The organism is Rhizobium sp. BK512, from assembly GCF_014194915.1.
In the GTDB taxonomy this organism is placed as follows: domain Bacteria; phylum Pseudomonadota; class Alphaproteobacteria; order Rhizobiales; family Rhizobiaceae; genus Rhizobium.
On sequence record NZ_JACIAS010000003.1, the window covers coordinates 400,440 to 515,782 of the forward strand.

Sequence of the window (115,343 nt, forward strand, 5' to 3'; positions counted from 1 at the left end):
TGCAGCATTTCATAGGGCAGAACCTTACCCGGCGTCTGCGGGATCGTGCGGACACGAAACAGTGTATCGAGCACGGCAGCACCGACGCAGAGCACGTGGCGCGGCTTGCTGCCCGCATCGGAGAAGGTCGGGCTCAAATGCGTCGGCCAGTTGACTTGTCGAAGAGATGGACACTTGCCGGATCGATCGCGATCGAAACTGTATCGCCGTACGCGATTGCCAGCCGTTCACGGAAGAGGCAGGAAATCTGTTCGCCATTGCAATCCAGCTTGGCGAAGATTTCCGATCCCGTTCCCTCGACGATTTCGGCACGGCCGCCAATGCCGCCTTGGCTGGCGCGAATATGTTCGGGACGGATACCGTAGACAAGCTGACCAGCGGGTGGTGCGCTCTTGATGTTTTCCGGCAGTGGCAAGATGAGGCCCATTTCGGTGCGGAAGACACCTTCTTCAATCCTGCCGTCGATGAAATTCATCGAGGGCGAGCCGATAAAGCCGGCGACGAAGAGATTGGCGGGGCGGTCATAGAGTTCCAGGGGAGCGCCGACCTGCTCGATGACGCCATCATGCAGAACAACGATCTTGTCAGCCATCGTCATCGCCTCGATCTGGTCGTGGGTGACATAGATCGTCGTCGTCTTGATACGCTGATGCAGCGATTTGATTTCGGCGCGCATCTGCACGCGCAGTTTCGCATCGAGATTGGAAAGCGGCTCGTCGAACAGGAAGACTTGCGGATCGCGCACCAATGCGCGGCCCATGGCGACACGCTGACGCTGGCCCCCTGAGAGCTGTTTGGGATAACGGTCGAGCAGCTTTTCAAGGCCAAGGATGTTAGCCGCCTTAGTGACCCGTTCGGAAATCTCCGACGTATCGGCCTTTTTCAGCTTCAGAGCAAAGCCCATATTGTCGGCGACGCTCATATGCGGATAGAGCGCATAGTTCTGGAAGACCATTGCGATATCGCGGTCGCGGGCCCTCAGGTTGCTGACGTCACGAGCACCGATCCGGATTTCGCCGTCGCTCATTTCCTCCAGGCCGGCAATCATGCGCAGCAGGGTGGATTTGCCGCAGCCGGACGGACCGACGAGCACAACGAATTCTCCGTCGGCGATATCAACGCTGATGTCCCTGATGACATTGACGGCGCCAAAGCGTTTCTGGACGTTTCGAATATTCACATTTGCCATGTTGATGGTCCTTTGAATGCCTGGGTCAGCCGCCCTTGACGGCACCAGCCGTCAGGCCCGCAACGATCTGCTTTTGCGCAAACATGGTGAGTACCAGCACGGGCAGGGTTACGATGAGTGCGGCTGCAGCAAGCGGCCCCCAACTGACCTGCTCGAACGAGAGCATGTTATAGACGGCCACAGGCAGGGTTCTGGTCTCGCGGCTGGCAAGCACGATGCCGAAGACGAAGTTGTTCCAGGAGAAGATGACCGAAAGGATGAAAGCCACGACGATGCCGGGCTTGGCGATCGGCAGCGCCACCAGACGGAAGACCTGCCAGGAGGTCGCACCGTCGATGCTGGCCGCCTCTTCAAGCTCCATCGGCGTCGTTTCGAAATAGCCGATCATGATCCAGACGACGATCGGCACCGTTACCACCAGATGGATGATGATCTGCGGCCAGAGCGTGCCGAGAAGGTTCAGCCACTGGAACAGCAGGAACAGCGGAATGAGGAAGGACAGGCCTGGCGTCATGCGGGCGATCATGATGACCATGGCGGAACGCTCCGCCTTGAGCCGCGCGATGCCGTAGCCGGCGGGTACGCCGATCAGCAGCGCGAGCAAGGTTGCGCCGCCGGTTACGAGGATCGAATTCCAGAAATAGAGGAAGAAATTATTCTCCTCGAAGACTTTCATGTAATTCGACCAGGCGAAACGCTCGGGGATGAAGATCGGCGGATAGGCGCCATTGTCGATTTCATATTTCAGCGACAGCGAGATCATCCAGAGAAAGAACAGGATGACAGGGGAGACCATGACGAGGGCGACAAACAGCAGCCCGATGCGTTCGATCGTCTTGCGCTTCATCAGCGTGTCTCCGTGTCGGACCAGTTGGCGCGCTGCCGGATCATCATCAGGACGAAGGAAAGCGCGACAATCATGATGAAGAAGACGACCGCCATCGCCGACCCGTAGCCGATGTCATAGTAGGAGAAGGCCGTATTATAAAGATAGATGTTGATCGTCTCCGATGCGGTGCCTGGCCCGCCCTGTGTCATCGCATAGATGATATCGAAGCTCTTGACCGCATCGATGCTTCTGATCATCACGCCGATCATCAGGAAGGGTGCGATCATCGGCAGGGTCAGGTAGCGGAACTTCTGCCAGGCGTTGGCGCCGTCGATTTCGGCACTCTCATAGGGTTCGCGCGGAACGGCCGCCAGGCCCCCGAGAACGATCAGCATGATCAGCGGTGTCCATTGCCAGGTCTCGACCAGCACGAGCGAGGGAATGACGCTGTTCTGGTTGTAGATCCATTCCTGCGGCCCGATGCCCACGAGCGACAGCAGGTAATTGAGCACGCCGAGCTGCGGATGGAACATCATCGTCCAGACGAGCGCTATGGCGACCGGTGTCGCCATCATCGGCATGACGAAAACGCCCCGCAGCAATCCGCGGAACGGAAACTGTGCGTCGAAAATCAGGGCGGCGAGCGTGCCCAGGATGAGCGGGGCGACGACGGCAAGCAGCGTGTAGAGCGCCGTGTGCCAAAGCGATTCCCAGAAGCGCATGTCCACCAGCAGCCGGGTGTAATTGTCCAGACCGGCAAAAACCACCGGCTGGCCCAGGGTCCAGCTGTTCACGCTCATCCAGAGCGTAAACACCCAAGGAAACACGATGACCGCGGCGATGACGAGCAGCGCCGGGACAACGAAGGGCCAGTAGTTTGGAGCAAGCCGACCTGGCTTGCTCCTCCCGTTTGCGATGCTATTCGATCGCGTGGTGTCCATGCTCACGGATGCCATTATCCCTCGCTTCGGGCCAGTACCGGTTCGAACTGCGCCGTGGCGCTCTTCAGTTCCGCTGCCGGATCGGCGCCGCCGATCATGTTGGTCAAGCCGACGCCATAGATGTCGCGGAACTCGGTGACCGGAATGATGACCGGCAGCGCGAGCTGCGAGACCTTTGCCGAGCCCGCAACGGCATCGACCCAGGTGCTCGGCATGGTGACGCCCTCGCGAACCTTGGCGTCTTCGAGAATCGAATTGCGGAAGGGCACGCCGGCACCCGCCTGCAGAAGGCGCGCGCCCATGTCGTGGGAAATGACCCACTGGCAGAAGAGATAGGCCGCTTCCTTGTTCTTGCTGGCGGCGGTGACGCCGATGCCGTCACCGGTCGTGGCGGCCGCCTGTGCCTTTGGTCCCTTCGGCATGATGCCGTAGCCGACCTTGCCGACGACGCGGGACTTTTCCGGATTCTCGATCGGCGGCGCGAAGCCAACGCCATCGAGCCACATGCCGACCTTGCCCTGCAGGAAGGCAGACTGTGCCTCCGCCCAGTTGAAGCCGGATACGCCAACAGGCGCAGACTTCGTCATCAGGCGCTGATACATCTTGGCCGCCTCGACGGCTTCGTCAGAGGTCGTGCGCAGCTTTCCATCCGGGCCGAGCGGCGTCGAGCCATAGCCGAGCAGCAGGGTGGTCCAAACCGGAACGTTGGCATTCTTGAGGCCACGAGCCACGAAGCCGTAGGTATTGGAGGACTTATCGGTCAGGGCTTCAGCGGCACTAGCCATCTCATCGAATGTCGACGGATAGGACAGGCCCTTCTTCTCGAACAGTTCCTTGTTCCAGTAGACGATCCAGTAGTCCACCGAGAAGGGAAGCGAGCGCAGCACGCCTTGCGAGTCCTTGGCAAACTGCAGGCCGGCTTCTGCAAAATCGCTTTCGACCAGAGATGGGTCGGTCAGCGACGGATCCTTGATGAAGCCGCTGATGTCGGCAAGCCAGCCGCCCTTTTCGAACTGGCGCTTCTGGACGTGATAGCTGAGGTGCACGACGTCGAAGCTGGGCTTGCCGGAGCTGAGTTCGATCGTCGTCTTCTGGCGCTGCTGCTGCTCCGGTGTTGCCTCGGCATTGACCTTGATGCCGGTCAGCGCTTCGAACTCGCTCAGATATTTGAGGATCGTCTCGCTACGCGGGCTCTTGACGAGATTGACCTCGAGCGTCGTTCCGGCAAAGCGCTTCCAGTCGACGGCCGCCGAAGCAGGCCTGATGCCGAGAAGCCCGGCAGCGCCGACGGCTGCTGAACCGGCCAGAAAGTTTCGGCGCGTCGGACGAATGAATGATGATGACATGCTGCTCTCCTCCTCTTGTGTGGCCTGCGATCTCCTCACCGCAGGCGTCAGTCTAAATTCTCAGCGCGCGACTTCGCGCGTGATTGATATGTGCGGCAAGCGCATCGATGGCCCCTTGCGCATTCCTTTGCTCAATGGCCTCCAGTACGCGAAGATGCTCACCCATGACGGGGCCGACGCGCCCGTCGATGCGGAAGCGTTCCTGGCTGATCAGGCGCATCTTGATGGAGTTGACGCGGTAGGCGTTGGAAATGATCGTGTTGCCTAGCGCATCGATGAAGGCGTCATGCATGCCCCAGTCGACAGCCTGGGCATGGATCTCCAGTTCATGGGAATGATTGCCGGCCTCGATTGCCGCGACGATCTCACGATGCTGATTCAGGAGCGCCGCGATCGCCGCGTCGCTTGCCGTCTCTGTGAAGATCCCGACGGCTTCCTTTTCGAGAAAAAGCCGGAGCTGGAAGGCTTCGCGAATGAGGTTCAGGTCGATATGGGCAATCTGAAGCCCGCGCTGCGGCACGGTCTTGATCAGGCCCTCGGCTTCTAGCCGCGGTATAAGTTCGCGAATAGCTCCGAGCGTCAGGCCGGTCAGTTCGACAAGCCTGCGCTGCGAGACGAATTGCCCGGGACGGACGTCACGCGCCAGCAGATGCCTGGTAAAGCTTTCATAAGCTTTCTCTCTCAGCGTCGGCTGCTCGTCCGCTCCATCCATCGGGCTCTCCTCGTACATGACCGCTATGCTGCCTTTGTGCGAAAAAGTCCGTCAAAGGCAAGGGCAAGCTCGCGTCTGCCATCGGCGGAGATTGACGTCAAAGGAGGGCGAACCGCAAGCCATCTATCATCGCCAGTCATTTTTGCCACCATGACTTTCACAGCCGGCGTCACGGGATGCTTGAGAAGTTCGCCAACGAACTGTTCGACGCGCGGATCGTCATTGCCGTCGACGGCCATGGCGCGGACTTCGTGCGGCGCAAAATTGGCCATGCCCGAAATCGCACCCTGACCTCCCATGCGCACACCCTTGGCGAGGTGCCGCTCGTCGCCGATCAGGATGATCAGGTCGCCATGCTGGCGCAGCAGGGTTTCGGTGTAGGGCCAGTCGCCGGAGGAGTCCTTGACGCCGGTGACGATAGAGGGGAAAGCCTTTCGCAACCGGCTGATCAGGTCGATGCCCAACGCGACCATCGTGACCGAGGGAATATTGTAGGCCAGTACATCACGGGCTGCGTCGCCGACACGCGCAAACACATCGGCAAACCAGGCAAAGATACCATCATCGCTGACGTTTTTGAAATAGGAGGGCGGGGCGAGAAGGATACTGCGCACGCCCTTCGACAGGGCCTGTGACATCTGCTGCGCCGCATCCTCCGCCGCATCGACGAGCACACCGACGACGATCTGCCGGGGCTGAACGCCGGCGGCAATAAATGCGTCGAGGATCCGTTCGCGTTCCTGGCTGCCGATCGACGCGCCTTCGCCTGTTGTTCCGAACAGAGTGACGCTGGCGCAACCCGAATCAAGGCTTCGCTTTGCCTGGGCGAGCATGACCTCGGCGGCGATGGCGCCGCTGCGGTCAAAAGGTGTCGCCAATGCGACCGACAAACCAAACCCCGTCATCAATATGTCTCCTTCATGTCAGTACTGTATGGCTAACATGTCAGTTATTAGGTGTAAACCTGTTTGTGGTAAATTGGTCTCTTAATGGCAAAGGGCTGTGGAATGTTGGAGCGTCGCGGTCTCGGGGACAGGCGGCTCGTTGTTGCCCGCGGTGTTGCGCGGGATGGTCTCGACGGCGCCAATTGTGGCGCAATGAAGCGACACGCGGTCAATGACGTGACGATGACCGCGCGCCGGATTGCTCTGAGGTGGTTACGGAGCGCAACTTGGAGGGTTGCGCTCCCACTTTTCCCGCCGTCTCACCAGTCCAGGCGCAGGAGAGAAACGCCCTGACGCGGCAGGGAGAAGGTGAGATTGATCTTGCCGTCGCGGACCGAAACAGACGCCTTGTGGTCGATCTCGGCGAGCCTTCCCGAGGCCTCGAGTCTGGCGTAATCGGCGCCCGCGATATCCTGCGGCTTGCCCATTTCCTTCCAGATGCGGAAGGAGTTGGAATGCTGCTCGTCCATGCGGAAATGCTTGAGCGCGGCCGGACGATTGCCCCAGCCGTCAATCGCCAGGCTGATATCGGCAGCGGGGCCTGCCTCGTCGTCATCATGATAGTGCCAGACGAGAACGGAGACGCCCTTGTCGTCGCGGGTCGCAACGACGTTGACGTCGGGCTTGTCGCGAACGCCGTGGCTCATGATATCCTCGATATCGCGGCGATAGTCGCTTTCGGATTCCAGCCACTCGCCGCCAAGCTTGCCGAGCATCCGGAAGCCGTTCAGCACCGCCTTGTCGACGCCGTTGGTCGCGAGGTCCCGGAAGCCGTCGAAATAGGGCTGGTCGTCAAAAAGGAAGGCCCAGGTCACCGCACCTTCGATCTCGATATTGGCTCGGCGCGACAGCTCATAAGTGCGGATCATGCTCTCGACGACATAGACGCCGTAGAGCGGTCCGTTGCGGTAGCCGTTCTGCGGGTGGACGCGGGCCGAGCAGGCCGCACAGCCTTCCGGGTCGGATTCGCCGATGACGACGGGCAGATGCCGAAGCTCGGGGAATTCGTTGATAATGGCGAGATTGGTTTCGATGTCGCGCAGCTGCTTGTGCAGACCCATGCGCACATGGCCGTCGAAGATGACCGGATTGCCCTTGGCATGGAAGGCGATAAAATCGATCGGCGGCTTGTTCTCGACAACATGGCGCAAAAAGGCGCGCAGGAAAGTCTGCGCCTTCTCATTGGCGAAGCCGCCGCACGTGTGCGGACCGCCGACGCGTGCTTTCGGCAGGGCGCGTTTTACGGCACGTGCGCTCGCATCATACATGGCGCAGAATTCCGGAATCGTACCCGTCCAGTAATGGCCGTCGGGTTCATTCCAGACTTCCCAGGGCCAGGAGGAGACGACATCTTCGCCGTAGCGATCGGCGAGATGCCGCGCCCAGGCCTCGATGAGGTCTCCCCATTTTTTCAGGTCCTTCGGCGGCGCGGTCCAGCCGGTGGTGATTGTTGCGTATTTATCCGCCGGCTCCCAATGATGCTTGTAGGGACCGTCGAAATCGGAAAGCGCCTCCGGCGTGAAGCCGATCTGGATCAGCGGAATGTTGCCGGCCTCGACATAGGCGTCGAAGATCTGGTCGATGATCGTCCAGTCATAGACGGGATTGCCGTTCGCATCCTCCGTATAGGCATTGGTCGAGCCCCATTTCAGTGCCGGCTTGCCGTCGCCGCTCGTCAACAGATTGTGGGTACGAATGCGCGGAGCGACGGGGCTGAGTTCTGTCAGCTCCTTCAGAAGCTTCTTGCCATGGGGGGAATAGGTGTAGTTCGGCTCGTCATAACCGAACCAGTTCCACAGCGGTTTATACGCCCCTGTCGGCCTGCCGGCGTGAACGTTGATGGTCACGTCATAGGAACTCGTCATCGTCTTTCCTCTTGAACGGCCAAGCCTCGGCCTCCTCCCGAAGGCTAACCGACCAATATTGTGATGAGTTGCGGCTGTCTTGGGAGGGCGCCGCGCTCGCCGCAAAAGCTAAGCGAAATGACCATTTTGTCAATAATATAAAAAATGACGATTAAATGGGTGATGAAAAATGCCGGTATTTACGAGAGTTTTTGGCATTTAAAAAATTACCTGTTGCCGTTTGGCGAAAAATTGTCGATAAATGTTGAGGCGAAACTTGTCGTCTGGAGGAGCCATATGGACTATCAGGTCCCTATGAAGACGCTTTCGCCGGAACGCGATCGATAACGGATTACGGGAAGCGCCCGCCTCTGCGGGCCAAGGAGGAGGAGCGTCCGATGAAGTTCCCAAGATTTGCAGCCATTGCCTTATTGTCTCTAGCCGCTCTGCCTGCTTATGCGCAGGATTTCATTGCCGGTATTCCGCGCAATGAAACTCTGATCATCCAGGGCACGCCGCAGCAGAATGCCGACTGGTTTAATGTCTGGGCTCCGGGCGGTGGCGGGTCTGCCAATGTCAACGGCCTGCAGCAGCTGACGACCGATACGTTCTGGTTCATCAATCCGGAGGGTGGTCCGGATGCCTGGCAGAATGCGCTCGCTACCGAGCCGCCGGCCTATAATGCCGATTTCACGCAAATGACCGTGAAGCTGCGCAAGGGCATCTATTGGAGCGACGGTGTCGAATTCACCAGCGACGACGTGGCCTATACGGTCAAGACTCAGATCGACCATCCCGGCATGTCCTGGAGCGCGCCTTTTTCCGTCAACGTTGCCAGCGTGGAAAACCCAGATCCGCAGACGGTGATCTTCCATCTCAAGAAGCCGAATTCGCGCTTCCACACAGTGTTCACCGTGCGCTGGAACGCTGCCTGGATCATGCCGAAGCATGTCTTCGAAAAGGCCGGCGATCCCCTGGCATTCAAGAACAATCCGCCTGTCTCGCTCAGCGCCTATGTGCTGCAGAGCTATGACAAGGCTGGCAACTGGACCATCTGGAAACTGCGCGACGACTGGCAGCGCACTTCGATCGGCATGGCTGCCAAGGAGCCGCCGCAGGTGAAATATGTCGTCTATCGAGCCGCCGGCAACCCGGAAGCCCGCGTCATCGAGCAGCGCAATCATAATCTCGACGTGATCAACGACATGGCACCCGAGGGCATGTTTGCGATGATGCGCGACAGCAAGAGCGTCGCCTCCTGGCTGAAGGGCTTCCCCTTCGCCCATCCCGATCCGACCCTGCCTTCCGTGCTGCTCAACACCAAGAAGCCGCCCTTCGATAACAAGGATGTGCGCTGGGCGCTGGCATTGATGATCGATATCCGCGCCGTGGCCCTCGGCTCCTATCGCGGTGCCGCCAATCTGGCTGCTCTCGCCACGCCGCCGACCGGCTCGGCTCCGGACGATTATTACGCACCGATGCAGGACTGGCTCACCAATTTCGAGCTCGATACCGGCAGCCGCAAGATCAAGCCCTATGATCCCAATATCTCCGCCCAGATCGCCACCATGGTGCGTGGCCAGTGGGGTGACCAGATCCCGACCGATCCGAAACAGCTGCAGCGTACCTTCGGCTTCGGCTGGTGGAAGCAGGATGTTCAAGCTGCAACCGAGCTCCTGCAGAAGGCCGGTTTCAAGAAGAGCGGCAATCAATGGATGAAGCCTGACGGCACGCCGTTCACGATCCGCCTGCAGGTCGAGGGCGACGCCATTCCGACACTCGCGCGTGCCGGCACCGTTATCGCCCAGCAATGGAGCCAGAACGGCATCGCTACAAAGGTGGATGTTGCCGGTCCGACCAACGGTCAGCGCCTTAGTGCCGGCGATTACGAAGCCGCAATCTACTGGAGCATTGAGACCTGGGGCGGTCATCCGGATCTGTCCTTTTTCCTGGACAGCTACCATTCGGAATTCATCAAGCCGCTCGGCCAGATCCAGCCGCCGCGCAACCTGCAACGCTGGCAGGATCCGCGTCTCGATCAGATCATCGCGAAGAACCGGTCCATCGCCTTTGACTCGCCCGACGTCACCAAGGTCGGTCAGGATTTCCTGAAGCTCGCGGTCGAAGAGATGCCGATGATTCCGCTGATGGCCTATAACAAGTTCGCCCCGTTCGACACGACCTACTGGACGAACTATCCGAGCGCTGAAAACCCCTATTCCGCCTCGGGTCCGAACTGGTCGAACATTCGTTATATGGTGACCGGCCTGAAGGCCAATCCGGACGCTCCGAAGAACTGATCGCGTCGACACGGGAGTGGCCGATTGCCGGCCGCTCCCCTTCTGCTACTGGAGGATGGATGCCATGAATGGCTTTCTGATCTATGCGGGTAAACGTTTCCTGCAGTTCCTTTTCGTGGTCGTCACCGGCATCACGCTCGCATTCCTGATCGCGCATTTCTCGCCTGTTGATCCGGTGGAGCAGACCGTGTCGCTCTTGACGAGTTTCGGCTCGACCGATCCACAATCGGTTGAAATTCTGCGCGAATCGCTGCGGGAGCTCTATGGAACCGGCGGCCCGCTTATCGATCAGTATTTCACTTTCTGGGGACGGGTGCTGACCGGTGATTTTGGTCCGTCGCTGTCGTCCTTCCCGACACCGGTCATGACCGTCATCGGACGCGCCTTGCCCTGGACCGTCGGCCTTCTGACACTTGCTACGATCATCGCATGGATCATCGGCAACCTGCTCGGCGCGCTTGCAGGCTATTTCCGCAACAGCCGGCTGCTCAAGCTTGCCGGCATCGTCATCATGGCACTGCAGCCGATCCCGACCTACATTATCGGCCTCAGCCTCGTTATTCTCTTTGGTTTCGTCTGGCCGATCCTGCCGATCAGTGGCGGCGCGCAGGTCAATCTCACGCCCGCTTTCAGCTGGGCCTTCATCAGCTCGGTTATCGAACACGGCATTCTGCCGGCGCTGACGCTCGTGCTCGTCGGCATCGGTGGCTGGTTCATCTCCATGCGTTCGCTCGTTTCCAACATCGTCACCGACGATCATGTCGTTTATGCCGAGCTCGGCGGCGTGCGCTCGAGCAGCATCTTTTCGTATTATGTGGCCCGCAACGCCATGTTGCCGCAGGTCACGGGTCTCGCGCTCAGCCTCGGCAATGTCTTCGGCGGTGCCGTCATCGTCGAGTTCGTCTTCAACTATCCAGGCATCGGCAAGCTGCTGATCTCGGGCATCTATTCCGGCGATTACAGCCTGGTCCTGGGTGTCACGACCATCGCCATCATTGCCGTCGCTGCGGCCGTCTTCGTGATCGATATCATCTATCCGCTGATCGATCCGCGCGTGAAACTGGGATAATAGCGATGTTCAAGATCCTCAGAGACCTGCTTCGTTACAACCGCGAATTCCTGCTCGGGACGATCCTGATCCTGATCATTGTCGGGTTGATCGTCTCTTCCTTCTTCTCGCCTTATGACGAGAACGCCATTTATGTCGTGATCCCCGACATGCCGCCATCCGCCGAATTCTGGTTCGGCACGACTTCGCGCGGCCAGGATGTTTTCTGGCAGATCGGCGCGTCGCTGCGCAACACGCTGCTCTTCGGCATTATCGTCGCCGTTATCAGCCGCCTCATCGCGCTCGTCGTCGGCCTCGTTTCCGGTTACATCGGCGGCCGCACCGATCAGATCATCATGGGCATCAACGATACGCTGGGCGCATTGCCAAACATCCCGATCCTGCTTCTTCTGGTCTTTGTCCTGCGTGACCAGATGACATGGTCGATGCTGGCGGTCGTCGCAGCCCTGCTCGGCTGGACGCATGACAGCCGGCTCATCCGCTCCGTCGCGTTATCGCTACGGCAACGGGAATTTACCCGGCACGCCGTCTTTTCGGGCATGCGCACGTCGCAAATCCTCGTTCGCGAACATCTTCCCTATGTCATGCCGATCGTCTTCTTCACGACGATGAACAATCTCATCTGGGCGATCGGCCTGGAAGTGACGCTCTCCATTCTCGGTTTTTCCGACATCAACCGGCCGACGATCGGTGGCATGATCTACTGGGCCAATGCGCATTCGGCCATGGTTGCCGGCATCTGGTGGTGGGTGGCCTTCCCGATGCTGTTCGTGGTCATCCTCTTCCTTGGCCTCTTCATGCTCGCCATGTCGGTCAACGAATATATCGATCCGCGCTCGCGGCTGGCCCGGATGGGAGCCTGAGACGATGCAGAATTCTTTGAGGAAAGCACCTTTGACCCTCGTCGAAAACTCCCGGGACGCGCTGACGATCGACGGGCTCAAATGCTACTACGTCAACGATTATTTCGGCGTCCGGCGCGAGATCAGGGCCGTCGACGATATCAGCCTGACTGTACGCAAGAACGAAATCTACGGCATCGCCGGAGAATCCTCGAGCGGTAAGACCTCGCTCATCAAGACCCTTGCCGGCGCCATTCGCCCGCCGATGCGGGTCGTCGGCGGCACGGTCAATTTCAATTTCGATGGCAAGCCGATCGATGTCTATGGCGAACCGCAAAAGATGCGGGCTGCGCGCTGGCGACATCTTTCCTACATCATGCAGGGCTCGATGAACGTGCTCAACCCGGTCCGGCGGGTGAAGCACGCTTTCAACGATTTCGCCTCCCGCCACATGGGTCTGGATCAAGTGGCCTTCCGCCAGCGGGTCGAGGCGCATCTTGCCCGCCTGCATCTCGACCCGCACGTCCTTGAAGCCTTTCCGCACCAGCTCTCCGGCGGCATGCGCCAGCGGCTGACCATTGCGCTTGCGACCGTCTGCGAACCGGAATTCATCATCGCCGACGAGCCGACGACGGCGCTCGACGTTTTGGTGCAGCAGGATGTTCTTGCGTTGATCAAGGAAGTGCAGACACGTATGCAGGCCTCGGTCATCTTCGTGACCCACGATATGTCCGTCCATGCTGCCATCACCGATCGCCTTGCGATCATGTATGCGGGGCGGCTCGCCGAAGAAGGGCCGACGCAGGCGATCTTCGACAATCCGCAACATCCCTATACGGCTCATCTGATCGGCAGCCTGCCACGCATCGGCGATACGAGGACGCGGAAGAGCCTGCAGGGCAAACCTCCGGCGCTCTCGAACCCGCCGTCGGGATGTCGCTTCCATCCACGGTGTCCGATTGCGATCGACAGGTGCTCGAAGGAGGTTCCTGTCATGCAGCCGAGCGCGACCGGCGGGCGCGTGGCATGTTTCAGGGCAGGGGAGTACAAGATCCAATGAGTGGCGAACACCTTCTCCAGCTTGAAAATGTCAGCAAGTTCTTTCCGATCGGCGGTTTCTTTTCACGCGCCAGGATGACGGCAGTCGATGACGTGAGCTTTGCGCTTGCGGCTGACAGGCCAGAGATTTTCACGATCGTAGGCGAATCCGGCTCCGGCAAATCCACGCTCGCCAAGATGATCCTCGGCAGCGAGGCCGCAGATCGCGGCACCATCCGCTTCGACGGCGCCGACATTGGCGATATCAGCAGCCGTAGCGCCCGCGAAGCCTTCATGACCAAGGTTCAGCCGGTTTTCCAGAATCCCTTCGAAGCCTTCAATCCGCTGACGCGCATCGACGAGTATCTATATGCTACGGCACATCGCTTTAAGGGTGCGAAGAGCCGCGCCGAAAGGGAGGCCTTGGCAGATACGGCGCTGCAGCGGGTCGGCCTGTCCATTGCGGAGGTTCGAGGACGTTATTCGCACGAATTGTCCGGTGGCCAGCTCCAGCGCATCGCGGTGGCACGCGCGCTCATTCCCGAACCGAAGCTCATCGTCGCCGACGAGCCGGTTTCCATGGTGGATGCGTCACTGCGCATGTCGATCGTCAATCTCTTTCGCGAATTGCGCGATACGTTGAAGGTATCGATCATCTACATCACTCATGATCTCGCGACCGCCTATTACATAGCCGACCGTGTCATCATCATGCGCAAGGGCGTGGTCGTCGAAAGCGGTGACGCGCGTACCGTGCTGGACAATCCGCAGCACGAATATTCGTTCGCCTTGAAGAATGCCGTGCTGCCGCCCGATCCCCGCGAGGCGTCGACGATCATTCGCCAGCGCCGGCAGGACGTCGGTGCACCTGCGCCCCGCGAGATCGTCGGGGCCTGATAAGGTCCGGGCCGCGAGAGCGCAGTGCTCCGTCTCAGGAGGTGCGGAAACGCAGGTTGCCGGCCGACAGCTCGCTGACGGAAGCGGCGCCCATCAGCTTCATGCCACGCTCGATTTCCGTCCGTATTTGCAGGAGCGCCCGCTCGACCCCGGCTTGGCCGGCGGCTGCAAGCGGGAAGAGATAATAACGCCCTACCCCGACCGCCTTGGCGCCGAGCGAGAGTGCCTTGAGCACATGCGTGCCGCGCTGGATGCCGCCGTCGACCATGACGTCGATCCTGTCGCCGACGGCATTGACGATTTCCGCCAGCTGGTCGAAGCCGCTGCGTGAACCGTCGAGCTGGCGGCCGCCGTGGTTGGAAAGCACGATGCCGGTGCAGCCGATATCTATGGCGCGCTTGGCATCCTCGACCGTCATGATGCCCTTCAGGCAGAATTGCCCGCCCCAGGTCTTCACCATGTCGGCGACATCGTCCCAGTTCATGGCGGGGTCGAGCATCTCGGTAAAGTAGCGGCTGATCGACATGGTGCCGCTGCCCATGTCCACATGGCTGTCGAGTTGCGGCAGGCGGAATTTCTCATGGGTGAAATAGTTGATTGCCCAGGCCGGTTTGACGGCAAACTGCGCCATGCCCGACAGGTTGAGCTTGAACGGGATGGCAAATCCGGTGCGCTTGTCGCGCTCGCGATTGCCGCCGGTGATGCTGTCGACGGTCAGCATCATCACCTGCACGCCCGCCTGCTTCGCCCGCGCCATCATTTCACGATTGAGGCCGCGATCCCGATGGAAGTAGAACTGGTAGACCTGTGGCCCGCTGCTGATCTTGCGTGCTTCTTCCAGGCTGATCGTGCCGAGCGAGGAAACGCCGAACATCGTGCCGAACTTGCCGGCCGCATGAGCAACCGCACGTTCGCCTTCATGATGGAAGAGCCGTTGTAGGGCCGTCGGCGAGCAATAGACCGGCATGGCGAGCTTCTGGCCCATGACGGTGACCGACATATCGACCTCGCTCACGCCGCGCAGAACGCTTGGCAGAAGGTCGCAGCTTTCGAAGGATGAAGTATTGCGCCGGTAAGTCACCTCGTCGTCGGCTGCGCCATCGATATAGTTGAAGATCGGCCCGGGAAGGCGCTGCTTGGCGAGGCGGCGGAAATCGTGGAAGTTATGGCAGTCTGAAAGGCGCATACCCGTATCCAATCGAGGGCCGGCGCGTCATGCCTCCGCATGCGGCTCGGCCGATGAATGGCCGCGAGACCTCCTCGTCGTCGCGATCCGTGATCTATGGGATACGATTATTACCGCACCAATCTCAAGCTCTCTTGCCCATGCATCCGTCGCCTTTGCTGATAAAGATGCATTTTATTGCCGGGGGGTCGGTCAGCGGCCGGGCTTGACTGCGAGCCAGATGACGTGGCGCGCGCCGCCGCGCTTGCCGTTGGCGCGCGTATTGACCGCATCGACGGCAAAGCCGCAATCCTTCAGCCGCCGTGTGAAGGACGGATCCGGCCCGGAGGACCAGACGGCCAGCACGCCGCCGGGACGCAGGGCCTCTCGGGCGGATTTAAGCCCGGCATAATCGTAGAGTCGGTCATTGGATTTGCGGGTCAGGCCGTCAGGCCCATTGTCGACGTCGAGAAGGATCGCGTCATAGCCGCCCTTTCCGGCGCGGATCGCTTCGCCGACATCCCCGTGGTGGATCGACACACGCGGATCGTCAAGGCAGCCTCTGAAAACCTCAGCCATCGGGCCACGTGCCCAGGCAACGACTTCCGGGATCAGTTCGGCAACGACGATAGTGGCATCCTCGGGCACGACCGCAAGAGCGGCCCGCAGGGTAAAGCCCATGCCGAGCCCGCCGATCAGGATCTTCGGCTTCGGATGCGATTTGATCCGTTCAAAGGACAGAGTAGCGAGTGCTTCTTCCGAACCGCTGAGGCGACTGTTCATCAGCTCGTTGGTGCCGAGCATGATGGAAAATTCACTGCCGCGCTGCTTCAGTCGCAGCTCTCCACCGTCGCCGGGGATGGTCGCGGAATCGAGCTGGATCCAGGGAAGCATGGCGGTTTCGTCTCGCTGAAAGGGACCGTCCCCTAGCATAGGGCGACGGTCGAAGCCAGCAAGCCTTGCTCAGACCATGCGCACGAAATGATCAGGCTCATGCTCGACCACCTGCTCTTGCGTCGCTGCGGAACGGCGGCGGATATCGTCCACCTCCTGTGGCTGCAGACGTGTGCGCGGATCGTCGAAGCGCACGTCCGGGTCCGGTACGGCCGAGAGCAGCAAGCGGGTATAGGGATGCAGCGGATTGTCGATTACCTTCGCCGTATTGCCCCATTCGACGATCTGGCCGGAATACATGACGGCAATGTCTTCCGCCACATATCGGGCGGTGGCGATATCGTGGGTAATGTAGAGCAGGCCAAGATTCATCTCCTTCTTCATCTCGTTCAGGAGATTGAGAACGCCGAGGCGCACCGAGACATCGAGCATCGAGGTCGGTTCGTCGGCAACGATCACCTCCGGCTGGGCAGCGAGGGCGCGAGCAATATTCACGCGCTGGCGCTGGCCGCCCGAAAGCTCGTGCGGATATTTCGGCGCGACGATATCCGGATCGAGCTTCACGCGCTCGAGCAGTTCACGCATGGTCGCGTCGATCTGCTTGCCGCGTATGTCAGGCCGGTGCAGCTTCAGTGGCCGCTGCAGATGGTGGGCGATCGTGTGGGCCGGGTTCAGCGAGGCGAATGGATCCTGGAAGATCATCTGCACGGAACGGCGGTAGCGGGCGATCTCGTCGGCTTTGGCGTTTTCGACGGGGCGGCCCTTATAGAGGATCTGCCCTGACGTCGGCGAATATTCGCGCATCGCCATGCGGGCGCAGGTGGTCTTGCCGCTGCCGGATTCGCCGACGATCGCGAGCGCACGGCCGGCATGCAGCGAAAAGGAGATGGCGCGAGCGGCATGAACGGCGGAATCGCCGTGGCCGAAGGTCTTGGTGACCTTATCGAGCGCGAGGATGGCATCGCTCATAGCAGCACGCCTCCGTGAAGCGAGGGGAAGGAGGCCCAGAGTTTCCGGGTGTATTCATGCTGCGGCGTCTTGTAGATCGCCTCGGCTTCGTTCTGCTCGACAAGCTTGCCCTGGAGCATGATGCCGATGCGGTCGCAGAACTGCACCATCAGCCCGAGATCGTGGGTGATGAAGAGCACCGAGAAGCCGAACTGCTTTCGGAGTTCGTTGATGCGCTGCAGAATTTCGCGCTGCACGACCACATCAAGCGCTGTCGTCGGCTCGTCCATGACGACGAGCTTGGGATCGAGCGCCATGCAGATGGCGATGACGATGCGCTGGCGCATGCCGCCGGAGAATTGATGCGGATAGTTGCGCATACGTTCCGGCGCGATATCGACGAGCCGCAGCATCTCGGCCGTGCGCTCGCGCGCCTCTGCCTTCGTCATGCCCTTGTGGGTACGCAGCACATCATAGAACTGGTCCTCGATGCGCAACACCGGGTTCAGCGAGTTCATGGCACTCTGGAAGACCATAGCGACTTCTCGCCAGCGGAAGGCGGCAAGCGCGTTCGGGTCCAGGTCCAGAACGTCACGGCCGGCAAGCATGATTCGGCTCTCCTTGCGGATCAGCGCGGGTGGCTTGTGCAGGCGGCTGATGGCAAAGGCGATCGTGCTCTTGCCGCAGCCAGATTCGCCGGCAAGGCCGAAGACTTCGCCAGGAGCGACGTCAAAACTGACGTTATCGACGGCGCGGAAATCCTTCTCTTCGCCGATATAGTCGATCGTGAGGTTTTTGACCGTAAGTAGCGGCTCGTTCACAGGCGGCCCTCCCCGGAGCGGATGAGCAGGGACCAGCGCTTCAGATGATTGCCGGTGCGCAGCCGCGGATTGGCGATCTCATCGACGGCAAAGTTCAGGAGCGACATGCCGATGCCAAGGAAGGCGAGCGCGAAGCAGGGTGTGAGGATATCCCACCAGGCACCGACCGAAAGCGCGGAGGCCTTCTGTGCGTTGTAGAGCATGGTGCCCCAAGAGACGACGCGCGGGTCGCCAAGACCGAGGAATTCAAGTGTCGCTTCGGTGATGATCGCGAAGATGACGCTGCCAATGAAATTGATGCCGACGATGGAAATCACGTTGGGGAAGATCTCGAACGTCATGATGCGCCATTGCGGCTCGCCCATCATCTCCGCCGATTTGACATAATCCTTCTGCTTGACGGAGAGGGTTTCGGCACGTGTCACACGTGCGCCCCAGGCCCAGGATGTGCCGCCCAGGATCAGGGCGATGACAAGTGGGCTCGCCTGGCCGATGAAGGCTGCGAGAACGAGCAGCAACGGCAGGTTGGGCACCACGAGCACCATATTGGTGAAGAAACTGATGACCTCGTCCGTCTTGCCGCCGCGATAGCCGGAGATGATGCCGAGCGCGGTGCCAACAGCGGTGATGAGGAGGCCGGCGCCGAAACCGACGGCGAGCGAGGTGCGCGCGCCATAGATCATTCGGGCAAAGACATCCTGGCCGATACGCGTCGTGCCAAGAATATGTTCGGCAGACGGCGCCTGGTGCGGACGGCCGGTGCGGGCGGCGGGATCGTAATGCGTCAGCAACGGTGCTGCGATCGCCACGACGACGATGAAGGCGATGATGGCGAGGCCGATCAGCGCCTTTCGATTGCGGAGAAGGCTCTTCATCTCACGCTCCCTTCAGTCGCGGATCGAGCAGCACATAGCTGACATCGACGATGAAATTGGCGATCAGCATGGTCGCGGTCATAATGAGAAGCTGGCCCTGGATGACGGGATAATCGCGTGCAAGGATCGCCTGGTAGAGGATGTTGCCGAGGCCCGGATAGTTGTAGACGACCTCGGTCACCAGCGAGCCACCGAGAATGGTGCCGATGGCGATCGCCAGGCTCGAGACGGTCGGCAGCAGCGCATTGCGGGCCGCATACCAGAGCATCACATGCCGGTCGGAGAGGCCCTTGGCGCGAGCCATGACGATATAGTCCTCGCCGAGCAGGTTGATCATGTTGTTGCGCATGGTGACGGTAAAACCGCCGACCAGCACAGTGCAGAGTGTGATCATCGGCAGTATGCCGTGATAGGCCACGCTGCCGATATATTGAAAGCTGAAGGCCGGATCGAGCGACGGATCGGCCGCATAGCCGTTCGGGAACCAGCCGAGCGTGAAGCCGAAGAAGAAGAGCACGATCAGCGAGGTGACGACGGCCGGTACCGATGTCGCGAAGATCGCGCCGATCGAGACGATGACGTCGAATTTGCTGCCGCGCCGCCAGGCGGCGACAATGCCGAGGAAGGTGCCGAGCGCAAAGCTGATGATCGTCGCCGTGCCCATCAGGCCGACGGTCCACACCAGCGCATGGCCGAGAACCGACGTGACCGGCAGCGGGAAATATTTGATCGAACGGCCGAGATCGCCAGTGAAGATGCTGCCGAGATAGGTGAGATATTGCTGCCAGAGCGGCCCATCGACGAAGCCGAAAGTCAGCTTCAGCGCCTGCAGGCTTTCCGGCGGCAGTTCGGTGCCCGCGCTCGAAAACATGATGCGCACGGGATCGCCCGGCATCAGCCGGGGCAGGAAGAAATTGATCGTCGCTGCCGCGATGAAGGCCGCCAGGTAGAAGGCAAGGCGGCGTAGCAGAAAGGCCATGGGGACTCCATCAAAACAGGAGCGGCGCTTGCCGCGCCGCTCCCGCCGTTTGTAACAATGGCTTACTTGACCGGCTCAAGCGCCAGCAGGTTCAGAAGACGTGCCGGGTTGGTGCGCGAGATGGACGGATTGACGAAGGGGTTTTCCTTGGTCGACCAGCCGGTGAAGCGCTTGGTGTTGTACTGGTACCAGTTCGGGTTGTTGAACACGGGGATGACAGGCATGTTTTCGGCAACGATGCGCTGAGCCTTGTTCATCGCTTCTTTCTGCTTGTCGAGATCGGCCGTGTGGGTGAACTGGGTGACCAGGTCTTCCACTTCTGGGTTGAACCAGCGCTGTGCGGTGAAGCGGGTCTTGCCCTTGTCCGAAGCACTGAAGGCGCGCTTGTAGGGATAATAGGGCGAGGCCGAAGCCGGCAGGCTGTTGATCGCCGCATCGAACTTGCCGTCGATGAGATCGGAGGTCCATACGGCTTCTTCCGGCGTCTCGATCTTGGCATCAATGCCGACTGCCTGCATGCCTTCGATCGCGATATTGACCGTGTCGATCCAGTCCGTCCAGGAGTTCGGAACGATGATCGAGAAGGAGATCTTCGAACCATCCGGATTGTCGCGCAGGCCATCGCCGTCCTTGTCGACATAGCCTGCTTCGTCGAGTGCCGCCTTGGCAGCATCGGCGTCATAGGCGGCGAACTTGCCGAAGTCGGCCTTAACGGACGGGTCCGCCCAGCTCTTGTAGAGCTCGCCCATCAGGCCCGGATCTTCGTTCAATGTCGGATAGCCGTAGCCGGCCACATCGATCATCGTCTTGCGGTCCAGCGCCATGGAGACCGCACGGCGGAACTTCACGTCGTTGAAGGCCTTCTTGTTGGCCTCGTTGGACGTTTCGAGATTGAACAGGAAGGCGACCATGCTGCTCGGCGAATACCAGTAGTGATAATGCGCCGGATCCTTCGAGACATAGACATTGTCGATATCGGGAATGAAGGAGACGCCCCAGTCAAGCGTGCCGTCGGCGGTCGCCGTCAGGATCTGGTTGTTGTCGGCAAGCTGCGGGAAGCGCATGCAGTCGACCTTCAGGTGCTCGGCATCCCAGTAGTTCGGGTTGCGGCACTGGTCATAGGTCTGGCCGGTGAAGCGCGGCACTTCGGTCAGCGGACCGCTGCCGACGGGATTTTCGTTGGCGTAGGTGACCGGATCGGCAACATCCTTCCAGACATGCTCGGGCACGATCGGCAGCTGCGACAGCTGTTCGGCGGCAAGCGAGCTTGGATTGGCGAGCGTGAAGCGGACTGTCTGGCCATCGACCGCCTGTACATCGGTGATGAAGGTCCAGATGCTGACGAAATCGAGGGCCGGGAACTTCTTCAGGTAGTCGTAGGTAAACTTCACGTCGGCCGAGGTCAGCGGCTGGCCGTCCGACCACTTCAGGTTCGGACGCAGCTTGAAATCGATGCTCTTCAGGTCGTCGGAGAGCTTGAAGCTTTCGGCCAGGCGATAGACCGGCTTGTTGCTGTCGAAGCGGTTGAAGATGACCAGTGGCTCATAGATGAAGTCGAGGGTCGACTGACGCGACGAAGTCTGGTTGAACGGGTTGAAGTTGCGCACCCAGGTGGTTGCCGGCTCGATATTGGCCGTGAGGACGGTCTGCGCGACGGCCGAGCCCGATAGCATCGTCAGGGCTGCAGCCGCTAAAAGATATTTCTTCATTACAAATTCCCCTTTTCTTATGAGGTGAAGAATACGCGCGCTGGTCAGGAGACCAGTGCGCTTGCAAACATCGATTCGACTTCCGCATGGGCAGCGCGATAGTCGATCTTGAGAGTGCCGAGGCGGGCCTTGCCGGCGGCGATACGCTTCTGAGCGGCTTCCGTCATCGGGCGCGCGGCCTTGGCCGCAGCCTCGCTCTCCTTGACGTCGCCATGGCTGTGAAGCGCAATGTCGAAACCGGCATCGAGAACCTGAGCGACGCGCTCGGGCAGAGTGCCCTGCAGCGATTCCATGAAGATGCAGTCGGAGATCAGAACGCCGTCGTAACCCATGTCCTTGCGGATCACGTCATGCATGATCGGCGAGATGGAAGCCGGCAGCTCGGCATCGTAAGCGGAGTAGACGACATGGGCGACCATTGCCCAAGGCGTGTCCTTCAGCGCCACGAAAGGCTTGAAGTCGGTTGCGGTCAGTGTTTCGCGCGAGGCGTCGACGACCGGGCGTTCCTTGTGGGAATCGAGCGTGGCGCGGCCGTGGCCCGGAATATGCTTCATGACCGGCATGTTACCGGTTTCGAGCAGGCCATCGACCACTTCGCGGCCCAGTGCAGCGATGAAATCCGGATCGGGGCCGAAGGAGCGGGCGCCGATCACCGCGCTCGTTGTTTCGAAAACGAGATCGAGAACCGGCGAGCAGCCGCTCGACAGGCCGAGTTCGGTCATCATCACACCCATGGCCTGGGTGGACAGACGCAGCGCCTTCTTGCCGACCTCGAAGTCATGGCGCGCAAGCTCGGCGAACTGGCCGAAGCTGCGGAAAAGCGGCCAGGGGCCGGCATCCATGTGCTGCACACGGCCGCCTTCCTGGTCGGTAAAGACGGGCGCATCGTCGCGGCCGACGGCCTCGCGGAAACGGTCGATCAGGATCTTTGCCTGCTCCGGATTGCGCAGGTTGCGGCGGCCGACGAAGAGGCCAAGCGGATTGGTCTCGCGGAAGAGGGCGAATTCGTCGTCCGAAAGCGTCGGATTGGGAAGGCCGACGAAGAGAGCAAGCGGGGTCGAGGACACTATTTCAAAACTCCGATATCAGATGGTCATTTCGGCGGGCTTCGCAGCATGCCTTCGTAAATGCCCTTGTCGGGGGCGGGAATTTCGACCGCGCCGGCGGTCTTGACGTAGAAATCGACGGGGCCGGCATCGCCGATGAAGGCGTAGGCGTGGCCCAGCGTCTTCATGGTCTGCAGGCAGGCGGAAAAGAGGGCGAGGCCAATGCCCTTGCCGCGTGCGGCCGGATCGACGCCAGTCGGGCCGAAGAAGCCGCGGGCGGTCGTGTCATAGCAGGCAAAGCCGAGCAGCTTGCCATCCTCGACGGCGATCAGGCAGGCAACAGGCTGGCGGGAAAAGGCGACGCTCACTTCGCTTGCCCAGTTCTCGCTGAAATGTTCCCGCACCCAGGTAACGACGACATGAAGTTCCGGCGGCAGGGCTGGACGGATCACGATGCCGATGGAGCCGGCCTTCTCTTTCAGTTCGGCGAGCTTCGTGGAATATAAGCTCACAAGCAGGTCCGACACCCGAATTCCTCCAATTATTCTGTTATTACGGAATGTATCCCTTTTTAATGACATAACTTTCGATATCCGAGCGGCCATGTCAACAGGCTTTTTGGCAGGCAATCCTGGTTCAACTGGGGGTAGGCAAAACAAAACGGCCCGGTTTGACCGGGCCGCTGGGCATTATCGGGTCTGTGATCCGGCTCAGAGCCCGGCGTCTTTCCACAGGGCATGGAAATGATGAACCGGTCCATGGCCAGAGCCGACTGCCAGCTCGCCCGCGGCAGCGACTGCTTGCGCAAGATAGGTTTTCGCAGTCGAAACAGCTGCTTGCGGCGAAGCACCCTTTGCGAGTTCGGCGGCGAGTGCGCTGGAAAGTGTGCAGCCGGTCCCGTGTGTATTCTTCGTGGGGACGCGTTTCGCCTCGAACCAATGCCGGCCGGAGTCGGTTGCCAATATGTCGGGACTTTCATTGCTCTCGAGATGACCGCCCTTGACCAACACAGCGGCAGGGCCGAGCGCTCGCAGGCGCTCGGCTTGCGAGGCCATCTGCTCGCGGCTTTCGGCAACCTCTTCGTGCAGCAGCGCTGCGGCTTCCGGCAGGTTGGGGGTGAGCAGCGTCGCAAGCGGCAGCAGGTGCTTCGTCAGCGCATCGACAGCCTGCGGGTCGAGGAGTGCCGCTCCGCCCTTGGCGATCATGACAGGATCGACGACGATGGGAATGCCGCGATGAGGCGCCAGCGCCTCGGCAACGGCTTCGGCAATGCCGGCATTGGCGATCATGCCGATCTTGACCGCATCGACGCGCACATCGGCAAAGACCGCCTTGATCTGCTGGGCGACGAAGTGGGGCGGGACAAGATGCACGCCCGTCACCCCTTGCGTATTCTGCGCCGTCAGGGCCGTCAGCGCCGCCATGCCATAGACGCCGCGAGCAGAGAAAGCCTTGAGATCGGCCTGGATGCCGGCGCCACCGGATGGATCGGAGCCGGCGATAGACAGGACGTTGCGGATCATCGGCGGACCTTTCGGATTTCCTCGGCGATGCGGATCGTCGCGGCTCGCGGGTCCTGCGTGCCGCAGATCGCCGAGACGACAGCAAGCCCATCGGCTCCGGCCGCGAAGACGAAAGTGACATGCTCGCTCTTCAAGCCGCCGATTGCAACCGTCGGAACGGGGGCGGTTTTCACCAGTTTCGCCAACCCATCAAAGCCGATCGGCTGCTTGTGGTCTGCCTTGGTGGGTGTCGCAAAGATTGGGCCGATGCCGGCATAGTCGACGATAGCGGGATCGATGGCCGCTGCCAGCGCTTCGCTCTCGGCTGACAGGCCAAGGATCATGTCCGGGCCGATCATCGCCCGGGCGGTAGCTGGCCCCATATCATCCTGGCCGATATGCAGCCCGCCGGCGCCGATCGCGATGGCTGCCTCGACGTCGTCGTTGACGACGAGCAAAGCGCCGGTATCCTTCAGGATCTCCTTCAGCGCCAGACCGGTCTCGATCATCCTTGCCGTCCCGCCATGCTTGTCACGAAGCTGCACCATCGTGGCGCCGCCGGCAACGGCAAGCCGCGCCGTCTCAACCATACCGATATCGGCGCAGAGATCGGGATCGAGGACCAGATAGAGGGAAAGATCGAAGCGTTTCATGCGGCGTTGATCCTGACTTTTGCATCGAGCCTTGCTCCATCGAGCGCGGCGAGCTGATCGAGGAACCGCCAGGAGAAGGAGCCGGGGCCGGCAGCATCCTTGGCCGCCTCTTCACCGGCAACCGCGAAGGTAGAAAGTGCCGCGACAGCGGCTGCGAAGGGGTCGGCGGGAATGGTTGCGGCAAAGGCGCCGGTGAGGCAGGTGAGCGAACAGCCGAGCGCAGTCACCTGCGGCATCAACGGCGAGCCGCCTTCAATGCGCAGCGCCTGCGCACCATCGGTCACGAAATCCACCACACCGGTGACGGCGACGACCGCTCCATGCCGTTCGGCAAGCAGCCGGGCGGACGCCTCGGCCTGCTCAACCGGGTCGCGGCTGTCGACGCCTTGGCCGCGGCTCTCGCCACCGGCAAGCGCGATGATCTCAGAAGCATTGCCGCGGATGATCGTCGGGCGAAGCGCCAGCAGATCGGCAACCGCCTTACGGCGGAAGGATGTCGCATAATGGGCAACCGGATCAAGGACCCAAGGTTTGCCGCTCGCGTTTGCAGCCCTTGCCGCCGCATGCATGCCGTCGATCCACTGGGTGGAGAGCGTGCCGATATTGACGGTCAAAGCGCCGGCGATTGCGGCAAACTCGCCGGCTTCTTCGGCGGCGTGGACCATGGCAGGCGATGCACCTGCCGCAAGGACCACATTGGCGGCGATGTTCATGGCCACGTAATTGGTGATGCACTGCACGAGCGGCGGCTTCGCCCGCATCGCCGTCAACAGTGCTCCGGGTGTCTTGTTCTCCATAGTACCCCTTTCAGGCGGGGCAGGCGCGGGAACGATCATGCGATGAAGCAGATGGCGACCCAAGCGACTCCCTCCGCCGGCATTATCCGGTTCAGGTTCGAAGGGTGCTTCTCAGCCCGCTTTCGGAAACGGGCGCCCCTGTCTCTCAACAGAACTCTTTCTTGCAGAGAATGGCGTCGCTGTCATCGGCAAAATGACGATTTTGAGACTGAGGTTTTGCCAATGCGTACCACGGGCCGCCTGAGCGCCCGTGGTGCAATTTTCAGATGCCGGTTCTTTGGGTTTAAGGTCCGGCTGCTATACTGCGATCAACGCAGCGGCGCTGGAAGCAGGTTCGTCGTAAAGTCCTGATACGAAACCGGGCGCAGGAACCTGTAGATGGCGAGCGTCCCGACGGAGGTGGATCTGCCATCGGCCGTTGCCGGGTAGGGGCCGCCGTGCACCATAGCGGGCGATACTTCCACGCCGGTTCCGAAGCCGTTCACGAGCAGGCGTCCGGCAAGCATTTCCAGCTTTGGAACGAGGCGCTTGGCGTCCTGTTCGTCTTCGCTCGTAATGTGAAGGGCAACGGTCAGCTGGCCTTCGAGGCCGTCGAGGACGCGCTCGAGTTCGGCGAGATCACGGCAGCGCACGATAAGGCCGGCTGCACCGAAGACCTCGTCCTGCAGCTCGTGATGTGCAAGGAATGCAGCAGCTGTCGTCTCGAAGAGAGCGGCCGTGCCTTCGAATTCGCTGCCGGGCTTGCCATTGGCAACGAGCCGGACTTCGGGATGTTTTTCCAGCCGGGCAACGCCATCGCAGAACGCCTTGGCGATGGAGCCTGTCAGCATCGTCTGGGCGCCGACATCGGGCAGAAGCTCCCGCGCCTTGGCAATGAACGTGTCCAGGCCTTCGCTGTCGACGGCGAGAATGAGGCCGGGATTGGTGCAGAACTGCCCGGCACCGAGGACAAGCGAGCCTACGAAAGCCGTTGCGATCTCCGCCGCGCGGGTTTCCAGCGCGTTGGGGAAGAAGATGACCGGGTTGATGCTGCTCATTTCGGCATAGACCGGGATCGGCTGCTTGCGCTCGGAAGAGATCTTCATCAGCGCAGTGCCGCCGCGGCGCGAGCCCGTGAAGCCGACGGCGCGGATTCTGGCATCGGCCACCAGTTTCTGCCCGACCTCGAAGCCGGTATCGAAGAGGAGCGCAAACGTGCCGGCATGCAGACCAGCCTTGGCAACGGCGCGCTGAACGGCGCGGCCGACCAGTTCCGATGTGCCCGGGTGAGCGGAGTGGGCCTTGACGACGACCGGGCATCCCGCTGCGAGCGCAGATGCCGTGTCACCACCGGCGACGGAGAAGGCGAGCGGAAAGTTCGATGCGCCGAAAACCGCGACAGGTCCCAGAGGAACGTTGCGCAGGCGCAGGTCAGGCTTCGGAACCGGCTTGCGGGAGGGATCCGCGCCGTCGAAGCGAAGCTCCTGGAAGCGGCCTTCGCGCACCTCTTTCGCAAATAGCCGAAGCTGCCCCATCGTGCGAGCGCGCTCGCCCTCGAGACGTCCGCGCGGAAGTCCGGTTTCCGCCATTGCCCGCACGATCAGCTCGTCGCCGATGGCCTCGATCTCGCTGGCGATGGTTTCAAGAAAGGCAGCCCGTGTTTCGAGATCGGTTTCCCGGTAGGACGCGAAGGCCTCCCATGCAAGCCTGGTCGCCTCTTCGACGTCTTCGGCGGAGGCGCCACCGAAAGAGACGGGCAGCGCCGTCCCCGTGGCTGCTTCGACACCGTAGAGCTCGCCGCGCGTGCCGCGCTTCTCCGATCCCGCGACGAGCAGGCTTCCATTGATAGTCATGACGGATTTCCTTTCAAACAGATTCGAGCGACGTATATAGGCGTTCGTCTTCTCAATTTCACGACATCTTTCCCGATATCGCATCGAAGATGGAGATCTCCGGCAGAGACTTGGTCGCGTCTCGACAAGGGCTGGGCGCGAGCTTGCGGAAAAGCAATCGTATGCCGAAATGCCGCCCCTTTTTTACGCTCATTCTCGCTCGGGATTAATCGAGGGGGCTCCATGAAATACGCATCCGTTGTCTGTGCGGCACTTACCGCAGTACTGCTCTCCACAACCGCATTTGCCCAAACCGGGACGATCAAGTCGATCCGGCTGTCGTCAGGCGGAGTTGCCGAATATGTGCGCAGTCTCAATGTCGGAGAGGACGGCAATGCTGTCATCGACGTGCCGACAGATCAGATGGATGACTTTCTCAAGACCCTCGTCGTATCGGGGCCCGCGCCCGTAAAGGGCCTTTCGACCACCGGCCCAGACATGGTGGACGAAACATTCAAGGTGCTTCCGATCAAACCGCAGGATCTGGATTCGGCGGCGGGTGTGTTGCGGTCTCTCAGAGGAGCGCCTGTCTCTGCGAACGGAGTGAAGGGCCGCATCGTCGGAGTAGAGCCTGCGAGCGAGAAGCAACGCGCACGGCTGATCGTGATGCTGGACAGCGGCGCCTTCGACGTTGCCGAGATCGGTGGCGCCATGGCCTACAAACTCGACGATCCCAAAGACGCCGAGATGATTTCCCGAGCCGCAGAACTGTTGTCGAGTGACGGCGTGCAGGGAAGCCGGGCCGTCACCATCGCGCTCGAAGGCAAGGCGTCGGCGGCCGTAGATATCTCCTATGTCGTGGCCGCCCCGCTCTGGAAGCCGTCCTACAGGATCATTGTTGACGCCAAGGGCAAAGCGCGGTTGCAGGCTTGGGCAGTCCTTGAGAATGCGTCCGGCGAGGATTGGCACGGGGTTTCCATTTCTCTGACGTCCGGCAAGCCCGTGACGCTTCGCCAGAGACTGTATGCCAGAGCATGGCCATCACGCCCGGAAGTGGATTTCGCCTATCTGGACCTTGGAGGCGCCAAACGTAGCAAGTTTGGAGGCGCGCTGGCGAACAAGCCGCTGGCCGAGGCTCCTGCTCCAGTTGAGGCTGCTCCAGCCGCTACCATCGGTGCGACTGCCGACGAGGGCGACGTGGTCGCAAACTTCGATCTTCCCGGCGTATACGACCTGAAGAACGGTGAGACGATTTCCGTGCCGATCTTGGATCGCGAGATCAAGGCAGAGTTCGTCGCTCTCTATCGCGATGGTGCGCAACATCCGGATGCAGCCCTCGTGCTCACCAACGACACGGGGACTTCGCTACCGCCGGCGGTGGCGGCAGTCTATGACGACAAAGGGCGTTATGTCGGCGACGCACGCATAGGTAGTGTGAAGCCGGGCGGCGTGGAAAAGGCGACGTTTGCCGCCGATCAGAAGATCGAGCAGGAAGTGGCAAGCGCCATATCCAGTTCTTTTCGAACTGTCATCGTAAAGGACGGTTATCTCGAGGCCACACTGGAGCGACGGCTGCGAAAGACCTTCTCCGTCTGGGGCGCTGATGCCGACAGGACGTTTGTCGCGGAAGACCCGGGCATGGCAGGATGGGAACTGGTTAAGTCCGAAGGCGTGGAAGAGACACCGCAAGGTGCGCGGGCAACTATGATCGTCCCCGCGGGCAAGAAGGTTTCGACGACCATCGAATGGCGCATGGCCGAGAGCGAGACGCAGGCGATTGCCGATATCGATGACACTGTGATCCTGCAATGGCTCGATGAAGGGCCGTCTCCGGAAATCGCCTCGAAACTTCAGGGCCTTGTGACGGCAAGGAAGGCACAAAAGGAAGCGGAGAGGGACCTGGCTACGGTCATGCAGGCAATTGAAGACGCAACGTCGGAATCCTCACGGATTTCAGGCTTGCTTTCCTCTGTCGGCGACACACCGCTCAAGCAGCAGTTCCTTCAGGACCTGACGGAACAGGAGAAGTCGATCAAGGCGTTGCGGGCGCAAAGGGACGAGGCGCGAGATCGGCTTGAAAAGCTTCGCAAGGAGCTCGGGGAAGCAATAGCTCGTCTCTAGATTGGCTGGGCACGAGTTGGGCGCCAATTCCTGCTGCCGCCGACGGCACTATCGGCGTCGGTGAGGATCGCTTGCGGATCTCAGACCTCGACTTTGCCGTTTTCTTCACCGTCCCAATATTGGATCGAACGTGCCGCAACCTTGATCAAGGCAAGCCCAGGCGTCTGGGTGCCCTCGGGAAACCATCGTTCCAGTCCCTTGACCCAGTGTTGCTCGAATTCCGAGACGTCCTCAATGAGCGAAGCGTTACCGTCGATCGCGATGAATATGCCCGGTTTGCCAAGCAGATGCGGTGGCGCAGTGAAGGTCAGCTGCACCGCGTTGTCTTTCCGAATGTCGGATATCTTGCGCGTATCCGCGTAGGAAAAGAACCAGGAATCTCCGTCATATTCGACGTCGCCATTGTTGCTCATCGGCCGAGTGCTGATCCGGTTCGAGGCTCCACGTGTCGAAAACATGCAGAAATCCAGCTTCTTCAGATGCTTCGACAGCTCTTCTTTTGTCATTGATGCCATGGTGGTTCTCCAATCCAGGTGAAAACAACCGGCGATGATCGAAGTTCCATGGAATATGCGGCCCGCTTGAACGCCTGATGCCATGGGCTTGTACGGTGCCTCTGGCGCCGATACACCGAGTAAGACAGCGGATTCATCGGATCCAGGAAAACTAAGCTTGCTCGCGGAGGCGAGGCCTTGGAGCCAGCATCGCGAAATACTCGCCTTACTTAATCGGGCTGCACAGGCCTGATCGTATCAACCGAGATTTCGCCTTCAATCACGCCTCGTACGACATCCGTGCGATTCCGATCGATCTCGACGACTGTGTAAAGCTTGTCGTCGCGAAATGCGCTCGCATGTGTCGTGGTGACATCGTCAGCGGGTGCAGCGTCGACCTCCATGAAGTCGAGCTCGCGCCCGGCCGCCACGATCCGGGCATCACCCGCTGTTCTTGCTGCGACCACCACGACGCCGTGGCCCGGCGAATTTTCCCATCTCGGATCGTCTGTCGCCGCGATCGGTTCAAGTCGATAGATACCAAGGGGCTCGCCTGCCGGGAGGGTTGAACTTTCCGCCGCCGCGTCCGCGATCTGCGCCTTGCTTTCGACCGAACGCCCAAACGTGTTCGGATTTGTGGCGTTGTTGATCTCGTCGTTTCCTGTTCGTGACACGTTAGACATGTCGTCCTCCATCCGTTGCGAACATAACGATGGTGCGATCCGACTGTTCCGCGATTGACGAAAGGAACTTGTGCCGTCACGAGTTTCTCATTTCATGATCGACCGACGGGCGGACCAATTTGCAAAAACTGCCGGCTGCAGGTTTCACCAGGAGAGTGATTTGTTTCGGGGGCTCATCGGGCCTGCGTGGGCTCCGATGCGATGGGCTGTTCAGCCGGGCGAGTATGGGATGGCTGCGGATCCGCAATGCACAGCCATCCCATTTGAGCAAGCGCTCCCTCGTCGAACGCTTGCAGCCGGCCCCCGCCAGTCACCGAAATGTTAGCAACGCCTAAAGCGTCCCCGCTAGTGCGTGAATGCAACACTTCATGAAAGGTTTCCGGCGAAGTGACGGCGGACCACCGTCACCATTGATCGGCTAGTGGACTCTTTCGCCTCCGGCGGCTCAGAGCGCGGAAAAGTGCGCCTTGATCAGTTCGTGATCGGAGATTGCTGCTCCGTCTGCGTCGATGGCAGCAACAGTCACGGCGTCGCTTGCCGAAAGGCCGCGGGTAAACAGCCAGTCGAGGCGAGCAAAAGGAGGCTGTGGCGTTCCGTCGGGGCGCGTGCGCTGTGTGACCGTGAAGTCGTTGGCAGTCTCCCAATTGTAGCCGGCCTCTGCGAGGAGACCGAAAAGCGGTTCGTGCGCTTCGGGTTCACGCGACCCCTCGGGAAGGATATTGGTGTTGAAATCGCCACCCAAAACCACGGGTAAGCCATTGGCGAGCTTTTCAACGGCGGCGATCAGCCTCTTTGTCTGCATTGCCCGATCCGCAATGTCGGTCTTGCTTTCCAGATGCACGCTGACTGCAATGATCGGCCCGAATGCGGTTTCGATTTTGGCCGCGATTGCCATGCGGCCGCCGATCCGACCCTGCCCGTCCTTTGCATCCGTCCACCATGTGCCGCAGTCATCGAGATGGATCAATGCCGCATCAAGCAACGGCAAACGGGAGAGCAGCGCATTGCCGTGGAAGCCGACGGCATTCGTCTCGCCCTTATGCCATTCGCGCTCACGGGAATCTCCGAGACCAAGTTCCACGAACTCGACGCCAAAAGCATAGGACATGCCGAGATCGCGGGCGAGGTCGGCAACAGTGTGCCGGTTGCCGGCGCGCACCATGCCGAGATCAGCCTCCGTGAGCAACAGGATATCGGCGACGCTATGGCGGACGAGTTCCACCGAAGGAGCATGATATTTCAGCCGTTCGGCGTTCCAAGCGGCGACGACGAGACCGTTTCCGATGCTGGCTTCGCTGGCAGTCCGTACGACTTCGATCGTCGAAAGCGCCGGCAGGGTCGCTGCAAGCCGGTCATGCTCGGCCTGTGTCAGTTCGGCAGAACGCGCCTCATCGAAGAACGTGGCTGGGGGTACGGCAAGCGCCTCTACGGCGGCCGCAACCAGGTTGCGGTCGCCGCTGGCGAGATCAAGAAAGCTCATCATCTGCATCAGCTCAGGCGTTAACGGTCACGGCGTTGCTTCTTGCCGGCGCGACGAGCACTTTGCCGGTCTCAGCCGAGTAGAGATGGATCGAATCCTGATCGATCGCAATGCCGATCCGATCGCCGGTCTTCAGCGAGACCGAACCGGTCATGGCGACAGCAAAGGGCAGGCCATCGAAATCGGCATGGACAATCCGGCTGGCGCCCAGTTCTTCGATGAAGTCGGCGGTCGCAACGAGTGCACCCGGCGCATCCGGGGAGACGAGGCGAGCGGCTTCGGCGCGCACGCCGAGAACAACGCGCTGGCCGGCAAGCTGCTTGCCGCGCTCAGCGGGAAGCGTCACGGTGCGGCCTTCGTCATAGATGAACACGCCGGTTTCGTTGACGCGGCCTTCCAGCAGGTTCATTGCCGGCGTGCCGACGAAGCCGGCGACGAACCGGCTTGCGGGATAGTGATAGACCTCTTCCGGCGTGCCGACCTGTTCGACATTGCCGGCATTCATGACGATGATGCGGTCGGCAAGTGTCATGGCCTCGTTCTGGTCGTGTGTCACGAAGATCGAGGTTGCGCCGAGGCGGCGATGCAGGCGGCGGATTTCCGCACGCATGGCGATACGCAGCTTGGCATCGAGGTTCGACAGCGGCTCGTCGAAGAGAAAGACCTTCGGCTCGCGGATCATGGCGCGGCCCATGGCGACGCGCTGGCGCTGACCGCCTGAGAGAGCGGCCGGGCGGCGCTCGAGGAAGGGCTCGAGGCTGAGTGCCTTGGCAACGTCGGCGATCCGGCGGTCACGCTCGGCCTTCGGTACGCCGGCGACCTTGAGTGCATAACCGATGTTTTCGGCAACGCTCATGTGCGGGTAAAGCGCGTAGTTCTGGAAGACCATCGCGCAGCCGCGTTCACGCGGCTCGAGCTGGTTGACGACGCGGCCGTCAATGGCGATTTCGCCGCCGGTGATTTCTTCCAGGCCGGCGACCATGCGCAGCAGCGTGGACTTGCCGCAGCCGGATGGACCGAGGATGACGATGAATTCGCCCGACTGGATTTCGAGATCGACGCCATGAACGACGGCGTGCTTGCCATAGTTCTTTTTCACGCCACGGATGGAGATCGGTGCCAAGGTTCTGTTCCTTTCACTTCTCGGTGGAGATAAGGCCGCGCACGAACCAACGCTGCATCAGGATGACGAGGATCAGCGGCGGCGACATGATGATCAATGTTCCGGCCATCGCGACGTTCCAGTCGGGCAGGCCGAATTCGGAGGGAATGAGGGTCTTGAGCTGGGTCACGGCGATGCCGAACTTCGGGTCGGTCGTGATCAGCAGCGGCCAGAGATACTGGTTCCAGGCCCAGACGAACATGATGGTGAAGAGCGCGATCATGTTCGGGCGCGACAGCGGTAGCAACACGTCCCAGAAGAAGCGGACCGGACCGGAACCGTCCATCTTCGATGCCTCGGCAAGCTCGTCCGGCACCGTCAGGTAGAACTGGCGGTAGAGGAAGGTGCCGGTTGCGGTGGCGACCATCGGCAGCACGAGGCCCGGATAGGAGTTCAGCAGACCCCATTCGAGCTTGATCTGGATGCCGGTGATCTGGGCGACCAGCCAGCTGATGCCGGTTACGTCGAGGATCGTCTGGAACGGCTGAAGCGCGTTGGCGGCGATCGAATAGGTCGGCACGATACGCACTTCGAGCGGCAGCATCAGCGTGATGAAGATGATCCAGAAGATCAGATGGCGGCCGGGGAAGCGGAAATACACGATCGAGAAGGCGGCCATGGCTGAAAGGATGACCTTGCCGGCGCCGACGGTGGCAGCAAAGATGACGCTGTGGAAAAGCTTGTTGCCGAGATCGGCGCGAACCCAAGCGGTCTGCACGTTCTCCCAGAAATGGCTGCTCGGAACCAGCGGCAGCGGCACCCGGTTGACGGTTTCGAGATCAAGCGTCGATGCGACGATGACGATCAGGAAGGGCAGGAGGGCGATCACCATGCCCAATGCCAGCAGCGTGTAGCAGATAAAATTGAAGATTGGCGTGCGTTCGATCATGTTCGCGACCTCACTTGTAGTGCACGCGCCGCTCGATGAAGCGGAACTGGACGATGGTAAGGAGCATGACGAGACCCATCAGGATCATGGACTGAGCTGCGGCACCTGAATAATCGAGGCCCTTGAAGCCGTCGAAAAAGATCTTGTAGACCATGAGTTCGGTGGCACGCGCCGGACCACCCTGGGTCATCACGTCGACGATACCGAAGGAATCCTGGAAGCTTTCGGTGATGTTGATGACCAGAAGGAAGAACAGCGTCGGGGTGAGGAGCGGCAGCTGGATATCCCAGATCCGGCGCATCGGTCCGGAACCGTCCATGGCGGCAGCTTCGATCAGCGAGCGTGGAATGCCCTGAAGCGCCGATAGGAAGAAGATGAAGTTGTAGCCGATATATTTCCAAGAAAAGGCGACGATGACGGCGATCATCGCATCCTTGCCGTCGAAGGCAGGGTTCCAGAGGCCGGGCCAGACGTGATTGATGACCGACAGAAGGCCGGCTTCCGGTGCCAGGATGAAGCGGAAGGCAAGGCCGAGAGCGGGAGCGGCAATCGCATAGGGCCAGATGAAGACCGAGCGATAGATCTTGTGGCCGCGCAGTTCACGATCGGTCAGAAGCGCCAGTATGAGCGCCAGGCCCATGGCGATGGCGGTCGAGGCGAAGCCGAAGATCATGCTGCGGGTGATGGAGTCCCAATAGATCGGGTCCGAAAGCAGCTGCTTGAAATTGTCGAAACCGACCCAGGCATTGCCGCCGCCCCATGGCTGCTCGAGCGTGAACGCCCAATACAGCGCCTGCGCACTCGGCCAGTAGAAGAAGACGAAGATCAGCAACAGCATCGGAAATACGAAGAGAATGCCGGTCGTCGTCGAGGAGAAAGTGACGCGCTTTTCCATGAGTGGTCGTTTTCGCCCTGGTTAGGTTTTGGCGCGGACGGCGATCTTGCTGCCGCAGCCGGTAGAATTTACAAAGACGCACCCGGCGCGCCAGAAGCGGGCCGGGTGCGGCTCATATCAGTCGATTAAGGGAGCTGAACGCCCTTGTAGGTCTGCTGGAAGCGACGCAGCAGCTGGTTGCCGCGGTCGGCAGCAGAGTCGAGCGAAGCCTGTACGTCGGCATTGTTGACGAAGATTGCCTGCAGGCCGTTCGCGATTTCGGTACGGACCTGGAGCAGGCCACCGAGACGGATGCCCTTGGCAGCCGTGTCGCCAGCCGGCGAAGCGGTCAGGCTCTGAATGGCAAGTTCGCGACCGGCATAAGGAGCCTTGTCGTAGAAGCCCTGCTTCTTCAGGTACTCGAAGCCCGAGTTACGAACCGGGATGTAGCCGGTAACGGTCGACCAGGTGAGGGCTTCTTCCGGCTTTGCGATAAAGTTGAAGAAGGAAGCGGCAGCCTTGTATTCGGCGTCCGAATGACCCTTCAGAACCCAGAGCGAAGCGCCGCCAACGTAGGAGCTGTGACGGCTTGCATCGCCATAGGTCGGGAGCATGGAAACGCCCCAGTTCATGCCCTGCTTGGCGGTACGGCCGATGTTGCCATGGTCGCCAACGGAGGTCAGGATGACCTGGCAATCGCCAGCAGCGAAGGCTTCAACGAAGGTCTGGCCAACGGCCTTGTTCTTGATGACAGCTTCCTTGGCGTCGTACCAGCCCTTCAGGTCCTTGACGAAGTTCACAAGCATCGGGTTCTTGTTGAACACCAGCTCGGCGTCGAGGCCTTCGAAGCCGTTCTTCTTCGTAGCAATCGGTTCGCCGTTGACGGCTTCGAACTGCTCGATGAACTGCCAGACTTCGTTGTTGGAGATGTCAAAGCCGAGCGGGCAAGCATAGCCTGCGTCCTTCAGAGCCTTGAAGTCTTCGCCAGCTTCCTTCCAGGTGGCCGGAGCATGGTCCTTGCCGATCTTGGCGAAGGCGTCCTTGTTCCAGTACAGCAGAGCGGTAGAGGAGTTGAAGGGGAACGAGTACATCTCGCCCTTCGACGTTGCATAGTAGCCGGCGATGCCGGAGAAGTAGTCGTTCCAGTCAACATTGTAGCCCATGTCCTTCATGAGCTTGTTGGCCGGGTAGTAGGCGCCCGAAAGCATGATGTCGAGCGTGCCGGCATCCGAAACCTGAGCGATGGTCGGCTGCTTGCCGGCGCGGAAAGCGGCGATCGTGTTCTGCAGCGAGGCGTCGTAAGAGCCCTGGCTGGTGCAGACGACTTCGAAGTCGTTCTGCGACTTGTTGAAACGGTCGCACTGTTCCTGAACGCGCGTAGCGATATCGCCAGAGTTGCCGAACCAGAAGTCGATCTTGGTCTTTTCGGCAGCAGCGGCGGGACCAGCAGCAACGAAAGCTGAAGCGAGTAGGGCGCCTACGGCGCCGAGAAGCTTGGCTTGCATGAGAACCCTCGAAAAATAGGACGCGCCCCCTCTTGAGCGCACGCCCTATTAACTGGTTCAATTTGCGGTAACCAATGAAGTTTCTATGACATGAATAGAGTAGAAAGTTTCTGTCACAAAATATTCATGTCCGAATTTTGTGAACTGCTCATCGAACATCGATGGCTTTCGTTTGCCGATTTCGCCGAAGTGATTGTCTATATTTCATTTATATATGAAATATAGCGCAAGAATCGAAAGCTCTCTTGTCTATTCAATTCTATTGGCGGTCATTATTATTAGGCCGTTATCAAAAATGGCGAGAAAGCTTGACCGGAAACAACCTGCTATCAGGAGGATTCGACCTCGGAAATAGCTTTGCACAGCTGTGCGTTGAGCTATAAAAATACGACATTTAATATTCGATTTGCGACTTCCGGAGTATTTTGCCTATTTATTGGGCGCTTCCATTGCCGGCCAACCACGTTTCCAAGTCCTGGTGGCTCGGAGTTTCTCGCCGAGCTCGACCGGATTGCGGCCCAGTTATCCGTCATCGGATAGTTTTCCGGCCTCTAGAATGCGTTTTGCGAGTTTCAGATGCGGCAGGTCGAGCATGCGCCCGTCGATCTGGATGACGCCGGTGTCCGGCGAGGTAGCGAAGGCGGCTACGACTTTTTCCGCCCAGCTGATCTCAGCTGCGTCCGGCGTGAAGGCTCGGTTGATCGGTTCGACCTGGCTTGGATGGATCGCCATCATTCCCGAGAAACCGTCGCGCCGGGCGCGGGCAGCATAGGTCGCAAGACCGCTGAGATCACGAAAATCGGGATAGACGGTTTCGATGGCGGGAACCGCGGCGGCGTGCGCGCCAAACAGCACCAGAGAGCGGGCGAGCTCATAGGGGGTGGTGTAGCGTCCATCTGCCTCGCGGGCGATAACAGCGCCGATTGCGGCCGGCAGATCTTCCGCGCCCCAGGTCAGCCCGCAGAGATGAGAGGTGACGTCCCGGTAACTGCCGATCTCGAAAATGGCAGCCGGCGTTTCAGTCGCGATCGGCAGGATAGACACCGCGGATGATGACAGGTGGCTTGCGAGCTGGCGCACCGAAGCTGCGCCTTCAGCCTTCGGCAACATGATCGCGAAGGGGCTGATCTCAGCGAGTGCAGCCAGATCGTCTTGGCAGGCAGACGTGGCAAGGGGGTTTATGCGGATCACAAGCGTCGCATCGGCCGCTCGGCGCGTGACGAAGTCGTGCACGGCGTCTCGCGCCCGCGGCTTGTTCTGCGCGGAGACGGAATCTTCCAGATCGAGGATGACGGCATCGGCGCCTGATGCGAGCGCCTTGTCGAAACGCTCCGGCCTGTCGCCGGGCACGAAAAGCAGCGAGCGCAGCCTCATGACGGCTTCACCTGCAGCATGGCCGTCCGCAGGCACTGGCAAACGATCTCGTTTCGCTGATTCAGAGTGATGTGCTTGAACGTGACAATCCCGGCATCGGGCCGGGAATTGGAGCGCCGGAGCTCCGTCACCTCCGTTTCCACCCGAAGCGAGTCACCGATGAACACCGGCTTCGGCATCGTCACCTTGTCGTAGCCGAGATTGGCGACCAGCGTGCCGAGCGTCGTGTCGCCGACCGAGAGGCCGACGGTGAGCGCGAAGGTGAAGGTGCCATTGACGACGATGCGGCCGAATTCAGTCCCCGCCGCATAATCTGCGTCGAGATGCAGCGGCTGCGGATTATGCGAGAGCGTGGTGAAGAGCAGGTTGTCGGTTTCCGTGACGGTGCGGCGGATCTCGTGGGCGATCCGGTCGCCGACCATCCATTCGTCGAAGTAGCGGCCGGCCATCAGTGCTCTTCCTTCATGACGCTGGCGATGAGCTGGTTTTCCGAGACCCGCGTGCCCACGGAGACCGGCAGTTTGCCGACAATGCCGTCAAAGGGCGCGCGCAGCGTATGTTCCATCTTCATCGCCTCCACCGTCAGCAGCCTGTCGCCCTTGGCAACGCGATCGCCTTCCGCGACATCGACGGAAATGACGAGACCCGGCATCGGCGAAAGGATCGCGCCATCGCCGGCGCCCTGATGCGCTTCAACTTCGCTGGCGACGGGAAGGCCGATCGGCCAGGCATTGCCGCTATCGAAGAGAACGACGGTATCGCCGAACCTGACGGTATTGGTGTCGAGGCCGGAGCGGACATGCCCCCAATAGAGATGGTCGCCGATGCGGACGCGCGCGCGGCTATCGCCTGTTCCCGCAACACGCAGGCCGGCGAGGGCCGACCAGGGATCGGTGGCTACTTTCGCTGCCAATGCCGTCGCTGCCCTGTCGATAGCCATCTCGTCTGGCTCCTTCGGCAGCAGGGTTTCTCCGTGACGGTCGAGAAAGCCCGTATCGATCTTTGCCGCTTGGAAATCCGTGTCGATGGCGACGCGCGCGAGCAGACCGGCATTGGATTTTACCGGCCAGATTTCGATGCTTTCGCAGGCCCTGGTGAGTCTCGCGAGGGCTGCCTCACGATTTGGGCCGTGGGCTATGATCTTGGCAATCATCGGATCGTAGAAGGCGGTGATTTCGTTACCCTCCTCGACGCCGCTGTCGACGCGGACATTTTTGGGCAAGCGCAGATGATCGAGATGGCCGATCGAGGGCAGGTAGCCGGCAGCAGGGTTTTCGGCGTAAAGGCGAGCCTCGAAGGCCCAGCCGTTCATCAAGATATCGTCTTGTCCCTTCGGCAGCGGCTCGCCGGCGGCGACCTTCAATTGCCAGAGCACCAGATCCTCGCCGGTGATGGCTTCGGTGACAGGGTGCTCCACCTGTAGCCTCGTGTTCATCTCCATGAACCAGATGCGATCCGGGCGCAGGCCCCCCGAGGCATCGGCAATGAATTCGATGGTCCCGGCACCCACATAATTTACCGCCTTCGCCGCCTTGACCGCTGCTTCGCAAATTGAGGCTCGGGTTCCGGCGTCGAGGCCCGGGGCGGGTGCTTCCTCAATCACTTTCTGGTGCCTGCGTTGAAGCGAGCAGTCACGTTCGAAGAGATGGACGCAATTGCCGAAGCGGTCTGCAAAGACCTGTACCTCGATATGGCGCGGATTGGCGATATAGCGCTCGATCAGCACGCGGTCGTCGCCGAAGGATGAGGCAGCCTCGCGGCGGCAGGAGGCAAGCAGTTCTGTGAAATCTTCCGGTCGGTCGACGCGGCGCATGCCCTTGCCGCCGCCGCCGGCGACAGCTTTGATAAGCACGGGATAGCCCGTTGCCATAGCTTCTGCGGCTAGCCGCTCGTCGCTCTGGTCTGCGCCCATATAGCCCGGTGTGACGGGCACGCCGGCGGCCTGCATCAGCTGTTTCGCGGCATCCTTGAGACCCATGGCACGAATTGCGGCGGGTGCGGCACCGACCCAGATGATGCCGGCATTCTCAACGGCTTCCGCAAATTCGGCATTTTCCGACAGGAAGCCGTAGCCGGGATGGATTGCAGTCGCACCCGTTCTGCGGGCGGCCTCCAGTATCCGCTCCTGTGAAAGATAACTCTCACGAGCGGGCGCGGGGCCGATGGAAACGGCCTCGTCCGCTTCTGTCACGAAGGGCAGGTCGGCATCGGCCTCTGAATAAACGGCAATTGTGCGGATGCCGAGTGCCTTTGCCGTACGGATGATCCGGCGGGCGATCTCGCCCCTGTTGGCTATGAGCAGGCTTTCCATCATCGCCACCTCACATCCGAAAGAGGCCGAAACGCGGCCCTTTGGGGATAGGTGCATTCAGGCAGGCGGAAAAGGCAAGGCCAAGCACATCGCGCGTCTGGCGCGGATCGATGATGCCGTCGTCCCAGAGACGTGCGGTGGCGTAATATGGATTGCCCTCAGCCTCGTAGCCGGCGCGGATCGGCGCCTTGAAGGCTTCTTCATCTTCGACTGGCCATGTCTCCCCGCGTGCTTCCATCGCATCACGGCGGATGGTGGCAAGTACGGAAGCCGCCTGCTCGCCGCCCATCACGCTGATGCGGCTGTTCGGCCAGGTAAAAAGGAAGCGTGGGCGATAGGCTCGGCCGCACATGCCGTAATTGCCAGCCCCGAAACTGCCGCCGATGATGACGGTGACCTTGGGCACCGTGGCTGTGGCAACTGCGGTGACGAGCTTCGCCCCATCCTTCGCGATGCCGCCCGCCTCATAACGTCCGCCGACCATGAAACCTGATATGTTCTGCAAAAACAGCAGCGGCACGCGGCGCTGGCAGGCAAGCTCGATGAAATGTGCGCCCTTCAGCGCGCTCTCGGAAAACAGCACGCCATTGTTGGCGATGACGGCGACAGGCAGGCCCCAGATACGGGCAAAACCGCAGATGAGCGTCGTGCCATAGAGCGGCTTGAACTCATGGAACTCGGACCCATCGACGACCCGGCCTATGACCTCGCGCACGTCATAGGGCGAGCGGACGTCCTCGGGGATGATGCCGTTGAGATCTTCGGGATCGAGTTTGGGTGGGCGAGGGGCCCGGATGTCGATATCGACCGATTTCACGCTGTTGAGACTGGCGACGATATCGCGCACGAGAAGCAGCGCATGCTCGTCGTTTTCGGCGACATGATCGACGACGCCGGAGCGGCGGCCATGGGTCTCGGCGCCGCCGAGCTCCTCGGCCGAAATGATCTCGCCGGTCGCGGCTTTCACCAATGGCGGGCCGGCAAGGAAGATCGTGCCCTGGTTGCGCACGATGACCGTCTCATCGGACATGGCTGGCACATAGGCGCCGCCGGCCGTGCAGCTTCCCATCACGCAGGCAATCTGCGGAATGCCTTCCGCCGACATTTGCGCCTGATTGTAGAAAATCGCCCCGAAATGATCGCGGTCGGGAAAGACCTCGGCCTGATGCGGAAGATTGGCGCCGCCACTGTCGACGAGATAGATGCAGGGCAGCCGGTTCTGCATGGCAATTTCCTGAGCCCGCAGATGTTTCCTTACCGTCATCGGAAAATAGGCGCCGCCCTTCACCGTCGCATCATTGGCGACGATCATCACCTCGCGGCCGGAGACGCGGCCTATCCCGGTGATGATGCCGGCACCCGGGGCTTCATCGCCATACATGCCGTTTGCTGTCAGTGTGCCGATCTCCAGGAACGGGCTGCCGCCGTCGAGCAGCAGCTGGATGCGGTCGCGCGGCAGTAGCTTGCCCTTGCTCGCGTGGCGTTCACGGGCCGCTTGCGAGCCGCCCTCGCGGGTCTTGGCCGAGCGATCGTAGAGTTCGGCGATCAGTCCCTTGTTCTTGATGCTGTTGGCTTTGAAGGTTTCGCTGTCGCGATCGATCACTGAGGAAATCGCCGTCATGATGCGATGAGCTCCCGACCGATCAGATAGCGTCGAATCTCGTTGGTCCCGGCGCCGATATCGTAAAGCTTGGCGTCGCGCAGAAAGCGCTCGACCGGCCACTCCTTGGTATATCCCGCGCCGCCAAGCGCCTGGATTGCCTCCAGCGAGACCTTTACGGCATTTTCGCTGGCAAAGAGGATGGCGGCTGCCGCATCCGCGCGTGTCGTGCGGCCGGCATCACAGGCACGAGCGACGGAATAGACATAGGCGCGAGACGAATTCAGCGCGACATACATATCGGCGATCTTGCCCTGCATGAGCTGGAAGTCACCGATTGCCTTGCCGAACTGTTTGCGCTCGCGCACATAGGGCAGCACCACGTCGAGGCAGGCCTGCATGATCCCGAGCGGGCCGGCAGCCAGCACGGCACGCTCATAATCGAGGCCGGACATCAGGATTTTCACGCCGTCGCCTTCCCGGCCCATCACCGCCTCCGCCGGCACTTCGCAATCCTGAAAGACCAACTCTGCCGTATCGCTGCCGCGCATGCCGAGTTTGGAGAGCTTCTTCGAAACGCTGAAGCCTGGCAAACCCTTCTCGATGATGAAAGCTGAAATGCCCTTCGGTCCGGCGGCCGGATCGGTCTTGGCGTAGACGACAAGTACGTCGGCATGAGGTGCGTTGGTGATCCAGAACTTCGTCCCGTTGAGTAGGTAGCGATCACCCTTGCGCTCGGCCCTGAGCCGCATGGAAACGACGTCCGAGCCGGAACCGGCTTCGGACATGGCAAGCGAGCCGACATGCTCGCCCGAAATCAGCCTAGGCAGATAGCGGTGTTTCTGCTCCGGTGCCGCCCAGCGGCGGATCTGGTTGATACAGAGATTGGAATGAGCGCCGTAACTCAGCCCCACGGAGGCCGATGCACGCGATACTTCCTCCATGGCTACGACATGCTCGAGGTAACCCAGACCAGCGCCGCCGAACTCCTCCTCGACAGTGATGCCATGCAGACCGAGCTCCCCCATCTTCGGCCAGAGCTGGCGGGGAAACGTGTTGCTTTCGTCGATCTCCGTGGCGAGCGGAGCAATATTGTCAGCGGCAAAGCGCGCCGTCGCATCACGGATTGCATCCGCGGTTTCGCCCAACGAAAAATCAAACATGGCATTCCTCCCGCTAAAATATGTAGCGCGGGTTGCGACTGGTTCAAAGCTCCCCTTCAACGAAGCCTATTCCCATTGCGCCGATTTTGCCTCTTCACGGCGGAAGGCCTCGGGACTCTTGCCTATCCATTTCTTGAAGGCGCGAAAGAAGGCACTGGGCTCGGAATAGCCGAGCTGCACGGCGATTTCGCCGATCGTCTTCTGGGTGTTCATCAGCATGTCGACGGCGAGATCGCGGCGGATATCGTCCTTGATGCCGGCATAGCTCTGGCCCTCGTCGTGCAGGCGATGTCGCAGTGTCGAGGAGGGCATGTGCATGTCTTTTGCCAGTGTTTGAAAACTCGTCCAGGCGGCGGGAGAGGTCTGGGAGAGACGGCGGCGCACCGCAGCGGCGATGCCGGCATCATAGCGGTAGCGCACGAGGATGTTGGCCGGGGCTCCACGCAGGAACTGCTTCAGGGATTGTTCGCTGCGCGAAATCGGCAGATCGAGCATTGAGCTATCGAAGCCGAGCCGGCTGATCGGCTGCGAGAAGCGTACCGGGGCGCCGAAGAAGAGCCGGTAGTCGGCACCCTGGCCAGGTTCTGCGCAGCGAAAATCGACGAGCCGGATCGGGATGCGTCGGCCGACCAGCCAGCAGATGATGCCGTGAAGGAGTATCCAGTAAGTGCGGTAGGCGAAGGCCGAGCGCGGTTCGCCGGCGTCGCGCAGCTCGATCTGAGCCAGCCCGTCGCGGACGACGAGCGTGCCGCGCGGATCGTCCAGCACCACATCGAGGAAACGCAAGGCCCGCCGCAGGGCATGGCCGAGGGTGGGCGCGTGCAGCACGCAATGGCAAAGCAGCGTGAAACTGCCGCTGCGCATCGGCCGGGCGCCCATGCCGAAGAATTCGTCGTCGAGTTCGGCGGCGATTGCTAGCCAGAGCGCACCATAGACTTCGGCCGAAACCGGATGATTGATCTGCTCGGGCAGGCCGAGTCTGGCCAGGATCGGCGCTGTCGGCCTCCCCAACCTTCGCAGGCTGTCGAGGGCTTCGTCGACAAAGCCTGGCGCAATCATGCGTCGCTTGATTTCAGCCATTGCCGCTCCGCCGCCTGTGGCAAAATTGGCCGCGATAATGCGGCAATTCTGTCATCGCTTGCAATAGGGTGAGGGATTAGAATTCCATTTCAGGTAGACTCTGGAGGGAATGTCTGCTGGGCAAGGAGGAGCGGTCCGTGCAGATCAGCGGCGCAAATTTCATCGTTACCGGCGGCGGCTCCGGGCTTGGGGCGGCAACGGCGCGTATGCTCGTCGAAGCTGGCGGTCGCGTGATGATCGCCGATCTCAATCTTGACGCAGGCGAGGCGATTGCCCGCGAACTGGGGCAGGGCGCCCGCTTCATCAGGGCCGATGTGACGGACGAAAAAGACGGCGCTGCCGTCATCGCCGCAGCTGTCGATGCCTTCGGTCCGCTTCGAGGGCTTATCAATTGTGCCGGCGTGGCACCGGCCGAGAAGGTCGTCGGCCGCGATGGGCCGCACCGGCTGGAAAGCTTCGTCCGGACGATCAGCATCAATCTCATCGGCACTTTCAACATGATCAGGCTCGCGGCCGCTGCCATCCAAAACGCAGAGCCGGATGCCGAAGGCGAGCGCGGCGTGATCGTCAACACGGCTTCGGCTGCCGCCTTCGACGGACAGATCGGGCAGGCGGCCTATGCCGCGTCCAAGGGCGGCGTCGCTGCAATGACGCTGCCGATTGCCCGCGAGCTTGCCCGCCATGGTATTCGTACCGTGTCGATTGCGCCCGGCATTTTCGAAACGCCGATGATGGCCGGCATGCCGGCCGAGGTGCGCGAAGCACTCGGCAAGAGCGTGCCGTTCCCGCCGCGGCTTGGGCATCCAGCCGAATTTGCCGCGCTGGTGCGCCATATCCTGGAAAACAGCATGCTGAACGGCGAGGTCATTCGCCTCGACGGCGCATTGCGCATGGGCGCGCGCTGAGCGTTAGCCCGAAGGAGGAAACATGACGCTGCAGGATCCCATCGTCATCGTCGCCGCGGCCCGAACGCCGATTGGCAGCTTTCAGGGTGAACTCAAGGATGCCGCCGCCCCCGAACTGGGCGCAGCGGCGATCCGCGCAGCGCTTGAACGCAGCGGTGTTGAGGCTGATGCAATCGAGGAGGTCGTTTTCGGCTGTGTTTTGCCGGCCGGTCAGGGCCAGGCGCCGGCTCGCCAGGCGGCGATCCATGCCGGATTGCCTTTTGCCACGGGCGCCAGCACCGTCAACAAGATGTGCGGCTCCGGCATGAAGGCCGTCATGATGGCGCATGACCTGATTGCCGCCGGCAGCGGTTCTATCGCGGTCGCCGGCGGCATGGAAAGCATGACGAACGCGCCCTATCTCCTTGATCGTGCCCGTGCGGGTTACAGGCTCGGCCATGGGCGGGTCGTGGACCATATGTTCCTCGACGGGCTGGAGGATGCGTATGACAAGGGGCGCTTGATGGGCAGCTTTGCGGAGGATTGCGCCGAAGCCTATCAGTTTACGCGCGAGGCGCAGGACGCCTACGCGGTCACGTCGCTGACACGAGCGCAGAAAGCGATCGCCGAGGGCCGCTTCGATAAGGAGATCGTGCCGGTAACGGTGAAATCCGGCAGGACCGAGCAGATGGCGAGCGTTGATGAGCAGCCGGGCAAGGCAAAGCCGGACAAGATCCCCACTCTGAAACCTGCCTTCCGCGATGGCGGCACGGTGACGGCCGCCAATTCCAGTTCGATTTCCGATGGTGCCGCCGCGCTTGTTCTGATGCGCCGTTCGGAGGCGGAGCGCCGCGGCCTCAAGCCGCTGGCCACCGTCCTCGGCCACGCCACACATTCGCAAGCGCCCAATCTCTTTGCCACGGCGCCGATCGGTGCCCTGCAGAAGCTCTCGGACCGCACCGGCCTGCCGCTTTCCGGGGTGGACCTCTTCGAGATCAACGAAGCCTTTGCCGTCGTTGCCATGGCTGCAATGCGTGATCTCGACCTGCCGCATGACAAGGTGAATGTGCATGGCGGCGCCTGCGCGCTCGGCCATCCGATCGGCGCGTCCGGTGCACGCATTCTGGTGACGCTGCTGTCGGCGCTCGAGCGTTACGACCTGAAGCGCGGCATGGCTGCACTTTGCATCGGTGGCGGTGAAGCGACCGCTGTCGCTCTCGAGCGGCATTAAGGGAGGGGCGCGCTGATGATCCTTTCCGAACTTCAGCAGCAGATCCGCGATCTAGCCCGCGACTTCGCTCGGGAAAGGCTGGCGCCGGGAGCGGCGAAGCGCGACCGGGAATCTCTTTTCCCGCGTGAAGAATTGAAGGAAATGGGCGAACTCGGTCTGCTCGGCATGCTGGTGCCGGAAGCCTATGGCGGATCCGACACCGGTGTCATCGCCTATGCCGCAGCGCTCGAAGAAATCGCCGCCGGTGACGGACCATGCTCGACCATCATGAGTGTGCATAGCTCGGTCGGCTGCGTGCCGATCCTGAAATTCGGCAATGATGACCAGCGGCAGCGCTTCCTGCCGAAGCTTGCGAGTGGCGAATGGATCGGTGGTTTTGCGCTGACGGAGCCGCAGGCAGGTTCGGATGCTTCGAACCTCAAGACGCGGGCGCGCCGCGATGGCGATCACTATGTGCTCGACGGCGCCAAGCAATTCATCACCTCAGGCAAGAACGGCCAGGTCATCATCGTCTTTGCCGTCACCGATCCCGATGCCGGTAAGAAGGGTATCACCGCTTTCATCGTGCCGACCGATACGCCGGGTTACGAGGTGATCCGTGTCGAGGAAAAACTCGGCCTGCATTCTTCCGACACATGCCAGATTGCCTTCAGCGGGATGCGTATTCCCGTCGAGCTTCGGCTTGGCGAAGAGGGCGAGGGCTATCGCATCGCCCTTGCCAATCTCGAGGGTGGACGGATCGGTATTGCTGCGCAGGCCGTCGGCATGGCGAAGGCTGCCTTCGAGGCGGCGCGCGATTATGCCCGCGAACGCAGCGCCTTCGGCAAGCCGATCGTCGAGCATCAGGCCGTCGGATTCCGGCTCGCCGATATGGCAACGCGGATCGAGGCGGCGCGGCAGCTGGTCTTCCACGCGGCCTCACTCCGCGAAGCAGGACTGCCATGCCTGTCGGAAGCATCGATGGCCAAGCTCTTTGCCTCCGAGCTGGCCGAGCGCGTCTGCTCAGATGCGATCCAGATCCACGGCGGCTACGGCTATATGGCCGATTATCCGGTGGAGCGCATCTATCGCGACGTGCGCATCTGCCAGATCTATGAGGGTACGAGTGACGTGCAGCGCATGGTGATTGCCCGCAACCTATAACAATAAGGTCCGGCTTCTGGAGGAGAGGAGCGGGGCTGCTAAAGGGAGGAAAAAGACCAGATGGTGGAATCCGCTCGTTTGAGCCTGCATGTCCCCGAACCCGCCGTCCGTCCGGGCGGTCATCCCGATTTTTCCAACGTCAACATCGCAAAGGCCGGCTCCGTGCCGCGGCCGGAGGTCGATGTCGCGTCTGAAGACATCCGCGATCTCGCCTATTCTATCATCCGCGTGCTGAATCGCGACGGTGAAGCTGTCGGTCCCTGGGCCGGCTCATCGACCGATGAGGAGTTGCTGACGGGGCTTCGCAATATGATGAAGCTGCGCGCTTTCGATTCCCGCATGCTGATGGCGCAACGGCAGGGCAAGACATCCTTCTATATGCAGCATCTCGGCGAAGAGGCGGTCAGCTGCGCCTTCCGCAAGGCGCTGCAGAAGGGCGACATGAATTTCCCGACCTATCGTCAGGCCGGCCTCTTGATTGCCGACGACTATCCGATGGTCGAGATGATGAACCAGATCTACTCGAATGAGAGCGATCCGCTGCGCGGGCGCCAGCTTCCCATCATGTATTCCTCCAAGGAGCACGGCTTCTTCACCATTTCAGGCAATCTTGCCACGCAATATGTGCAGGCGGTCGGCTGGGCGATGGCCTCGGCGATCAAGAATGACAGCCGCATCGCAGCCGCCTGGATCGGCGATGGCTCGACGGCGGAATCGGATTTCCATTCGGCTTTGGTTTTTGCCTCCACCTACAAGGCGCCTGTCATTCTCAATATCGTCAACAATCAGTGGGCGATCTCCACCTTCCAGGGCATTGCGCGCGGCGGTTCCGGCACTTTTGCGGCTCGCGGTCTCGGCTTCGGCATTCCGGCGCTGCGCGTCGATGGCAATGACTATCTCGCCGTCCATGCCGTCGCTCGCTGGGCGGCGGAGCGGGCGCGTCGCAATCTCGGCCCGACGCTGATCGAATATGTCACCTATCGCGTCGGCGCCCATTCCACGTCCGACGATCCAAGTGCTTATCGCCCGAAGACGGAATCGGAAGCCTGGCCGCTCGGCGACCCCGTCCTGCGCCTGAAGAAGCACCTGATCGTCAGAGGCGTCTGGTCGGAGGAACGCCATACCCAGGCCGAAGCGGAGATCATGGACGAGGTGATCGAGGCGCAGCGCCAAGCCGAGGCGCACGGCACGCTGCATGATGGCGGCAAACCATCGGTGCGCGACATTTTCGAAGGCGTTTATGCCGAGATGCCGCCGCATATCCGCCGTCAGCGGCAGAAGGCGGGGTACTGACATGGCCCGGATGACGATGATCGAGGCGGTGCGCAGCGCCATGGATGTCTCGATGGCACGTGACGACAATGTCGTGGTTTTCGGCGAGGACGTCGGTTATTTCGGCGGCGTCTTCCGCTGCACGCAAGGCCTGCAGGCGAAATACGGCAAGACGCGCTGCTTCGACACGCCGATCAGCGAATCCGGCATTGTCGGCACGGCGATCGGTATGGCCGCCTATGGGCTGAAGCCCTGCGTCGAGATCCAGTTCGCCGATTATATGTATCCGGCATACGACCAGCTTACGCAGGAGGCCGCGCGCATCCGCTATCGCTCCAACGGCGATTTCACCTGCCCGATCGTCGTGCGCATGCCGACCGGCGGCGGCATATTTGGCGGCCAGACGCATAGTCAAAGTCCCGAGGCACTGTTTACCCATGTCTGCGGCCTGAAGGTGGTCGTGCCCTCCAATCCCTATGATGCCAAGGGCCTTTTGATTGCCGCGATCGAGGATCCCGATCCCGTGATGTTCCTGGAGCCGAAGCGGCTCTATAATGGGCCTTTCGACGGTCATCATGAGCGGCCTGTTACGCCCTGGTCGAAGCATGATCTCGGCGAAGTGCCGGAGGATCATTATACGATCCCGATCGGCAAGGCCGAGGTGCGACGCACGGGCTCGGCCGTGACCGTCATCGCCTATGGCACGATGGTGCATGTGGCGCTTGCCGCTGCCGAGGATGCGGGCATTGATGCGGAAGTGATCGATCTCAGGAGTCTCCTGCCGCTCGATCTCGATACGATCGTCAAATCCGTCACCAAGACCGGCCGCTGCGTCGTCGTGCATGAGGCCACATTGACCTCGGGCTTCGGCGCCGAAATCGTGTCTTTGGTGCAGGAATATTGCTTCTATCAGCTCGAAGCCCCCGTCGTGCGTGTCGCTGGCTGGGACACGCCCTATCCGCATGCACAGGAATGGGATTATTTTCCTGGACCCGGCCGCGTCGGGCGCGCGCTTGCCGAAGTGATGGAGGCCTGAACCATGGGCGAATTCATCATCAAGATGCCGGATGTCGGCGAAGGTGTCGCCGAGGCGGAACTTGTCGAATGGCATGTGAAGACCGGCGATCCGGTGCGCGAGGATATGGTGATTGCCGCCGTCATGACCGACAAGGCGACCGTCGAAATTCCCTCGCCTGTCAGCGGCGTCGTGACCTGGCTTGCCGGCGAGGTGGGCGACCGTATCGCGGTGAAGGCGCCGCTCGTGCGGATCGAGACGGCGGCGTCGACCGCAGACGCAGAGCCCACAGCCGTTGCTCAGCCAAAAGCGGCCGAGTCGGTCAAGATTGAAACTCCGAAGCCCGTGCCAAAAGCACCAACGCCGGCAGCCGCGCCGGACGAAAAGCCGCTAGCAGCTCCGTCGGTCCGGCTCTTCGCCCGAGAAAGCGGCGTGGATCTCCGGCAGGTGCAGGGCACGGGCCCGGCGGGGCGCATCCTGCGCGAGGATGTCGAGCAGTTCCTGAATCAGGGCGCGGCACCCGCTCCGGCGCGCGCTGGCCTCGCGAGGAAAACGGCGACCGAGGAGGTCAAATTGACCGGTCTTCGCCGCCGTATTGCCGAAAAGATGGTACTTTCCACCTCGCGTATTCCCCACATCACCTATGTGGAAGAGGTGGATATGACCGCCCTCGAAGAGCTGCGCGCCACGATGAATTCCGACCGCAAGGCGGAGCATCCCAAGCTGACGGTTTTGCCCTTCCTCATGCGGGCGCTCGTCAAGGCGATTTCCGATCAGCCCGATGTCAACGCCACATTCGATGACGATGCCGGCATCATCACGCGCCATGGCGCCGTGCATATCGGCATTGCCACACAGACGCCGGCAGGACTTACCGTGCCTGTCGTGCGCCATGCGGAAGCGCGCGGCATCTTCGATTGTGCCCTCGAAATGAACCGGCTCGCGGAAGCAGCGCGCTCGGGTACGGCGACGCGAGACGAGTTGTCGGGTTCGACCATCACCATCAGCTCGCTCGGGGCGCTTGGCGGTATCGTCTCCACACCTGTCATCAACCACCCGGAAGTGGCCATCATTGGCGTCAACAAGATCGCGACGCGACCGGTCTGGGATGGCACGCAATTCGTGCCGCGCAAGATGATGAACCTTTCCTCCAGCTTCGACCACCGCATCATCGACGGCTGGGATGCGGCGACCTTCGTGCAGCGCATCCGCACGCTGCTCGAAACGCCGGCGCTCATTTTCATCGAAGGCTGAGCCATGAAAGAGATTGTTTGTAAGCTCCTCGTCATCGGCGCCGGTCCGGGTGGTTATGTCTGCGCCATCCGCGCTGGCCAGTTGGGAGTCGATACCGTCATCGTCGAGGCGGGCAAGCCGGGCGGCACCTGCCTGACGGTCGGCTGCATTCCCTCCAAGGCGCTAATCCACGCGGCCGAGGAATTCGATGCCACCCAACGCATGCTGGTGGGCAAGAACCCGATGGGCATCCGCGTCGAAAGCGCCTCCATCGATCTGACGAAGACGATCGGCTGGAAAGACGGTATCGTCGGTCGGCTGACGAGCGGCGTTTCCGGCCTGTTGCAGAAGGCGCGCGTGAAGATCGTCCACGGCCGCGCGCATTTTCGCGATGGCAAGACGGTCGAGGTGGAAACGGAGACGGGCCAGCAGATCATCCGCGCCGAGACCGTCGTCATCGCGACCGGCTCCGATCCGGTAGAGCTTCCGAACTTGCCTTTCGGCGGTCGGGTCATCTCTTCCACCGAGGCATTGTCGCTGAGGGAGTTGCCGAAGAACCTTGTCGTCGTCGGCGGCGGTTACATTGGGCTGGAACTCGGGATCGCATTCCAGAAAATGGGATCGCAGGTAACCGTAGTCGAGGCAACCCAGCAGGTCCTGCCGCAATATGATGCCGAACTCGTGCGGCCCGTCATGCGCAAGATGACTGAACGCGGCATTCTTCTATTGACCGGTGCAAAGGCGATCGGCCTTTCCGATGCCGGCGAAGGGCTTGTCGTCGAAACGCCCGACAACCGACAGCAGACGCTTGCCGCGGACCGCATTCTTGTCACTGTCGGTCGCCGTCCGAGAACGGCGGGATCGGGGCTTGAAGAACTCGATCTCGACCGCGCCGGCCCCTTCCTCAGGATCGACGATCGCTGCCGCACCTCCATGCGCGGCATCTATGCCATCGGCGATGTCACAGGTGAACCGATGCTCGCGCATCGGGCGATGGCGCAAGGGGAGATGGTCGCCGAGATCGTTGCCAGAAAGAAGCGGGCCTGGGACAAGCGCTGCATCCCCGCAATATGCTTCACCGATCCGGAAATCGTCAGCGCCGGCCTGTCGCCGGCAGAGGCGCGTAGCCAGGGATATGAGATCAAAACCGGCCAGTTTCCCTTCAGTGCCAACGGCCGCGCTATGACCATGCTCTCCGAAGACGGCTTCGTGCGGGTGGTGGCGCGGGCCGATACCAACCTCGTTCTCGGCCTGCAGGCGGTTGGCGCAGGTGTATCCGAACTCTCGGCCGCCTTCGCGCTCGCCATCGAAATGGGCGCACGGTTGGAGGATATTGCTGGCACCATCCATGCCCACCCGACCCGCAGTGAGGCCGTGATGGAGGCAGCGCTGAAGGCACTTGGCAACGCGCTTCATATATAGGCTATAGGCGGACTTATCGGGCCTTCTGCTCGACGCCAGTCGAGCGCCGCTCGACAAGCTCTCCGGAAAGGCGGATCGTTGTCGCGGCCCTGAGAAGCGCCGACGTATCACCCTCGATCATTTCGACGACGACGCGTACGATTTCGTCGACGGGTTGGCGGAAAGTGGTGAGATTGTAGTGCGGCCAGCCGGCCATCGGAATGTCGTCGAAACCGGCAACGAAGATATCGTCGGGAACACGGCAGCCGGCTTCCTCCCGGAGTGCATCGATGCCGCCGATCGCCAGAATGTCGTTGGCGAAGAAGATGGCGTCGGTGCTTTTCTTCGCGGCGATTTCAAGGGCGGCTGCGCGGCCGGCATGATAGCTGTATTCCCGCCCCTCGATCTGTGCGCTCAGCGTCATGCCGAGCTCGGCAATGCGCGTGACGAAGCCGTTCTGCCGTTCCCGGTTGGTGGTCGTGTGACTGAGGCCGGCGACATAGGCAACCCTGCGAGCGCCTTGCTTGTAAAAATGGTCTGCAATGGCGCGCGCACCTTCGACATTGTTGCAGGCAACACAGCTGAGGTTCGTCTCTTCGATGACGCGGTTGATCAGGATGGCCGGCCGGCCTTCCGTCGCCCAGCTCAGCGTCGCGCCCGACAGGATCGTTGCGGAAATGACGATAACCGCATCGACATTGTAGCGTCGCAATGCTGAAAGCTGCTCCTCGAGATTTGACCCCTTGGCGATGTTGAAGAGCAGGCTCTGCAGGCCGATGCGCTGCAGTGCGCGGGAGAGTTTTTCGATCAGGCCGGGGTAGAAGGGGTTCTGCATGTCGGAGACGACGATGCCGATAATGTTCGTGCGGCTCTTCGAGAGCATGCTGGCGATCGCATTCGGCTGATAGTCGACTTCTGCCGCATATTTCAGGATTCGCTCGCGCAGATCGGCTGCGATGCTTGCGCCTGGTGTGAAGGCACGCGAGACTGCCGATTGGCTGACGCCAAGCATGCGCGCGAGCTCGCGGGCCGTAATCGGCTTTGACGGTTCTCCGTGCAAGGATGGCAATCCTTGTTTGCGCATAATCCAATTCCCCGATCGCCGCTCTCTACCTTCTCCTTTCTTTTTGCATTCGGATGCAAGAATTTCAACTACTTCTTATACGCGGCGGCTCGCTCGTTCCCTACGAACTCTTTTGGCTTCCGAATATCGGCGCCGGGATGCGCTGCAGCATCAAAAATCCAGAGAAATAAGGCGTCATTTCACCTTTGAGCGGCTGATACTCACCAGAGAGCACTTTTGCTGATTCCGACATAAAACCTATTCCAATTTCAGTTCAATCGCCGTGTTGCATACGGATGCAAACTGGAAGATGCTTTTGGTAACGACAACACCGGCGCTGAAAACGTCCGTTCTTCGAGGGAATGCCAGTGGGTACGATTATCAAGTCCGTTGAAGCTTTTCAGGTGAAGTGGGAGCCCAACGAGCCGCCGGGCCGCCGCACGGCTTTCGTGCGCGTAACCACGGAAGATGGCATCGTCGGCCATGGTGAAGCTTCGCCGATGATGGGCGGCGAGCACTCGCTTGGCGTCGTCAGGGATTTCGCAGCCTCGCTCGTCGGTGCGGATGCGCTCGACCAGGCGGTCCTCTACGACCGGCTGCTGCACAGATATGTGAAGCTTGGACCCGAAGGCGCTGTCACCGGCGCGCTTGCCGCACTTGATATTGCCCTCTGGGACATCAAGGGCAAGCACTTCAACCAGCCCGTCTACAAGCTGCTTGGCGGCGCCTGGCGCACCGAACTGCCCTTCTATTCGTCGGTCGGCAATAATGCCGGGCGCACCGTCGATGAAACCGTTCGCGTGGTCGAGCAGCGTTGGAACGCCGAAAGGCCGGCCGCCATCAAGATCCGCTGGGACGGTGACCGCACCCGCCAGGACTATGATATTCCTGGTGACATCGCCAAGGCGAAGGCCGTGCGCAAGCTCGTGGGGGATGATTTCCCGCTCGCCTTCGACGCCAACAACCAATATTCGGTCGGCGGCGCCATCCGCGTCGGCCGTGCGCTCGAAGAGCTTGGTTATGTCTGGTTCGAGGAGCCGGTTCAGCACTATAACGTGCGCGCCATGGGCGAGGTCGCCCAGCGTCTCGACATCACCGTTTCGGCCGCCGAACAGTCCTACACGACCCAGGCCGTTGTCGACATGATCAATGCCGGCGTGCGCATGGTACAGCCTGACATCGTCAAGATGGGCGGCATTACCGGTCTCATGCAGTGTGCCGCGATCTGCTTTGCCCACGGCGTCGAACTCGTTCCGCACCAGACCCAGCCGACGATCGCCCATGTGGCGAACCTGCATGTGCTGGCAACGCTGATGCACAACACCAAGCCCGCCGAATTCTCCGATCCATCGACACGCATGCATGTCGGCTTCGCCAATCCGCCGATCCCGGAAGACGGCAAGTTCAAGGTGCCGGCCGGCCCGGGCCTCGGCCTGATCGTCAACGACGCCGAGCTCGACAAGCGGCGAAGCTGAATATTCTGACACATGGGAGGAAATGACATGAACCTGAGAAGACGCCAGTTTCTGGAATTGAGCGCGGCCACGGCTGCGATGAGCATGCTCGGACCCGCTCTCGCCCGTGCGGCGAACGATCCCGACACTATTCGCATCGGCATTGCCGCCAACGGCCCGCGCACCAGCGATCCGAACTACACAACACAGGGCGGCGATAACTGGGCGACCGAGCAGATGTACGAACAGCTCGTTCGCCCGGATGATGGCACGTTCGCGACGACGCCGGACCAGTACCGGCCCACGCTCGCCACCGAATGGTCGGCCTCGTCGGATGCCAAGACCTGGACCTTCAAACTCCGTCAGGGCGTGCAGTTCCACAAGGGTTTTGGTGAAATGACGTCCGAAGACGTCGTCTTCTCCTTCAAGCGCGCCATGGCCGACGGCACGAACAAGCCGATCCTGTCCAACATCGCCGACGTCGTCGCCACCGGACCCTATGAGGTCGTGATTACGCTGAAGAATTCCGACGTGAACCTGCTGGGCACGTCGATCTTCCTCAACAATACGGCGATCGTTTCCAAGAAGGCCGTCGACCAGATGGGTGCGGAGAAGTTCAAGACCGATGCAGTCGGCACCGGTCCCTACGAACTTGCGCGTTTCGACAGCAAGTGGGGCACGGCGCTGAAGCGTCATGAAACCTATTGGGGGGAGAAAGCGAAGGTCGCCAAGGTCGAATCCGTCTACATCGCCGACACCACGGCGCGCACGCTGGCGCTGCTGGCGGGCGATGTCGATATGATCGAGGCCGTGCGCGCGCCGGGCTGGGTCGATTCCATGCTGCAGCGCGATTCAACACTGCAGTTCGACATGACGTCGCCGGGTTCGTTCAACACGCTGCATATCAACCTGAAGCGCAAGCCTTTCGACAACATCAAGGTGCGTCAGGCGATCATGTATGCTGTCGATCGCCATGCGGTTGCCGAGGCCATGAAGCCGATGGGAGGCTTTACCGCCGACCTTCAGCCGGAATCCTTCCCGGGCGGTTTCAAGACCGAAGATCTGCCGCCGGAACTTCAGTACAATTACGATCCTGACAAGGCCAAGGCTTTGCTCGCCGAAGCCGGCTTCCCCGATGGTTTCGACTTCGAAAGCAATGTCAGCCAGCGCGAAGACTATGCGTCGATCATGCTGATCGTGCAGGAACAGCTGCGTGCCGTCGGCATGCGCATGAACCTGCATATCGGCGACCATACCGCCTATCATGCTGACAACCAGCACGACAAGAACACGCTGGCCCTGCATTCCTCGAGCTATCCGCCGATCCCGACGCAACTCTATACGCAGCAGCTTTCGACCAAGGCGGAAGTCAAGCCGGATGGTTCCGGCGGCATCAACTACAGCCACTATGGCGTGGTCATCCCGGGGATCGACGATCTGCTCGCCAAAGCGCTGCAGGCGACCGACTACAAGTCCTACGTCGATTACTGCAAGCAGATCGAGCTTCAGGTCCTGCGCGATCTGCCGCTGATCGGCATGTCGACGCTCTCCTTCACGGTTGCCCGCAATGCCCGCCTCGACCTCGGCTACAAGGTGCAGAGCGGTTACGCACGCTGGCGCTTCCACCACGCAACCAAGAAGGCCTGATTTCCAGGTCACAATGAATGCGGGTGAATGACCATGGCTAGATATTTTCTTCTCCGGCTGGCGGATGCCATTCCGACAATCTGGCTGGTGCTCACGCTCGTGTTCATCGCGATGCGGATCCTGCCGGGCGATCCGGCGATTGCGGCTCTGGGAGACATGGCTCTCCCGGAGCAGCTTGCAGCCTTCCGGCACCAGATGGGGCTCGATGTGCCGCTCTGGCAGCAGTACATCAACTTCCTCATCGGTGTGCTCAGCCTCGATTTCGGCCAGTCCTACATGAATGGCGAGCCGGTGCTGAACCTGATCGCCGCCAATCTGCCCTATACGATCGAGCTCACCGTTGTGGCGATGATCATTGGCGTCGGTGCCGGAGTGCCCTTCGGCGTGGTGGCGGCAACCCATCGTGACAGGTTGCCGGATTCCGGCATGCGCGTCTTTTCCCTTCTCGGTTATGCCATTCCGGATTTCTATCTCGGCGCGCTTCTCTTGATCGGCTTTGCATTGAACCTCGGTTGGTTCCCGATCAATGGGGGAGGCGATGGGTTCATGGATCGCATGTACCATATCGTGCTGCCGGCCCTGACGCTCGCACTTGTCAAGGCGGCCTTCATCGGCCGGCTGTCGCGGACCGCACTCCTGGAAACGTTGGGCAAAGACTATGTCCGCACCGCCCGCGCCAAGGGTGCCCGCGAACCGCGCGTCATCTATCGTCACGGTCTGCGCAATGCGCTTCTGCCGCTCTCGACCGGCATGGGCCTCAGCCTGCTTGCCACGCTGTCCGGTTCGGTCGCCGTCGAGCTGGTCTTCAACAGGCCCGGCCTCGGACGCATGCTCATCCAGGCGATCAACGAGCGTGACTATGGCGTCATCCAGGGCGGCGTCGTTGTCTTCGCGCTTCTCGTCCTTTTGATCAATCTGGTGATGGATCTCCTCTACATCGTCATCGATCCTCGCATCCGGGTGAAATAATGAGCATCATCACTCAGACACCTGCGTCTGCTCTACAGACCTCCGAGCAGCCTCTGCTTGCACCTGCACCTGGCTTGCTATCGCTCTTCTCGAAAACGTTGTTGCACCGGCCCTCGACCCTTTTCGCGCTGGCGATTGCACTCGTCTTCTTCGTGATCGCAGTCTTTGCACCGGTGCTTGCGCCCTATGATCCGCTCGCCCAGAGCATCCTCTCGATCAACAAGGCGCCCTCGGCCGCACACTGGCTCGGCACCGACCAGTTTGGGCGCGACGTTCTCTCGCGCATGGTCCACGGTTCACGCAATTCGCTGCTCTTCGGCCTGATCTCGCCGGCGCTCGCCGCGCTGCTCGGTACCGCACTTGGCGTAACAGCCGGTTATTTCGGGGGCCTGATCGATCGCATTATCAGCCGGTTTATCGATTTGCTGCTCGCCTTCCCGGAACTGCTGCTCGCCATCATCATCGCAGCCGTGCTCGGTGGCGCCTTCTGGAACATCATCGCCGTCATTACGGTCGCGTTCATTCCCGGCTTTGCCCGTGTCGCTCGTGCCTCGACCCTGTCGGTCAAGCAGGAGCCGTACGTGGAAGCGGCAATCGCCGTCGGCGTGCGCACGCCCGTTATCATCTTCCGCCATATCATCCCGAATATCGCAGCCCCCATCGTCGTACTGATGACGCTTTGGGTCGCGTCAGCCATCCGCCTTGAGGCCTCGCTCAGCTTCCTCGGCATCGGTACCCGCGCCCCCAATCCAAGCTGGGGCAATATCATCCGTGATGGTCTCAACAATCTCTTCGGCTCGCCCTGGCCGATCATTGCCGCCGGTTTTGCCATCACCTGCGTCGTGCTGTCCTTCAACCTGATCGGCGACGCGGTGCGCGACATGCTGGATCCGGAGACGAGCCAATGACATCAAAAACGCAGTCTCCGTTGCTCAAGGTCGATAGTCTCGCCGTCGAATTCGGCCCGAAGGATTCCCCGATCCGCGTCGTGAATGGCGTCTCCTTCGAGGTCGAGGCCGGTGGTTCGGTCGGCATCGTTGGTGAATCCGGATCGGGCAAGTCGATCACCTCGCTATCGATCATGGGGCTGATCCCGAACCCGCCCGGCCGCATTGCACAGGGTCGTATCGAGCTTGAGGGCGTCAACCTTCTCGATCTGCCGAAGACGAAATTGCCGGAGATCCGCGGTCGCGATATCGCGATGATCTTTCAGGAACCGATGAGTTCTCTGAACCCGGTCATGACGATCGGTGACCAGATCGGCGAGGCGATCAAGCTGCATGAGAGGATGAGCCGTCAACAGCGCCGCGCCCGCATCATCGAACTTCTGAAACTCGTCGGCATCCCCAATCCGGAAGGCCGCCTCGATGCCTATCCGCACCAGTTCTCCGGCGGCATGCGCCAGCGCGTGATGATCGCCATGGCGGTTGCCTGCAATCCGAAACTCTTGATCGCAGACGAGCCGACAACGGCACTCGACGTCACCATCCAGGCCCAGGTGCTCGACCTGATGGCGAAAGTTCGCAAGACGCTGAACACCGCCGTGCTCTTGATCTCGCACGATCTCGGCGTCATCGCCGAAGTCTGCGATCGCGTCATCGTCATGTACGCCGGACGAGTGGTCGAGGACGCCGATGTCCGCTCGATCTTCAGGAACCCGAGCCATCCCTATACGCGCGGCCTGCTTCAGTCCATTCCGCGCCTCGACGACGAGCGCTCGCGCCTCTATCAGATTCCCGGTTCCGTGCCGCTTGCCGGCACCGTCAAGCAGGGCTGTCCCTTCTACGCCCGCTGTGGGAACCGGACGGACAGATGCGCGGCCGAAATGCCGCCCATGTTCACCATATCAGAAAGCCATAAGGCGGCCTGCTGGGTCACCGCCGGAGCAACAGCATGACAGAGATGAGCAGCGCCGACGACCTGTTGATCGTCCGCAACCTCGGCAAGACCTTTTCCGATGCTGGCGGCCTGTCTTTCACGAATTCTTCCTCGGGCGGCGTACGCGCCGTCGACGGAGCCTCCTTTTCCGTCAAGCCGGGCGAGACGCTGGCGCTGGTCGGTGAATCCGGCTGCGGCAAGTCCACGCTTGGGCGCCTTCTGTTGCGGCTGATCCAGCCGAGCGATGGTGAGGTGCTGTTCGAAGGGCGCGATATCACATCGCTGAGTGCGGCCGAGATGCGCATGATGCGCGCCAGGATGCAGATGGTCTTCCAGGATCCCTACGGCTCGCTCAGCCCGCGTCGTTCGATCGCTCAGATCATCTCCGAGCCGTTGGAAGTCTTCGGTTTGGCGAAATCGTCAAGGGAACGGCGTGACCGCGTCGCCGAACTGCTGACGCAGGTCGGCCTGTCCCCGAGCTTCATGGACCGTTATCCGCGCCAGTTCTCCGGCGGCCAGCGCCAGCGCATCGGCATCGCGCGTGCCATATCGGTCAATCCGAAATTCATCGTCGCCGACGAGCCGGTCTCTGCGCTTGATGTCTCCGTGCAGGCGCAGATCGTCAATCTGCTGCAGGATTTGCAGGTCGAACGAAAGCTCTCCTATCTCTTCATCGCCCATGACCTGGCGGTCGTACGCCACATCGCTGATCGCGTAGCGGTGATGTATCTCGGCAGGATCGTGGAGATCGGGCCGAAGAAGTCGATCTATTCCATGCCGCAGCATCCCTATACGCAGGCGCTGTTGTCGGCCGCGCCCGAGCCCGATCCGGATCGCAAGGCAAACCGTATCGTGCTGCAGGGCGACGTGCCGAGCCCGTCCCGCGTCCCGTCGGGATGCAGCTTCCACACGCGCTGTCCTATCGCAAGGGACATCTGCAAGGTCGAGCGTCCGGGCTTGCGCGAAGTATCGCCGAACCAGTTCTCAGCCTGCCATTTCGCCGCGCCCAATCCACTGACGCAGGCAGGGTGAAGTTACCGGCCTTCAGTGCACCAGGCCCGCCGGTGCATCTTCGATTGCTGCTTCGACTGGCAGGTTTATGCCGCTCTCGGAGAGATCCTGAAGCAACGCGCCAAGCGCGAGATCGAGGCAATAGACGGAGAACTCGGCATTGAGTTCCCGGGCGCTCTGCCGGGCGTAGGAAACGAGCCGTGCAAGCGATGCGATATCCCGAAGCCTTTGATCCTTCTCGGCACTCCCGATTTCGATTATGTCTTCCATTGCCGCTAATCTCCCCAGCCGTGTTGGAGGGAGTTCTAGCGGATGTGGTCAAGGAAAGCGCGTGACACGGGCGTGACACCATTCTGGATGGCGTATCGGGAGGCGGCAACTCGGTCGAGTCGGACCGGCGGAGCTAGAAGCCTGCCTTCAGCAAAGCCTCACGATACTGTTCCTTCTGCCACGCCTCCTTGAAGGGCACGAGGCTCAGCCACCTATCGACGTCGAAATCGGGATTGGTCTCGCGTGCCTTGCGCATGTAGAGGCGCGCATTTTTCATGTCGCCCAGCATTGCCCAGCAGGCTGCTGCGAGCCGGTCGGCCGGTGTGCGATCATCCATTCTGCCGATCGCATCCAGCGCTTCCTTATAGCGGAAGAGGGCAAAATTCGCGCCGGCCTCGGTCCAGAGATAATCTGTGGGGCTTAGCGGATTGAGCGAGATCGCCCGCTCGATCTTGGCAAGCCCATCGGCAGGGCGCGAGGCATGCACCAGCGTATCGGCATAACTCGCGATGCCGTCGGCATAATGGGGGCTCAGCTCTTCGGCGACTTTCAGCGCCACCACGCTTTCATCGAGATCGTTCAGATAAAGCTTGGCGATGCCGAGCTGGCGGAAGCCGGACGCGAGCGACGGGTCGGCGACGATCGCCCTGTTCGCATAATCTTCCGCAAGCCGGATCAACTCGCCATCGCCGCGCGCCGTCAGCAGCCATTCCATCAGGAAGGTATGCGCAAGGCCTGCGAGCGCCGGCGAGAAATGCGCGCTGTGCTGGACGGCGTCGCGGAACGCTTTGCGGGCGCGCCGGACATCCGGCAGGGAAAACCGCTTCATGTCCCGGAAACCCAGGAGATAGCTGTGATAGGCGGCCGGATTGTCTTCGAAAGCGCCGCGCACGGTCTCGTTCTGGCGGATCTGGCGGGAGAGCTCCTTGGCGATGCGCCGTGCGATCTCCCGCCGGTCAGCCATAAGGTCGTATTTCTCGAGGCTGAAGCGCTCGGCCCAGATGACCTCGTCGTTGGCGGCATAGACAAGCTGGACGAACAGCGACGGCGTGCCGCCGCCCGCTGTCAACCGGGTGTCGAGAACATAGGAGATCGAATGGCGCAGGATCATGCCCGCCCGGTCGGCATGGCGGGCGATTTGTGCGGCGGTATGGGGCGCGACGACCGAGACGTTGCTGAGGGCGCAAAGGCCGATGGTCACGTCCTCGATCAGCGCTTCAGAAAGCATCGGCCCAGGCCCGGTTTCAGCGGCCTCGACCGGCGGCAACAGGGCGAGCCGGGGCAGGGGCGCGGGTTTCAGGATGATGCCGCTCTCCACCGACGGCGCAGCCGCCAGCGTCGTCGGCCTGCTGGCGTCGAAAATCTTGCGCACTTCCTTCAGGGCCTGCAGATCAAGGCCGATGTCGAGCGAATGTTGTAGATCGTGGCTGCGGCTCTCAAATAGCTGCCTGGCGTTTTCCAGATGTCCCTCGGCCTCGTAGGCTTGCAGGAGGATATGGCGGATGTTTTCGTCATCAGGCGCATCGCGGAAGATCCTGAGCGCAGCCTCCTTGATGAGGCCGATATCGGCTCGCGAGCGCGCTTCCGGCAAGGCTCGCTTCACTGCGTCGACGAGGATTGCCATATGCCGGTTGCGCTCGCTTGATACCCATTCTCTTATGCTGGCGCTTTGATCTGCGAGTTCGGCGAGGAAATCCGTTTGCAACAGGGATACGAGCCTTCGCAGCACATCGAGCGGGCCGGCCGAGGATTGGGTATCAAGTTCGGAGCGATCTGCGACGAAGACCTCCCGTCTGATCCGGACACCGGTCGCGGTAAAGATCAGCAGCTCCGCGCCGATTTCTGCCTGCCTCGCCTGGACGCGCGAGATCATCTTGCGCAAATTCGCCATGATATCGGGATTGTCGGTGCTATCCCACAGGAAGCGGGCGAGTGTGCCGCGCGGACATTCTCTGTCAGGTCTGTCGAGCAGGTAACAAAGCGTCAACAGGCCTTTTTCGGGGAAGAATACAGGCTCTCCCGCCGCGTCCAGCAGTCGTAATGTACCGAATGACTCAAGCCGGAAGGACATGGGACGGTATCGTCTGCTTTCACTCTCTGCGGGTATCCGGCTCGTCAATTCGCGGCGCGTTCAGCGAAATGTCGCTGTTTTCGGACTGCGCCATCGCTTTGACCAGCGAGATGATCGTCTCGCGGATACGCCGGTCCTCGATCTTCATGAACGCCCTGTTGAGGACGAGACCTTCCTTCGACCGCAGAAATTCCGTGACCGGATCGACAGGAGCAGACAAATCGAGGCCGGCAAGGCTCGGCGCTTCCAAATCATCCTGCTCGAAAAAGAAAGCGGGCGAGGTGCGCAGCACTTCGGCGATCCTCTGCAGGCGGCTGGCGCCGATGCGATTGATGCCTTTCTCGTATTTCTGCACCTGTTGGAAGGTAACGCCGATCTGTTCGGCAAGCCGTTCCTGGCTCATGCCGAGAAGCTGCCTGCGCCTGCGCATGCGCATGCCGACATAGGTATCAATCGCGTTCGGTGTCTTGACGTTCATGGCCTACCTTCTGTCTCTTTCGTATTTTAATCCATTGACTTGTAGACGGCATCGCTGCGCTTTTCCACGGTTTGTTTTTGACAGCATATGATGGCCGATCTTAGTCGGCTCTGCTTTCTCCGACCCTTCGATGATCAAGAGTCCTCCTGGGAGATCAATTTTCATCTAAATCGCTAGAAAATTGGTATTCCATTCCGCGCTTGCCTTATCGGAAACCTTTATCACCTCTCCTGAACAACTCGAATTTCAAATGAGGGAACGCAATGCTTTCGAAATCTTTCGCCGGCCTCTTCGCCGGTGCGATCCTGGCAGCCTTCGTCGGAGCACCGGCACGGGCCGATGCTGTAAAGATTGGCAGCAAGAATTTCACCGAACAGTTCGTCGTCGCCGAGATCTATGCCCAGGCGCTTGAAAAGGCCGGCGTCGAGGTCGAGCGCCACCTCAACCTCGGTGCCACGCTTGTCGCCCACACGGCATTGACGAACGGCGACATCGATCTCTACCCGGAATATACCGGCACGGCGCTTGCCGCGGTCGTGAAGGGTGACCTGTCGGGCTCCGCCGACAAGATCTATTCGGACGTCAAGGATTACTACGAAAAGAACCTCAAACTCACGGTCCTTCAGCCGACGCAGATCAACAACGGCTATGCGATCATCACGCTTCCGGAAACGGCCGAGAAGTACAAGCTGAAGACGCTGAGCGACCTCGGTCCGGTCTCCAAGAACTTGACCTTTGGCGCTGAGGGCGGCTTTGGCGAACGCAAGGACGGCTTGCCGGGGCTGAAGCAGACCTACGGCATCGAGTTCAAGGAATTCAAGATCTTTGCCAAGCTCGGCATCCGCTACAGCGCACTGACGAGCAAGGATCTCGACGTCTCCTACGGCTTTGCGACGGATTGGCAGATTTCCGACAACAAGCTGGTGGTGCTTGATGACGACAAGCATCTCTTCCCGCCCTATTACCTCGTCCCGGTCGTGCGACAGGATGCTCTCGCCAAGAACCCGAAGATCGCCGAGGTTCTGAACAAGGTCAGCCCGCTCCTCAACAACGAGACCATGCGCGAACTCAACGCCAAGGTCGATCGCGACAAGGAAGAGCCGGCCGATGTCGCCGCTGAATTCCTGAAGGCCAAGGGCATCTGATCGAGAGCGGTGCCAAAGTTTCGCTTTCCCTGAAGAAAAAATGCGGCGAAGCTTGCAGCTTCGCCGCTTTGTCGTGACCGTGCGGACAGGATTTCTCGCCTTTGAACTGGGCACCCAAGCATATTCCGGAAATCGCGCTTGCCGTCTGGCAGCACCTGGTGCTGTCGATTTCATCCGTGCTGATCGGCCTTGTGATCGCGCTCGTACTCGGCATCGTCTGCGCCCGCCGGCCGAGGCTCTATGCCTTTGCGCTGACGGTGACGAATATCATCTTCGTCATTCCGAGCCTGGCGCTCTTTGCGCTTTTGATCCCTTTCGTCGGTCTCGGCATGGAACCAGCGCTGATCGGGCTTTCCTCCTATTGCCTGCTGATCCTCTTGCGCAATGTCGTCACCGGCATCCGCGGCGTCCCGGCTGACATACTCGATGCCGCCGACGGCATGGGTTATGGGCCTTGGCAGCGCCTCTTTCGCATCGAACTGCCGCTTGCCCTGCCGCTTATCGTTTCTGGGGCCCGGATCGCGCTCGTGACTGTCATCGGCATCGCGACGGTCGCTGCCTTCATCGACGGCGGAGGTCTTGGCACCATCATCCTGATAGGCATCGATCAGGAATACGCGGAAAAGATCCTCGTCGGCGGCATTCTGACTGCACTGCTGGCCATCATCTTCGATTTCATTCTCACCCGGGCCGAGCGGGCCCTGGTGCGCTGGCAGTGAGGGCGTGCCGATGTTGAGCACCGCCTTTTTCTGGATCGTCGATCATCAGGACGAATTCTTCCGCGCGCTCGGCCAGCATCTCCTGATGTCCGGCGTGTCGCTTGCGCTTGCGCTTGCCATTGGGCTGCCGCTTTCGATCCTCATCGTCAATTACGGTCGCTTTGCCTTTGGCGTCATCAACATCGTCAACGGCCTCAGAACCATCCCGAGTCTTGCGATCCTGGCGATCATGCTGCCGCTTCTCGGTATCGGCATCCTGCCATCGATCGTGGCGCTGACCGTGCTTGCCCTGCCGCCGATCCTGCTCAATGCCTATGTCGGGTTGCGCGATGTCGATGCCGATGCCGTGGAGGCGGCGATCGGCATGGGCATGAACAGAGGCCAGGTCCTGCGCAAGATCCGTATTCCACTCGCAGCCCCTGCGATGTTTGCCGGCGCGCGCACTGCAGCTGTCCAGGTGCTGGCCGGAGCGACACTCGCCCCTTTCATCGGCGGCGGTGGGCTCGGCGATTTTATCGCCACCGGCATCGGCATGATGGACATGTCGCGGCTCATCGTCGGCGCCGTGCCGATCGCGATCCTGGCACTCGCCACCGAATTCATCCTCGGCCGCGCCGAGAAGCACCTGTTTGCAGAAAGAACCGCCGCATGATCCGCATGGAAAATGTCACCAAGCGTTACGGTGAAAGTGCAGCACCTTCGGTGGATCACCTGACGCTCGATGTGCCCGAGGGCTCGACGGTTGCGCTGATCGGCCCATCTGGCTGCGGCAAGACAACGACGATGCGCATGATCAACCGGCTGATCGAACCGACGGAAGGGCGCATCTTCGTCAATGGCGAAGACGTGACAAAAGCCGATCCCGTCAAACTTCGCCGCCATATCGGTTACGTCATCCAGAATGTCGGCCTCTTTCCGCACATGACGATCGCCGAAAATATCGCTGCGGTGCCGAACCTGCTCGGCTGGGACCAGCCGCGGATCGCCAGGCGCACAGATGAACTTCTCGATCTCGTCGGTCTCGATCCGAAGGAAATGCTGAAGCGCTATCCGCGCCAGCTTTCCGGCGGCCAGCGCCAGCGCATCGGCGTGGCGCGCGCCCTTGCCGCCGATCCCTCGGTCCTGTTGATGGACGAGCCCTTCGGCGCCATCGACCCGATCGCCAGAACACGCCTGCAGGACGAATTCAGGCAAATTTTGAAACGCGTGCGCAAGACGGTAGTGCTGGTCACTCACGATCTCGATGAGGCAATTCGCCTCGGCGACCGGATCGCCATCATGCGTGCCGGCAAGATTGTGCAATATGATGCGCCGGATGCGATCCTTTCCCATCCTGCTGACGATTTTGTTGCGAATTTCGTGGGTATCGATCGCGCAATCAAGCGGCTCAGCCTGTTTTCTGTTGCCGACGCGATGCGGCCTGGTGTTCCCTCTTCACCCGCGACCAGTGTTGCCGCGAGTGCCAATCTGCGCGATGCGCTGTCGCTGATGGTCGCCGCCAACAGTGACGTGCTGTCGGTGGTCGATAGCGGTGGCATCGTTACCGGGCAACTGACGCGCGACGCGATCTTCTCGATCTGAGTGCAGGAGTTTCTGATGCATCTCGGTTTTTCCCTGACACCTTTCGGCCATCATCCCGCCGCCTGGCGCGATGCCGGAACGCTCGAACATCTCGGTTTTGATGCGCTGCTTTCCCAGGTTGTCAAAGCGGAGGAGGCCGGTTTCGATTTCGTCCTGCTTCCGGACCGGCTCGGCACCAGGCCAATCGATGACCTCTCGCCGGTCGCCACGCCCTTCGAGCCGACGACACTGGTCGCAGCCCTTGCGACCCGGGCGCGCCGGATCGGCTTCCTGGCAGCTGCCGCAACCAGTCAGCATGAGCCCTATAATCTCGCCCGGCGCTTCGCCTCGCTGGACCAGATCAGCGGCGGACGGACAGGCTGGGTAGCCCTTCCCGTATCCGGCGAACTCGAACGCGACCAGGAATATCTCGGCCTTGTGAACGCGCTTTGGGACAGCTGGGATGACGATGCCTTCATCTACGACAAGGCTGAGGGTCGGTTTTTCGAGCCAGCCAAGATGCATGTGCTCAACCACAGGGGCGAGCATTTTGCGGTGCGCGGTCCCCTCAACGTCAATCGCTCACCGCAGGGCAAACCGATCATCGCCCAGCTTCTGAGTCGAGATAACATAGCATTGGCGGCGCAAAGTGCTGAAGTCCTCCTGCTTCAAGATCGGACGCCGGAAAGTACAAACGAGACGGCGGTCGACTTTGTGCGCCTGCTTGAAAAGGCGGGCCGCCGACGGCAGGACGTGCGGATACTGGCCAATGTTGTGCCAGTCGTTGCCGAAACTTCCGAAGCGGCGCAGGCGGCAAGCGATGCGCTCCGATTTGGTGAGGCCGACCGGCTTAGCCAACCGCTTTCCGCGTCGCGTCTGGTGGGTACGCCAGCCGAGATCGCCGAATCCCTACGGGGATGGCTCGCCCTCGGGCAGATCGACGGTTTCACGATACTGCCCCCGACCGTCGCGATAGGGGATTTGTTCCTGACGAAGGTGGTTCCGGAGTTGCGCCACCTCGGATTGATCGAGGCGAATGCAGGTAAGACCTTGCGCGATCGTCTTGGTCTTGCCCGTCCGGCTCATCCGGCGGCAGCATTGGAGCAAGCAGAATGAGCAGCGACCGCAAGATGAGACTTGGCGCCTTCCTGATGGCGGGCGGGCATCACATCGCGGCATGGCGACATCCGCAAGCCTATGCTCACGCCGGTGTCGATGTCGATCATTTCATCGAGCTGGCCCGCATCGCCGAGCGGGGCAAATTCGACATGCTCTTTGTCGAGGATGCCGCCGCCATCCGAGAGCGCAATCCGGAAATGGCAAGCCAGGCAGCGCGTTCGACGGCATTCGAGCCGCTGAGCCTGCTTGCAGCTCTTGCCGTCAACACCAGTCGTATCGGCCTCGTGGCAACGGCGTCGACAACCTATAACGAGCCCTACGGTCTTGCCCGCACCTTCGCCTCGCTCGATCAGCTAAGCGGCGGCAGGGCAGGCTGGAACCTCGTCACCTCGGCAAGCGAACTCGAGGCGGAGAATTTTGCGAGCAGTGGCCTTCGCCCGCATTCCGAGCGCTACGAGCGGGCCGAGGAATTTGCCGATGCAGCACTCGCGCTTTGGGGTGGCGTCGATGACGGAGCCTATTTTCCTGAGGGCGGGGCTCGGTTTGCCGATCGTACGAGGCTTCATCCCGTGCATCGCCGCGGCAAGCATTTCACCGTCGAAGGCCTGCTCGAAAGCCCACGCTCGGCCCAGGGCAGGCCGATCATGGTGCAGGCGGGCGCATCCGATGTCGGCAAGGAACTTGCGGCCCGAACCGCAGATGTCGTGTTTGCCGCCTCGCAGACGCTTGCCGAAGCACAGACCTATTATGCCGATGTGAAGTCGCGGCTCGCCAAATACGGGCGCAAGCCCGACGATATCAAGATCATGCCCGGCATATCGCCGATCGTCGGCACAACCGAAGACGAGGCCAAGGCGAAATACCAGGCCCTGCAGGAACTCATCCCCGACGCCGTTGGTGTGGCCCTTCTTGCAAGCTACCTCAGCATCCAGGATCTATCGGCCTATCCGCTTGATGGTCCGCTGCCCGACATGCCGCAGACCAACCTCATCCAGAGCCGCCAGCAGTTGATCATTGATCTCGGCAGGCGCGAAAACCTGTCGATCCGCGAACTTGCCCGCCATTTCGCCGGCGCGCGCGGCCATTGGCAGGTCGCAGGAACACCGGCGCAGATCGCCGATGCGATGGAAGAACGCTTCAGCGAAGGCGCCGCCGACGGCTTCAATGTCATGGCCCCGCTCTTCCCCTCGGGGCTTGAGGAATTCGTAGCCCATGTCGTGCCGGAACTGCGTCGCCGCGGCCTTTTCCGCGAAGACTATGAGGGCCGTACGCTTCGCCAGAACCTCGGCCTCGGCGCGCTGATCAAACGATAAACGAGATGACAATGGATCCGATCTATATCGACTATCTGAATGCCTTCGACATCGAGGCGCTCGACCTGACCAATGATGAAATCCTGGCGGCGATCGAAACTTCGCTCGCCGCCCAGGGCAAGGGCCAGACGGTGATCGAGCCGCGCGTCCATCTCGAGCCGGATGCAAGCTTTCACGGCCATTTCAACGTCTTGCGTGGCTATGTGGCGCCGCTCGGCCTTGCCGGAGTGAAAGTGGTAGGTGACTATGTCGACAACTACAAGCTCGGTTATCCCTCCGAATTCGGCGTGCTCAACCTCTTCGACCCGCGCACTGGCGTGCCGAAGGCGATCCTTGATGCAACCGTCATCACCGACATGCGCACCGGCGCCGTCACCGCGCTCGGCGCCCGGCATCTCGCCCGAAAGGATTCGAAGGTTCTCGGTCACATAGGCGCGCGCGGCACGGCTTACTGGAATGTCCGCCTGCTCGATCATCTCTTCGATTTTGACGAGATCCGCGTACATTCGCGTCGGCCCGAAAGTCGTGATGCGTTCGGCGCGAAGCTGGAGGCCGATCTCGGCAAGAAGATCACGGTGGTCGACAACTGGCGCGACTGCGTCGAGGGAGCAGATATTGTCGTCGAGGCATCGCGGCTATCGCAGCCCGAGCCGCTCCTAAAGACGGAGTGGATCAAGAAAGGTGCCTTCGTCGTGCCTTATGGCACGATGAGCGCCGTGGAACTGTCCCTGACCGACATCATGGCCAAGCTCGTCGTCGACGACTGGGGCCAGTGCAAGACCGGCAAATTCGGCTCGCTGCGCGCCCATGTCGAGACCGGCCGGCTTTCCGAGCAGACGTTGCATGCCGAACTGGGGCAGGTCGTCGCCGGCCTGAAGCCGGGCCGCGAGAGTGAGGACGAGACTATCCTGCTGTGGCATCGCGGCCTGTCGCTCAGCGACATTGCTCTTGGCCACGCGCTGCTTTCCAAGGCGCGCTCGGCCGGTATCGGTCAGAGACTGCGTTTCGCATGACCGGGATCCTGCTGACCGGTTCCGGCATCACCATTGCCGACATAGAGGCGATCGCCCGTCGCGATGCCACGGTCGAGGTTTCCGGCGCGCTCCGTGAGCGGCTGATTGCGGCGCGGCACATTCTGGAAGGCGCTGCAGCTTCCGGCCAGCAGATCTACGGCATGAACACCGGGCTCGGTGCCAATCTGAAGACAGCCGTGACCGGCGATTTCGAGGCCTTCCAACTGCAGCTGATCCGCGGCCGCGGCATGGCGGTCGGTGAAGCTCTGCCGCGCGATGCGACCCGTGCCGTGATCGCCGCCAGGCTCTCGATGCTGGCAGTCGGAGGATCCGGCATTTCACTGCCCGTGTTCGAGGCGCTGCTTGCCATGCTGAACGCCGGTGTTCATCCGGTCATGCCCTCGATTGGTTCGATCGGTGCGGGTGATCTCGTGTTGCTCTCTGCCATGGCCCGCGCCCTGATCGGCGAAGGGAAAGCCGAGTATCGCGGCATCGTCTACCCGGCGATTGAAGCGCTTGAGCTTGCGGGCCTTGCCCCAGCAAGCCTGCAACCGAAGGACGGGATATCGCTTCTCAATGCTTCAGCCATGTCTGCTGGCCGTGGCGCGCTCGTCCTGTATGATGCCAAAGAACTACTCGATGCCCAGCGCCGGGCGGCTGCCTTGAGTTTTGAGGGCCTTGCCGGCAATCCGCTCATCCTGTCACCGGCGATCCAACGCGCCCGGCCGGCAGCGGGCCAGGCAGACGAGGCCAACCGGCTGCTGCAGATGCTTGAGGGCTCGACGCTTTTCGAGGCGAACGCCGCCATCCAGGATCCGCTGAGCCTGCGTTGCGTTGCACCCATCCACGGCGCACTTGTCGATGCGCTCTTGAGGGCGGTCGAAGCCGTCGAGATCGAGCTCAATGCCGCGGCCGATAATCCCGTCGTTCTCTTGGAAGAGCAACAGGTGCTGTCATCAGGCAATTTCCAGACGCCCGCACTTTCGCTTGCCTTCGAGACACTGGGCCTTGCGATCGCTCAGGCGGCTGCGGCATCGGCTGCGCGCTTCATTCAGCTGACGGGCCCGGGTCGCAATGGCCTGCCGCGCTATCTTTCGCCGATTGGCGGTCCATCGGCCGGGTTCGTGCCGATGCAGAAGACGGTCGCGGCGTTGATGGCCGATATCAGGCACAAGGCCAATCCTGTCATGCTCGACTTCCTTGCGGTCTCGGAAGGCGTCGAGGATCATGCAACGCAATCCTCCCTTGCCGTGCGCAAACTCGGAGAGATGCTGGAACTGTGGCGCGTGCTCATCGCCTGCGAAATGCTCGCAGCCGCTCAGGCGGTCGACCAGCGCCCCGGACACCGTTGCGGCGTGGGGACGGCAGAAACCCATGCGTTCGTTCGAGGCATCACACCGGTCATGACGGAGGATCGTTCGCTCGGCGAAGATGTGGCCATCCTTGCTTCCCATCTGCTCGACGAGCACCACGGCGGGTGAAAAGCATGCGTCTCGCCAGTCTTGCAATGTACGTTACGCCGCAGCCGCTTGCGGATGCAAAAGCTGAACTCTGGTCGTTCCTGCGGCACTATCTTGGGCAGGCCGGGCTTTCGGATCCGCCGGAAAACCTCGATGCGACGATCCCCTACGACGAGGCCTGGCTGCATCAGGACCTGCTCTTTTCCCAGACCTGTGGTTACCCCTATGTGAAGCGATTGCGCGGCAGGGTGCGTCTCGTGGCGACACCGGTCTATGCCCATCCCGGCTGCGACGGACCGATGATGCGCAGCTTCATTGTCGTGCGCCGAGCTTCCACCTTCGTTTCAGTGCAGGACCTGCGCGGTGCGACGGCCGCGATCAATAGTCCCGACAGCAATTCCGGGGCAAATCTGCTTCGCGCCGCCGTCGCCCCTCTTGCCCGCAATGGCCGCTTCTTCGGTGGCACGGTCGAGACCGGCAGCCATGGCGGCAGCATCGATGCTGTGTCGAGTGGGCAGGCGGAATGCGCTGCAATCGACTGCATCACCTTTGCCAATCTCCTGCGTTTTACGCCTGCTCGCGTCGCAGGCATCCGCGTTCTTGCCGAGACACCCGCAACGCCCGGCCTGCCCTTCATTACAGGGGCAAAGGGTTCAGATGCGGATGTGGCACTGCTACGCGAAGCGCTGGTCGCTGCAATCGCCGAGCCATCGCTTTCCGGTGCGCGCGATACTCTCGGTCTCGTTGATGTCGCGATGCTCACAGATGCCGACTACGAACCGATTCTGTCTCTTGCCCGAAGTGCGCTTGACACCGGCTACAGGGACTGGGTCGATTGAAGCCTCCGGAGGCGTCAATTCATAAGATCATTCTCGCTTCCGCCTTCGCGAAATGCTCTGCGGTCGACGCGCGTTCTGCTCTTTCCTGGATCTCATCTGCTGACGGGACGAGCACTTTTTTCCGGCTCGATATCCGGCGTGCCTGCTGCCAGCGTCTGGCCGTGAAATTCCTTGAGCAGGGAAACAACGTCATCGATCTCATGCGCGACACGCGCAGCGTCCCAACCGAGCGCTTTCGCGGCGATGCCGGCAATGTCCGTCAAACCTGCATAGGTCACATGACCTTCGATCGCGATCGTCGTGCGCCGCAACACGATATCGGAGAGATGGACCACAAGCTCGTTGCGCGCGATCCAGTCGATCTCGCGAAAACTGTAGTGTGTAGCTCCCGATAACCGCCGCTCGTCAGGATGATCGGAAGGGAACATCGCTACCGCCTCGGCCGTCGTTCCATAGCGGTTCAGAAGTTGTTCCGCGCGCGCGGCCGGGATGCTTGCAGCTGTGGCGATCCTGTCGATAAAGCCCCGTCTCGCCTGCGCATCGACCGGGAAAGCCTTTCCGCCGCCGATCGCAAGGTAGCGGGTCGATTGCTTGCGCGAACGCCCGAGCCGGGTCAGGACACTGTCGGCAACCTCCTCGGCAAAACCGCGAAATGTCGTCCACTTGCCGCCGACCAGCGACATGATGGCAAAAGGCCGCTTGCCATCCGCTTCGATGACCGGTGCCGAATGGTCTCGGCTGATCAGGCCGGGCGCTGTTCCGCCGGAGGCGGGAAGAGGCCGGATGCCGCTATAAGTGTAGACGATCTGGTCGCGATCGAAGCGCAGCGTCGGCAGCAGCGATCTGAGGCTCTGCAGGAAGTAATCGATCTCGGGTTCTTCGCAGCGTACGGCGTCTGGGTCGCGGCTCGGGATATCCGTCGAGCCGACGAGCGCAAGCCCGAGATAGCCGTAGACCAGGCAGATACGGCCGTCATCGGCTTCGAAATAGATCATATGACCGTTGAGACTGCGCACCAGTTCGGGATGATCAATCAGGATATGCGAGCCCTTGGTGCCGCCGATCAGCCGCGAAGGCGCACCGAGCGCCTCGTTGACATGATCGATCCACGGGCCTGCCGCGTTCACGACGAGCTTCGGCCGCACGATGAATTCAGTACCATCCTCCCGTTGAAAGCTCAGACGGCCTTCCGATGAGGCAGTCAGCGTCACGAAATTTGCTGCGACACATTGCGGGTTGGCTTCCAACCCATCCTTGACGAGTTCGTAGACGAGACGTTCCGGTCGGCTGATTTTTGCGTCGTAGTAAATGCCGCCGGCGACAATCGCCGGCGTCACATGCGGCATTTCCCGTCTGGCCTTGTTTTTCAGGATCAGCCGGTGGCGTGGCATCACGCGATCGCGTGAGCCGAAAAAATCGTAAAGGGAAAGCCCGATCTTGATGAGCACGGCGCCGCGGCTGCGTGGGGCCGTCTTGGAGCCGGCCAATGTCCGCAGTGCGGCCCAGATGCCGCGTGTCCAAGAGAAGACCGGAATAAATGTCGGAAGCGGTTCGACGCAATGCGGCGCATTTTTCAAAAGCAGATTGCGCTCCAGAGTGGATTGGGCAACCAGGCCGAACTCACCGGTTTCCAGATATTTCAATCCGCCGTGGATGAGGCGGGATGGCGCTGCGCTGGTCCCGGAACCGAAGTCCGATTTGTCGACGATCATGCAGTTGATGCCCTGAGCCGCGAGATCGCGAAACAGACCTGCACCATTGATGCCTGCTCCAAGGATCACGACGTCGACATCGTGCTCGCGAATATCCAGGCTGCGTCCAAGCGTATTGGGGGTCATGGTACTGCCGTCCTAAACTGCGGCCGCTGCCGCACTATCCTACGCAAGGCCGGCGATCTTCGGCCAAAGCGGCGTCATTGTTTCTGCAATTTCGAGGAAAAGCCGGTAGCGCTTCTCATACTCGGCGCTGCGGGCGCCGTCCGGCTCGCAGGTCTTGCCCTGCTTGTCCGTTTTTGGAGCTCTCTGTGGGTCCGGGTAGAGACCTGCGGCTGCGCCGGCACAGATGGCGGCGCCCCAGGCCGCGGCTTCATCGGTGCCGGTCACGGTCACCGGCATCGCAAGCACATCGGCAAACATCTGCGCGACTGCGGGGTTGCGTGACACGCCGCCGGCAAGCCGTGCTTCCTTGAAGGCGAAACCGTCGCGCAGCGCGTCGACATGGATGCGATGGTTGAATGCGATGCCTTCCATGACGGCCCGCAGCATGTCACCGCGGTCATGCCAGCCGCCGAGCCCGAAGAAGCTTGCGCTTGCCGATGCACCGTAGGGCGAGCCGAAGAGATAGGGATGGAAAAGCACCGGCGATGGCCGGTCAAAAGCCGCGTCGATCTCGGATGCCAGCAATGCGTGAATGGACGTGCCCTTGGCTTCGCAGTCTGTCCATTCGCGGCCGCAGAGTTTTTCGATGAACCATTCGTAGTTCGCGCTCGATGCAGGCGAAATCGACATGCTGTTCCAGACGCCCGGCGCAATTCCATTGCGGCAGAACCAGCGTCGATCGACACGCGGTTCAAAAGACAGCGTCTCGTTGATCGAATAGGTGCCAGCAATGACGGCAACGACGCCGTCGGCATAACCACCCGCGCCGAGCGCCGAGGCGGTGACGTCGTGCAATCCGGCCGCGACGGGCGTGCCTTCCAAGAGGCCGGTCAAGCGCGCTGCATCGGCGGTAATTCGTCCAACGATCTCGTCCGAGCGCGAGGCTGGCGGCAGAGCATCGGCAAGCGCCTGCAGACCGAAGAGGCGCAGGGCGTCATCGCTATAGTCCTGCGTCCGGACATCGGTGAATGAGGTGCTTGCTTCGGTGCGATCGGTGCCAATGGTGCCAGTGAGGCAAAATCGGAGCCAGTCCTTGCAGCTCATGATATGGCCGATACGTGCAAACCGTTCCGGCTCATGGTCCCAGATCCAGGCGAGCAGCGCCGAGGGGGCGGAGACGTGCGGCACCTGACCTGTGAGAGCAATCGCCTCGTCGGAGACCTCATTCTTCGTCCATCGATCGATGATATCGCCCGCCCGGCTATCCAGCGACACGATTCCGTTGCCAAGCGGCTCACGCGTCTGATCCAGCACATAAATGCCATCGCCATGCGCCGTCGCCGCCACGGCCTGGATATCGCTTGCCGGACGGCCGCTGAGTGCGACCGCCTCACGGATCGCCTCAGCAGTTGCGGTCCACAATTCGCGCATGTCCCGCTCCACGAAACGCGGCCTCGGAATGAGCTGGCTGACGCGCCGCCGGGCGACTGCGATCGGCGTGCCGTCGATATCGAAAATGACAGCCTTCGTGACGGTCAGTCCACTATCGATCCCGAGAAGGCTCGGCATGCACATTCACCTTTCTGTCGTGACCGGGCGGTCCGGTCACATGCGCTCGTGGCCGGTCCTGGCAACGACGACGTTGATATCCCTGGACCGCATCCGATCGATGTGAACGGGGAGGGTCTTGTCGTCGACGATGACGACGTCGAATTCATCGAGCGACGCGAAGCTGTGAAGCGCGCGCCGCTCGAATTTGGTGTGGTCGGCAAGCAGGATGCGTTTGACGGAACAGTCGAACATGGCGCGTTTGGTATCGACGGTTTCGGGTGACTGATGCAGCACGATGCCGTCGTTGATGGCCGACATGGAAATGAATGCGATATCCGCCCGCAAGCCCTTGATCTCGGTGATCGTCATGCGTCCCATAAAGGCATTGCACCAGTTATAGTACTGGCCGCCGAGCGCCAGCAGGGTAACGTCGTGCATGCCGGTCAGCGCATTCATCAGGGTCAGCGAATTGGTGATCGCGGTGATCGGCACCTTCGAGGAGAGATGCGATGCCATCTGCAGGACGGTGGTCGAGTCGTCGAAGAAGATGGCCTGTCCCGGTTCGACGAACTGCATGGCAGCTTCGGCGATCACTTTCTTTTCCGCCGACTGCCGGCTCGAACGGTAGACATCGCTGGATTCAATAAGGTTGGTGGCTGCCGCCGTAACGATGCCGCGTGTTTTTCGGAAGATCCCGCGGCTCACGAGTTCATCCACATCGCGATGCGCCGTCATCAGGCTGATGCCGAAGCGATCCGTCAGATCTTCGATGCGCATCGAACCTTCGCTCATCACGGCCTCCGCGATCATGCGCCGGCGCGCGACCTGACGCGTCTGACGGCTGTCGCTGGTCAGCTGGTCCAACAGCTCATCGCCCTGATTGGTCTTCTGTGTCACGGGTCACCCTTGTCGCTGAATTCCATATCCCAGCTTCGTATAGTGATTGCCATGCCAAGGCAAAGAAGGCGAAAGCGGCTTGATGTGGTTGAAAGGGTCGATGGAGGGCGCCCGGATGGGCGCCCTCCATCCTGATTACTGGGCCAGAACGAACGGTCCGGTGTACTTGTCGATATTGTCCTTGGTGATCAGCAGGCAATCGAACAGCTGCTTTTCACTCTTGGCGCCGGTGCTGCCCGTCTTGATGAAGTTGTCAGCCTGCTTGACGGCCTCTTCAGAGAAGACGGCGACGGGCTGAAGGACGGTGTATTGCAATTCGCCGGCCTTGATCGCGGCGACCGCATCCGGCGAACCGTCGAAGCCACCGACCTTGACATTGGCGAGCTTGCCAGCTTCCTTCAGGGCCGAAATGGCACCGAGCGCCATTTCGTCATTGCCGGAGATCACGCCGATGATGTCGGGATTGGCCTGCAATATGGACTGCATCTTGTTGTGACCCTGGGTGCGGTCCCAATTGGCGACTTCCTGGGCGACCTTCTTGAGGTCGGGATACTGAGTCAGGACGGTTTCGTAGCCGTTCGAGCGGGTGGCAGCGTTGTTGTCGGACGGCGCGCCAAGGAGTTCGGCATAGTTGCCCTTGTCGCCGACTGCTTCGACCCATTGCTGCGCGCCGATCGCAGCACCCTGGGCATTGTTCGAAACGAGCTGTGCCTTGGCAAGGCCTTCCTGGTTGATCTCGGCATTGACGAGAATGACCGGGATGCCTGCAGCAACCGCCTTCTTCACTGCTCCAACCGAGCCGTCGGCATTGGCGGGGTCGAGGATGATGGCGACCGATTTGTTGGTGATGGCAGTGTCGATCAGGTTGCTTTCCGTGTTGGTGTCACCCCTATGCGCGCTGACCGTGGCTGTGTAGCCGAGCTTTTCGGCTGTTGCCTTGGCGACATTGCCTTCCGTCAGCCAGTAGGGGTTGGACGGATCATTGACGATGATCGTCATCTGGCCTGCCGCCCAGGCGGAGCTGACGAGAATCGGGGCGACAGCCGCGGCTGCCAGAAGAATGCGCATGCCTTTCTTAAACATAGTCTCTCTCCCATTTGTGAGTTCGGGTGCTGCCGGAAACCGGCGGTGCTTTCCGCGATCGGCCCTCTGGAAATCCAGTTGCCGTCGCGGATAAGTTCTGCTGAAGTCAGGACGATTTTGTCCGGCGTCCGTATTGGATGCTGTTCATGAGGACGGCGAGAACGATGACCGCGCCGGTAAAGACGGTCTGCCAGTAGGCCGAGACGCCGATGATCACGAGCCCGTCCGACAGGAAGCCGATCACGAAGGCGCCGAGCATCGTGCCGCGAACGGTGCCGCGCCCGCCGGTCAGGGCCGCTCCGCCGATGACGACGGCTGCGATCGCCGTCAATTCGTAGGTCGTGCCGGCGGTCGGGCCGGCGGAGGTCAGCTGCGACGACAGGACCAGACCGGCAATTGCCGCGCAGACGCCAGAAAGCACGTATACGATGATCTTGACACGCTTGACCGGCACGCCCGAGAGATCGGCAGCGCGTTCGTTGCCGCCAGAGGCGTAAAGCCAGCGGCCGAACGCCGTTCGGCTGAGGACAATGCCGAAGATGATCGCAAGCACGGCGAGCACGATGACACCGATCGGAATGCCCGCGAGGCGGTTGAATCCGAGCCAGTCGAAGCCGGTATTGCCGAGTTCGGGGCTGCCGTCGAGATCGTTGTAGGTCAGGCCATTGGTCATCAGCAGCGCGACACCGCGGGCGACATAAAGCACGCCGAGCGAGGCGACGAAGGCGGGTACCTTCAGATAGGCAATCAGCACGCCGTTGACCGCGCCGACAACGCCACCGAGGACGCAGGTGATAACCACGACGGCCCACACCGGCGGATAGAGAATGACGCCGAAGGCGTCCAGCGTCACACCCTTCATCATAAAGCCGGCAATGCAACCCGCGAGCCCGAGCGTCGAGCCGACCGAAAGATCGATGCCGCCATTCAGGATCACCAGAAGCATGCCGATCGCCAGGATGCCGAAGATCGCGACATGCGAGGCCATGGTCAGGAAGTTACTCAGGCTGAAGTAATAGGGCGACAGGAACGAGAAGACCGCAATGATGACGATCAGCGCGAAGAAGGCGCGGCCTTCCAGGATCAGGCGCACGAGGTTGATGTTGCGCTTTTGCCCATGCGACACTGACTGCTTTTCTGTGATGTTCGTGACTGACATGATCAGTGCTCCATAATTCCGGGCTAGTGCGCGACCACGGCTTCGCCGGAAGCGGCCATAATCTTTTCCTTGGTGACGTCAGCACCGAATTCAGCCGAGATGCGGCCGCGATGCATGACGATGATGCGGTGCGCGATGCTCAGGCACTCGTTGACCTCGGAAGTCGAATAGATGACGGCTAGACCCTGCCGGGCGCGTTCGGCAAGAAGCTTGAAGACTTCCGCCTTGGCGCCGATGTCGATGCCGCGGCTCGGCTCGTCGAGAAGAATGACCTTCGGGTCTGTCGCCAGCATCTTGCCGATGACCACCTTTTGTTGATTGCCACCCGACAGCGAACCGATGGCCGCCTCGCCACCATCGGTCTTGACGTGGACTTTGCGAATGGAGGCATCGACAAGCTCGCGCTCGCGACGGCCGGATGTGAACAGCCCTTTGGTAAAGGCGCCGATGCTGGCGAGCGAGAGGTTGGAGCCGACGGTCATCGTCTGGACGAGGCCGTCGCGCTGGCGATCCTCCGGCACCAGCACAAGGCCGCTTGCGATGCGTCCGGCGATGCTCAGATGCCCGACATCTTGGCCTTCAAGCCTGACGGTGCCGCCACTGGCGCGCAACCGTCCGGCCACACATTCCAGAAGCTCGGTGCGGCCGGCGCCCATCAGGCCGTAGATGCAGACGACCTCCCCGGCGCGCACATCCAGCGACAAGCGGTCGACGGAATTCAAGGCTGATCCGGCGGGACCCGGGACGGTGAGGTTGTCGATCGAAAGTGCAGGCTTACCGAAGGCATAACCTTCAGGCGGACTGCCGAGATCGAAGTTGTCGCCCACCATGTTTCGCACGATCCATTCGAGATCGACGTCCTTGCGTTGCGCATAGGCGGTCATGGTACCGTCGCGCAGCACGACGGCGTGGTTGGTGATCTGCAGCGCCTCCTCGAGATGATGCGAGATATAGACGATCGACACGCCGCGATTGGTCAGGTCGTGGATAACCCTGAAAAGCACCTCCACTTCCGTGGCGCTCAGCGCCGACGTCGGCTCGTCCATGATCAGGATACGCGAATTGACGGATAGCGCCCGGGCAATTTCGACGATCTGCTGCTGGCCGAGACGAAGATCCTCCACCTTGGTCAGCGGATCGATCTCCTCTTCCAATGCCTCCATCAAAAGGCGCGTCTGGCGTTCCTCTTCCGCGAAGTCGACCACGCCGCTCTTGATGATCTCACGGCCCATGAAGATGTTGTCGCGCACGCTGAGATTGGGCGCTAGGCTGAGTTCCTGGTGAATGATCGAGATGCCGCAGTCGCGCGCGTGGGTCGAAGAGTTGAAGCTGATCGGCGCACCATCGAGAATGATCTCGCCCGACGTAGGCTGGACGACGCCCGAAAGGATTTTCATCAGCGTCGATTTGCCCGCGCCGTTCTCGCCGAACAGCGTGGTGACCTGACCGCGGCGGATATCGAAATTGACACCCTTGAGGGCATGCACGCTACCGTAGGTTTTGGCGATGTTGCGGGCGGCCAGGACCACCTCGCCAAGGCCTTTTGATGTGGGGATCGGCTGGCTCATTTGACGTCGACCTTGACTGGGGTAACGAGCCAGTTTTTGGGGTTGATGAGCCTGAAGACGCCGACGACAGTTGCCGTCTTGCCATTGAGCTGGTCCGGATCAAGGCCGGCGAATACGGCCTTCTTCATCTCGTTGTTGATGGCCGACCCGGCGTCCTGATACTGGATCTGATTGGTGAATTGGCCGAAGTGAATTGTGCCCGTGGCATCGCGGAGGTCCGTGCCATTGACCGCAGGGCCGGTCTGGACACGGACCACCGTCTCGGGGGGAAGTCCGTCGATCTTCATTTCGTTGGTATTGGATTTGCGTTCACCGAAGGTGCCGGTCAGTGTCACCGGGATGACCGGGCCTGTGCTCGTGGCAACGCCGTATTTCTCGCCGGCCGCCTTCTTGTCGGCAGCGATTGCCGTCGCCAGGTCAATCGCAGCCACCGCTCGCTTTTCGACATCCGCCTGGATTTTCGGGAACTGCTCCGCCCCAAAGGCTTCCGGAGAAAATGCCTGCTGCCTGACGTCGTCTTCCGAGCCGATCTTCACAACCGTGGTATCGAGCGCGATGGCGCCGATGACCACGATAGCCGCAACGGCGGTGACGATCATCTTCAAGTTGCTTTTGCCTGGCGCGGAGGCTGCGTGGGCGGGCTGAGTATTCATTGCTGGCGACCTTTGCGGCTGGTCGGATTTACGGCGAAGGCGGGAGGAAGTTGGCAAAGCCTATGGCTGCTTCATCGAAGACGGCATGCTCCGAGAAGCGCGCGAGTAGTCGGGACCCTGTCTCGCCGGTCGCTGTCTGTGGCGTGATGATAGCCGGAAAGATTGTGCATCCGTACCTCCTACGTGTCGGGACAGGCGCTTGTCTCCTTCAATCGCCCGGACCGCAAATCCCTCAGCAGCAATGCCTGCATGATAGGTAAATGGTAATTCTGTCAAAAATCATGTTATAAAATTGTTCGTCTGTCAACAGGAGTTTTGTGAACTGACGCTGACAACATAACATTCGAAGCGTGATCGGCGTCCGGAAAAAGCGTCTTTCCCCCGGGGTTCGTGTCGACTGCGAAGGCGCTCATCTAGCGGGCTATGCTATTCTAGATATCTGATATTAGAAGATAAATTATTCTGACATCCGTGCCCGCACCGTGACGCCAGTGTCGCCGATAGTCGCGGCGGCTCTCGCTGCTCATCGAACAGATTGCTATTATTTTATCTGAAAAAAATTTCATTGCGAGAAAAAACTTACTGTACCAATGATATCTTTGTGTTATCTTTTTGATGAAGCGCGCGGGCGCTCCGAAAAGTATCGAATATCAAAGGCGGGACTGCGCGCCGGCCGGCTTGCTCGTGAATTCGAAATGTGGTCGCCTGCAACCTTTGCTGGTTGTGCCGACCAGGAGGATGAGAGATGAATTCGACGCGTGTTTTGCTCCTCGCAATGTTCGACGTTTTTGCCGGATAATCCGTGATGGACGTTAGCCGCCAAGTCATCATTGGTATCGATGCGGGAACTTCGGTCATCAAGGCGGTTGCCTTCGACCTTTCCGGCCGCCAGATCGCCGCAGCATCGGTTCGCAACAAGTATTCAAGCGGCAGTGATGGTTCGGCCACGCAGTCGCTCGCGCAGACATGGCAGGATTGTGTCGGCGCGCTTCGCGGCCTTGGCGAGAAGGTTGAGGGTCTTGCGTCGCGCACCGCGGCGATCGCGGTGACGGGGCAGGGGGACGGAACATGGCTGGTCGGTTCCGGAAATCAGCCTGTCGCCGATGCCTGGCTCTGGCTCGACGCGCGTGCCGCGCCGACTGTGGTATCCCTTGCCGGCCGGGAAACGGACAGGGCGCGTTTCGAGCAGACGGGCACGGGACTGAATACCTGCCAGCAGGGCGCGCAGCTCGCGCATATGGATCGGGTGGCGCCAGAGCTTCTGGACGGAGCGGAAACGGCGCTGCACTGCAAGGACTGGCTCTATCTCAATTTTACCGGTGTGCGGGCGACCGACCCTTCCGAGGCAAGCTTTACCTTTGGTGATTTCAGAACCCGGCAGTATTCGCCCGTCGCCATTGACGCCCTCGGGTTGACGCATCGCCGCACGCTTCTGCCGGAGATTGTCGATGGAACCGAGATCAGCCATCCGCTGACGGCGGAAGCGGCGCGGGCCTGCGGCCTGCTGGCCGGCACGCCTGTCAGTCTTGGCTACGTCGACATGGTGATGACCGCGCTCGGTGCCGGTGTTCGCAGCGGCGGGCGCAATGCAGCCTGTTCGACGATTGGTTCGACCGGCGTGCATCTGCGCGCAAAGCCAGTGGCTGACGTCCATCTCAACCGAGAGGGCACCGGCTACGTCATTGCCCTGCCGATCCCTGATACCGTTACCCAGGTGCAGACCAATATGGGTGCGACGATCAATATCGACTGGCTGCTTGAGATGGCTGCCCATCTGATGGCGGAGGCCGGAAAACCTGCCACTCACACCGAGCTCGTCGCCAGGATCGACCGCTGGTTTTTCGAAAGCCAGCCCGGATCGGTCGTCTATCACCCCTATATTTCCGAGGCCGGGGAGCGTGGACCTTTCGTCAATGCCCAGGCCAGGGCAGGCTTTTCCGGTCTTTCGGTCCGTCATGGATTTCCGGACCTCGTTCGCGCGGTTGTCGAAGGTCTGGCATTGGCGACGCGCGATTGTTATGCGGCCATGGGCGAGATGCCGGACGAACTGCGCGTCACCGGCGGCGCCGTGCGTTCGAGCGCGCTGCGCCGTTCGCTCACCGCCTCGCTCAAGGCGCCGATCCGCCTGTCGCGTCGCGAAGAGACCGGAGCTGCAGGTGCTGCGATGATGGCTGCTGTGGCAATCGGCGCCTACAGGACCATGGACGATTGCATCGCCGATTGGGTCACGCCACTGCTCGGCGAAGCCGAAGTGCCGGTCAGTGAGGAAGCTGCACGCTTCGATCTCCTTTTTTCCGCCTATGCCGATATCCGAAAGGCCATGCCCGCTGCCTGGGAGGCATTGGCCAGAGCCGCGGCGGCGCCGTCCGCAAAATGAATCGCTGATGCAAAAGGCATCCGAGGGAGCATGACATGACTGAACCCGAAATCCTGGATCTTTTCGTCATCGGCGGCGGCATCAACGGCGCGGGAATTGCCCGCGATGCTGCCGGGCGCGGCTTGAAAGTCGCCTTATGTGAAAAGGACGACCTGGCGCAGGGCACCTCCTCCCGCTCTGGCAAGCTCGTGCATGGCGGCCTTCGTTATCTGGAATACTACGAATTCCGACTGGTACGGGAGGCGCTGATCGAGCGCGAGGTGCTGCTCAACGCGGCTCCGCACATCATCTGGCCGATGCGTTTCGTGCTGCCGCACAGTCCCGAGGATCGCCCCGCTTGGCTCGTCCGGCTCGGCCTTTTCCTCTATGATCATCTCGGCGGGCGCAAGAAGCTGCCGGGCACCCGCACGCTCAATCTGCTGCGCGATCCCGAAGGCACGCCCATACTCGATCAATATACGCGCGGCTTCGAATATTCGGATTGCTGGGTGGACGATGCCCGCCTCGTCACGTTGAATGCGGTGAGCGCTGCCGAGAAGGGCGCCCTGGTGCTGACCCGCTCGCCGGCTGTGTCGGCACGCCGGGAAAACGGCCAATGGACGATCACGACGAAAAGCAGCACCAGCGGCGAGATGCGGACGTTCCGCGCCAGATGTCTCGTCAATTGCGCCGGCCCGTGGGTCACCGACATCATCAACCGCGTCGCCGGCTCCAATTCCAGCCGCAATGTGCGTCTCGTCAAGGGCAGCCACATCATCGTGCCGAAATTCTGGGCCGGTTCCAATGCCTACCTGGTTCAGAATCACGACAAACGCGTCATTTTCATCAACCCTTACGAAGGCGACAAGGCGCTGATCGGAACGACCGATATCGCCTATGAAGGCCGAGCCGAGGATGTCGCAGCCGATGAGGCGGAAATCGACTATCTGCTGAAGGCGGTGAACCGCTATTTCAAGGAGAAGCTGCGCCGCCGGGACGTATTACACAGCTTCTCGGGCGTGCGCCCGTTGTTTGACGACGGCAAGGGCAATCCATCAGCGGTGACCCGCGACTATGTGTTCGATCTTGATGAGACCGGGGGAGCGCCGCTTCTCAATGTCTTCGGCGGCAAGATCACGACTTTCCGGGAGCTTGCCGAACGCGGCATGCAGCGCCTCAGGCACATCTTCCCGAACATGGGCGGCGACTGGACGGAAAAGGCACCGCTGCCGGGCGGGGACATGCCCAACGCCGACTACGAGACTTTCGCCAACAGCCTGCGTGACAGCTATCCGTGGATGCCGCGCAAGCTCGTCCATCACTATGGCCGTCTCTATGGCACGCGTACGAAGAACCTGATTGCGGGGGCAACGGAACTGCAAGGACTTGGCCGCCATTTCGGCGGGCAGCTCTATGAGGCGGAGGCCCGTTATCTCGCTGCCAACGAATGGGCGGAGACCGCCGAGGACGTCCTCTATCGCCGCACCAAGCACTACCTGCATCTGAGCGAGGCAGAACGGGCAGCCTTTGCCGACTGGTTTGCTTCATCCCATCTTGCCGCCGCCTGAGGAGGTCTTGATGCCGCTTTCGCTTTCGCTGAATACCAACCCGCTTGTGAACCGCTTTGCCGACCCGGACGACTTGATCGAGACGGTGGCGCGAGACCTGCGCATCCGCGATCTCCAGCTGACGCATGAATTCATCAATCCAAGCTGGCAAGCCCCTGTCATCCGCCGCCTGACCCGCCAGATGAAAGCTGCGTTGGCGCGTACCGGCGTTCGCGTTACCTCGGGCATGACCGGACCTTATGGACGGCTGAACCATTTCGGGCATCCGGATGCCGAGGTCCGCCGCTATTACGTGGACTGGTTCAAGACCTTTGCCGACATTACTGCCGATCTCGGCGGACATTCCGTCGGAACGCAATTCGCGATCTTCACCTACAAGGATTTCGACGACGCAAGCCGGCGCGAGGAGCTGACAAAGATCGCCATCGACTGCTGGCGCGAAGTCGCAGAGCATGCCAGTGCCGCCGGTCTTTCCTACATCTTCTGGGAGCCGATGAGCATCGGCCGTGAATTCGGTGACACGATCCAATCCTGCCTTTCGCTGCAGGCGCGATTGAGCGCTGCCGATATGGCGGTGCCGATGTGGATGATGGCCGATATCGACCACGGCGACGTCACCTCCGACAATCCCGACGACTATGACCCCTATGCCTGGGCGCGGGCCGTGCCGAAGCTGTCGCCGATCATCCACATCAAGCAGAGCCTGATGGACAAGGGCGGCCACCGGCCGTTCACGGCGGAATTCAATGCCAAAGGGCGGATACAACCCGCCCCGCTGTTGGAGGCTTTCGCGGCAGGCGGTGCCGATGACAACGAGATCTGTCTCGAACTTTCCTTCAAGGAACGCGAACCGAATGATCGCGAGGTTATCGCGCAGATTGCCGAAAGCGTCGCCTTCTGGGCGCCGCATATCGACACCGGCGCCGTGGACTTGAAGATATGAGCCGGCGATTTACAAGGGCTGCTTGTTGTCAGGCGGTATAGCCGTCGAAGAAATGGGAAGGGTGCGGCGATGACGGATGCCGATGATACACTTGCCGTGCGGGCCGCCTGGCTTCATTACGCCGGCGGATTGACACAGTCCGACGTTGCCCGGCGCCTCGGCATACCCTCGGTGAAGGCGCATCGGCTCATCGCGCGAGCCGTTGCCGATGGTGTCGTCAAGGTCACGATCGACGGCGATATCGTCGAATGCGTCGAACTGGAGGCGCAGCTCGCCGAGCGCTTCGGACTGCAATATTGCGAGGTAGCACCCGATCTTGGCGAAGAGGGCTTGCCGCTGCGCGCGCTCGGTCACGCGGGAGCCGGCTATCTGAAGCGCGAGATCGAACACGGTGATCACGCAGTCATTGGCCTTGGCCACGGCCGCACGCTTTCGGCTGCCGTTCAGTATATGCCGCGGACAAATGCGAAGGACATACGCTTCGTTTCCCTGCTTGGCGGTCTCACGCGAAATTACGGTGCCAATCCCTACGACGTCATGCACCGTATCGCGGAAAAGACCGGCACGCATGCCTATGTCATGCCGGTTCCCTTCTTCGCCAATACCGCCGAGGACCGAGAGGTGCTGAGGGCACAGCGTGGCGTCAAGGAAGTATTCGATCTCGCCAATGACGCCGACCTGAAGCTCGTCGGCCTGGGTACGGTGGACGCCGAGGCCCAGCTGGTGCTCTCTGGCCTGGTCGAACCGGGCGAGATCGAAGATATCGCTGCCGCGGGCGGCGTCGGTGAAATACTCGGTCACTTTTTCAACGCGGACGGCCAAATCCTCGATACAGCACTGTCTGGGCGTACCCTTTCGGCATCTTTTCCGACAGCGACGAAGGAACGCCTCGTGGCCCTGGCAGGCGGACAGGCCAAGGTGGCGGCGATACGGGCGATCCTGCGCAGCCGACGCCTGCATGGGTTGATTACGGACGAACGGACCGCGCGAGCCCTTCTTGCCTGACGTTTGGTAACGAACATTTGTCACATAATAACATTGTGAATTGTTGATTTTCACAATTTTTGTGTTACTTTGTTGGTAATCAGGATTGAGAACAATGAAACGGGAAGAACGCCAGCAGCTGATCGTCAATCTGCTTGTCGAGGGCAAGACCGTCGAAGTGGATGATCTTGCTGAACGTTTTTCCGTTTCGAAGATGACCATTCACCGCGATCTCGACGACCTCGAGCAGGCGGGTGTCCTGCGTAAGGTACGCGGTGGCGCGACGATCGATGCCGGAACGCAATTCGAGAGCGATTTTCGCATTCGCGAGCGTCAGGGCGGGGAAGCCAAGGTTGCGATGGCGCAAGAAGCGCTGGCCATTGTCGAACCGGGCATGACGGTCATGGTCAATGACGGATCGATGGCTGCGGTTCTCGGCGAGATGCTGTTGCGTAAGCGACCGCTGACGGTGATCACCAACAATGCGGCGATCATGGAACGGCTGAAGGGCGAGAACGGTATCACCCTGATTGCACTCGGCGGCATCTATTCCGCGAAGTTCAACGCCTATCTCGGCGTCGTTACGGAGGAATCGCTGTCACGTCTGAGGGCTGATATCGCATTCATTTCGACGCCCGCGGTCAGCGGCAGGCTCGCCTATCACATGGACGACAATGTCGTTCGCGCCAAGCGGGCGATGATCGCGTCTTCGGCCAGGAGCTGCCTCCTGGTCAACCACCAGCGGATCGGCCACACGGCGCTGCATGTCATGGCGGATCTGACTGATTTCGACACTGTTATCACCGACAGCGCGCCATCGGCCGCTGTTCTCGACGAATTCGATCGGGTGGGTATCAAGCTCACCATCGCACCAGCGCAGGATCAGGCATGACGGAGAAACCACGCTTCTGGATTGGCACCAGCTGGAAGATGAACAAGACGCTCGCCGAGGCCGAGCATTTTGCCCGCGGCCTCGAGGCGGCCGATGCTATGCGCGATCCCATCATCCAGCGCTTCGTGATCCCGCCGTTTACCGCTGTGCGGGAGGTCAAGCGCATGCTTGCGAAGACCTCCGTCAAGGTCGGTGCGCAGAACATGCATTGGGCGGACCAGGGCGCCTGGACGGGCGAAATCTCCCCCTTGATGCTGAAGGATTGCGATCTCGATATCGTCGAGCTCGGGCATTCGGAGCGGCGGGAGTTTTTCGGAGAGACGAACGAGACTGTCGGGCTGAAGACCGAGGCGGCGGTTCGCCACGGCCTGATCCCGCTGATCTGTATCGGCGAAACACTTGCCGACCGGGAGAGCGGAAAAGCCGCGGAAATTCTCGCAGTCCAGGTTCGCGGGGCCTTGTCGAAGCTGTCCGGCGAACAGAAATCGGCGGAAATCCTGCTTGCCTACGAGCCTGTCTGGGCGATCGGCGAAAGAGGCATTCCGGCAACGGCCGACTATGCCGATGCCCGCCAGGCCGAGATCATTGCGGTTGCTGAAGCCGTACTCGGGCGAAAAATCCCCTGCCTCTACGGCGGGTCGGTCAATCCGCAGAACTGCGAGGAACTGATTTCGAGCCCGCATATCGACGGACTCTTCATCGGCCGTTCCGCCTGGAACGTCGAGGGCTATCTCGACATCCTCGCGAAATGTGCCACCAAACTCCAAGGAGAAAAAAGATGAAGCTTGCAATTGCTGGAGACAGTGCCGGCGAAGGTCTCGCCAAGGTGCTTGCCGAACACCTCAAGGATCGGTTCGATGTCCATGAAGTGTCGCGCATCAACGACGGGCTCGATCCGTTCTATGCCAACCTTTCGGATCGCGTTGCCTCGGGCGTGATCGACGGCACCTATGACAAGGCAATCCTGATCTGCGGCACCGGCATCGGTGTCTGCATTTCGGCCAACAAGGTGCCTGGCATCCGCGCTGCATTGACGCACGACACATATTCGGCCGAGCGTGCCGCCCTTTCCAACAACGCGCAGATCATCACGATGGGCGCGCGTGTCATTGGGCCTGAGCTCGCGAAGTCGATCGCCGACGCGTTCCTCGCTCAGACATTCGACCAGAATGGCCGTTCGGCCGGCAATGTCTCCGCGATCGATGAGCTCGACGCAAAATACAGCGCGCGTTGAAAGCCTGAGGCAAGCGACCGGTTGTCTGCCGGTCGCTTCGACCTCTTTCCCGTCGGCATCTTCTCCCCGTAGAGAGAGCCTCGCCGATTTCCAACGTCTCATGCTCGGCCCAAAGTCTCGCCCGGGGCCAAAGCCGGTTTCTCATGAATGATGGCATGTCTAAACGCGTCGCAGATGACGCGATGACCGGCATCATTGGGGTGCGTTAGATCGGGCGACGCCAGTGCGCCATCGCCACATGCTTTCATCTGTTCGTAGACAGGCGCATAGAAGATGCGAAAAGCCTGCGCCAGCTCGCGCACGGCGCGGACATAGACTTCAAAGCCCTGGCGTGTCTGGCCGGTAAAGCCGGCACTTCCGACTGAGAAACCGCTGCCGGGAATATAGGGCGGACTGCCGATCGCAAGTCTTTCCGCATGGCCCGCTTCGATCAGTCTCTCCAGCATATTCGCATAGTCACGACTGAAGCTCTTCGCGTTCATGCTGTCAGGCGCAGCCATGTAGCGGGCGTCGTTATAGCCGTAGAGGATGAGGATCGCGTCGCGATGCGGGGCATCGAGCAGGGCGCCGGCATACCTGCTGACGCCGTTGTCTGCTCGGGCTCTACCGTCGGCAAGCGGTGATGCCTGCAGCACCGTCCCTGGGACCGCATGATTGCGGAGCGTCAATGCGCTTAGCTCGGCCGCAAACAGCGCCGGCCAGGCCAGATGCGGATGGCTGGCATTGAACCCGGCGCTGATGCTGTCGCCGAATACGCGGATTCCGGAAAATCCAAGCGATTTCAAATGCTCTGCAAACGTCATCGATCGACTCACATTTTCGCGCTTGACAGCAATCGGTCAAATCCTGTTTATACGTATTAGCTGCTAATACGCATTAGCAGTCAAGAGGGGATATGGAGGATGCAGCGTGGCGGGCACTAAGCGCTTGACTCAGCACGATATTGCGAAGCTGGCGGGCGTTAGCCAGGCAACCGTTTCGCTTGTGCTGAACGGTGCGCCGACGGCCCTGGCTCGCATTCCCCAGGAGACCCGTGAGCGCGTCCAGCAGGTCATCCGCACGACAGGCTATGTGGCCGATCCGATCGCCCGGCGAATGGCCAAGGGTCTTAATCGCATTCTCGGTGTCTTCACCTACGAACCGGCCTTTCCGAGCGAGCAGGCGGACTTTTTTGCGCCCTTCCTGCTCGGTATCGAGGAAGAGGCGCAGGCGCAGAATTATGACCTGCTGCTATTGACCGGCGCCGGCGTCGGCCGTGAGCGCAAGATGTTTGCCGATGGCAATCGGCTGCGGATCGCTGACGGCTGCCTTGTCCTCGGCCGTGAATTTGATCGGGCCGAACTGAAACGGCTTGTAACCGGTGATTATCCCTTCGTGGCGATCGGCCGACGTGAGGACGCAGGCGGACCCGTTCCTTACGTCGGCGGCGACTATGCCAGTGCCACGCGGGCGCTGGTCGAAAAGGCGCGCTCTCTCGGCCATGGCCGACTGGCCTTCATCGGCCCGAGCGGATCGGCTGAGTCCGTCGTCGACCGCTGGCGCGGTTTTTCGGACGCGGTCACCGGTAATGCGGAAGTGGTTTTGCATGTGGACGAGGTCGGCCGGGGTGCAGCCGAAACACTTGATGCGATCGCAGAGAGCGGCGCGAGCGCGGTCTTTTTCGTCGAATTGGCAGATGCGGTACGTGTCGAAGCAGCCGCGCGCGAACGCGGCCTGTCCATTCCGGACGACTTCTCGGTCGTGGTGCTCGGCAGTCATGTGCGCGCCGAGCGCAGCCATGTGCAGTTCACCTCCTTCAACATTCCTCGCGAGGAAATGGGGCGTCAGGCGACAGCGATGCTGGTGCGCCGCATCGAGGATGCCTCTCCCGTCGAACAAATTCTTCTGACCTGCGAACCGGTCGAGGGGCAAACCCTCGGACCAGCCAAGAAACGGACCTGAGAGCGTGACAGACATGGCGGCAAAAGAGATGCGAGCGGATATTCTGGTGGTGGGCGGTGGCCTCGGCGGCGTGGCGGCGGCAGTTGGCGCCTGCCGGGCCGGCAAGAGCGTCATCATGACCGAGGAATTCGATTGGATCGGTGGCCAGCTGACCAGTCAGGCTGTGCCATCAGACGAACATACCTGGGTCGAACAATTCGGTATAACCCGCTCCTACCGCAAGCTGCGCAACGGCGTGCGGCAATATTATCGCGACAATTATCCGCTGACCGAGGGCGCCCGCGCCTGGGGTGATCTCAATCCCGGCGGCGGCTGGGTGAGCCGCATCTGTGCTGAGCCACGCGTCAGCCTTGCAGTCATGGAAGCGATGCTGATGCCCTATCGCGGCGCCGGTCGTCTCCGGGTGCTGCAGCCCTACCGTCCCGTCGCTGCCGATGTCGAGGGTGACAGCGTGCGCTCGATTACCGTGCGCCACCGCGATAGCGAACGCGAGATCGTCATCTCGGCCGACTATATCCTTGATGCTACCGAGCTCGGCGACCTGTTGCCGATGACCGGTACAGACTATGTCAAAGGTTTCGAGGCGCAATCCGACACCGGCGAGCCAAGTGCGCCGTCGCAAAGGCAGCCGGACAACGTCCAGGCCGTGTCGATCTGCTTTGCAGTCGATTGCGTCGACGGCGACCAGACGATCGACAAGCCGGAGAATTACGACTACTGGCGCAAGTACCAGCCGCATTTCTGGGGTGGCCCGCTGCTTGGCTTTACCGCGCCGCATCCGCGTACGCTGGAATTCACTACCCGCGGTTTCACGCCCAATGTCGACGACAATCCGCTGCTGGTTGATGCCGATCAGCGCAAGGGCGGCGGCGATGAAAATCTCTGGCTCTTTCGCCGCATTGCTGCACGGCGCAATTTTGAGCCCGGTTTCTACCAGTCCGACATCTGCTTCGTGAACTGGCCGATGATCGATTACATGGACGGCACGATCATCGACGTGTCCGAAGAGGATAAGGCACGGCATCTGAAATCGGCGGCCGATCTTTCCTATTCGGTCTTCTATTGGCTGCAGACGGAGGCGCCGCGTATCGATGGCGGCCAGGGCTATCAGGGCCTGCGGCTGCGTGGGGACATCACCGGCACCGAACATGGCCTTGCGATGGCCCCCTATATCCGCGAGAGCCGCCGCATCAAACCGATCACCCGTATCACCGAGCAGGACCTCTCCTATGCGGTGCGTGGTGACAAGGGCGCGGTCAATTATCGCGACAGCGTCGGCATCGGCATGTACCGCATCGACCTGCACCCCTCGACCGGCGGCGACAACTATATCGACGTGCCGTCCTGCCCCTTCGAGATTCCGCTCGGCGCCCTGCTGCCACAGCGCATGACGAACCTGATCGCGGCCGGCAAGAATATCGGCACAACCCATATCACCAACGGCTGTTATCGCTTGCACCCCGTCGAATGGAACATCGGCGAAGCGGCCGGCATGCTCGCAGCTCATTGCCTCGACAAGGGGCTGAAGCCTCACCAGGTCCAGGAAAATGACGCACATCTCCACGACTTCCAGAGGGAAATCGTCCGGGAAGGTATCGAAATCCGCTGGCCGGTCGTCGCAGCCTACTGAGCAGCCATCAGTGCAACCCATCTTTGGAGGAGGAACGGGAATGAACAAGAACAGGACATTGAAATCCGCGCTGGCGGCGCTTGCGCTCACTGTGCCGCTCGCCTGCAGCGGCATCGCCAGGGCCGAGGACGCAGTCAACCTGCGCATGACCATCTGGAGCGCGGCGGAAGCACATCTGAAGCTTTTCGACGAGATCGCAGCCGACTTCAAGAAGGACCACCCCAACGTCACAGTGACCTTCGAGTCGCTGCCATTCGACACCTATACGACGGCGCTGACCACCCAGATCGCCGGCGGTAATGCGCCTGACATGGCCTGGATCTTCGAGACGGCCGCCTATGACTTCGTCAATTCCGGTGCGCTTTATCCGCTTAACGATACACTGAAGGCGACGGCTGGATACAATCTCGACGAAGTGAGCACGAGCGCCACGGAGCGCTGGCAGAAAGATGGCACGCTCTATGCCTATCCCTTCTCCACTTCGCCTTTTGCGGTCTTCGTCAACAACGACCTGATCAAGGCGGCCGGTGCCAAAACACCCGCCGAGCTGATCGCCGCCGGCGAATGGACCTGGGACAACGCGATCGCGACAGCTTCGGCAGTCGGCCAGAAGGGCAAGGGTGGCCTGATCGTGCGCGACTTCAACTATCAGATCTGGCAGAACCTCACATCGATCTGGAACGGTTTTGGTGCGGCCCCCTGGAGTGCCGACGGCAAGACCTGCACGATGACCGAAAAGCCGATGGTCGATGCACTCACCTTCATCCATGACGCGATCTTCAACAAGAAAGCGATCCCCGGTCCTGGCGAAAATGTCGATTTCTTCGCTGGCAATGCGGCGATGACCATTACCCAGATCAGCCGTGCATCGCTGCTTCCGAAGGACAAGCCCTTCTCCTGGGATCTCGTACCGCTGCCCAAGGGACCTGCCGGCGATTATGCGCTGATCGGCCAGGCCGGTATCGGCGTCATGCAGTCGGGCAAGAATGCCAAGACGGCCGCTGAATTCGTCGCCTATATGACGAACCCGGAAAACTCGGCCAAGCTCAGCCAGTTCTTCCCCTCGGCCCGCAAGTCGCTGCTCAACGCGGAAGTGCTGAAAAAGACCAATCCTCTGCTCAGCCAGGAGCAGATCGATAAGGTCGTCATTGCCGGCATTGCGACCGGCAAGGTCATCCCCGGCCATACGGGCTTTGCCCAGATCCAGCAGACCGTGCGCTCCGGCCTCGACGCCGTCTGGCGCCCGGATGCTGATGTTCCCGGCACGCTCCAGACGATCTGCGGCCAGATCGGCCCGCTGCTCAAGCGCTAAGGAGACAAGGAATGGCTGTCGCACAGGACAACGCAACACTGGAAGGCCGCTCCTCGTCGCCGTTCTGGACGGTTGCGCGGCGCGACAGCCTCGCCGGCTTCCTCTTCATCGCGCCGCAACTGATCGGGATCACTATCTTCGTGCTGATCCCGCTTGGTCTGGTCTTCTGGTATTCGCTGCATGAGTGGAACGTGCTCGCCAATACCTTCACCTATACAGGCACGCAGAACTACCAGATGCTGATGGAAGACCCGAACCTGCTGCAGGTGCTCGGTTCAACCGCCATCTTCTCTGCAGGGCTTGTGGTTCTCAACCTGTCGCTGGCCTTGTTGCTGGCGGTACTGTTGAACCAGAAACTCGCGGGCATAACGATCTTCCGGACGCTGTTCTTTTCGCCTGTTGTCGTGTCGCTCGTGGCCTGGACAATCGTCTGGGGCTTTCTCCTGCAGAAGAATGGCGGCATCAACGGCATGCTGCTGCTGTTTGGCCTCGAGGGTCCGAACTGGCTGCGCGGCGAGACCACCGCGATGATCTCGGTGATCGTCGTCCAGGTATTCAAGAATGTCGGCCTCAACATGATCCTGTTCCTGGCAGCCCTCCAGGGCGTGCCGAACGAGCTCTACGAGGCAGCCCGCATCGATGGCGCTCCGCGCTTCAAGCAGTTCCGCCGCATTACCCTGCCGTTGATTAGCCCGACCATCCTGCTGACCTCGATCATCACCATCGTCGGATCGCTGCAGGTCTTTGCCCAGATCGCGGTCCTGACGCAGGGCGGGCCGGGCCTTTCGACGACCGTGCTCGTCTATTACCTCTACCAGCAGGCCTTCCAGTTCCATTTCTTCGGTTACGGGTCGACGCTGTCGATCCTGCTCTTCCTGATCGTCGCCGTTCTGACCTTCGCCCAGTGGCAATTGCGCAAGAGGATCGTGTTCTATGAAAGCTGAGATCTCCCCGCGCATGAAGGTCATTCTATACGGGCTGATGTGCGTGCTTCTCATCCCGTTCGTTTTCCCGACCTGGTGGATGGTGACGTCTTCGGTGAAGCCGATCAGCGACATCTTTGCCTTTCCACCGCAGCTCCTGCCCCAGAGCTATGACTGGACGACCTATAGCAAGGTCTTCGAGCTGCAGCCTTTCGTGAAGCAATACTGGAACTCAGCCTATATTGCTGCGGTCGTGACTGTTGGCACGATGATCGTTTCGTCGATGGCCGGCTATGCCTTCGCGCGCATCAAATTTCCATTCGCCAACACGATCTTCATGATCGTGCTGCTCGGCCTGTTGATCCCTTCGGAAGTGACGATCGTGCCGCTCTTCCAGATGTTCCTGAAGGCCGGCATGGTCAACACCCACTGGCCGCTGGTCCTGGTGCCGATCTTCGGCGCGCCCAGCGTCTTTGCCACCTTCGTCATGCGGCAGTTTTTCGTGACGCTACCGGTCGAGCTGGAAGAGGCCGCCCGCGTCGATGGCCTCGGGCGTTTCAAGATTTTTCGCAAGATCGCCCTGCCGCTTGCAAGGCCGGCACTGGCCTCTGTTGCGATCTTTACCTTCCTGCATTCCTGGAATCTCTATCTCGAACCGATCGTGTTCCTGTCGAGCGCGGACAAATTCACGCTGCCTCAGGCGCTCACCCAATATACCGACGCCTATGGCGGGCCGATGTGGAATATCCAGCTCGCTGCGGCAACGCTCACGGCATTGCCCGTGCTCATCGTCTTCATCATCGCGCAGAAGCAATTCGTCGAAGGGCTCGCGCATACCGGCCTCAAGGGCTGAAGAACCGGATTTCTCCTATGGCTGACGTTACCCTTTCCCGTGTCCGCAAGAGCTATGGCGCTCTCGACATCATTCATGGTGCCGACCTCGGCATCCGCGACGGCGAATTCGTCGTGCTGGTCGGGCCATCCGGCTGCGGCAAGTCCACGCTGCTTCGGATGATCGCCGGGCTTGAGACGATTACCGGCGGGGATATCAGGATCGGCGGGCGGGTGGTCAACGATCTCGACCCCAAGGATCGCGACATTGCCATGGTTTTTCAGAATTATGCGCTCTATCCGCATATGACGGTCGCGACCAATATGGGCTTCTCGCTGGAACATCGTGGTACCGGCAAAGCCCAGATCGCCGAGCGGGTGAAATGGGCAGCCGATATACTCGGCCTGTCTCATCTTCTCGATCGCTATCCGCGCCAGCTCTCCGGCGGCCAGCGCCAGCGCGTTGCCATGGGCCGGGCGATTGTTCGCGACCCTCAGGTCTTCCTGTTCGACGAGCCATTGTCGAACCTCGACGCCAAACTGCGCGTCGTCATGCGCGGTGAAATCAAGAGCCTGCACCAGAGGCTGAAGACGACCACCATTTATGTCACCCATGACCAGGTCGAAGCGATGACCATGGCCGACAAGATCGTCGTGCTCAATGCTGGAAGGGTGGAACAGATCGGCGCTCCGCTCGACCTTTACGACCGGCCCGCCAACCAGTTCGTAGCCGGGTTCATCGGATCACCGTCCATGAACTTCCTCACGGGCACAATCACCGATAAGGGGTTCGCGGCACCCGGCATTGTCTTGCCACTTCCGCAAACTGCCCCTGCACTGAGCGACCGCAAGCTTGTCTATGGCATCCGGCCCGAGCATTTCTCGCTCGATGACGCTGGCGTGCCGGCCGAGATCGTTCTGGTCGAGCCGATGGGTTCGGAAACCCAGGTGACGATGAAACTCGGTGAAACGCAGGTCACCGGTGTCTTTCGTGAGCGCGTATCGATGGCTCCAGGAGCGACAATTCGCGTTCGCCCGGAGCTTTCCAACATCCATCTCTTCGCTGCCGATGGCGGTGAACGTCTGAACTGAGGCTGCTCCATGCCGACCTATCCGGAAACCAGGCTCACAAAGGCGCTGCGGGAGGGGGAATTTCCTGTCATCGTCTCGCTCGCGCGTCACGATCTCGACCTCGCAAAGGCTGCCATCGATGCAGGTGCGTTCGCGATCAAGGTCCATCTCAACGCCTATCACCGCGCCACCGGCACGACCTTCGGTAGCTTTGCCGACGAGCGGCGGTTTTTCGAGGACCTTGCAACGCTTGGCGTGCCGCTTCTTGTCATGGCAGGACAAGAAAAGGTTCCGAGCCCGCAAGAGATGGAGGCGCTCGCCGATCTCGGCTTCGAGGGTTTCAATATCTATGTCAGCGATATGCAGCCGCATCTGCTGCAATCGAAGCTACGGCCCATTCCGGCGCTTGGCGAGGCGAGCACTGACGAGGATCTGCAAGGCATTCTCGACATTCCCGGTGCGATGATGGAAGCCTCGGTCGCTTCCTTTGCCGACTACGGAAAGCCGCTCGACGAGAGCGATCTTGATCGCTACCGGACCATCGCGGGCAAGGCGGGCATTCCGGTCATCGCGCCAAGCCAGAAGATGTTTGTGCCCGGCGATATGCCGAAGCTGAGGGACGCGGGCATTGCTGCCCCTCTGCTCGGCGTTATCGTCACCGGCACGACGCCGGAGAGCATGAGAGCGGCGGTACAGCCGATCGTCGCAGCAATACGGCGATGAGGCCGAGCGCCGGTGGCCGCGGTTTTACTCCGCGGCCAGTCTCGCCTGGTCATTAGCCTCGACAATCGACCGCAGCACGGAGAGTTCCTCGTCCGTCAGGTTCGTGAGCGGCGCGCGCACGGTGCCCGGATCGCGGCCGATGACTTTCAGCCCCGCCTTGATGATGGAGACGGCATAGCCCTTCTTGCGGTTGCGAAGCGCAACGAAGGGGAAGAAGAAATCCTTCAGGATCTGGTCGACGGTCTTCTGGTCGCCCGCCCTGAGCGCTTTGTAGAACCGTTGCGAAAGAGCCGGAACGAAGTTGAAGACAGCCGAGGAATAGGTGGTCACACCAGCGGCGAAATAGGCCTGAGCATAGACTTCGTGGGTCGGCATGCCACCGACATAGACCAGCCGGTCGCCAATCTTGGTGGTGATCTCGATGACCCGGTCGACATCACCGACGCCGTCCTTGAAACCGATGAGATTGGGGCACGCATCACAAAGCTGAGCGATGCTGTCGGCCGACAGGATCGCGTTGTCTCTGTTATAGACGATCACGCCGATGCCGACCGCCTGGCAGACGGCCCTCACATGGGCGACAAGTCCGGCCTGCTCGGCAAACATCAGGTAGGGCGGAAGAAGGAGCAGACCATCGGCACCGGCTTTTTCGGCAGCGCGCGCAATATCGATTGCAAGTGAGGTGCCATAACCGGTACCGGAAATGATGGGCGTTTTGCCTGCGGCAGCCTTGGCGGCGCGGATGACGGCAGGGATTTCGGCCGGATTGAGCGAGAAGAATTCGCCCGTACCGCCCGCGGCAAAAAGTGCGCTTGCTTCAAAACCGGCAAGCCAGCTCACGTGCTCGCGGTATGCTGCTTCGTTGAACCTGTTCTCGCTGTCGAAATGTGTCACCGGAAAGGAGAGGAGGCCGTCGCCCACGGCTTTCTTGATGGCGTTGGGATCCATGTTGAATTCCTTGAATAATTGCTGATTGAAGGTGAGCGCTTTGCTCACATATGGCCGGCTTCCATCGCCTCGAGCACCGCGGCGATGTAACCGTAGCAGAAGCTGAAGGCGACGCCCGTCGCGTCGCGACCGCTGATGCGCGGCACATGGTCCGGCATGACCATGTATTTGTAGCCGACCTCGCGGTAGACCTTGAGCGACCGCACCATGTCCATGTCGCCTTCATCGGGAAAGGTTTCCATGAAGGAGAGCTTGCCGCCGCTGATGTTGCGGAAGTGCAGGTTGAAGATCTTTCCGCGCGTGCCGAACCAGCGGATGATATCGTCGATTTCCTCACGCGGATTGTCGAGCATCTCGCCGATCGAACCCTGGCAGAAATTCAGGCCATGATAGGGGCTCTCGCGCATCTGCACGAATCTCTTCAAGCCGTCGACTGTACCAAGGACACGAGTGACGCCGCGGTAGCCCGGTGGCGTATAGGGATCGTGCGGGTGGCAGGCAAGGCGCACCCTGTTGCTCTCCGCAACGGGAACCACCCGCTCGAGAAAATAGTCGATACGCTCCCAGTTCTCATCTTCCGAGAGGACGCCGGCAAGACCGGGTGCCGCCTGCTGATCGGCCTTGTCCCAGCGAAAAGCCTCGTTGAGCGAACCGCCACGGCCCTTTTCGAGCTCCGTTCGCGGAATGCCTATCAGGTTGAGATTGTATTTCGTGGCTGGGATCCCGGCCTTTGCGCAGTTCTCGATCATCCGGCAGACGGCGTCGATCTGCCGGTCGCGTTCGGGACCGGCCAGCAGGATGTCGGGATAGGACGCGTTTTCGATCGGCCTGGAGGGTAGGGGGAGCTGGACCATGTCCAGCACGAGACCGAAGCTCTCCACGTGATCGCGGTGGCGCTCCAGATCATCAAGTGTCCAGCTGGACGGCGCCCCGGGCGGGTCAGCGGAAATGTGTTTTACGCCCAGTTGGGCAAAAACACGAAAATCATCGTCGTCCCGTGCGGCGACCTGGGTTCCCAAATACACAACTAACCTCCCGATCATTCAAATCATGTCGTATGACATAATATGAATTTTTAAGGTTGTCGAGCCTCATTGCTGCTCTGCAAGCATTCGGTATCGTCGCTGGCTCGCCATCATGTGCGCGCGCATGGCCTGTCTTGCACGATCCGGATCCTGCTCCGCAATGGCGGCCAGGATCTCACCATGCTCTGCATGAACCTTTTCGAGATAGGTGCGGTCATTGGCTTCGGGTAAGGTCGGAAACTGTCCGCGCGGGATTGCGCGCGGTCCGAAATGGCGCAGGGCATCGATATAGAATCTGTTGTTCGAAGCATTGGCTATGGCGGTGTGGAATTCATAATCGGCCTCGACCGTGGGCTCACCGCTCTCGATGAGTTGGGCCATTTTTCGGTTGGCAAGTCGAATCGCAGCTTCCTGTTCGGCCGTCCTGCGATAGGCTGCAATAGCGGCGGCCTCTCCTTCGACTGCCATGCGAAACTCCAGCAATTCCAGTGTTTCCGGAATGCTTTTGACCTCGACCGGCGTCAGGACAAGCCTGGCATGCACGTTGGGATCCGACACGAAGACGCCCTTGCCCTGGACGGGCCGGACAAATCCGGCCGCGCGCAGGTCGGCAATCGCTTCCCGCACCACTGTGCGACTCACGCCGAAGGCCGCCTCAAGCTGGGGCTCGGTTGGAAGCTGATCTCCCTCACGGAGCTTTCCCGTCTCGATCTGCATTCGCAACTGGTCGATCATCTGCTGCGCCAAACGCTGCCTGCCACGCGTGCCCGCCACCATTTTCATTGTTCCCCATTTTCGCGTCCTCTTCCGCATGGCACTTGCAAACGTCTTGGAAAAATCATAGTACGACATACGGACGACATATTATGTCTTGTATAGTAACTCAGGGAGGAGTTGCAATGAAGCATTTTTCCAGAAGCCTGTTTGTTGGTGTCGCTCTCTGCGCGCTGACCTTGGCAGCACCCGCGCTTCGGGCGGCGACGCCTGCCGATCAGCTCGTGATCGGCACCTCGCTCGCCCAGGTTCTTTCGCTGGATCCGCAGCAGGCGACGGAAGCCAAGGCCAACGAGATCATGTCGAACCTCTATGATCGCCTGGTTGCGTCGACGCCTGACGGCAAGATCGTGCCGCAGCTTGCCGAAAGCTGGCAGGTTGATGACAAGGGGATCACCTTCAAGCTGCGCGACGCGACTTTTGCCTCGGGAAACCCGGTCACGTCCAAGGACGTCGTCTATTCGCTCGGCCGCTTGCTGAAGCTCGATCAGGCCGCAGCCGCCAACCTGAAGCGCGTCGGCTATACGAAGGACAATATCGATCAACTGGTCAAAGCCGTCGATGACAAGACGGTGCGCATCGATCTTTCGGGCGAAGTGACATCGGAGCTTCTGCTTTACCGTCTGGCCATGGTCATTGCGAGCGTCGTCGACAGCGTCGAAGTCCAGAAGCATGTCGCCAATGATGACTATGGCAACGCCTGGCTTAGAACCCATTCGGCGGGCTCCGGACCGTTCACGTTGAACCGCTGGGCGCCCAATGAACTTGTCATTCTCGACGCCAACAAGAACTATGTTGCGGGTGCTCCGAAGATGCGCCGCGTCATCGTCCGCCATGTTCCCGAAAGCCAAGTTGAGCGCCTGATGCTTGAACGCGGCGACATCGACATAGCAAGCGCAATGACCGCGTCGGATCTCGCCACCTTCGACAACAAGAAAGGCTTCGAAATCCAGCGCGTACCGACCGGTGGCTTCTACGTGCTGTCGATGAATGCCGGCAACAAATATCTGTCGAACCCGAAAGTGCGCGAAGCAATCGCCTACGGTATCGATTACAAGGGGATCGAGAAGACCATCATGGGTCCTTACGGGCGTGCCCGTACCGTGCCGGTTCCCGAAAACTTCGAATATGCAATCCCGAGCCCCGACTGGCACCTCGATGTCGCCAAGGCAAAGGAGCTTCTTGCGGAAGCGGGCTTCAAGGACGGCTTTACGCTCAGCCTGAAAACCATCGCACAGACGCCCCGCATCGATCTTGCCACCGCGATCCAGGCTTCGCTCGGCCAGATCGGCATCAAGGTCGACATCCAGCAGGGCAACGGATCGGACATTATCGCGGCCCATCGTGCGCGAAATTTCGATCTGCTCATTCCACAGACTGGTGCCTACATGCCGAACGTGCTCGGAGCGATGGAGCAGTTCGCGTCCAATCCCGACAATTCTCTCGAAGCAAACAATGCCGGCAACTTCGTCTGGCGCTCGGCATGGGACATTCCGGAACTGACCGCGCTGACGGCGAAGGCTTCACTTGAGGCGGACCCGAAGAAACGCGGCGAAATCTATGTCGATATGCAGAAGATGTTCGTGGATCAGAAGCCGGCCGTCCTGCCGATGTTCGAGCGCTTCGAGCCGATCGTGCTGAACGACAAGGTTCAGGGTTATGTCGGCCATCCGAATCAGACGACGCGCCTTGAGGGCGTCACGAAAGCTGAGACCGATTAAGCAAGGTCGCCGATCATGAAGGAACTCTCCGTGAAGGAACTGGCGCGCCGGGTGGGACACCTGGCCGTCAGCCTGTTCATCCTGCTGTGCGTCACTTTTGTGATCGGCCGTATTCTTCCGGCCGATCCGGTCGGAGCGATCGTCGGCGAGCTGGCAGACCCTGCCGCCTATGCCGCCATGCGTCAGAAGCTTGGTCTTGACCTGCCGATCTACCAGCAGTTCCTGATCTACCTGAATGGCCTGGTGCATGGCGATTTCGGAACGGCGGTGCTGACAGGCAATCCGGTCTCCTCGGATCTTGCTCAGGCATTTCCAGCGACCTTCGAACTCGCCACCCTGGCGATCCTTATCTCGACCTTTGTCGGCGTCCCGCTTGGGCTGACGGCGGCACTTTTTCGAGACACGTTTATCGACAAGATCGCCCGGATCGTGGCGCTTGTCGGTCATTCGATTCCGGTCTTCTGGTTCGGCATCGTCGGCCTGGTCATCTTTTACGCAGGGCTGAATTGGGTTGGAGGTCCTGGACGTGTCGATGTCTTCTACGAGGGCATGGTGACGCCACAGACCGGGCTGCTGCTCGTTGATAGCCTGCTGCAGGGAGAAACAGAGATCTTCTGGAATGCGCTTGGGCATATCATCCTGCCTGCCGTGATCCTTGCCTATGCCGCCATGGCCTATATCACCCGCATGACCCGCAGCTTCACGCTCGAGCAACTGAGCCAGGACTATGTGATCGCCGCGCGCGCAAAGGGTGTCGGCCCGGCCCGCACCGTCATCGGCCACGTCCTGCCGAATATCGCGGTACAGCTCATCACCATCCTGGCTATTTCCTATGGCGGGTTGCTGGAAGGTGCCGTCGTGACCGAGATCGTCTTTTCCTGGCCGGGTATCGGCCAATACATGACGAATGCGCTGATGATCGGCGACATGAATGCCGTCGTTGCCGCCACCATCATTATCGGCTTCATCTTCATGTTCCTCAATTTCCTGGCGGACATCGCCTACGCGATATTCGATCCGCGGACGCGGGAGGCTGCGCTATGAGCGATGCAATCCAAACCGACCTCACCGTGCGCCCACCGAGCCTGCCGGCACGGATCTCAGGCTCAACGATGAGGATCGTCTCAAGACTGGGGCAGGAACCGCTCGGCATGGCCGGCTTTATTATTCTGGCGGTGCTCTGCGTCGTCGCGATCCTTGCGCCTTGGCTCGCGCCTTATGATCCCAACATCCAGGTCCTGTCCGACGCGCTGCAGCCGCCAAGTGCCGCGCATTGGGCGGGCACCGACGAGTTCGGCCGGGATATTCTGAGCCGCCTGATCTACGGAACGCGGATCACCGTCCAGACCGTGCTTTCGATTTCTCTCATCGTTGGCCCGATCGGCCTGCTGATCGGTGTCGTCGCCGGTTTCTTTGGCGGTCGCACCGATGCACTCCTGATGCGGGCAACGGATATCGTCCTGTCCTTTCCCTCGCTGATTCTGGCGCTGGCATTCGCCGCCGCCCTCGGAGCCGGCCTGACGACGGCAATCATCGCCATTTCACTCACCGCATGGCCACCCATTGCGCGTCTGGCACGCGCCGAGGCGCTGGTCGTCAGAAATGCCGACTATGTGGCCGCCGCCCGTCTCTACGGCGCCTCGCCCCTGCGCATCCTGTTGGTCTACATCGCTCCCATGTGCATTCCGTCCGTGATCGTACGTCTGACCCTCAACATGGCGGGCATCATTCTGACGGCCGCTTCGTTGGGCTTTCTCGGATTGGGCGCGCAGCCGCCGGCGCCCGAATGGGGCGCGATGATCTCGAGCGGGCGAAAGTTCATGCTCGATTATTGGTGGGTTGCGGTGATGCCGGGTGTCGCCATTCTTGTTACCAGCCTTGCCTTCAACGTGGCAGGTGACGCGCTTCGCGACATTCTGGATCCCCGTCATGCGAGGTCCTGATATGAAGCCAGTTCTCTCCATCGAAGACCTTAATGTCAGCTTCGGCAGGAACGCGGTGCCCGCCGTCTCCCATGTCAGCTTCGATATCGGGCGCGAGCGCGTCGGCATCGTCGGCGAGTCCGGCTCGGGAAAATCGACGACCGGTCGGGCGATCATGCGCCTCCTGTCGGCGGGCGCCACCGTCTCGGCAAAGCGCCTCGACCTTGACGGCAGTCCGCTTCTGTCGCTCTCCGAGAGGCAGATGGGAAAGATACGCGGCAAGGATATTGCGCTCATAATGCAAGACCCTCGCTATTCGCTCAATCCGGTGCTGACTGTCGGCAAGCAGATCGCTGAAGCGGCCCGCCTGCATCTCAACCTGCGTGGCGCAGCGGCGACTGCTGCGGCCAAAGCGATGCTCGAGCGCGTTCGCATCCGCGACGCAGAGCGCGTCATGGCGCAGTATCCGCATCAGATATCCGGCGGCATGGGCCAGCGTGTGATGATTGCAATGATGCTTCTCGCCAAGCCGAAGCTCGTCATCGCCGACGAGCCGACTTCGGCGCTCGATGTCAGCGTGCGCAAGGACGTACTTATGCTGCTTGACGAGCTCGTCCGGGAGAACGATTCCGGCCTGCTGCTGATCAGTCACGATATCCGCATGGTCTCCGCCTTCTGTGAGCGGATCATCGTCATGTATGCGGGGCGCATTGTTGAAACGCTGACACGGCTGGAAGATGCCAGCCATCCCTATACGAGGGGACTGATCGCGGCGATGCCGGATCCGCGACATCCCGTCCGGCGGCTTGCGGTTCTCGACCGCTCGAAGATCGACCTGGAGAGAGCATGATGATCGAAGTTCGCGACCTCAACGTCACGTTCACATCCGGCAAACGGCAAAACCATGTCGTCAAGGATATCAGCTTCAGCGTCGCGCGTGGGGAAACTCTGGGTATCGTCGGTGAGTCCGGCTGCGGCAAGTCCACCGTCTTGCGATGCCTGTCGGGCATGGAAAAAGGCTGGTCGGGAGAAATCGCGCTCGCTGGTCGCATGGTCGGCAAGTCGAGAAACCTTGACGACCTCAAATGCGCTCAGATGGTGTTCCAGGATCCTTACGGTTCGCTGCACCCGCGCCACCGGATCGGCACGGCCCTCGCCGAACCTTTGCGGGCTATGGGCAGGCAGGAGATCTGGCAAACCGTGGAACGTTCTCTGCGCCAGGTCGGTCTGCCGGCCGCATTGGCAAACCGGTTTCCCCACGAACTTTCCGGCGGCCAGCGCCAGCGCGTGGCCATTGCAAGGGCGCTGATCCTATCGCCGCCGATCCTGCTCCTCGATGAACCGACTTCGGCGCTCGATGTGTCGATACAGGCCGAAATCCTGAACCTGCTGGCGGACCAGCGCGACGAGATGGGACTGACCTACGTGCTCGTCAGCCACGATCTGGCGGTGATCGCCCATATGTGCGATCGCGTGCTGATCATGAAGGATGGCCGGTTCATCGATGAGCTCTCGAAAGACGATTTGCAGGACGGGAAAACGCATGACGAATATGCGCGTGAGCTATTCGAAGCGACTTTCATCTGACACTCGTATTTTGGGAGGACGTGACCGAGGCAATCTCGCGCCTCGCAGATCTTGGCGAGCTCAGTAACTGATCAGCGAATAGGGCGCATCATTCGATCCGAAGTGAGGCTGGACCCCGAGCAGCGGGGCTGCCCGACCAATGATTTCCTTCACCATCGGCGCGGCTGTGGAGGCTGCCGTCCGTCCGCCATGCTCACCGGTTTTCGGGGCGTCGATGATCGCAAGGACCATATATTTCGGCTTGTCCATTGGAAAAGCCGCAACAAAGGCGTTGAAGTTCAGGTCGCTTGCGTAACGCCCATTGACGACCTTGTCGGCTGTCCCGGTTTTGCCGCCGACATTGAAGCCCTCGACCTGGGCGGCACGGCCTGAACCCTTAAGCCCATTCCAGCTGAAGAGATAGCGCATATCGGCACTTGTGCTTTGCTTGACCACGGTTTTCGCCAGCGTTGCAGCTTGTTCGGGCGACCGTGGCAGGAAAGTTGGCGGAATGAGATTGCCGCCATTGATGAGAGATGCGGCGGCGGACGCCGTCTGCAACGGGGTCGTGGCGACGCCGTGACCGAAGGAGATCGTGACCGAATTGATCTTCTTCCATGTGCGTGGCTGCGTGGGCGTTGCGACGCCCGGCATCTCCGTCTCCACCTTCGACAAAAGTCCGAGCTTGGTCAGGAACTGTTGATGTCCCTCAATGCCGACCATGTCCGCGACCGCCGCGGTGCCGATATTGGACGAATACTGAAAGACCTCCGGGATCGATAGTGGCCTGTGCTTGCCTTTGAAGTCCTTGATCGTGAAGCCGCCCATCCGGATCGGACGCGATGCATCGACGACGGAGTTGAGAGTGATCTTTTCCGCATCGAGGCCCATCGCCAAGGTGAAGCTCTTGAAGGTCGAGCCCATCTCGAATGTCGCATTGCTGATCCGGTTGAACCAGCCTTTCTCGTAATCCTTGTCCACGCTGCCGTCCGCCAATGTGCGTGATGGCTCGTTCGGATCATAATCCGGCACCGAGGCCATCGCCAGGACCTCGCCCGTCTCGACGTCGAGAACGAGTGCGCCGGCGGCTTCCGCCTGATAAGCGTTCATCGCTTTGGCGGCGACTTCCCGGGCGAGGTTCTGGACGCGGATGTCGATCGATAGGCTGACGGGTTCAAGCGGAACTCCGGATGTCAGCCCCACAGCCCTCAGATCGGCCAGACCCTGCTGGTCGAGATACCGCTCCATGCCGGCCAGTCCTTGATTGTCGACATTGACGTGACCAAGGATATGCGACGCAGCGCGCCCGCCAGGATAGAAGCGACGTTTTTCCGGTCTGAACCCTATGCCAGGAAGGCCGAGGGCAAGGATATCAGCTTGCTGCCTCGGCGTGAGCTGGCGCCGCAGCCACTGGAAGCCGCTGTCCATCTTGAGCTTCTTGTGGGTCTCCCTCCAATCCAGGCTCGGAATGACGACGGCGAGTTTCTCCACCACTTCGTCGGCGTCGATGATGCGACGGGGGTCCGCGTAGAGGGAAACCATTTTCAGGTCGGTAGCCAGAAGCTGGCCATTGCGATCGACGATGTCGGGCCGGGAGGCAACGCCGTTGGGATTGCCAAGCGAGCTGGTGGTGGGCTCCTCGGCAAGTCCGTATTGGACAAGACGACCGCCGATCAGAATAAACCCGCAGACGAAGGCGCCGATCAGAATGCCTAACCGTTGCCTTGTCTTGCCACTCCGCATCTTTCTCGTGCCCGGGATCCTTTCGTCAACGCCGATCCTCTGACGTTCGACGAGGATATGGGATCGACTTTTAATCTTCAGAATTCGGGAGATGATGGTCATTGAGCTGATCCAGAACAGGCGGCGGAAGTCGAAGAAGCACTTCCGAAAACGCGGTGCGTTTTCCGGCCTGTTTCTCCTGGGGCAACTGCTGACTAGATTTGCGTGGAATTATTTAACAGTTCGTTAACCGTCGCTTCCAGATGTGCCACGGGCATGGCCGACGGCCACGTCAAGCCGTTGTATCGATCAATCGCTGCGCGGTGAATTTGTCGGTCACCAGCATGTCGATGACGCCAACACGCAGCGCGCCCGAGATCGCCGCCGTCTTCTTCGCACCGCCGGCCAGCGCGATAACGCGATCCACCCGCGCAAGATCCTCGAGCGGAAGGCCGATGACCCGGTCATCCAGCGGCGTCTTCACCGGTTTGCCGTCCTTGTCGAAAAAGCGCAGTGAAATGTCACCAACGGCGCCGGCCTCGGCGAGATCGGCAAGCTCCCGTGACGAAAAGATGTTGCCCGAACGAGCAAGCAATTCGGACGGCTCCACGGCGCCGATGCCGACAATGGCGAGCGTGATACTGCCGAACAAATCCATGGTCTCGCGGACGAAGGGATCTGACTGCATCAGGAGCCTGGCTTCCCTCGATGTCGTCACGCCCTGTACGGGAAGCAGCTTGGGTTCGGCTCCGGTGAGGCGTGCAAGGCGCGTCGTAAGCTGCGTGGCATGTGTCTGCACCGAAGGGTCGCCCATGCCGCCGAGGGTTTGCACAACGTATTTTACCTGGGCGCTTTTCTGCGGATGGATGTTTTCGACCATCTTGAAGATGGTCTGGCTCCAGCTCGAAACCCCGACGATCTCGCCAGGTGCAAGTGTGATCTCGAGAAGATGGGCTGCGGCTTCACCGATCCGGGCCATGATGGCGCCGTCCCGGTCCTCGCTGCACTCGACGACAATTGCTTCGGGAAGGTCGAACTTTTGACGCAGGGCTCCTTCGAGCTCACTGTAAGTGCCGACCGGCGGGATGACGCTGGTGCGAACAATGTCCTCGGCCTCGGCCCTCTTCAGCATTCGCGAGACCGTCGCCTGGGAAAGCCGCAGATGCTGCGCGATCTCCGCCTGCCGCCGCCCTTCGATGTGGTACATCTGGGCAACCCTGGAGATCAGGCGGAGTTCGTTGAGACGGGACATGGGCGATACCGGCTTGAATTTTTATTCACATTTAACCGGTGTCGGTCGCGACGTCGAGCGGGCCAGCGCATCATTCCATGTATTGAGAAGTCCGGTGCGATCGATCTCTTCGGGGCGGATCACTGTGGTGCTTCTCGGGAGTGCTTCGATCGCGTTGAGATCCTTCCACAGGCCGAGCGAAAGCCCGGCGAGATAGGCGGCGCCGAGAGCGGAAGCCTCCGGCGCCTCGCACTGGATGACGGCATGTTCGATCAGGTTCGACACGCATTGCATCAGGAAGCGGTTCTGGCTCGGGCCGCCGTCGACATAAAGAGCGCCGAGCTTGCCGCCGCTCTGGGCGCGCATGGCGGCGATCACGTCATGCACCTGGCAGGCGATCGAATCCGTCACTGAGCGGGCCATCTGGGCGCGGGTCGTGGAAAAGTTGATCTGGGCGAAGAGCGCACGGGCGTCGGAATTCCAGTAGGGGGCGCCGAGGCCGACGAAGGCCGGCACGAATCCCGGTCCGCCCGGCTCAGCCGTCGCCGCAAGGTCGACGAGGGCTGCGACATCGGGAAGGCCCAGAATGTCGGCCATCCACGGAAGGCTTGCTGCCGAAACGAGAATGTTGCCCTCGAAGGCGAAGGTCGGCACGCCGGCGATCCGCCAGGCGACCGTCGTGGTTATCCCGTTTTGCGGCGCGATGAAGCGCGGCAATGTCGTCATGACGGAGGAGCCGGTTCCGAACGTTACCTTGCCATCGCCCGGCTTGAAGGCCCCATGACCGAAGAGCGCCGCATGGCTGTCGCCAATAGCAGATCGGATCGGCGTGCCGTCCGGGATGCCGGGAAGGCCGCGCGTCGTGCCGAAATCGGCAGAACTGTCGAGCACTTCCGGCAACAGGGCGATATCGACGCCGAAAATCTGGCCGAGTTCCTCACTCCAGACCTGCCAATTGAGGTCGAACAACTGGCTGCGGGCGGCATTGGAGGCATCGCAGACGTGGCGGCGCCCACCCGTCAGGCAATGGATCAGCCAACTGTCGACCGTGCCGAGGCGCACACGGCGCCCGGCTGGTACGCGATCGAGCAGCCAGCGGAATTTCGATCCGGGAAACATCGGGTCGAGTGGAAGGCCGGTCAGCGTTTCCACGCGGTCGAGATGACCTTCGGCGATCAGGCGCTCGCAGTCCGGCGCTGTGCGGCGGCACTGCCAGCTCACCACCGGACCCAGTGCCTCGCCGCTCTCTGCATCCCACATCGTGACGGATTCACGCTGATTGGAAACTGCCACCGCCTCGACAGTAACGTCGGAAACTGTCTTCAGGCAGGCCTCGATTGCTTCGCAAACGGAGGCAAAGATGCGGCGGGGATCTTGCTCGACCCAGCCCGGCTGCGGATAGGAGATACCGACGGCGGCCGAGCCTCTGGCAAGCACCTCTCCGGTTTCGGAAACCAGCACTGCCTTCGAATTGGTTGTGCCCTGGTCGATCGCCAGAATAGCCCGCATCATCTTCTCCTCAAACGAACGGCCGGGGCAGATGCGCGCCCCGGTGCAATAGACCTGCTATCAGATTATTTGCGCTTGATCAGCGCCTGGGCCGCATCGGCGATCGCCGCTGGCGCCATGCCGAATTCGTCGAGGAGGAATTCGGCCGAACCTGTCGGCGCATAGATGCCGGGAACACCAAGACGCTTCATCGGTACGGGCGCGTTGTCGACGACCACTTCGGCGATGGCGGAACCGAGGCCGCCGAAGATCGAATGCTCTTCCGCCGTCACGATCGCGCCAGTCTCGTTGGCCGCCGCAATGATGGCGGCCTCGTCGATCGGGCGAACGGTCGCCATGTTGAGCACGCGCGCCTTTATGCCGCGCCCGGCCAGGATTTCGGCGGCCTTCATCATGCGGTGGGTCAGCGTGCCGTTGGCAATCAGCGTGACATCAGAGCCTTCGCGCAGCAGGTTCGCCTTGCCGACTTCGAACCTGTGACCTTCAGGCAGCAGATCCGGAACGCCGACGCGCGAGAGGCGCAGGAAGCAGGGACCATTATAGCTTGCGGCCCACTCGACCGCGGCGGCAGTCTCGATGCGGTCGCAGGGGGCGATCACGGGCAGATTCGGCAGCACGCGCGTCCAGGCGAAATCCTCGATCGAATGATGGGTCGGGCCGAGTTCGCCGTAAGCCATGCCCGAGGAAATGCCCACGAGCTTGACGTTGGCATTGGAGTAGGAAATGTCGGCCTTGATCTGCTCGAGCGATCGGCCGGTCAGGAACGGAGAGGCGCCGCAGACATAGGGCAAGCGTCCGCCATTGGCGAGACCGGCGCCGACGCCAACCATGTTCTGTTCGGCGATGCCGACATTGACGAGGCGATCAGGGAATTTCGACTTGAAGCCGCCGAGTTTGGAGGAACCGACCGAGTCGTTGCAGACTGCGACGATGGTTTCATTCTCGGCGGCCAGGCGCTCGAGCGTCGCCGCAAAGGCATCGCGGCAGTCATAGAGCTTCGGTGGGTTTACGGGCGCGTTCATTAGAGTGCCTCCGACAGTTCTGCCAATGCGGTTTCATACTGTTCCTTGCTCGGAACCTTGTGATGCCAGTCGACGCGATCCTGCATGAAAGAGATGCCATGGCCCTTGTTGGTGTGCGCCACGATGCAATGGGGCCGGTCGGAGCGATGCTCGAGGGCGGGCACGATCGCGTGCATGTCGTTGCCGTTGATTTCGCTGACCTCCCAGCCGAAGGCCTCGAGCTTGGGGCGAAGCGGTGCGACATCGTTGGTGTCCGAGAGCGAAGCGCCCTGCTGGAACCTGTTGTGGTCGATGATCAAGGTCAGGTTGTCCAGGCGGAACTGGTATGCTGCCATGATGGCTTCCCAGTTCGAGCCTTCCTGCATCTCGCCGTCACCGGTGATGACATAGGTGTGGTATTTCGCACCTGAGAGTTTTGCCGCCTTGGCCATGCCGACAGCAACCGGCAGCCCGTGTCCGAGCGGGCCGGTATTCGTTTCGACGCCCGGCACCTTATTACAGTTCGGGTGGCCGTTCAGACGGGAATGCGGCTTCAGGAAAGTCGAGATTTCCTCTTCCGGAATGAAACCGCGCTTGGCGAGCGTGACATAGAGCGCGCAGGCCGTATGGCCCTTTGAAAGCACGAACCTGTCGCGATCGGGATGTCTGGGCTGATCGGGCCAGACGCGCAGCACCCGAAAATACAGCGCTGTGAGGAGATCGATCACCGACATCTCGCCACCGATATGGCCAGCGCCCGCCTCGTATACGGCCTGGAGGTCGCGCAGACGTATCTGGCGAGCAACACGTTCAAGTTCGGAAGGCTCCATCGTTTCCTCTCGTGCATAAATATTCACTATGTTATATTTTTGCATATGAGCGAGCTTAGTCAAGCCCCTTGTTGATTGTCTAGCCTCCGGTATCCGCAGAAAAGCCGGTTGACAGCATCTAAGCAAGTTGTTAATGAATTTTCCAGCAGGCATGAATAAATATTCTTGCTTGAGGAAATAGTGGCCGCCGGCCTTGATCTTTAGGGAGGAACGATGGTGGCGATCGACGTGAATGAACAGAGCCGGCCGTCCGGTACGTGGGTCAGCAAGCTCACGGGAGCAACCGGTCCGCTCATCGGACTGCTTTTGCTCTGCCTGTTCCTGACCTTCAGCACTGATACATTTCTCTCCGTCCGCAATGGTCTGAACATTCTCGACCAGATCACCGTGCTCGGGATCATGGCAGTCGGCATGACCTTCGTGATCCTGATCGGCGGCATCGACCTTTCGGTAGGCTCGGTCCTGGCTCTCGCGATGATGGTGATGGGCTGGACGGCGAATGTCGCCGGTCTGCCGCTCGGCCTCGGCATCGTGGCGGCGCTCATTGCCTCGATGATCAGCGGCCTTATCGTCGGCATCATGGTCACCTGGTTCAGGGTCCCCGCCTTTATCGCGACGCTCGCGATGATGTCGGCTGCGCGCGGCGTGGCAAACATGATCACCGACGGCCAGCAGATCGTGGGCTTTCCTGACTGGTTCATGATGCTGGCCATTGACCGCCATTTCGGCATCCTGACTGCAACCGTCTTCCTGATGCTGGCAGTCGTCGCGGCTGCCTGGATTTTCCTGCACTTCCGCGCAGAAGGACGCATGCTCTATGCGGTCGGCGGCAATCCCGAAGTTGCCCGTCTTGCCGGCATCAATGTCCAGCTTGTGACTATTCTTGTGTACGTGGCGAGTGCCGCGCTTGCAGGTCTTGCCGGTATCGTTCTTGCCGCCCGTCTCGACTCTGCCCAGCCGTCCAGCGGCTTCGGCTACGAACTCGACACGATCGCAGCGGTCGTTATCGGCGGAACATCACTGTCGGGCGGTGCCGGCGGCATCGGTGGCACGCTGATCGGCGTCCTGATCATCGGTGTGCTGCGCAACGGCCTCAACCTGCTCAACGTCTCACCCTTCCTGCAGCAGGTCATCATCGGTGTCGTGATCGTTCTCGCGGTCGGCGCCGAGACAATCCGCAAGCGGCGCGCTGTCTGAACATCAGGCCCGCAGGTGATGCGGGCCGCCTGAAATTCCTCTCCGAAAGGTTTGGAGCGGATCTATTGCCCGAGGGGGAGGATACCCAAGGGTTCACTAACAACGGAGGAACTGACATGAAATTTGCGCGCACTCTGCTCGCGTCTGCTGCCCTGCTTGGTCTCAGCCTCGGATCCGTTCACGCGGCCGAAGTCAAGAAGCTTGGCCTTGCCGTCGCAAACCTGCAGGCAAACTTCTTCAACCAGATCAAGCAGTCGGTTGAAGACGAAGCCAAGAAGCGGGGCATCGAGGTCGTTACCGTCGACGCCAAGGGCGACGGCCCGACGCAGGTCAACCAGATCCAGGACCTTCTGACCCAGAACATCGACGCTCTCATCTATATCCCGGCTGGTGCAGCCGCGGCTACCGTTCCGGTGAAGCTTGCAAAGCAGGCCGGCATCCCGGTCGTCAACGTCGACCGCAATGCCGAAGGTGCTCCGGGCGACACGTTCCTGGCGACGGACTCCGTTGCCTCCGCCAAGGCGGTTTGCGACTACATCCTCAAGGAAGCCGGCGGCAAGGGCAAGATGGTCATCATCCACGGCCAGAAGGGCACCACGCCCGAGCTTGATCGTTCCAAGGGCTGCGCGGAATCCCTGAAGGCCAATCCGGACGTCAAGGTTGTTGCCGAACAGTATTCCAACAACTGGTTCCAGGACGAAGGCTTCCAGATCATGCAGAACATGCTGCAGGCCAATCCGGATGTCACGATCGTCTTCGCTCAGGCAGACGCGCTGGCGCTTGGTGCCGCCCAGGCAATCAAGGTTGCAAACCCTTCGCAGAAGATCGTCGTTGGCGGTTTCGATGGTGATACTGCCGCCCTCGAAGCTCTCAGCAAGGGTGTCTTCGATGTGACGGCCACGCAGCAGACCCAGAAGATGGGCCGCGAAGCCGTCGCTAACGCCATCAAGCTTGTCGCTGGCGAGAAGGTTCCGCCGGTTCAGCTTCTCGATGCGACGCTGACGACCAAGGAAAACGTAGCAGGCTTCATCGCCAACCATCCTTAATCAGCCGAAATCTCGAGGAGGTGTGCTGTGACCGAGCCGGTTCTTTCCCTGAGGGGCATATCCAAGCGCTACGGACCGCTCCAGGTGCTGAAAAATGTGGACCTGGACGTCTATCCCGGCGAGGTGGTGGCACTTCTCGGTGAAAACGGCGCCGGCAAGTCGACGCTGTCAGGCATCATTGCCGGATCACGCACACCTTCCGAGGGCTCGATGACATGGCTGGGGCAGCCTTATGCCCCGGCCGCTCCGCGCGAGGCGATCGACAAGGGCGTCGTGCTGATCCATCAGGAACTGCAGCTTTTGCCGCATCTTTCCATCGCCGAAAATGTCTTTATCGGCCGATGGCCCATGAAGAATGGCGTCGTCGACCGCACCCAGATGGTCCGCCGTGCTCAGGAGCAACTTGCCCGGCTGAACCTGCACATTCCCGCGACCCGAAAGGTTGCCGGCCTTTCGACCGCCAATCAGCAGCTGATCGAGATTGCCAAGGCGCTGGCGCTCAACGCAAAACTCCTGATCCTCGACGAGCCGACCGCAGCCCTTGGCGGCGCGGAGACGGAGGCCTTGTTCGAGCAGGTCCGCAAGCTCCGCTCCGAGGGTGTCGGGATCATCTACATATCCCACCGCATGGAAGAGATCAAAAAGATCACCGACCGTATCGTCGTGCTTCGCGATGGAGAGCGCGTCCATGAATTTGCCGACAGCGCGACGCCGGTGCGCACGATCGTCGAAAGCATGGTCGGCCGCTCGCTCGATCGCATGTTTCCGACCCTTCCCGAGCCGACGAGCAGGCCCGTGCTTGAGGTATCGGGCCTGACGTCGCCGGACGATTCCTTCCGGGATGTGAGTTTCGACGTTCATGCCGGCGAGATCCTCGGCATCGCCGGCCTCGTCGGCGCCGGTCGCACCGAGCTCGTGCGAGCGATTTCCGGTGCCGACCCAATCAGCGCCGGCTCGATCAGGCTGGAAGGCGAAGCGCTGAAGCTGCGCAGCCCTGCGGATGCGATCGCCAAGGGCATCGTGATGGTGCCCGAGGACCGCAAGGACCAGGGCCTCGTGGTTGCACATAAGATCAGCGAGAACATCATCTATGCCAATCTCGACAAGCTTGGCGGGCGCTGGCTCACCTCGGGCGTCAAACGCGTTTTCGCCGAAAAGGCGGTAACGAAATTCGGCGTGAAGGGGCGCGCAGAGCAATTCGCTTCCGATCTCTCGGGCGGCAACCAGCAGAAGGTCGTCATCGCCAAATGGCTGATGCGCGATCCCAAGGTCGTGGTGCTGGACGAGCCCACCCGTGGCATCGATGTCGGAGCCCGCGCCGGCATCTACGACATCATCGTCAACCTCGCCAAACAGGGTGTTGCGGTCATCGTCGTGAGCTCCGACCTCGAGGAGGTTCTCGGCGTGTCGAACCGCATTCTCGTGCTGGCGCAGGGCAAGCAGGCAGGCATTCTGAAGCGTGACGAGGCAAACGACGTCTCGGTCATGGAACTCGCGACAATCTAGACAAAGACAGAAAGGAAGAGCGGTGTCCGACATCTCTCTGAACGCACCAAAACTATTCGATCTCAGCGGTCAGGTTGCCATCGTGACGGGCGCCGGCAGCGGCATCGGGCAAAGGATCGCGATTGGTCTTGCCC

General features: G+C 60.8%; 106 protein-coding genes and 1 riboswitch (2 of these 107 cut by a window edge). Of the genes, 51 read left to right on the plus strand and 55 right to left on the minus strand.

Annotation, left to right across the window (positions count from 1 at the left end):
- The 8 genes from FHX06_RS12735 to FHX06_RS12770 all read right to left on the minus strand — a co-directional run.
- Window positions 1-137, minus strand: the 5' end (the start) of a protein-coding gene (locus tag FHX06_RS12735; protein WP_113213092.1) for a PfkB family carbohydrate kinase. It extends 850 nt beyond the left edge of the window; 137 of the gene's 987 nt are visible here — the first part of the coding sequence; it begins with the start codon at window positions 135-137; its stop codon lies beyond the left edge, outside the window.
- Window positions 134-1,189: an ABC transporter ATP-binding protein gene (locus FHX06_RS12740; protein ID WP_112971770.1), complete on the minus strand. Its 1,056-nt coding sequence runs from the start codon at window positions 1,187-1,189 to the stop codon at window positions 134-136. Before FHX06_RS12740 ends, FHX06_RS12735 begins: the two co-directional genes overlap by 4 nt.
- Before the next feature lie 25 nt (window positions 1,190-1,214).
- Complete coding sequence (locus FHX06_RS12745; protein ID WP_113213091.1) at window positions 1,215-2,036, minus strand: carbohydrate ABC transporter permease; 822 nt, start codon at window positions 2,034-2,036, stop codon at window positions 1,215-1,217.
- The gene (locus tag FHX06_RS12750) at window positions 2,036-2,974 is read right to left on the minus strand and encodes a carbohydrate ABC transporter permease (protein WP_112546396.1); all 939 of its coding nucleotides are present in this window, start codon (window positions 2,972-2,974) and stop codon (window positions 2,036-2,038) included. Before FHX06_RS12750 ends, FHX06_RS12745 begins: the two co-directional genes overlap by 1 nt.
- On the minus strand, window positions 2,974-4,305 hold the full coding sequence (locus FHX06_RS12755; protein WP_112546397.1) for an ABC transporter substrate-binding protein: 1,332 nt from the start codon (window positions 4,303-4,305) through the stop codon (window positions 2,974-2,976). Before FHX06_RS12755 ends, FHX06_RS12750 begins: the two co-directional genes overlap by 1 nt.
- A 52-nt stretch (window positions 4,306-4,357) precedes the next feature.
- A complete protein-coding gene (locus tag FHX06_RS12760; RefSeq protein WP_112546398.1) occupies window positions 4,358-5,017 on the minus strand; it encodes a GntR family transcriptional regulator in 660 nt (219 codons plus the stop codon).
- Window positions 5,018-5,040: 23 nt separating this feature from the next.
- Complete coding sequence (locus FHX06_RS12765) at window positions 5,041-5,925, minus strand: dihydrodipicolinate synthase family protein (protein WP_183879516.1); 885 nt, start codon at window positions 5,923-5,925, stop codon at window positions 5,041-5,043.
- A 296-nt stretch (window positions 5,926-6,221) separates the two neighbouring features.
- Complete coding sequence (locus FHX06_RS12770) at window positions 6,222-7,826, minus strand: GH39 family glycosyl hydrolase (RefSeq protein WP_113213089.1); 1,605 nt, start codon at window positions 7,824-7,826, stop codon at window positions 6,222-6,224.
- Window positions 7,827-8,203: 377 nt separating this feature from the next.
- Between FHX06_RS12770 and FHX06_RS12775 the strand changes: the two genes are divergently transcribed.
- The 5 genes from FHX06_RS12775 to FHX06_RS12795 all read left to right on the plus strand — a co-directional run bounded on the left by FHX06_RS12775 (window position 8,204) and on the right by FHX06_RS12795 (window position 13,951).
- Entirely contained in the window at window positions 8,204-10,105 is a 1,902-nt protein-coding gene (locus FHX06_RS12775; RefSeq protein WP_113014607.1) for an ABC transporter substrate-binding protein, read from the plus strand.
- 64 nt (window positions 10,106-10,169) lie between these two features.
- Window positions 10,170-11,174, plus strand: a complete 1,005-nt coding sequence (locus tag FHX06_RS12780; protein WP_112546402.1) for an ABC transporter permease — start codon at window positions 10,170-10,172, stop codon at window positions 11,172-11,174.
- A gap of 5 nt (window positions 11,175-11,179) precedes the next feature.
- Window positions 11,180-12,037, plus strand: a complete 858-nt coding sequence (locus tag FHX06_RS12785) for an ABC transporter permease (RefSeq protein WP_113014606.1) — start codon at window positions 11,180-11,182, stop codon at window positions 12,035-12,037.
- Between the two features lie 4 nt (window positions 12,038-12,041).
- A complete protein-coding gene (locus FHX06_RS12790) occupies window positions 12,042-13,076 on the plus strand; it encodes an ABC transporter ATP-binding protein (RefSeq protein WP_183879518.1) in 1,035 nt (344 codons plus the stop codon).
- Window positions 13,073-13,951 (plus strand): ABC transporter ATP-binding protein, encoded by an 879-nt coding sequence (locus tag FHX06_RS12795; protein WP_183879520.1) that lies wholly within the window; start codon window positions 13,073-13,075, stop codon window positions 13,949-13,951. The genes FHX06_RS12790 and FHX06_RS12795 overlap by 4 nt, the downstream gene beginning before the upstream one ends.
- 34 nt (window positions 13,952-13,985) lie before the next feature.
- Here the strand turns inward: FHX06_RS12795 and FHX06_RS12800 are convergent, their stop codons facing one another.
- The 13 genes from FHX06_RS12800 to FHX06_RS12860 form a co-directional block, all read right to left on the minus strand.
- Window positions 13,986-15,137 carry an alpha-hydroxy acid oxidase gene (locus FHX06_RS12800; RefSeq protein ID WP_183879522.1) on the minus strand — a complete coding sequence of 384 codons (1,152 nt, stop codon included), beginning with the start codon at window positions 15,135-15,137 and terminating at the stop codon, window positions 13,986-13,988.
- Between the two features lie 192 nt (window positions 15,138-15,329).
- Window positions 15,330-16,010: a spermidine synthase gene (locus tag FHX06_RS12805; protein ID WP_183879524.1), complete on the minus strand. Its 681-nt coding sequence runs from the start codon at window positions 16,008-16,010 to the stop codon at window positions 15,330-15,332.
- A gap of 69 nt (window positions 16,011-16,079) precedes the next feature.
- Complete coding sequence (locus FHX06_RS12810; RefSeq protein ID WP_183879526.1) at window positions 16,080-16,979, minus strand: ABC transporter ATP-binding protein; 900 nt, start codon at window positions 16,977-16,979, stop codon at window positions 16,080-16,082.
- Window positions 16,976-17,779 (minus strand): ABC transporter ATP-binding protein, encoded by an 804-nt coding sequence (locus FHX06_RS12815; RefSeq protein ID WP_112546409.1) that lies wholly within the window; start codon window positions 17,777-17,779, stop codon window positions 16,976-16,978. The genes FHX06_RS12810 and FHX06_RS12815 overlap by 4 nt, the downstream gene beginning before the upstream one ends.
- Window positions 17,776-18,654, minus strand: a complete 879-nt coding sequence (locus FHX06_RS12820) for an ABC transporter permease (RefSeq protein WP_113213082.1) — start codon at window positions 18,652-18,654, stop codon at window positions 17,776-17,778. The genes FHX06_RS12815 and FHX06_RS12820 overlap by 4 nt, the downstream gene beginning before the upstream one ends.
- 1 nt (window position 18,655) lies before the next feature.
- Entirely contained in the window at window positions 18,656-19,633 is a 978-nt protein-coding gene (locus tag FHX06_RS12825; RefSeq protein WP_112546411.1) for an ABC transporter permease, read from the minus strand.
- A 62-nt stretch (window positions 19,634-19,695) separates the two neighbouring features.
- Complete coding sequence (locus tag FHX06_RS12830) at window positions 19,696-21,342, minus strand: ABC transporter substrate-binding protein (protein WP_113213081.1); 1,647 nt, start codon at window positions 21,340-21,342, stop codon at window positions 19,696-19,698.
- 44 nt (window positions 21,343-21,386) lie between these two features.
- Window positions 21,387-22,409 (minus strand): glycoside hydrolase family 3 N-terminal domain-containing protein, encoded by a 1,023-nt coding sequence (locus tag FHX06_RS12835; protein WP_112971752.1) that lies wholly within the window; start codon window positions 22,407-22,409, stop codon window positions 21,387-21,389.
- Between the two features lie 26 nt (window positions 22,410-22,435).
- Window positions 22,436-22,915 carry a GNAT family N-acetyltransferase gene (locus tag FHX06_RS12840; RefSeq protein WP_113145123.1) on the minus strand — a complete coding sequence of 160 codons (480 nt, stop codon included), beginning with the start codon at window positions 22,913-22,915 and terminating at the stop codon, window positions 22,436-22,438.
- A 183-nt stretch (window positions 22,916-23,098) separates the two neighbouring features.
- Entirely contained in the window at window positions 23,099-23,911 is an 813-nt protein-coding gene (gene thiD / locus FHX06_RS12845; RefSeq protein ID WP_112546415.1) for a bifunctional hydroxymethylpyrimidine kinase/phosphomethylpyrimidine kinase, read from the minus strand.
- On the minus strand, window positions 23,908-24,543 hold the full coding sequence (gene thiE, locus FHX06_RS12850; protein ID WP_113213080.1) for a thiamine phosphate synthase: 636 nt from the start codon (window positions 24,541-24,543) through the stop codon (window positions 23,908-23,910). The genes thiD and thiE overlap by 4 nt, the downstream gene beginning before the upstream one ends.
- Entirely contained in the window at window positions 24,540-25,340 is an 801-nt protein-coding gene (gene thiM / locus FHX06_RS12855) for a hydroxyethylthiazole kinase (protein WP_113213079.1), read from the minus strand. Before thiM ends, thiE begins: the two co-directional genes overlap by 4 nt.
- Window positions 25,341-25,391: 51 nt before the next feature.
- A riboswitch (TPP riboswitch) is annotated at window positions 25,392-25,490 on the minus strand.
- A 158-nt stretch (window positions 25,491-25,648) separates the two neighbouring features.
- Complete coding sequence (locus FHX06_RS12860; protein ID WP_183879528.1) at window positions 25,649-27,172, minus strand: aldehyde dehydrogenase (NADP(+)); 1,524 nt, start codon at window positions 27,170-27,172, stop codon at window positions 25,649-25,651.
- Between the two features lie 222 nt (window positions 27,173-27,394).
- Here FHX06_RS12860 and FHX06_RS12865 point away from each other — a divergent pair, with 222 nt between their 5' ends.
- On the plus strand, window positions 27,395-29,272 hold the full coding sequence (locus FHX06_RS12865) for a DUF4139 domain-containing protein (RefSeq protein WP_183879530.1): 1,878 nt from the start codon (window positions 27,395-27,397) through the stop codon (window positions 29,270-29,272).
- An 80-nt stretch (window positions 29,273-29,352) separates the two neighbouring features.
- Here the strand turns inward: FHX06_RS12865 and FHX06_RS12870 are convergent, their stop codons facing one another.
- The 13 genes from FHX06_RS12870 to FHX06_RS12930 all read right to left on the minus strand — a co-directional run bounded on the left by FHX06_RS12870 (window position 29,353) and on the right by FHX06_RS12930 (window position 43,887).
- Window positions 29,353-29,787: a pyridoxamine 5'-phosphate oxidase family protein gene (locus FHX06_RS12870; RefSeq protein WP_113014589.1), complete on the minus strand. Its 435-nt coding sequence runs from the start codon at window positions 29,785-29,787 to the stop codon at window positions 29,353-29,355.
- 209 nt (window positions 29,788-29,996) lie between these two features.
- Window positions 29,997-30,461, minus strand: a complete 465-nt coding sequence (locus FHX06_RS12875; protein WP_183879532.1) for a hypothetical protein — start codon at window positions 30,459-30,461, stop codon at window positions 29,997-29,999.
- A 433-nt stretch (window positions 30,462-30,894) separates the two neighbouring features.
- On the minus strand, window positions 30,895-31,932 hold the full coding sequence (locus FHX06_RS12880; RefSeq protein WP_183879534.1) for an endonuclease/exonuclease/phosphatase family protein: 1,038 nt from the start codon (window positions 31,930-31,932) through the stop codon (window positions 30,895-30,897).
- 10 nt (window positions 31,933-31,942) lie between these two features.
- Entirely contained in the window at window positions 31,943-33,052 is a 1,110-nt protein-coding gene (gene ugpC, locus FHX06_RS12885; RefSeq protein ID WP_113014587.1) for a sn-glycerol-3-phosphate ABC transporter ATP-binding protein UgpC, read from the minus strand.
- Between the two features lie 13 nt (window positions 33,053-33,065).
- Window positions 33,066-33,980 carry an ABC transporter permease subunit gene (locus FHX06_RS12890; protein ID WP_112971746.1) on the minus strand — a complete coding sequence of 305 codons (915 nt, stop codon included), beginning with the start codon at window positions 33,978-33,980 and terminating at the stop codon, window positions 33,066-33,068.
- Window positions 33,981-33,990: 10 nt separating this feature from the next.
- The gene (locus FHX06_RS12895) at window positions 33,991-34,875 is read right to left on the minus strand and encodes a carbohydrate ABC transporter permease (RefSeq protein ID WP_112546425.1); all 885 of its coding nucleotides are present in this window, start codon (window positions 34,873-34,875) and stop codon (window positions 33,991-33,993) included.
- Window positions 34,876-35,000: 125 nt separating this feature from the next.
- Window positions 35,001-36,359, minus strand: coding sequence for an extracellular solute-binding protein (locus FHX06_RS12900; RefSeq protein ID WP_112546426.1), 1,359 nt, complete (start codon window positions 36,357-36,359; stop codon window positions 35,001-35,003).
- 522 nt (window positions 36,360-36,881) lie between these two features.
- A complete protein-coding gene (locus FHX06_RS12905; protein ID WP_113213072.1) occupies window positions 36,882-37,733 on the minus strand; it encodes an HpcH/HpaI aldolase/citrate lyase family protein in 852 nt (283 codons plus the stop codon).
- A complete protein-coding gene (locus FHX06_RS12910) occupies window positions 37,730-38,182 on the minus strand; it encodes a MaoC family dehydratase (RefSeq protein ID WP_113115749.1) in 453 nt (150 codons plus the stop codon). The genes FHX06_RS12905 and FHX06_RS12910 overlap by 4 nt, the downstream gene beginning before the upstream one ends.
- Window positions 38,182-40,047: an acetyl/propionyl/methylcrotonyl-CoA carboxylase subunit alpha gene (locus FHX06_RS12915; RefSeq protein ID WP_113115750.1), complete on the minus strand. Its 1,866-nt coding sequence runs from the start codon at window positions 40,045-40,047 to the stop codon at window positions 38,182-38,184. Before FHX06_RS12915 ends, FHX06_RS12910 begins: the two co-directional genes overlap by 1 nt.
- A gap of 7 nt (window positions 40,048-40,054) precedes the next feature.
- Window positions 40,055-41,665, minus strand: a complete 1,611-nt coding sequence (locus tag FHX06_RS12920; protein WP_113115751.1) for a carboxyl transferase domain-containing protein — start codon at window positions 41,663-41,665, stop codon at window positions 40,055-40,057.
- Entirely contained in the window at window positions 41,662-42,807 is a 1,146-nt protein-coding gene (locus tag FHX06_RS12925) for an isovaleryl-CoA dehydrogenase (RefSeq protein WP_113115752.1), read from the minus strand. The genes FHX06_RS12920 and FHX06_RS12925 overlap by 4 nt, the downstream gene beginning before the upstream one ends.
- 66 nt (window positions 42,808-42,873) lie before the next feature.
- The gene (locus FHX06_RS12930) at window positions 42,874-43,887 is read right to left on the minus strand and encodes an AraC family transcriptional regulator (RefSeq protein ID WP_183879536.1); all 1,014 of its coding nucleotides are present in this window, start codon (window positions 43,885-43,887) and stop codon (window positions 42,874-42,876) included.
- Between the two features lie 137 nt (window positions 43,888-44,024).
- Here FHX06_RS12930 and FHX06_RS12935 point away from each other — a divergent pair, with 137 nt between their 5' ends.
- From FHX06_RS12935 to lpdA, 7 genes are read left to right on the plus strand one after another with little or no spacing between them, the layout of a single operon-like run.
- The gene (locus tag FHX06_RS12935) at window positions 44,025-44,792 is read left to right on the plus strand and encodes a 3-hydroxyacyl-CoA dehydrogenase (RefSeq protein ID WP_113202752.1); all 768 of its coding nucleotides are present in this window, start codon (window positions 44,025-44,027) and stop codon (window positions 44,790-44,792) included.
- Between the two features lie 22 nt (window positions 44,793-44,814).
- Window positions 44,815-46,002 (plus strand): acetyl-CoA C-acyltransferase, encoded by a 1,188-nt coding sequence (locus tag FHX06_RS12940; protein WP_183879538.1) that lies wholly within the window; start codon window positions 44,815-44,817, stop codon window positions 46,000-46,002.
- A gap of 15 nt (window positions 46,003-46,017) precedes the next feature.
- On the plus strand, window positions 46,018-47,145 hold the full coding sequence (locus FHX06_RS12945) for an acyl-CoA dehydrogenase family protein (protein ID WP_113115756.1): 1,128 nt from the start codon (window positions 46,018-46,020) through the stop codon (window positions 47,143-47,145).
- 60 nt (window positions 47,146-47,205) lie between these two features.
- The gene (locus FHX06_RS12950) at window positions 47,206-48,438 is read left to right on the plus strand and encodes a thiamine pyrophosphate-dependent enzyme (protein WP_112546436.1); all 1,233 of its coding nucleotides are present in this window, start codon (window positions 47,206-47,208) and stop codon (window positions 48,436-48,438) included.
- 1 nt (window position 48,439) lies between these two features.
- Window positions 48,440-49,453 (plus strand): alpha-ketoacid dehydrogenase subunit beta, encoded by a 1,014-nt coding sequence (locus tag FHX06_RS12955; protein WP_112546437.1) that lies wholly within the window; start codon window positions 48,440-48,442, stop codon window positions 49,451-49,453.
- Between the two features lie 3 nt (window positions 49,454-49,456).
- Window positions 49,457-50,686 carry a dihydrolipoamide acetyltransferase family protein gene (locus FHX06_RS12960; RefSeq protein ID WP_183879540.1) on the plus strand — a complete coding sequence of 410 codons (1,230 nt, stop codon included), beginning with the start codon at window positions 49,457-49,459 and terminating at the stop codon, window positions 50,684-50,686.
- Window positions 50,687-50,689: 3 nt separating this feature from the next.
- Complete coding sequence (lpdA, locus tag FHX06_RS12965; protein ID WP_183879542.1) at window positions 50,690-52,087, plus strand: dihydrolipoyl dehydrogenase; 1,398 nt, start codon at window positions 50,690-50,692, stop codon at window positions 52,085-52,087.
- Between the two features lie 13 nt (window positions 52,088-52,100).
- Here lpdA and FHX06_RS12970 read toward each other — a convergent pair whose 3' ends face one another.
- On the minus strand, window positions 52,101-53,126 hold the full coding sequence (locus FHX06_RS12970) for a LacI family DNA-binding transcriptional regulator (protein ID WP_183879544.1): 1,026 nt from the start codon (window positions 53,124-53,126) through the stop codon (window positions 52,101-52,103).
- Window positions 53,127-53,250: 124 nt separating this feature from the next.
- Window positions 53,251-53,382: a hypothetical protein gene (locus FHX06_RS36045; protein ID WP_281413385.1), complete on the minus strand. Its 132-nt coding sequence runs from the start codon at window positions 53,380-53,382 to the stop codon at window positions 53,251-53,253.
- A gap of 115 nt (window positions 53,383-53,497) precedes the next feature.
- Between FHX06_RS36045 and FHX06_RS12975 the strand changes: the two genes are divergently transcribed.
- Genes FHX06_RS12975 through FHX06_RS13000 form a run of 6 tightly spaced genes read left to right on the plus strand, consistent with a single transcriptional unit; the run spans window position 53,498 to window position 60,109 of the window.
- On the plus strand, window positions 53,498-54,604 hold the full coding sequence (locus FHX06_RS12975; RefSeq protein WP_183879546.1) for a mandelate racemase/muconate lactonizing enzyme family protein: 1,107 nt from the start codon (window positions 53,498-53,500) through the stop codon (window positions 54,602-54,604).
- Between the two features lie 27 nt (window positions 54,605-54,631).
- Entirely contained in the window at window positions 54,632-56,230 is a 1,599-nt protein-coding gene (locus tag FHX06_RS12980; RefSeq protein WP_183879548.1) for an ABC transporter substrate-binding protein, read from the plus strand.
- 33 nt (window positions 56,231-56,263) lie between these two features.
- Window positions 56,264-57,199 (plus strand): ABC transporter permease, encoded by a 936-nt coding sequence (locus tag FHX06_RS12985; RefSeq protein ID WP_183879550.1) that lies wholly within the window; start codon window positions 56,264-56,266, stop codon window positions 57,197-57,199.
- Window positions 57,199-58,107, plus strand: coding sequence for an ABC transporter permease (locus FHX06_RS12990; RefSeq protein WP_113145146.1), 909 nt, complete (start codon window positions 57,199-57,201; stop codon window positions 58,105-58,107). The genes FHX06_RS12985 and FHX06_RS12990 overlap by 1 nt, the downstream gene beginning before the upstream one ends.
- Complete coding sequence (locus tag FHX06_RS12995) at window positions 58,104-59,096, plus strand: ABC transporter ATP-binding protein (RefSeq protein ID WP_183879552.1); 993 nt, start codon at window positions 58,104-58,106, stop codon at window positions 59,094-59,096. Before FHX06_RS12990 ends, FHX06_RS12995 begins: the two co-directional genes overlap by 4 nt.
- On the plus strand, window positions 59,093-60,109 hold the full coding sequence (locus tag FHX06_RS13000; protein WP_183879554.1) for an ABC transporter ATP-binding protein: 1,017 nt from the start codon (window positions 59,093-59,095) through the stop codon (window positions 60,107-60,109). The genes FHX06_RS12995 and FHX06_RS13000 overlap by 4 nt, the downstream gene beginning before the upstream one ends.
- 12 nt (window positions 60,110-60,121) lie before the next feature.
- Here the strand turns inward: FHX06_RS13000 and FHX06_RS13005 are convergent, their stop codons facing one another.
- The 3 genes from FHX06_RS13005 to FHX06_RS13015 form a co-directional block, all read right to left on the minus strand.
- Entirely contained in the window at window positions 60,122-60,358 is a 237-nt protein-coding gene (locus FHX06_RS13005; RefSeq protein WP_183879556.1) for a hypothetical protein, read from the minus strand.
- Between the two features lie 133 nt (window positions 60,359-60,491).
- Window positions 60,492-62,429, minus strand: a complete 1,938-nt coding sequence (locus FHX06_RS13010) for an SARP family transcriptional regulator (protein ID WP_183879558.1) — start codon at window positions 62,427-62,429, stop codon at window positions 60,492-60,494.
- A gap of 19 nt (window positions 62,430-62,448) precedes the next feature.
- Window positions 62,449-62,907 (minus strand): helix-turn-helix domain-containing protein, encoded by a 459-nt coding sequence (locus tag FHX06_RS13015; protein WP_112971724.1) that lies wholly within the window; start codon window positions 62,905-62,907, stop codon window positions 62,449-62,451.
- A gap of 263 nt (window positions 62,908-63,170) precedes the next feature.
- Here FHX06_RS13015 and FHX06_RS13020 point away from each other — a divergent pair, with 263 nt between their 5' ends.
- From FHX06_RS13020 to FHX06_RS13060, 9 genes are all read left to right on the plus strand, one after another.
- Complete coding sequence (locus tag FHX06_RS13020; RefSeq protein ID WP_183879560.1) at window positions 63,171-64,052, plus strand: glycine betaine ABC transporter substrate-binding protein; 882 nt, start codon at window positions 63,171-63,173, stop codon at window positions 64,050-64,052.
- A gap of 101 nt (window positions 64,053-64,153) precedes the next feature.
- Window positions 64,154-64,771 (plus strand): ABC transporter permease, encoded by a 618-nt coding sequence (locus FHX06_RS13025; RefSeq protein WP_183879562.1) that lies wholly within the window; start codon window positions 64,154-64,156, stop codon window positions 64,769-64,771.
- Between the two features lie 10 nt (window positions 64,772-64,781).
- Window positions 64,782-65,423 carry an ABC transporter permease gene (locus tag FHX06_RS13030; RefSeq protein ID WP_112546500.1) on the plus strand — a complete coding sequence of 214 codons (642 nt, stop codon included), beginning with the start codon at window positions 64,782-64,784 and terminating at the stop codon, window positions 65,421-65,423.
- Window positions 65,420-66,352 carry an ABC transporter ATP-binding protein gene (locus FHX06_RS13035; protein ID WP_183879563.1) on the plus strand — a complete coding sequence of 311 codons (933 nt, stop codon included), beginning with the start codon at window positions 65,420-65,422 and terminating at the stop codon, window positions 66,350-66,352. Before FHX06_RS13030 ends, FHX06_RS13035 begins: the two co-directional genes overlap by 4 nt.
- A gap of 15 nt (window positions 66,353-66,367) precedes the next feature.
- Window positions 66,368-67,447 carry an LLM class flavin-dependent oxidoreductase gene (locus tag FHX06_RS13040; protein ID WP_183879565.1) on the plus strand — a complete coding sequence of 360 codons (1,080 nt, stop codon included), beginning with the start codon at window positions 66,368-66,370 and terminating at the stop codon, window positions 67,445-67,447.
- Window positions 67,444-68,763, plus strand: coding sequence for an LLM class flavin-dependent oxidoreductase (locus tag FHX06_RS13045; RefSeq protein ID WP_183879567.1), 1,320 nt, complete (start codon window positions 67,444-67,446; stop codon window positions 68,761-68,763). Before FHX06_RS13040 ends, FHX06_RS13045 begins: the two co-directional genes overlap by 4 nt.
- A gap of 11 nt (window positions 68,764-68,774) precedes the next feature.
- Window positions 68,775-69,776: an ornithine cyclodeaminase family protein gene (locus tag FHX06_RS13050; RefSeq protein WP_183879569.1), complete on the plus strand. Its 1,002-nt coding sequence runs from the start codon at window positions 68,775-68,777 to the stop codon at window positions 69,774-69,776.
- Window positions 69,773-71,257 (plus strand): histidine ammonia-lyase, encoded by a 1,485-nt coding sequence (gene hutH / locus FHX06_RS13055; protein WP_183879571.1) that lies wholly within the window; start codon window positions 69,773-69,775, stop codon window positions 71,255-71,257. The genes FHX06_RS13050 and hutH overlap by 4 nt, the downstream gene beginning before the upstream one ends.
- Before the next feature lie 5 nt (window positions 71,258-71,262).
- A complete protein-coding gene (locus FHX06_RS13060) occupies window positions 71,263-72,075 on the plus strand; it encodes a phosphate/phosphite/phosphonate ABC transporter substrate-binding protein (RefSeq protein WP_183879573.1) in 813 nt (270 codons plus the stop codon).
- A 92-nt stretch (window positions 72,076-72,167) separates the two neighbouring features.
- Here FHX06_RS13060 and FHX06_RS13065 read toward each other — a convergent pair whose 3' ends face one another.
- From FHX06_RS13065 to FHX06_RS13095, 7 genes are all read right to left on the minus strand, one after another.
- The gene (locus FHX06_RS13065) at window positions 72,168-73,913 is read right to left on the minus strand and encodes a glycerol-3-phosphate dehydrogenase/oxidase (protein ID WP_183879575.1); all 1,746 of its coding nucleotides are present in this window, start codon (window positions 73,911-73,913) and stop codon (window positions 72,168-72,170) included.
- A gap of 39 nt (window positions 73,914-73,952) precedes the next feature.
- The gene (locus FHX06_RS13070) at window positions 73,953-75,461 is read right to left on the minus strand and encodes an FGGY-family carbohydrate kinase (RefSeq protein WP_183879577.1); all 1,509 of its coding nucleotides are present in this window, start codon (window positions 75,459-75,461) and stop codon (window positions 73,953-73,955) included.
- A 36-nt stretch (window positions 75,462-75,497) separates the two neighbouring features.
- Entirely contained in the window at window positions 75,498-76,340 is an 843-nt protein-coding gene (locus FHX06_RS13075) for a DeoR/GlpR family DNA-binding transcription regulator (protein ID WP_113014564.1), read from the minus strand.
- A gap of 135 nt (window positions 76,341-76,475) precedes the next feature.
- Window positions 76,476-77,423, minus strand: coding sequence for a D-ribose ABC transporter substrate-binding protein (locus FHX06_RS13080; RefSeq protein ID WP_112546459.1), 948 nt, complete (start codon window positions 77,421-77,423; stop codon window positions 76,476-76,478).
- 106 nt (window positions 77,424-77,529) lie between these two features.
- The gene (locus FHX06_RS13085) at window positions 77,530-78,582 is read right to left on the minus strand and encodes an ABC transporter permease (protein ID WP_113014563.1); all 1,053 of its coding nucleotides are present in this window, start codon (window positions 78,580-78,582) and stop codon (window positions 77,530-77,532) included.
- 23 nt (window positions 78,583-78,605) lie between these two features.
- Window positions 78,606-80,150, minus strand: a complete 1,545-nt coding sequence (locus FHX06_RS13090; protein ID WP_113212938.1) for a sugar ABC transporter ATP-binding protein — start codon at window positions 80,148-80,150, stop codon at window positions 78,606-78,608.
- Complete coding sequence (locus tag FHX06_RS13095; protein ID WP_113212937.1) at window positions 80,147-80,803, minus strand: DUF2291 family protein; 657 nt, start codon at window positions 80,801-80,803, stop codon at window positions 80,147-80,149. The genes FHX06_RS13090 and FHX06_RS13095 overlap by 4 nt, the downstream gene beginning before the upstream one ends.
- A gap of 805 nt (window positions 80,804-81,608) precedes the next feature.
- Between FHX06_RS13095 and FHX06_RS13100 the strand changes: the two genes are divergently transcribed.
- The 7 genes from FHX06_RS13100 to FHX06_RS13130 all read left to right on the plus strand — a co-directional run bounded on the left by FHX06_RS13100 (window position 81,609) and on the right by FHX06_RS13130 (window position 88,780).
- A complete protein-coding gene (locus FHX06_RS13100) occupies window positions 81,609-83,180 on the plus strand; it encodes an FGGY-family carbohydrate kinase (RefSeq protein WP_113212936.1) in 1,572 nt (523 codons plus the stop codon).
- A 35-nt stretch (window positions 83,181-83,215) separates the two neighbouring features.
- On the plus strand, window positions 83,216-84,727 hold the full coding sequence (locus FHX06_RS13105; RefSeq protein WP_113212935.1) for a glycerol-3-phosphate dehydrogenase: 1,512 nt from the start codon (window positions 83,216-83,218) through the stop codon (window positions 84,725-84,727).
- Window positions 84,728-84,737: 10 nt separating this feature from the next.
- Window positions 84,738-85,670, plus strand: coding sequence for a sugar phosphate isomerase/epimerase family protein (locus tag FHX06_RS13110; RefSeq protein WP_113212934.1), 933 nt, complete (start codon window positions 84,738-84,740; stop codon window positions 85,668-85,670).
- Window positions 85,671-85,739: 69 nt separating this feature from the next.
- On the plus strand, window positions 85,740-86,675 hold the full coding sequence (locus tag FHX06_RS13115) for a sugar-binding transcriptional regulator (protein ID WP_113212933.1): 936 nt from the start codon (window positions 85,740-85,742) through the stop codon (window positions 86,673-86,675).
- A 94-nt stretch (window positions 86,676-86,769) separates the two neighbouring features.
- On the plus strand, window positions 86,770-87,546 hold the full coding sequence (locus tag FHX06_RS13120; RefSeq protein WP_113208610.1) for a DeoR/GlpR family DNA-binding transcription regulator: 777 nt from the start codon (window positions 86,770-86,772) through the stop codon (window positions 87,544-87,546).
- Window positions 87,543-88,328, plus strand: a complete 786-nt coding sequence (locus FHX06_RS13125; protein WP_113212932.1) for a triose-phosphate isomerase — start codon at window positions 87,543-87,545, stop codon at window positions 88,326-88,328. Before FHX06_RS13120 ends, FHX06_RS13125 begins: the two co-directional genes overlap by 4 nt.
- Window positions 88,325-88,780, plus strand: coding sequence for an RpiB/LacA/LacB family sugar-phosphate isomerase (locus FHX06_RS13130; protein ID WP_112546469.1), 456 nt, complete (start codon window positions 88,325-88,327; stop codon window positions 88,778-88,780). Before FHX06_RS13125 ends, FHX06_RS13130 begins: the two co-directional genes overlap by 4 nt.
- Before the next feature lie 98 nt (window positions 88,781-88,878).
- On the opposite strand, the gene FHX06_RS13135 is transcribed toward FHX06_RS13130, so the two are convergent.
- Window positions 88,879-89,583: an SGNH/GDSL hydrolase family protein gene (locus tag FHX06_RS13135; protein WP_113212931.1), complete on the minus strand. Its 705-nt coding sequence runs from the start codon at window positions 89,581-89,583 to the stop codon at window positions 88,879-88,881.
- Window positions 89,584-89,689: 106 nt separating this feature from the next.
- Between FHX06_RS13135 and FHX06_RS13140 the strand changes: the two genes are divergently transcribed.
- Genes FHX06_RS13140 through FHX06_RS13170 form a run of 7 tightly spaced genes read left to right on the plus strand, consistent with a single transcriptional unit; the run spans window position 89,690 to window position 97,211 of the window.
- Window positions 89,690-90,721 carry a LacI family DNA-binding transcriptional regulator gene (locus FHX06_RS13140; RefSeq protein ID WP_113212930.1) on the plus strand — a complete coding sequence of 344 codons (1,032 nt, stop codon included), beginning with the start codon at window positions 89,690-89,692 and terminating at the stop codon, window positions 90,719-90,721.
- Between the two features lie 28 nt (window positions 90,722-90,749).
- Complete coding sequence (locus FHX06_RS13145) at window positions 90,750-92,351, plus strand: FAD-dependent oxidoreductase (RefSeq protein WP_113212949.1); 1,602 nt, start codon at window positions 90,750-90,752, stop codon at window positions 92,349-92,351.
- A gap of 40 nt (window positions 92,352-92,391) precedes the next feature.
- Window positions 92,392-93,663 carry an ABC transporter substrate-binding protein gene (locus FHX06_RS13150; protein WP_183879579.1) on the plus strand — a complete coding sequence of 424 codons (1,272 nt, stop codon included), beginning with the start codon at window positions 92,392-92,394 and terminating at the stop codon, window positions 93,661-93,663.
- 11 nt (window positions 93,664-93,674) lie between these two features.
- Complete coding sequence (locus FHX06_RS13155; RefSeq protein WP_112971701.1) at window positions 93,675-94,607, plus strand: carbohydrate ABC transporter permease; 933 nt, start codon at window positions 93,675-93,677, stop codon at window positions 94,605-94,607.
- Window positions 94,597-95,439 (plus strand): carbohydrate ABC transporter permease, encoded by an 843-nt coding sequence (locus FHX06_RS13160; RefSeq protein ID WP_113212928.1) that lies wholly within the window; start codon window positions 94,597-94,599, stop codon window positions 95,437-95,439. Before FHX06_RS13155 ends, FHX06_RS13160 begins: the two co-directional genes overlap by 11 nt.
- Before the next feature lie 17 nt (window positions 95,440-95,456).
- Window positions 95,457-96,509: an ABC transporter ATP-binding protein gene (locus FHX06_RS13165; protein ID WP_183879581.1), complete on the plus strand. Its 1,053-nt coding sequence runs from the start codon at window positions 95,457-95,459 to the stop codon at window positions 96,507-96,509.
- A 9-nt stretch (window positions 96,510-96,518) separates the two neighbouring features.
- Entirely contained in the window at window positions 96,519-97,211 is a 693-nt protein-coding gene (locus tag FHX06_RS13170) for a hypothetical protein (protein WP_183879582.1), read from the plus strand.
- Window positions 97,212-97,235: 24 nt separating this feature from the next.
- Here FHX06_RS13170 and kdgD read toward each other — a convergent pair whose 3' ends face one another.
- The 3 genes from kdgD to FHX06_RS13185 all read right to left on the minus strand — a co-directional run bounded on the left by kdgD (window position 97,236) and on the right by FHX06_RS13185 (window position 99,961).
- Window positions 97,236-98,159 carry a 5-dehydro-4-deoxyglucarate dehydratase gene (gene kdgD, locus FHX06_RS13175; protein ID WP_183879584.1) on the minus strand — a complete coding sequence of 308 codons (924 nt, stop codon included), beginning with the start codon at window positions 98,157-98,159 and terminating at the stop codon, window positions 97,236-97,238.
- 44 nt (window positions 98,160-98,203) lie between these two features.
- Window positions 98,204-99,184: a mannonate dehydratase gene (locus FHX06_RS13180; protein WP_112546477.1), complete on the minus strand. Its 981-nt coding sequence runs from the start codon at window positions 99,182-99,184 to the stop codon at window positions 98,204-98,206.
- A gap of 66 nt (window positions 99,185-99,250) precedes the next feature.
- On the minus strand, window positions 99,251-99,961 hold the full coding sequence (locus tag FHX06_RS13185) for a FadR/GntR family transcriptional regulator (RefSeq protein ID WP_112546504.1): 711 nt from the start codon (window positions 99,959-99,961) through the stop codon (window positions 99,251-99,253).
- A gap of 122 nt (window positions 99,962-100,083) precedes the next feature.
- Between FHX06_RS13185 and FHX06_RS13190 the strand changes: the two genes are divergently transcribed.
- From FHX06_RS13190 to FHX06_RS13210, 5 genes are read left to right on the plus strand one after another with little or no spacing between them, the layout of a single operon-like run.
- Window positions 100,084-101,679, plus strand: a complete 1,596-nt coding sequence (locus FHX06_RS13190; RefSeq protein WP_112546478.1) for an ABC transporter substrate-binding protein — start codon at window positions 100,084-100,086, stop codon at window positions 101,677-101,679.
- Window positions 101,680-101,694: 15 nt separating this feature from the next.
- Complete coding sequence (locus tag FHX06_RS13195) at window positions 101,695-102,723, plus strand: ABC transporter permease (RefSeq protein ID WP_112546479.1); 1,029 nt, start codon at window positions 101,695-101,697, stop codon at window positions 102,721-102,723.
- Window positions 102,720-103,622: an ABC transporter permease gene (locus FHX06_RS13200; protein WP_112546480.1), complete on the plus strand. Its 903-nt coding sequence runs from the start codon at window positions 102,720-102,722 to the stop codon at window positions 103,620-103,622. Before FHX06_RS13195 ends, FHX06_RS13200 begins: the two co-directional genes overlap by 4 nt.
- A gap of 1 nt (window position 103,623) precedes the next feature.
- The gene (locus tag FHX06_RS13205) at window positions 103,624-104,451 is read left to right on the plus strand and encodes an ABC transporter ATP-binding protein (protein ID WP_409564387.1); all 828 of its coding nucleotides are present in this window, start codon (window positions 103,624-103,626) and stop codon (window positions 104,449-104,451) included.
- The gene (locus tag FHX06_RS13210) at window positions 104,451-105,188 is read left to right on the plus strand and encodes an ABC transporter ATP-binding protein (protein ID WP_183879928.1); all 738 of its coding nucleotides are present in this window, start codon (window positions 104,451-104,453) and stop codon (window positions 105,186-105,188) included. The genes FHX06_RS13205 and FHX06_RS13210 overlap by 1 nt, the downstream gene beginning before the upstream one ends.
- Before the next feature lie 60 nt (window positions 105,189-105,248).
- Here FHX06_RS13210 and FHX06_RS13215 read toward each other — a convergent pair whose 3' ends face one another.
- The 5 genes from FHX06_RS13215 to FHX06_RS13235 all read right to left on the minus strand — a co-directional run bounded on the left by FHX06_RS13215 (window position 105,249) and on the right by FHX06_RS13235 (window position 111,460).
- Window positions 105,249-107,012: a peptidoglycan D,D-transpeptidase FtsI family protein gene (locus FHX06_RS13215; RefSeq protein ID WP_183879588.1), complete on the minus strand. Its 1,764-nt coding sequence runs from the start codon at window positions 107,010-107,012 to the stop codon at window positions 105,249-105,251.
- 169 nt (window positions 107,013-107,181) lie between these two features.
- On the minus strand, window positions 107,182-108,141 hold the full coding sequence (locus FHX06_RS13220; RefSeq protein ID WP_112546482.1) for a sugar-binding transcriptional regulator: 960 nt from the start codon (window positions 108,139-108,141) through the stop codon (window positions 107,182-107,184).
- Window positions 108,142-108,162: 21 nt separating this feature from the next.
- On the minus strand, window positions 108,163-109,629 hold the full coding sequence (locus FHX06_RS13225) for an FGGY family carbohydrate kinase (RefSeq protein WP_183849991.1): 1,467 nt from the start codon (window positions 109,627-109,629) through the stop codon (window positions 108,163-108,165).
- A 65-nt stretch (window positions 109,630-109,694) separates the two neighbouring features.
- Window positions 109,695-110,651, minus strand: coding sequence for a transketolase family protein (locus tag FHX06_RS13230; protein ID WP_112546484.1), 957 nt, complete (start codon window positions 110,649-110,651; stop codon window positions 109,695-109,697).
- On the minus strand, window positions 110,651-111,460 hold the full coding sequence (locus tag FHX06_RS13235; protein ID WP_113202191.1) for a transketolase: 810 nt from the start codon (window positions 111,458-111,460) through the stop codon (window positions 110,651-110,653). Before FHX06_RS13235 ends, FHX06_RS13230 begins: the two co-directional genes overlap by 1 nt.
- Before the next feature lie 213 nt (window positions 111,461-111,673).
- On the opposite strand from FHX06_RS13235, the gene FHX06_RS13240 reads away from it, so the two are divergent.
- The 4 genes from FHX06_RS13240 to FHX06_RS13255 all read left to right on the plus strand — a co-directional run.
- Window positions 111,674-112,657: an ABC transporter permease gene (locus FHX06_RS13240; protein WP_112546486.1), complete on the plus strand. Its 984-nt coding sequence runs from the start codon at window positions 111,674-111,676 to the stop codon at window positions 112,655-112,657.
- Window positions 112,658-112,773: 116 nt separating this feature from the next.
- Entirely contained in the window at window positions 112,774-113,703 is a 930-nt protein-coding gene (locus FHX06_RS13245) for a sugar ABC transporter substrate-binding protein (protein WP_112546487.1), read from the plus strand.
- A gap of 27 nt (window positions 113,704-113,730) precedes the next feature.
- Window positions 113,731-115,209 carry a sugar ABC transporter ATP-binding protein gene (locus FHX06_RS13250; protein ID WP_113145177.1) on the plus strand — a complete coding sequence of 493 codons (1,479 nt, stop codon included), beginning with the start codon at window positions 113,731-113,733 and terminating at the stop codon, window positions 115,207-115,209.
- Between the two features lie 22 nt (window positions 115,210-115,231).
- A protein-coding gene (locus FHX06_RS13255; protein ID WP_183879590.1) for an SDR family oxidoreductase crosses the window boundary here: on the plus strand, window positions 115,232-115,343 show its 5' portion. It continues 677 nt past the right edge of the window; the window shows 112 of its 789 coding nt (coding positions 1-112); the start codon lies at window positions 115,232-115,234; its stop codon lies off the right edge, out of view.

Coding starts and splice junctions, on each gene's coding strand:
- FHX06_RS12945 (WP_113115756.1), top strand. CDS start 46,018: ATGATCCTTTCCGAACTTCAGCAGCAGATCCGCGATCTAGCCCGCGAC.
- FHX06_RS12795 (WP_183879520.1), top strand. CDS start 13,073: ATGAGTGGCGAACACCTTCTCCAGCTTGAAAATGTCAGCAAGTTCTTT.
- FHX06_RS13165 (WP_183879581.1), top strand. CDS start 95,457: ATGGCTGACGTTACCCTTTCCCGTGTCCGCAAGAGCTATGGCGCTCTC.
- FHX06_RS13160 (WP_113212928.1), top strand. CDS start 94,597: ATGAAAGCTGAGATCTCCCCGCGCATGAAGGTCATTCTATACGGGCTG.
- FHX06_RS13155 (WP_112971701.1), top strand. CDS start 93,675: ATGGCTGTCGCACAGGACAACGCAACACTGGAAGGCCGCTCCTCGTCG.
- FHX06_RS12860 (WP_183879528.1), bottom strand. CDS start 27,172: ATGACTATCAATGGAAGCCTGCTCGTCGCGGGATCGGAGAAGCGCGGC.
- FHX06_RS13060 (WP_183879573.1), top strand. CDS start 71,263: ATGCGTCTCGCCAGTCTTGCAATGTACGTTACGCCGCAGCCGCTTGCG.
- FHX06_RS13210 (WP_183879928.1), top strand. CDS start 104,451: ATGATCGAAGTTCGCGACCTCAACGTCACGTTCACATCCGGCAAACGG.
- FHX06_RS12990 (WP_113145146.1), top strand. CDS start 57,199: ATGAGCATCATCACTCAGACACCTGCGTCTGCTCTACAGACCTCCGAG.
- kdgD (WP_183879584.1), bottom strand. CDS start 98,159: ATGGATCCCAACGCCATCAAGAAAGCCGTGGGCGACGGCCTCCTCTCC.
- FHX06_RS13135 (WP_113212931.1), bottom strand. CDS start 89,583: ATGACGTTTGCAGAGCATTTGAAATCGCTTGGATTTTCCGGAATCCGC.
- FHX06_RS13185 (WP_112546504.1), bottom strand. CDS start 99,961: ATGGTGGCGGGCACGCGTGGCAGGCAGCGTTTGGCGCAGCAGATGATC.
- FHX06_RS12915 (WP_113115750.1), bottom strand. CDS start 40,047: ATGATGGAAAGCCTGCTCATAGCCAACAGGGGCGAGATCGCCCGCCGG.
- FHX06_RS13190 (WP_112546478.1), top strand. CDS start 100,084: ATGAAGCATTTTTCCAGAAGCCTGTTTGTTGGTGTCGCTCTCTGCGCG.
- lpdA (WP_183879542.1), top strand. CDS start 50,690: ATGAAAGAGATTGTTTGTAAGCTCCTCGTCATCGGCGCCGGTCCGGGT.
- FHX06_RS13010 (WP_183879558.1), bottom strand. CDS start 62,429: ATGTCCTTCCGGCTTGAGTCATTCGGTACATTACGACTGCTGGACGCG.
- FHX06_RS12830 (WP_113213081.1), bottom strand. CDS start 21,342: ATGAAGAAATATCTTTTAGCGGCTGCAGCCCTGACGATGCTATCGGGC.
- FHX06_RS12905 (WP_113213072.1), bottom strand. CDS start 37,733: ATGAGGCTGCGCTCGCTGCTTTTCGTGCCCGGCGACAGGCCGGAGCGT.
- FHX06_RS13205 (WP_409564387.1), top strand. CDS start 103,624: ATGAAGCCAGTTCTCTCCATCGAAGACCTTAATGTCAGCTTCGGCAGG.
- FHX06_RS12825 (WP_112546411.1), bottom strand. CDS start 19,633: ATGGCCTTTCTGCTACGCCGCCTTGCCTTCTACCTGGCGGCCTTCATC.
- FHX06_RS12925 (WP_113115752.1), bottom strand. CDS start 42,807: ATGTTTGATTTTTCGTTGGGCGAAACCGCGGATGCAATCCGTGATGCG.
- FHX06_RS13100 (WP_113212936.1), top strand. CDS start 81,609: ATGGACGTTAGCCGCCAAGTCATCATTGGTATCGATGCGGGAACTTCG.
- FHX06_RS12750 (WP_112546396.1), bottom strand. CDS start 2,974: ATGGCATCCGTGAGCATGGACACCACGCGATCGAATAGCATCGCAAAC.
- FHX06_RS12805 (WP_183879524.1), bottom strand. CDS start 16,010: ATGCTTCCCTGGATCCAGCTCGATTCCGCGACCATCCCCGGCGACGGT.
- FHX06_RS12785 (WP_113014606.1), top strand. CDS start 11,180: ATGTTCAAGATCCTCAGAGACCTGCTTCGTTACAACCGCGAATTCCTG.
- FHX06_RS12760 (WP_112546398.1), bottom strand. CDS start 5,017: ATGGATGGAGCGGACGAGCAGCCGACGCTGAGAGAGAAAGCTTATGAA.
- FHX06_RS12955 (WP_112546437.1), top strand. CDS start 48,440: ATGGCCCGGATGACGATGATCGAGGCGGTGCGCAGCGCCATGGATGTC.
- FHX06_RS13120 (WP_113208610.1), top strand. CDS start 86,770: ATGAAACGGGAAGAACGCCAGCAGCTGATCGTCAATCTGCTTGTCGAG.
- FHX06_RS36045 (WP_281413385.1), bottom strand. CDS start 53,382: ATGTCGGAATCAGCAAAAGTGCTCTCTGGTGAGTATCAGCCGCTCAAA.
- FHX06_RS12790 (WP_183879518.1), top strand. CDS start 12,042: ATGCAGAATTCTTTGAGGAAAGCACCTTTGACCCTCGTCGAAAACTCC.
- FHX06_RS13000 (WP_183879554.1), top strand. CDS start 59,093: ATGACAGAGATGAGCAGCGCCGACGACCTGTTGATCGTCCGCAACCTC.
- FHX06_RS13030 (WP_112546500.1), top strand. CDS start 64,782: ATGTTGAGCACCGCCTTTTTCTGGATCGTCGATCATCAGGACGAATTC.
- FHX06_RS13095 (WP_113212937.1), bottom strand. CDS start 80,803: ATGAATACTCAGCCCGCCCACGCAGCCTCCGCGCCAGGCAAAAGCAAC.
- FHX06_RS13200 (WP_112546480.1), top strand. CDS start 102,720: ATGAGCGATGCAATCCAAACCGACCTCACCGTGCGCCCACCGAGCCTG.
- FHX06_RS12875 (WP_183879532.1), bottom strand. CDS start 30,461: ATGGAGGACGACATGTCTAACGTGTCACGAACAGGAAACGACGAGATC.
- hutH (WP_183879571.1), top strand. CDS start 69,773: ATGACCGGGATCCTGCTGACCGGTTCCGGCATCACCATTGCCGACATA.
- FHX06_RS12995 (WP_183879552.1), top strand. CDS start 58,104: ATGACATCAAAAACGCAGTCTCCGTTGCTCAAGGTCGATAGTCTCGCC.
- FHX06_RS13045 (WP_183879567.1), top strand. CDS start 67,444: ATGAGCAGCGACCGCAAGATGAGACTTGGCGCCTTCCTGATGGCGGGC.
- FHX06_RS13145 (WP_113212949.1), top strand. CDS start 90,750: ATGCGAGCGGATATTCTGGTGGTGGGCGGTGGCCTCGGCGGCGTGGCG.
- FHX06_RS13105 (WP_113212935.1), top strand. CDS start 83,216: ATGACTGAACCCGAAATCCTGGATCTTTTCGTCATCGGCGGCGGCATC.
- FHX06_RS13245 (WP_112546487.1), top strand. CDS start 112,774: ATGAAATTTGCGCGCACTCTGCTCGCGTCTGCTGCCCTGCTTGGTCTC.
- FHX06_RS12755 (WP_112546397.1), bottom strand. CDS start 4,305: ATGTCATCATCATTCATTCGTCCGACGCGCCGAAACTTTCTGGCCGGT.
- FHX06_RS12985 (WP_183879550.1), top strand. CDS start 56,264: ATGGCTAGATATTTTCTTCTCCGGCTGGCGGATGCCATTCCGACAATC.
- FHX06_RS12910 (WP_113115749.1), bottom strand. CDS start 38,182: ATGGCCGGCCGCTACTTCGACGAATGGATGGTCGGCGACCGGATCGCC.
- FHX06_RS13225 (WP_183849991.1), bottom strand. CDS start 109,629: ATGCGGGCTATTCTGGCGATCGACCAGGGCACAACCAATTCGAAGGCA.
- FHX06_RS13080 (WP_112546459.1), bottom strand. CDS start 77,423: ATGTTTAAGAAAGGCATGCGCATTCTTCTGGCAGCCGCGGCTGTCGCC.
- FHX06_RS13110 (WP_113212934.1), top strand. CDS start 84,738: ATGCCGCTTTCGCTTTCGCTGAATACCAACCCGCTTGTGAACCGCTTT.
- thiE (WP_113213080.1), bottom strand. CDS start 24,543: ATGAAACGCTTCGATCTTTCCCTCTATCTGGTCCTCGATCCCGATCTC.
- FHX06_RS12770 (WP_113213089.1), bottom strand. CDS start 7,826: ATGACGAGTTCCTATGACGTGACCATCAACGTTCACGCCGGCAGGCCG.
- FHX06_RS12745 (WP_113213091.1), bottom strand. CDS start 2,036: ATGAAGCGCAAGACGATCGAACGCATCGGGCTGCTGTTTGTCGCCCTC.
- FHX06_RS13150 (WP_183879579.1), top strand. CDS start 92,392: ATGAACAAGAACAGGACATTGAAATCCGCGCTGGCGGCGCTTGCGCTC.
- FHX06_RS13035 (WP_183879563.1), top strand. CDS start 65,420: ATGATCCGCATGGAAAATGTCACCAAGCGTTACGGTGAAAGTGCAGCA.
- FHX06_RS12780 (WP_112546402.1), top strand. CDS start 10,170: ATGAATGGCTTTCTGATCTATGCGGGTAAACGTTTCCTGCAGTTCCTT.
- FHX06_RS13220 (WP_112546482.1), bottom strand. CDS start 108,141: ATGTCCCGTCTCAACGAACTCCGCCTGATCTCCAGGGTTGCCCAGATG.
- FHX06_RS13195 (WP_112546479.1), top strand. CDS start 101,695: ATGAAGGAACTCTCCGTGAAGGAACTGGCGCGCCGGGTGGGACACCTG.
- FHX06_RS12775 (WP_113014607.1), top strand. CDS start 8,204: ATGAAGTTCCCAAGATTTGCAGCCATTGCCTTATTGTCTCTAGCCGCT.
- FHX06_RS12980 (WP_183879548.1), top strand. CDS start 54,632: ATGAACCTGAGAAGACGCCAGTTTCTGGAATTGAGCGCGGCCACGGCT.
- FHX06_RS12740 (WP_112971770.1), bottom strand. CDS start 1,189: ATGGCAAATGTGAATATTCGAAACGTCCAGAAACGCTTTGGCGCCGTC.
- FHX06_RS13125 (WP_113212932.1), top strand. CDS start 87,543: ATGACGGAGAAACCACGCTTCTGGATTGGCACCAGCTGGAAGATGAAC.
- FHX06_RS13085 (WP_113014563.1), bottom strand. CDS start 78,582: ATGTCAGTCACGAACATCACAGAAAAGCAGTCAGTGTCGCATGGGCAA.
- FHX06_RS12820 (WP_113213082.1), bottom strand. CDS start 18,654: ATGAAGAGCCTTCTCCGCAATCGAAAGGCGCTGATCGGCCTCGCCATC.
- FHX06_RS12960 (WP_183879540.1), top strand. CDS start 49,457: ATGGGCGAATTCATCATCAAGATGCCGGATGTCGGCGAAGGTGTCGCC.
- FHX06_RS13090 (WP_113212938.1), bottom strand. CDS start 80,150: ATGAGCCAGCCGATCCCCACATCAAAAGGCCTTGGCGAGGTGGTCCTG.
- FHX06_RS12940 (WP_183879538.1), top strand. CDS start 44,815: ATGACGCTGCAGGATCCCATCGTCATCGTCGCCGCGGCCCGAACGCCG.
- FHX06_RS13070 (WP_183879577.1), bottom strand. CDS start 75,461: ATGCCGAGCCTTCTCGGGATCGATAGTGGACTGACCGTCACGAAGGCT.
- FHX06_RS12895 (WP_112546425.1), bottom strand. CDS start 34,875: ATGGAAAAGCGCGTCACTTTCTCCTCGACGACGACCGGCATTCTCTTC.
- FHX06_RS13040 (WP_183879565.1), top strand. CDS start 66,368: ATGCATCTCGGTTTTTCCCTGACACCTTTCGGCCATCATCCCGCCGCC.
- FHX06_RS13065 (WP_183879575.1), bottom strand. CDS start 73,913: ATGACCCCCAATACGCTTGGACGCAGCCTGGATATTCGCGAGCACGAT.
- FHX06_RS12920 (WP_113115751.1), bottom strand. CDS start 41,665: ATGACGGCGATTTCCTCAGTGATCGATCGCGACAGCGAAACCTTCAAA.
- FHX06_RS13050 (WP_183879569.1), top strand. CDS start 68,775: ATGGATCCGATCTATATCGACTATCTGAATGCCTTCGACATCGAGGCG.
- FHX06_RS13170 (WP_183879582.1), top strand. CDS start 96,519: ATGCCGACCTATCCGGAAACCAGGCTCACAAAGGCGCTGCGGGAGGGG.
- FHX06_RS13015 (WP_112971724.1), bottom strand. CDS start 62,907: ATGAACGTCAAGACACCGAACGCGATTGATACCTATGTCGGCATGCGC.
- thiD (WP_112546415.1), bottom strand. CDS start 23,911: ATGATCCGCAACGTCCTGTCTATCGCCGGCTCCGATCCATCCGGTGGC.
- FHX06_RS13240 (WP_112546486.1), top strand. CDS start 111,674: ATGGTGGCGATCGACGTGAATGAACAGAGCCGGCCGTCCGGTACGTGG.
- FHX06_RS12870 (WP_113014589.1), bottom strand. CDS start 29,787: ATGGCATCAATGACAAAAGAAGAGCTGTCGAAGCATCTGAAGAAGCTG.
- FHX06_RS12810 (WP_183879526.1), bottom strand. CDS start 16,979: ATGAGCGATGCCATCCTCGCGCTCGATAAGGTCACCAAGACCTTCGGC.
- FHX06_RS12880 (WP_183879534.1), bottom strand. CDS start 31,932: ATGATGAGCTTTCTTGATCTCGCCAGCGGCGACCGCAACCTGGTTGCG.
- FHX06_RS12950 (WP_112546436.1), top strand. CDS start 47,206: ATGGTGGAATCCGCTCGTTTGAGCCTGCATGTCCCCGAACCCGCCGTC.
- FHX06_RS12900 (WP_112546426.1), bottom strand. CDS start 36,359: ATGCAAGCCAAGCTTCTCGGCGCCGTAGGCGCCCTACTCGCTTCAGCT.
- FHX06_RS13215 (WP_183879588.1), bottom strand. CDS start 107,012: ATGACCATCATCTCCCGAATTCTGAAGATTAAAAGTCGATCCCATATC.
- FHX06_RS13020 (WP_183879560.1), top strand. CDS start 63,171: ATGCTTTCGAAATCTTTCGCCGGCCTCTTCGCCGGTGCGATCCTGGCA.
- FHX06_RS13130 (WP_112546469.1), top strand. CDS start 88,325: ATGAAGCTTGCAATTGCTGGAGACAGTGCCGGCGAAGGTCTCGCCAAG.
- FHX06_RS13005 (WP_183879556.1), bottom strand. CDS start 60,358: ATGGAAGACATAATCGAAATCGGGAGTGCCGAGAAGGATCAAAGGCTT.
- FHX06_RS12865 (WP_183879530.1), top strand. CDS start 27,395: ATGAAATACGCATCCGTTGTCTGTGCGGCACTTACCGCAGTACTGCTC.
- thiM (WP_113213079.1), bottom strand. CDS start 25,340: ATGGAGAACAAGACACCCGGAGCACTGTTGACGGCGATGCGGGCGAAG.
- FHX06_RS12800 (WP_183879522.1), bottom strand. CDS start 15,137: ATGCGCCTTTCAGACTGCCATAACTTCCACGATTTCCGCCGCCTCGCC.
- FHX06_RS12930 (WP_183879536.1), bottom strand. CDS start 43,887: ATGGCTGAAATCAAGCGACGCATGATTGCGCCAGGCTTTGTCGACGAA.
- FHX06_RS13230 (WP_112546484.1), bottom strand. CDS start 110,651: ATGAACGCGCCCGTAAACCCACCGAAGCTCTATGACTGCCGCGATGCC.
- FHX06_RS13235 (WP_113202191.1), bottom strand. CDS start 111,460: ATGGAGCCTTCCGAACTTGAACGTGTTGCTCGCCAGATACGTCTGCGC.
- FHX06_RS13115 (WP_113212933.1), top strand. CDS start 85,740: ATGACGGATGCCGATGATACACTTGCCGTGCGGGCCGCCTGGCTTCAT.
- FHX06_RS12890 (WP_112971746.1), bottom strand. CDS start 33,980: ATGATCGAACGCACGCCAATCTTCAATTTTATCTGCTACACGCTGCTG.